This window comes from Variovorax sp. AC194 (assembly GCF_979257995.1).
Window position 1 is genome coordinate 6164252 of record NZ_OZ409823.1, and the last position, 114343, is coordinate 6278594.

The 114343-nt window shown below is 68.0% G+C and carries 96 protein-coding genes and 2 riboswitches (1 of these 98 only partly in view); of the genes, 56 read left to right on the forward strand and 40 right to left on the reverse strand.

The genetic code is table 11. The features are described 5' to 3' along the window. The 4 genes in view from ACZYRS_RS29215 to ACZYRS_RS29230 are tightly spaced (at most 46 nt apart) and all read left to right on the forward strand, a layout consistent with a single transcriptional unit that may run on beyond the window. Positions 1 to 489, forward strand: partial view of an ABC transporter permease gene (locus tag ACZYRS_RS29215; protein ID WP_198786438.1) — the 3' portion only. Its footprint begins 426 nt before the window's first position; the window shows 489 of its 915 coding nt (coding positions 427–915); its start codon lies beyond the left edge, outside the window; its stop codon occupies positions 487 to 489. Next, complete coding sequence (locus tag ACZYRS_RS29220) at positions 486 to 1484, forward strand: ABC transporter permease (RefSeq protein WP_463422001.1); 999 nt, start codon at positions 486 to 488, stop codon at positions 1482 to 1484. The genes ACZYRS_RS29215 and ACZYRS_RS29220 overlap by 4 nt, the downstream gene beginning before the upstream one ends. Positions 1485 to 1530: 46 nt before the next feature. Beyond that, positions 1531 to 2472, forward strand: a complete 942-nt coding sequence (locus ACZYRS_RS29225) for an SMP-30/gluconolactonase/LRE family protein (protein ID WP_463422002.1) — start codon at positions 1531 to 1533, stop codon at positions 2470 to 2472. A 3-nt stretch (positions 2473 to 2475) separates the two neighbouring features. After that, positions 2476 to 3537, forward strand: coding sequence for a malate/lactate/ureidoglycolate dehydrogenase (locus ACZYRS_RS29230; RefSeq protein ID WP_463422003.1), 1062 nt, complete (start codon positions 2476 to 2478; stop codon positions 3535 to 3537). Positions 3538 to 3660: 123 nt separating this feature from the next. Here ACZYRS_RS29230 and ACZYRS_RS29235 read toward each other — a convergent pair whose 3' ends face one another. The 4 genes from ACZYRS_RS29235 to ACZYRS_RS29250 all read right to left on the reverse strand — a co-directional run bounded on the left by ACZYRS_RS29235 (position 3661) and on the right by ACZYRS_RS29250 (position 8066). Then, positions 3661 to 5184 (reverse strand): catalase, encoded by a 1524-nt coding sequence (locus ACZYRS_RS29235; protein WP_463422004.1) that lies wholly within the window; start codon positions 5182 to 5184, stop codon positions 3661 to 3663. A 129-nt stretch (positions 5185 to 5313) separates the two neighbouring features. Further along, entirely contained in the window at positions 5314 to 5961 is a 648-nt protein-coding gene (gene slmA / locus ACZYRS_RS29240) for a nucleoid occlusion factor SlmA (RefSeq protein ID WP_463422005.1), read from the reverse strand. A 66-nt stretch (positions 5962 to 6027) separates the two neighbouring features. Next, on the reverse strand, positions 6028 to 6921 hold the full coding sequence (gene argB / locus ACZYRS_RS29245; protein ID WP_093441736.1) for an acetylglutamate kinase: 894 nt from the start codon (positions 6919 to 6921) through the stop codon (positions 6028 to 6030). A gap of 47 nt (positions 6922 to 6968) precedes the next feature. Continuing rightward, the gene (locus ACZYRS_RS29250; RefSeq protein WP_198786346.1) at positions 6969 to 8066 is read right to left on the reverse strand and encodes a glycosyltransferase family 4 protein; all 1098 of its coding nucleotides are present in this window, start codon (positions 8064 to 8066) and stop codon (positions 6969 to 6971) included. Between the two features lie 45 nt (positions 8067 to 8111). Here ACZYRS_RS29250 and ACZYRS_RS29255 point away from each other — a divergent pair, with 45 nt between their 5' ends. Together ACZYRS_RS29255 and ACZYRS_RS29260 are read left to right on the forward strand one after the other, a co-directional pair. Beyond that, positions 8112 to 8882, forward strand: coding sequence for a glycosyltransferase family 2 protein (locus ACZYRS_RS29255; RefSeq protein ID WP_463422006.1), 771 nt, complete (start codon positions 8112 to 8114; stop codon positions 8880 to 8882). A 79-nt stretch (positions 8883 to 8961) separates the two neighbouring features. Then, positions 8962 to 11016, forward strand: a complete 2055-nt coding sequence (locus ACZYRS_RS29260) for an acyltransferase family protein (protein WP_463422007.1) — start codon at positions 8962 to 8964, stop codon at positions 11014 to 11016. A gap of 3 nt (positions 11017 to 11019) precedes the next feature. Here the strand turns inward: ACZYRS_RS29260 and ACZYRS_RS29265 are convergent, their stop codons facing one another. From ACZYRS_RS29265 to ACZYRS_RS29275, 3 genes are read right to left on the reverse strand one after another with little or no spacing between them, the layout of a single operon-like run. Beyond that, positions 11020 to 12072, reverse strand: coding sequence for a glycosyltransferase family 2 protein (locus ACZYRS_RS29265; RefSeq protein WP_463422008.1), 1053 nt, complete (start codon positions 12070 to 12072; stop codon positions 11020 to 11022). 28 nt (positions 12073 to 12100) lie between these two features. Then, a complete protein-coding gene (locus ACZYRS_RS29270; RefSeq protein WP_463422009.1) occupies positions 12101 to 13105 on the reverse strand; it encodes a glycosyltransferase family 2 protein in 1005 nt (334 codons plus the stop codon). Then, positions 13102 to 14922 carry a glycosyltransferase family 2 protein gene (locus ACZYRS_RS29275; protein ID WP_463422010.1) on the reverse strand — a complete coding sequence of 607 codons (1821 nt, stop codon included), beginning with the start codon at positions 14920 to 14922 and terminating at the stop codon, positions 13102 to 13104. The genes ACZYRS_RS29270 and ACZYRS_RS29275 overlap by 4 nt, the downstream gene beginning before the upstream one ends. Positions 14923 to 15015: 93 nt before the next feature. Here ACZYRS_RS29275 and ACZYRS_RS29280 point away from each other — a divergent pair, with 93 nt between their 5' ends. Genes ACZYRS_RS29280 through ACZYRS_RS29290 form a run of 3 tightly spaced genes read left to right on the forward strand, consistent with a single transcriptional unit; the run spans position 15016 to position 17942 of the window. Next, complete coding sequence (locus tag ACZYRS_RS29280) at positions 15016 to 16434, forward strand: mannose-1-phosphate guanylyltransferase/mannose-6-phosphate isomerase (protein ID WP_463422011.1); 1419 nt, start codon at positions 15016 to 15018, stop codon at positions 16432 to 16434. Continuing rightward, positions 16431 to 17234 (forward strand): ABC transporter permease, encoded by an 804-nt coding sequence (locus ACZYRS_RS29285; protein ID WP_463422012.1) that lies wholly within the window; start codon positions 16431 to 16433, stop codon positions 17232 to 17234. Before ACZYRS_RS29280 ends, ACZYRS_RS29285 begins: the two co-directional genes overlap by 4 nt. Before the next feature lie 3 nt (positions 17235 to 17237). After that, positions 17238 to 17942, forward strand: coding sequence for an ABC transporter ATP-binding protein (locus tag ACZYRS_RS29290; RefSeq protein ID WP_463422013.1), 705 nt, complete (start codon positions 17238 to 17240; stop codon positions 17940 to 17942). Here the strand turns inward: ACZYRS_RS29290 and ACZYRS_RS29295 are convergent, their stop codons facing one another. The 13 genes from ACZYRS_RS29295 to ACZYRS_RS29355 form a co-directional block, all read right to left on the reverse strand. Next, positions 17943 to 21956: a glycosyltransferase gene (locus tag ACZYRS_RS29295; protein ID WP_463422014.1), complete on the reverse strand. Its 4014-nt coding sequence runs from the start codon at positions 21954 to 21956 to the stop codon at positions 17943 to 17945. Between the two features lie 42 nt (positions 21957 to 21998). Then, complete coding sequence (locus tag ACZYRS_RS29300) at positions 21999 to 24326, reverse strand: glycosyltransferase (RefSeq protein WP_463422015.1); 2328 nt, start codon at positions 24324 to 24326, stop codon at positions 21999 to 22001. Between the two features lie 283 nt (positions 24327 to 24609). Further along, positions 24610 to 25647: a GDP-mannose 4,6-dehydratase gene (gmd, locus tag ACZYRS_RS29305; RefSeq protein WP_463422016.1), complete on the reverse strand. Its 1038-nt coding sequence runs from the start codon at positions 25645 to 25647 to the stop codon at positions 24610 to 24612. A 222-nt stretch (positions 25648 to 25869) separates the two neighbouring features. Then, positions 25870 to 26607, reverse strand: coding sequence for a cephalosporin hydroxylase family protein (locus ACZYRS_RS29310; protein ID WP_463422017.1), 738 nt, complete (start codon positions 26605 to 26607; stop codon positions 25870 to 25872). Next, positions 26597 to 27661, reverse strand: a complete 1065-nt coding sequence (locus ACZYRS_RS29315) for a class I SAM-dependent methyltransferase (protein WP_463422554.1) — start codon at positions 27659 to 27661, stop codon at positions 26597 to 26599. The genes ACZYRS_RS29310 and ACZYRS_RS29315 overlap by 11 nt, the downstream gene beginning before the upstream one ends. Further along, the gene (locus tag ACZYRS_RS29320) at positions 27661 to 28503 is read right to left on the reverse strand and encodes an NAD-dependent epimerase/dehydratase family protein (RefSeq protein ID WP_463422018.1); all 843 of its coding nucleotides are present in this window, start codon (positions 28501 to 28503) and stop codon (positions 27661 to 27663) included. The genes ACZYRS_RS29315 and ACZYRS_RS29320 overlap by 1 nt, the downstream gene beginning before the upstream one ends. Continuing rightward, complete coding sequence (locus tag ACZYRS_RS29325) at positions 28500 to 29726, reverse strand: methyltransferase domain-containing protein (protein ID WP_463422019.1); 1227 nt, start codon at positions 29724 to 29726, stop codon at positions 28500 to 28502. Before ACZYRS_RS29325 ends, ACZYRS_RS29320 begins: the two co-directional genes overlap by 4 nt. Then, positions 29723 to 30283 (reverse strand): dTDP-4-dehydrorhamnose 3,5-epimerase, encoded by a 561-nt coding sequence (gene rfbC / locus ACZYRS_RS29330; protein ID WP_463422020.1) that lies wholly within the window; start codon positions 30281 to 30283, stop codon positions 29723 to 29725. Before rfbC (ACZYRS_RS29330) ends, ACZYRS_RS29325 begins: the two co-directional genes overlap by 4 nt. Continuing rightward, positions 30270 to 31340, reverse strand: a complete 1071-nt coding sequence (rfbG, locus tag ACZYRS_RS29335; RefSeq protein ID WP_463422021.1) for a CDP-glucose 4,6-dehydratase — start codon at positions 31338 to 31340, stop codon at positions 30270 to 30272. The genes rfbC (ACZYRS_RS29330) and rfbG overlap by 14 nt, the downstream gene beginning before the upstream one ends. After that, positions 31337 to 32110: a glucose-1-phosphate cytidylyltransferase gene (gene rfbF, locus ACZYRS_RS29340; RefSeq protein ID WP_463422022.1), complete on the reverse strand. Its 774-nt coding sequence runs from the start codon at positions 32108 to 32110 to the stop codon at positions 31337 to 31339. Before rfbF ends, rfbG begins: the two co-directional genes overlap by 4 nt. 116 nt (positions 32111 to 32226) lie before the next feature. Next, positions 32227 to 33579: a glycosyltransferase family 2 protein gene (locus tag ACZYRS_RS29345; protein WP_463422023.1), complete on the reverse strand. Its 1353-nt coding sequence runs from the start codon at positions 33577 to 33579 to the stop codon at positions 32227 to 32229. 178 nt (positions 33580 to 33757) lie between these two features. Next, positions 33758 to 34918 (reverse strand): glycosyltransferase family 4 protein, encoded by a 1161-nt coding sequence (locus ACZYRS_RS29350; RefSeq protein ID WP_463422024.1) that lies wholly within the window; start codon positions 34916 to 34918, stop codon positions 33758 to 33760. A gap of 2 nt (positions 34919 to 34920) precedes the next feature. Beyond that, positions 34921 to 37560 carry a glycoside hydrolase family 99-like domain-containing protein gene (locus tag ACZYRS_RS29355; protein WP_463422025.1) on the reverse strand — a complete coding sequence of 880 codons (2640 nt, stop codon included), beginning with the start codon at positions 37558 to 37560 and terminating at the stop codon, positions 34921 to 34923. 219 nt (positions 37561 to 37779) lie between these two features. On the opposite strand from ACZYRS_RS29355, the gene ACZYRS_RS29360 reads away from it, so the two are divergent. From ACZYRS_RS29360 to ACZYRS_RS29420, 13 genes are all read left to right on the forward strand, one after another. Continuing rightward, positions 37780 to 38001 carry a hypothetical protein gene (locus ACZYRS_RS29360; protein WP_463422026.1) on the forward strand — a complete coding sequence of 74 codons (222 nt, stop codon included), beginning with the start codon at positions 37780 to 37782 and terminating at the stop codon, positions 37999 to 38001. 118 nt (positions 38002 to 38119) lie between these two features. Next, positions 38120 to 38434 carry a hypothetical protein gene (locus ACZYRS_RS29365; RefSeq protein WP_463422027.1) on the forward strand — a complete coding sequence of 105 codons (315 nt, stop codon included), beginning with the start codon at positions 38120 to 38122 and terminating at the stop codon, positions 38432 to 38434. Between the two features lie 65 nt (positions 38435 to 38499). After that, positions 38500 to 40455 (forward strand): hypothetical protein, encoded by a 1956-nt coding sequence (locus ACZYRS_RS29370; protein WP_463422028.1) that lies wholly within the window; start codon positions 38500 to 38502, stop codon positions 40453 to 40455. A gap of 43 nt (positions 40456 to 40498) precedes the next feature. Beyond that, positions 40499 to 41857: an FkbM family methyltransferase gene (locus ACZYRS_RS29375; RefSeq protein WP_463422029.1), complete on the forward strand. Its 1359-nt coding sequence runs from the start codon at positions 40499 to 40501 to the stop codon at positions 41855 to 41857. A 275-nt stretch (positions 41858 to 42132) separates the two neighbouring features. After that, positions 42133 to 43560 (forward strand): UbiA family prenyltransferase, encoded by a 1428-nt coding sequence (locus ACZYRS_RS29380; RefSeq protein WP_463422555.1) that lies wholly within the window; start codon positions 42133 to 42135, stop codon positions 43558 to 43560. Then, on the forward strand, positions 43557 to 44894 hold the full coding sequence (locus tag ACZYRS_RS29385; protein ID WP_463422030.1) for an FAD-binding protein: 1338 nt from the start codon (positions 43557 to 43559) through the stop codon (positions 44892 to 44894). The genes ACZYRS_RS29380 and ACZYRS_RS29385 overlap by 4 nt, the downstream gene beginning before the upstream one ends. After that, on the forward strand, positions 44891 to 45637 hold the full coding sequence (locus ACZYRS_RS29390; protein WP_463422031.1) for an SDR family oxidoreductase: 747 nt from the start codon (positions 44891 to 44893) through the stop codon (positions 45635 to 45637). The genes ACZYRS_RS29385 and ACZYRS_RS29390 overlap by 4 nt, the downstream gene beginning before the upstream one ends. Positions 45638 to 45674: 37 nt before the next feature. Next, positions 45675 to 46610 (forward strand): NAD-dependent epimerase/dehydratase family protein, encoded by a 936-nt coding sequence (locus tag ACZYRS_RS29395; protein WP_463422032.1) that lies wholly within the window; start codon positions 45675 to 45677, stop codon positions 46608 to 46610. Then, positions 46611 to 47975 carry an NAD(P)/FAD-dependent oxidoreductase gene (locus ACZYRS_RS29400; RefSeq protein WP_463422033.1) on the forward strand — a complete coding sequence of 455 codons (1365 nt, stop codon included), beginning with the start codon at positions 46611 to 46613 and terminating at the stop codon, positions 47973 to 47975. Between the two features lie 10 nt (positions 47976 to 47985). Then, positions 47986 to 48375, forward strand: a complete 390-nt coding sequence (locus ACZYRS_RS29405) for a GtrA family protein (protein ID WP_463422034.1) — start codon at positions 47986 to 47988, stop codon at positions 48373 to 48375. After that, complete coding sequence (locus ACZYRS_RS29410; RefSeq protein ID WP_463422035.1) at positions 48372 to 50459, forward strand: hypothetical protein; 2088 nt, start codon at positions 48372 to 48374, stop codon at positions 50457 to 50459. The genes ACZYRS_RS29405 and ACZYRS_RS29410 overlap by 4 nt, the downstream gene beginning before the upstream one ends. A gap of 5 nt (positions 50460 to 50464) precedes the next feature. Further along, positions 50465 to 50842, forward strand: coding sequence for a GtrA family protein (locus ACZYRS_RS29415; RefSeq protein WP_463422036.1), 378 nt, complete (start codon positions 50465 to 50467; stop codon positions 50840 to 50842). Beyond that, positions 50839 to 51864, forward strand: coding sequence for a glycosyltransferase family 2 protein (locus tag ACZYRS_RS29420; protein ID WP_463422037.1), 1026 nt, complete (start codon positions 50839 to 50841; stop codon positions 51862 to 51864). Before ACZYRS_RS29415 ends, ACZYRS_RS29420 begins: the two co-directional genes overlap by 4 nt. Before the next feature lie 4 nt (positions 51865 to 51868). Here the strand turns inward: ACZYRS_RS29420 and rfbC (ACZYRS_RS29425) are convergent, their stop codons facing one another. From rfbC (ACZYRS_RS29425) to rfbB, 4 genes are read right to left on the reverse strand one after another with little or no spacing between them, the layout of a single operon-like run. Continuing rightward, the gene (gene rfbC / locus ACZYRS_RS29425) at positions 51869 to 52417 is read right to left on the reverse strand and encodes a dTDP-4-dehydrorhamnose 3,5-epimerase (protein ID WP_463422038.1); all 549 of its coding nucleotides are present in this window, start codon (positions 52415 to 52417) and stop codon (positions 51869 to 51871) included. Continuing rightward, entirely contained in the window at positions 52414 to 53310 is an 897-nt protein-coding gene (rfbA, locus tag ACZYRS_RS29430; RefSeq protein WP_463422039.1) for a glucose-1-phosphate thymidylyltransferase RfbA, read from the reverse strand. The genes rfbC (ACZYRS_RS29425) and rfbA overlap by 4 nt, the downstream gene beginning before the upstream one ends. 43 nt (positions 53311 to 53353) lie before the next feature. Then, positions 53354 to 54244, reverse strand: coding sequence for a dTDP-4-dehydrorhamnose reductase (gene rfbD, locus ACZYRS_RS29435; RefSeq protein WP_463422040.1), 891 nt, complete (start codon positions 54242 to 54244; stop codon positions 53354 to 53356). After that, complete coding sequence (rfbB, locus tag ACZYRS_RS29440) at positions 54241 to 55338, reverse strand: dTDP-glucose 4,6-dehydratase (RefSeq protein WP_463422041.1); 1098 nt, start codon at positions 55336 to 55338, stop codon at positions 54241 to 54243. The genes rfbD and rfbB overlap by 4 nt, the downstream gene beginning before the upstream one ends. A gap of 117 nt (positions 55339 to 55455) precedes the next feature. Then, positions 55456 to 55548, forward strand: a riboswitch (glycine riboswitch). An 11-nt stretch (positions 55549 to 55559) separates the two neighbouring features. Continuing rightward, a riboswitch (glycine riboswitch) is annotated at positions 55560 to 55678 on the forward strand. A 98-nt stretch (positions 55679 to 55776) separates the two neighbouring features. Between rfbB and ACZYRS_RS29445 the strand changes: the two genes are divergently transcribed. Then, entirely contained in the window at positions 55777 to 57078 is a 1302-nt protein-coding gene (locus ACZYRS_RS29445) for a D-amino acid dehydrogenase (protein ID WP_198786368.1), read from the forward strand. Between the two features lie 10 nt (positions 57079 to 57088). On the opposite strand, the gene ACZYRS_RS29450 is transcribed toward ACZYRS_RS29445, so the two are convergent. The 3 genes from ACZYRS_RS29450 to ACZYRS_RS29460 form a co-directional block, all read right to left on the reverse strand. After that, a complete protein-coding gene (locus ACZYRS_RS29450; RefSeq protein WP_463422042.1) occupies positions 57089 to 58366 on the reverse strand; it encodes an FIST signal transduction protein in 1278 nt (425 codons plus the stop codon). Positions 58367 to 58411: 45 nt separating this feature from the next. Then, positions 58412 to 59170: a PhaM family polyhydroxyalkanoate granule multifunctional regulatory protein gene (locus ACZYRS_RS29455; protein ID WP_463422043.1), complete on the reverse strand. Its 759-nt coding sequence runs from the start codon at positions 59168 to 59170 to the stop codon at positions 58412 to 58414. 91 nt (positions 59171 to 59261) lie between these two features. Further along, complete coding sequence (locus tag ACZYRS_RS29460; protein WP_463422044.1) at positions 59262 to 60707, reverse strand: aminotransferase-like domain-containing protein; 1446 nt, start codon at positions 60705 to 60707, stop codon at positions 59262 to 59264. Between the two features lie 103 nt (positions 60708 to 60810). On the opposite strand from ACZYRS_RS29460, the gene ACZYRS_RS29465 reads away from it, so the two are divergent. The 9 genes from ACZYRS_RS29465 to ACZYRS_RS29505 all read left to right on the forward strand — a co-directional run bounded on the left by ACZYRS_RS29465 (position 60811) and on the right by ACZYRS_RS29505 (position 68326). Then, the gene (locus ACZYRS_RS29465) at positions 60811 to 61410 is read left to right on the forward strand and encodes a LysE family translocator (RefSeq protein ID WP_198786372.1); all 600 of its coding nucleotides are present in this window, start codon (positions 60811 to 60813) and stop codon (positions 61408 to 61410) included. A gap of 55 nt (positions 61411 to 61465) precedes the next feature. Continuing rightward, positions 61466 to 62437 carry a DMT family transporter gene (locus ACZYRS_RS29470; RefSeq protein ID WP_463422045.1) on the forward strand — a complete coding sequence of 324 codons (972 nt, stop codon included), beginning with the start codon at positions 61466 to 61468 and terminating at the stop codon, positions 62435 to 62437. A 95-nt stretch (positions 62438 to 62532) separates the two neighbouring features. Beyond that, the gene (locus ACZYRS_RS29475; RefSeq protein WP_463422046.1) at positions 62533 to 63735 is read left to right on the forward strand and encodes an aminotransferase-like domain-containing protein; all 1203 of its coding nucleotides are present in this window, start codon (positions 62533 to 62535) and stop codon (positions 63733 to 63735) included. Between the two features lie 13 nt (positions 63736 to 63748). Then, complete coding sequence (locus ACZYRS_RS29480) at positions 63749 to 64411, forward strand: LysE family translocator (protein WP_463422047.1); 663 nt, start codon at positions 63749 to 63751, stop codon at positions 64409 to 64411. 4 nt (positions 64412 to 64415) lie between these two features. Next, positions 64416 to 65057, forward strand: a complete 642-nt coding sequence (locus ACZYRS_RS29485; protein WP_463422048.1) for a glutathione S-transferase — start codon at positions 64416 to 64418, stop codon at positions 65055 to 65057. Between the two features lie 5 nt (positions 65058 to 65062). Then, entirely contained in the window at positions 65063 to 65986 is a 924-nt protein-coding gene (locus ACZYRS_RS29490) for a PhzF family phenazine biosynthesis protein (RefSeq protein ID WP_463422049.1), read from the forward strand. A gap of 17 nt (positions 65987 to 66003) precedes the next feature. After that, positions 66004 to 66696 (forward strand): VOC family protein, encoded by a 693-nt coding sequence (locus ACZYRS_RS29495; protein ID WP_463422050.1) that lies wholly within the window; start codon positions 66004 to 66006, stop codon positions 66694 to 66696. A 5-nt stretch (positions 66697 to 66701) separates the two neighbouring features. Further along, positions 66702 to 67334 (forward strand): LysE family translocator, encoded by a 633-nt coding sequence (locus ACZYRS_RS29500; RefSeq protein WP_463422051.1) that lies wholly within the window; start codon positions 66702 to 66704, stop codon positions 67332 to 67334. A 17-nt stretch (positions 67335 to 67351) separates the two neighbouring features. Then, entirely contained in the window at positions 67352 to 68326 is a 975-nt protein-coding gene (locus tag ACZYRS_RS29505; protein ID WP_463422052.1) for a threonine dehydratase, read from the forward strand. Positions 68327 to 68333: 7 nt separating this feature from the next. On the opposite strand, the gene ACZYRS_RS29510 is transcribed toward ACZYRS_RS29505, so the two are convergent. Further along, complete coding sequence (locus ACZYRS_RS29510) at positions 68334 to 69170, reverse strand: creatininase family protein (protein ID WP_463422053.1); 837 nt, start codon at positions 69168 to 69170, stop codon at positions 68334 to 68336. Positions 69171 to 69559: 389 nt separating this feature from the next. Between ACZYRS_RS29510 and pgaA the strand changes: the two genes are divergently transcribed. From pgaA to ACZYRS_RS29535, 5 genes are all read left to right on the forward strand, one after another. Then, the gene (gene pgaA / locus ACZYRS_RS29515; RefSeq protein ID WP_463422054.1) at positions 69560 to 72067 is read left to right on the forward strand and encodes a poly-beta-1,6 N-acetyl-D-glucosamine export porin PgaA; all 2508 of its coding nucleotides are present in this window, start codon (positions 69560 to 69562) and stop codon (positions 72065 to 72067) included. Then, entirely contained in the window at positions 72067 to 74139 is a 2073-nt protein-coding gene (pgaB, locus tag ACZYRS_RS29520) for a poly-beta-1,6-N-acetyl-D-glucosamine N-deacetylase PgaB (RefSeq protein ID WP_463422055.1), read from the forward strand. The genes pgaA and pgaB overlap by 1 nt, the downstream gene beginning before the upstream one ends. Beyond that, positions 74136 to 75422 (forward strand): poly-beta-1,6-N-acetyl-D-glucosamine synthase, encoded by a 1287-nt coding sequence (pgaC, locus tag ACZYRS_RS29525; protein WP_463422056.1) that lies wholly within the window; start codon positions 74136 to 74138, stop codon positions 75420 to 75422. The genes pgaB and pgaC overlap by 4 nt, the downstream gene beginning before the upstream one ends. Continuing rightward, positions 75412 to 75996, forward strand: coding sequence for a poly-beta-1,6-N-acetyl-D-glucosamine biosynthesis protein PgaD (gene pgaD, locus ACZYRS_RS29530; RefSeq protein ID WP_198786385.1), 585 nt, complete (start codon positions 75412 to 75414; stop codon positions 75994 to 75996). Before pgaC ends, pgaD begins: the two co-directional genes overlap by 11 nt. Positions 75997 to 76114: 118 nt before the next feature. Continuing rightward, entirely contained in the window at positions 76115 to 76912 is a 798-nt protein-coding gene (locus ACZYRS_RS29535; RefSeq protein ID WP_463422057.1) for an SDR family oxidoreductase, read from the forward strand. Here ACZYRS_RS29535 and ACZYRS_RS29540 read toward each other — a convergent pair. Further along, complete coding sequence (locus ACZYRS_RS29540; RefSeq protein WP_463422058.1) at positions 76896 to 77813, reverse strand: LysR family transcriptional regulator; 918 nt, start codon at positions 77811 to 77813, stop codon at positions 76896 to 76898. The two genes, ACZYRS_RS29535 and ACZYRS_RS29540, sit on opposite strands and share 17 nt — an antisense overlap. Before the next feature lie 86 nt (positions 77814 to 77899). On the opposite strand from ACZYRS_RS29540, the gene ACZYRS_RS29545 reads away from it, so the two are divergent. Then, positions 77900 to 78910, forward strand: coding sequence for a zinc-binding alcohol dehydrogenase family protein (locus tag ACZYRS_RS29545; protein WP_463422059.1), 1011 nt, complete (start codon positions 77900 to 77902; stop codon positions 78908 to 78910). 1 nt (position 78911) lies between these two features. Here ACZYRS_RS29545 and ACZYRS_RS29550 read toward each other — a convergent pair whose 3' ends face one another. Then, complete coding sequence (locus ACZYRS_RS29550; RefSeq protein WP_463422060.1) at positions 78912 to 80660, reverse strand: chloride channel protein; 1749 nt, start codon at positions 80658 to 80660, stop codon at positions 78912 to 78914. Positions 80661 to 80730: 70 nt separating this feature from the next. Here ACZYRS_RS29550 and ACZYRS_RS29555 point away from each other — a divergent pair, with 70 nt between their 5' ends. Then, positions 80731 to 81309, forward strand: a complete 579-nt coding sequence (locus tag ACZYRS_RS29555; RefSeq protein ID WP_463422061.1) for a GNAT family N-acetyltransferase — start codon at positions 80731 to 80733, stop codon at positions 81307 to 81309. Here ACZYRS_RS29555 and ACZYRS_RS29560 read toward each other — a convergent pair. Genes ACZYRS_RS29560 through ACZYRS_RS29570 form a run of 3 tightly spaced genes read right to left on the reverse strand, consistent with a single transcriptional unit; the run spans position 81301 to position 84856 of the window. Beyond that, entirely contained in the window at positions 81301 to 82014 is a 714-nt protein-coding gene (locus ACZYRS_RS29560; protein WP_463422062.1) for a sulfite exporter TauE/SafE family protein, read from the reverse strand. The two genes, ACZYRS_RS29555 and ACZYRS_RS29560, sit on opposite strands and share 9 nt — an antisense overlap. Continuing rightward, entirely contained in the window at positions 82011 to 83447 is a 1437-nt protein-coding gene (locus ACZYRS_RS29565) for an amidohydrolase family protein (protein WP_463422063.1), read from the reverse strand. The genes ACZYRS_RS29560 and ACZYRS_RS29565 overlap by 4 nt, the downstream gene beginning before the upstream one ends. Positions 83448 to 83497: 50 nt before the next feature. Beyond that, positions 83498 to 84856, reverse strand: a complete 1359-nt coding sequence (locus ACZYRS_RS29570) for a uracil-xanthine permease family protein (RefSeq protein ID WP_463422064.1) — start codon at positions 84854 to 84856, stop codon at positions 83498 to 83500. A gap of 145 nt (positions 84857 to 85001) precedes the next feature. Here ACZYRS_RS29570 and ACZYRS_RS29575 point away from each other — a divergent pair, with 145 nt between their 5' ends. Further along, on the forward strand, positions 85002 to 86039 hold the full coding sequence (locus ACZYRS_RS29575; protein WP_463422065.1) for a LacI family DNA-binding transcriptional regulator: 1038 nt from the start codon (positions 85002 to 85004) through the stop codon (positions 86037 to 86039). Here the strand turns inward: ACZYRS_RS29575 and ACZYRS_RS29580 are convergent. Next, positions 86036 to 87412: a PQQ-dependent sugar dehydrogenase gene (locus ACZYRS_RS29580; RefSeq protein WP_463422066.1), complete on the reverse strand. Its 1377-nt coding sequence runs from the start codon at positions 87410 to 87412 to the stop codon at positions 86036 to 86038. The genes ACZYRS_RS29575 and ACZYRS_RS29580 overlap by 4 nt on opposite strands. 132 nt (positions 87413 to 87544) lie before the next feature. Here ACZYRS_RS29580 and ACZYRS_RS29585 point away from each other — a divergent pair, with 132 nt between their 5' ends. The 4 genes from ACZYRS_RS29585 (at position 87545) to tcuC (ending at position 92842) form a co-directional block, all read left to right on the forward strand. Beyond that, complete coding sequence (locus tag ACZYRS_RS29585; protein WP_463422067.1) at positions 87545 to 88309, forward strand: alanyl-tRNA editing protein; 765 nt, start codon at positions 87545 to 87547, stop codon at positions 88307 to 88309. A gap of 44 nt (positions 88310 to 88353) precedes the next feature. Next, positions 88354 to 90585 carry a protein-disulfide reductase DsbD family protein gene (locus tag ACZYRS_RS29590; RefSeq protein WP_463422068.1) on the forward strand — a complete coding sequence of 744 codons (2232 nt, stop codon included), beginning with the start codon at positions 88354 to 88356 and terminating at the stop codon, positions 90583 to 90585. Between the two features lie 94 nt (positions 90586 to 90679). Further along, positions 90680 to 91372 (forward strand): redoxin domain-containing protein, encoded by a 693-nt coding sequence (locus ACZYRS_RS29595; RefSeq protein ID WP_463422069.1) that lies wholly within the window; start codon positions 90680 to 90682, stop codon positions 91370 to 91372. A 126-nt stretch (positions 91373 to 91498) separates the two neighbouring features. Further along, positions 91499 to 92842, forward strand: a complete 1344-nt coding sequence (gene tcuC / locus ACZYRS_RS29600; protein WP_198786399.1) for an MFS transporter — start codon at positions 91499 to 91501, stop codon at positions 92840 to 92842. A 6-nt stretch (positions 92843 to 92848) separates the two neighbouring features. Here the strand turns inward: tcuC and ACZYRS_RS29605 are convergent, their stop codons facing one another. Beyond that, positions 92849 to 93568 carry an SDR family oxidoreductase gene (locus ACZYRS_RS29605; protein ID WP_463422070.1) on the reverse strand — a complete coding sequence of 240 codons (720 nt, stop codon included), beginning with the start codon at positions 93566 to 93568 and terminating at the stop codon, positions 92849 to 92851. Positions 93569 to 93641: 73 nt separating this feature from the next. Between ACZYRS_RS29605 and ACZYRS_RS29610 the strand changes: the two genes are divergently transcribed. The 4 genes from ACZYRS_RS29610 to ACZYRS_RS29625 all read left to right on the forward strand — a co-directional run bounded on the left by ACZYRS_RS29610 (position 93642) and on the right by ACZYRS_RS29625 (position 99243). Beyond that, positions 93642 to 94577 (forward strand): LysR family transcriptional regulator, encoded by a 936-nt coding sequence (locus ACZYRS_RS29610; protein WP_463422071.1) that lies wholly within the window; start codon positions 93642 to 93644, stop codon positions 94575 to 94577. 33 nt (positions 94578 to 94610) lie between these two features. Further along, positions 94611 to 95720: a uroporphyrinogen decarboxylase gene (gene hemE / locus ACZYRS_RS29615; RefSeq protein ID WP_463422072.1), complete on the forward strand. Its 1110-nt coding sequence runs from the start codon at positions 94611 to 94613 to the stop codon at positions 95718 to 95720. Positions 95721 to 96213: 493 nt separating this feature from the next. Continuing rightward, complete coding sequence (gene priA / locus ACZYRS_RS29620; RefSeq protein ID WP_463422556.1) at positions 96214 to 98295, forward strand: replication restart helicase PriA; 2082 nt, start codon at positions 96214 to 96216, stop codon at positions 98293 to 98295. A gap of 48 nt (positions 98296 to 98343) precedes the next feature. Then, positions 98344 to 99243, forward strand: coding sequence for a hypothetical protein (locus ACZYRS_RS29625; protein WP_463422073.1), 900 nt, complete (start codon positions 98344 to 98346; stop codon positions 99241 to 99243). Between the two features lie 31 nt (positions 99244 to 99274). Here the strand turns inward: ACZYRS_RS29625 and ACZYRS_RS29630 are convergent, their stop codons facing one another. Then, positions 99275 to 99487: a hypothetical protein gene (locus tag ACZYRS_RS29630; RefSeq protein WP_463422074.1), complete on the reverse strand. Its 213-nt coding sequence runs from the start codon at positions 99485 to 99487 to the stop codon at positions 99275 to 99277. Positions 99488 to 99777: 290 nt separating this feature from the next. Here ACZYRS_RS29630 and ACZYRS_RS29635 point away from each other — a divergent pair, with 290 nt between their 5' ends. After that, entirely contained in the window at positions 99778 to 100419 is a 642-nt protein-coding gene (locus ACZYRS_RS29635; protein WP_463422075.1) for a hypothetical protein, read from the forward strand. A gap of 9 nt (positions 100420 to 100428) precedes the next feature. On the opposite strand, the gene ACZYRS_RS29640 is transcribed toward ACZYRS_RS29635, so the two are convergent. Further along, on the reverse strand, positions 100429 to 101457 hold the full coding sequence (locus tag ACZYRS_RS29640; protein ID WP_463422076.1) for an AEC family transporter: 1029 nt from the start codon (positions 101455 to 101457) through the stop codon (positions 100429 to 100431). A gap of 143 nt (positions 101458 to 101600) precedes the next feature. Here ACZYRS_RS29640 and ACZYRS_RS29645 point away from each other — a divergent pair, with 143 nt between their 5' ends. The 7 genes from ACZYRS_RS29645 to ACZYRS_RS29675 all read left to right on the forward strand — a co-directional run bounded on the left by ACZYRS_RS29645 (position 101601) and on the right by ACZYRS_RS29675 (position 110154). Beyond that, positions 101601 to 103706, forward strand: a complete 2106-nt coding sequence (locus tag ACZYRS_RS29645; protein ID WP_463422077.1) for an ATP-dependent helicase — start codon at positions 101601 to 101603, stop codon at positions 103704 to 103706. Beyond that, a complete protein-coding gene (locus ACZYRS_RS29650) occupies positions 103703 to 104146 on the forward strand; it encodes a hypothetical protein (RefSeq protein ID WP_463422078.1) in 444 nt (147 codons plus the stop codon). Before ACZYRS_RS29645 ends, ACZYRS_RS29650 begins: the two co-directional genes overlap by 4 nt. Next, positions 104143 to 105312, forward strand: coding sequence for a phospholipase A (locus ACZYRS_RS29655; protein ID WP_198786409.1), 1170 nt, complete (start codon positions 104143 to 104145; stop codon positions 105310 to 105312). Before ACZYRS_RS29650 ends, ACZYRS_RS29655 begins: the two co-directional genes overlap by 4 nt. 123 nt (positions 105313 to 105435) lie before the next feature. Then, a complete protein-coding gene (nadE, locus tag ACZYRS_RS29660) occupies positions 105436 to 106293 on the forward strand; it encodes an ammonia-dependent NAD(+) synthetase (protein ID WP_463422079.1) in 858 nt (285 codons plus the stop codon). Between the two features lie 64 nt (positions 106294 to 106357). Then, positions 106358 to 107755, forward strand: coding sequence for a coniferyl aldehyde dehydrogenase (locus ACZYRS_RS29665; RefSeq protein WP_463422080.1), 1398 nt, complete (start codon positions 106358 to 106360; stop codon positions 107753 to 107755). A gap of 106 nt (positions 107756 to 107861) precedes the next feature. Further along, on the forward strand, positions 107862 to 108626 hold the full coding sequence (locus ACZYRS_RS29670) for an alpha/beta fold hydrolase (protein ID WP_463422081.1): 765 nt from the start codon (positions 107862 to 107864) through the stop codon (positions 108624 to 108626). A 79-nt stretch (positions 108627 to 108705) separates the two neighbouring features. Continuing rightward, positions 108706 to 110154, forward strand: coding sequence for an HD domain-containing phosphohydrolase (locus ACZYRS_RS29675; protein ID WP_463422082.1), 1449 nt, complete (start codon positions 108706 to 108708; stop codon positions 110152 to 110154). A gap of 274 nt (positions 110155 to 110428) precedes the next feature. Here the strand turns inward: ACZYRS_RS29675 and ACZYRS_RS29680 are convergent, their stop codons facing one another. From ACZYRS_RS29680 to ACZYRS_RS29690, 3 genes are all read right to left on the reverse strand, one after another. Further along, entirely contained in the window at positions 110429 to 112228 is a 1800-nt protein-coding gene (locus ACZYRS_RS29680) for a cytochrome c biogenesis protein DipZ (RefSeq protein WP_463422557.1), read from the reverse strand. A gap of 113 nt (positions 112229 to 112341) precedes the next feature. Beyond that, positions 112342 to 113709, reverse strand: a complete 1368-nt coding sequence (locus tag ACZYRS_RS29685; protein WP_463422083.1) for an ATP-binding protein — start codon at positions 113707 to 113709, stop codon at positions 112342 to 112344. A gap of 113 nt (positions 113710 to 113822) precedes the next feature. Next, positions 113823 to 114239: an organic hydroperoxide resistance protein gene (locus tag ACZYRS_RS29690; RefSeq protein WP_198786415.1), complete on the reverse strand. Its 417-nt coding sequence runs from the start codon at positions 114237 to 114239 to the stop codon at positions 113823 to 113825. Between the last annotated feature and the right edge of the window lie 104 nt (positions 114240 to 114343).

Below are 114343 nucleotides of genomic sequence, written 5' to 3' on the forward strand. Positions count from 1 at the left end.
AGCTGGCGCACGCCGCTCCTGCCGATGCCGATCTGGATGGCCATCGCCACGGCCATCGTGGGTCACCTGCTGATCACGCGCAGCGCCTTCGGCACGCTGGTGCGCGGGCTGGGCGGCAACCCCGGCGCCATTGCGCGCGCGGGCTGGAACATGGTGCGCGTGCGCGCCGGCGTGTATGCGATCGCCGGCGTCTTCGGCGTCTGCTCGGGCCTGATGCTGGTGGGCCAGGCCACCTCGGCCGATGCCAACATCGCCTCGCGCTACACGCTGGTAGCGATCGCGGCGGCGATCCTGGGCGGCGCGGAGTTCGCGGGCGGCAAGGTGGCGCCGGTGGGCGCGGTCATCGGCGCGCTCACGGTGACGCTGGCGGCCTCGTTCCTGACCTTCCTGAACATCGCGCCCGACTGGCAGGTGGGCATGCAGGGCCTGATCCTGGTGGCGGTGCTCGCGCTGCGCGCCGCCATCGACCTGCTCGGGGGCAAGCGATGAGCGCGGCGAACGAACGCGTCGCCGCCGCTGCAGCTGCCGGCTCGACGCCTGCCCGATGGAAGCGCCTCGCGCGCAACCGCCCGTGGCTGGGCTCGTGCGTGGCCGCGGTGCTCGCCTGGGGCGCGACGGTATGGAGCGGGCACGGCCAGGGCTCGGGCGACCTGCTGACCGCGGCGCTGGCGTTCTCGGCCTTCACGGTGCTGGTCTCGCTCGGGCAGATGCTGGTGATCAGCGTCGGGCCGGGCAATGCGGACCTGTCGATTCCATCGACCATCGCGCTCTCGGGCGCGGCCGCGATGATCGTGATGGACGGCAGCAACGCGATGCTGGTGCCGGGCCTCTTGGCGGCGGGCGCCGTGGGCATCGGCGTGGGCCTGTTCAACTTCGGGTTGATCCGGCTGCTGCGCATTCCGCCGATCATCGCCACGCTCGCGGCCTCGCTGATCGTGATGTCGGTGGCCATCAACGTGGGGCGCGGCTTGAAGGTGAAGCCGCCCGCGCTGTTCTCGGACCTGATGGCGCAGCGCGTGGCGGGCATCCCGCTGGTGGCGATCGTGGCGCTGGCCGTCACGGTGCTGGTGGCGGTGATGCTGGAGCGCACGGTGCTCGGCCGCTCGATCGCCGCGGTGGGCCAGAACCGCCGGGCCGCCCAGCTCGCGGGCCTCCATGTGGAACGCACGCGCCTCCTGGCCTACGTGATCTGCGCCGGCCTCGCGGGCCTGACCGGCGCGCTGATCGCGGGCTTCTCGGGCGGCAACTCGCTGGACCAGGGGCAGGAGTACCTGCTCATGACCATCGCCGTGGTGGTCATCGGCGGCACGGCCGTGGCGGGCGGGCGGCCCAGCGTGCCGGGCATCTGGGGCGCGGCCATGTTCATGTTCCTGCTGGTGGCGCTGCTCAACGCCGTCGGCGCCGGGCCGGGGCTGCGCATGCTCTTGACCGGCGTCATCATCATCGCGGTCATCGTGCTGGCAAGCGGTCGCCCGGGCCGCTGAAGCCGCTGCCGCCTATTGCTTTTTCGCAAGAAGAGAAACGACACCCATGGCACCTCTGCAAGACCTCCCCTTCGGCTTCCTGGAAGGCACCGGCTTCGAACGGCTGGACCCACGCTTCGACCCCTGCATCCCCGGCCCCGAGCGCGTGGAGCGCCTGTGGACCGGCGCGCGCTGGTGCGAGGGGCCGGTGTGGTTCGGCGCGCACCGCACGCTGCTGTGGTCGGACATTCCGAACAACCGCATGCTGCGCTACGACGAGGTGAACGGCACGGTCGGCGTGTTCCGCGAACCGTCGAACAATACGAACGGCCACACGGTGGACCGCGAAGGCCGGCTCGTGAGCTGCGAGCACTTGACGCGGCGCGTGACGCGCACCGAGCACGACGGATCGATCACCGTGCTGGCCTCGCACTGGCAGGGCAAGCGCCTGAATTCGCCGAACGACGTGGTGGTGCATTCGGACGGCGGCGTGTGGTTCACCGACCCGAGCTACGGCATCCTCTCGGACTACGAGGGCGTGCGCGCCGAGAGCGAGATCGGCGCCTGCCACGTCTACCGCATCGACCCCGCGAGCGGCGACGTCGAGCGCATGGCCGACGACTTCGTCAAGCCCAACGGCCTGGCGTTCTCGCCCGACGAATCGCTGCTCTACGTCGCCGACACCGGCGCGAGCCACCTGAAGGACGGGCCGCGCCACATGCGCCGCTTCAAGGTGGGCGCGGACGGCCGCAGCCTGAGCGGCGGCGAGGTGTTCGCCGAATGCACGAGCGGCATGTTCGACGGCTTCCGGCTCGACACCGAAGGCCGCATCTGGACCAGCGCGCTGGACGGCGTGCATGCCTACCACCCCGACGGCACGCTGCTGGGCAAGATCCTGCTGCCCGAGCGCGTGGCGAACGTCTGCTTCGGCGGACCCAAGCGCAACCGCCTTTTCATCTGCGCGACGACGTCGCTCTACGCCATCACATTGAACGCAAAGGGAGCCTGATCCATGCCCAGAACACTGCCGGCCGAGGGCCTGCAAACCAACGTCGCCCGCATCCTCGAAGCCGCGGGCAGCAGCGCCGCCGAGGCGCAGCAAGTGGCCGCCAACCTCGTGCTGGCCAACCTGAGCGGGCACGACTCGCACGGCGTGGGCATGCTGCCGCGCTACATCGATGCGGTGGCCGAGGGCGGGCTCAAGCCCAACGCGGCCGTGAAGGTCAACCTGGACATCGGCACGCTGATGGGCCTGGACGGCCAGCACGGCTACGGGCAGATCGTCGGCGTGCAGGCGATGGAACTGGGCATCGCGCGGGCCAAACAACACGGCAGCTGCATCTTCACGCTCTCGCATGCGCACCACCTGGGGCGCATCGGGCACTTCGCCGAGATGGCGACGGGCGAGGGGCTGGTGGCGATGCACTTCGTCAACGTGCTGTCGCGGCCCGTGGTCGCGCCATGGGGCGGTGGCGACGGGCGCTTCGGCACCAACCCGTGCTGCATCGGCGTGCCGCTCGCGGGCGCGGAGCCCTTCGTGCTCGACTACGCGACCAGCCGCGTGGCGCAAGGAAAGATGCGCGTGGCCCACAACAAGGGCGAGCAGGTGCCCGACGGCTACCTGATCGACGAAAAAGGCGCACCGACCAACGACCCCGGCGTGGTGGTCGTGCCGCAGGGCAACGGGCTCTTCGGTGCGCTCATGACCTTCGGCGAGCACAAGGGCTACGGCATGGCGGTCGCGTGCGAGCTGCTCGGCGGCGCGCTCACGGGCGGCGGCACCTGGCACCGGCCGGCGGACACGGCGCGCTCGGTGTTGAACGGGATGCTGACGGTGCTGATCGATCCGGTGAAGCTCGGGACGCAGAAGGCCTTCGACGAAGAGGCGCGCGAGTTCATCGACTGGTTGCGGCAGAGCCCGCCGGGGCAAGGCTTCGACGCGGTGCAGATCGCGGGCGAGCCGGAGCGCAAGGCGCGTGCGGCGCGCCGGCAAGAAGGTATCTGGGTGGACGACGCGACGTGGGGAGAGATCGTCGCGGCAGGTGCCAAGATGGGCGTGACAGTCAGCGCCTGACCCTTCTTGCTCCTTCCCCTCTGGGGGAAGGTTGGGATGGGGGCATGCAGAGCGCCCGATGGGTACGCCGCTGGCCCCCACCCCTGCCCTCCCCCAGAGGGGGAGGGTGAAAGACCGCCGACTTCAGCTGTTGCTGCTTTCGTGCGCCGGTTTGCCGATCTGCACGCTCACATCCTCGCCCTTGATCTTCGCCTGCACTGCCTTGATCGCCTTCTCGAGCCGCGCACCGTAGTCCGCATCGGCCTGGCGGAAGTAGCTCACCGAGCGGTCGATGATGTCCTGCCGCGTGACCGCGCCCAGACCGCCCGCGATGCTTTGAATGAGGCGCTCTTTCGCGGCTTCATCCATCAGGCGATAGAGGTCGCCGGCCTGCGCGAAGTCGGTGTCGGCCTCGTGTTTTTGCCACTGGTGGCTGCCGGTCCAGCCGTGGATTTCCAGCGGCGCGTACACCGGCTCGTTCGTCTGCTTGGGCGCATCGCTGAAGCTGTTGGGCTCGTAGTTTGGGCCGCGTCCGCCGTTGCCGTCGCCGCGCATCGCGCCGTCGCGGCCGTAGTTCTGCGCGGTCGTGGCGTGCGGCCGATTCACCGGCAGTTGCGTGTGGTTAATGCCCAGGCGATAGCGCTGCGTGTCGCCGTAGCTGAACAGGCGCCCCTGCAGCATCTTGTCGGGCGAGGGGCCGATGCCGGGCACGAAGTTGGCCGGGTTGAAGGCGGCCTGCTCGATCTCGGCGAAGTAGTTGTCGGGGTTGCGGTCGAGCGTGAGGATGCCGATGTCGATCTTCGGATAGTCCTTGTGCGACCAGACCTTGGTGAGGTCGAAGGGGTTGAAGCGGTAGGTCTGCGCCTCGGCCACCGGCATGATCTGCACCTGCACACGCCAGCTCGGGAACTCGCCGCGCTCGATGGAATGCAGCAGGTCCAGGTGGTGGTGGTTCGGGTTCTCGCCGCCCGCGCGCTGCGCCTCTTCGGCCACGAAGGTCTCGATGCCCTGGTTGGTCTTGAAGTGGTACTTGACCCAGAAGGCCTCGCCCTTCGCGTTCACCCACTGGTAGGTGTGCGAGCCGAAACCGTCCATGTGGCGGTAGGTCTTCGGGATGCCGCGGTCGCCGAAGAGCCAGGTGAACTGGTGCGTGGCCTCGGGCGAGTGCGAGAAGAAATCCCACGCGTTGTTGGGCTCCTGCACGTGGCTGTAGGGGTCTCGCTTTTGCGAATGGATGAAGTCGGGGAACTTGAGCGGATCGCGGATGAAGAAGATCGGCGTGTTGTTGCCCACGAGGTCGTAGTTGCCGTCTTCCGTGTAGAACTTGAGCGCGAAGCCGCGCGGGTCGCGCACCGTATCGGCCGAGCCGAGTTCGAGCGCCACGGTCGAGAAGCGGGCCAGCACCTCGGTCCTCTTGCCGACCTGGCCGAGAAATTTCGCCTTGGTCCATTTCGAGACATCGGCCGTGAGCTCGAAGGTGCCGAAGGCGCCCGAGCCGCGGGCATGCACCACGCGCTCGGGAATGCGCTCGCGGTCGAAGCGTGCCAGTTTCTCGATGAGGTTGTGGTCCTGCATCAGCACGGGACCGTTGACGCCAGCCGTCTGCGACTGCTGGTTGTTCTCGATGGGGGCACCGCTTTCGGTGGTGAGCTTGCGGGTGTCTGTCATGCGCGTTGTCCTCTGATGAAGTTGTCGGGGTCCATCGATTTTGTCAATGAACATGGCGACATGGCATCAGATTCGGCTATCGCATCGATAGACCCGCAGCCGCAGTGGACTGGCCCGAAGGCCCCGCGCTCAGACGATCAGCGCGATCGTGGCTTCGAGGTGTTCGGAAGGCGCGCGGCGAAAGCCCGAGCGCGCAAAGCGCTGCAATTGCCCGACCACGAAGGCCGTGAGCGCCGCGGCGCGCACCTGCGCATCGACGGTGGGCGTGGCCGAACCTTCGGCGGTGGCCGCGCCGCGCAGCACCTGGCGCAGCGTGGCTTCGATCTTGTCGAAGAACTGGTTCATGCGCTGCTGCAGGCGCTCGTTCTCGTAGACCAGCGCATCGCCGACCATGACGCGCGTCATGCCCGGGTTGCGTTCGGCGAACTGGACCAGCAGCGTGAGGATCTTGGCGGCCTGCTGGGCGCCGGTGGCGCCTTCGCGCTCGAGGATCTGGTTCACCAAGGTGAACACGCTCTGCTCGATGAAATCGATCAGGCCCTCGAACATCTGGGCCTTGCTCGCGAAATGGCGGTAGAGCGCGGCCTCGCTCACCTCGAGCCGCGCGGCCAGCGCGGCGGTCGTGACCCGCTCGGCGCCGGGTTGCTCCAGCATCGCGGCCAGCGCCTGCAGGATCTGCACGCGCCGCTCCCCCGGCTTCGGACGCTTGCGCGTGGCGGGGGCTGGCGTTTCCGCTGGGGTCTCTACGCCGGGAGCAGCTGTCTCTTCGTTCTGCATGGGAGCGCGTGCAAAGATGTAATCAATTGATTCTCGCACAGCGCAACCAGCGCACCGGCAGCCGCTTCAGCGGGCGCGGATCATCGTCCCGTAGGCCTGGTCGGTCAGGATCTCGAGCAGCATCGCGTGCGGCACGCGGCCGTCGATGATGTGCACCGCGTTCACGCCGCTCTTGGCCGCGTCGAGCGCGCCTTCGATCTTGGGCAGCATGCCGCCCGAGATGGTGCCGTCGGCGAAGAGGTCGTCGATTTCGCGGGCGCTCAGGTTGGTGAGGAGCTTGCCGTTCTTGTCGAGCACGCCGGGCGTGTTGGTCAGGAGCATGAGCTTCTCGGCCTTGAGCACGGTGGCCAGCTTGCCGGCGACGACGTCGGCGTTGATGTTGTAGCTCTCGTTCTCCTCGCCGAAGCCGATCGGGCTCACGACGGGAATGAAGGCGTCGTCCTGCAGCGCCTTCACGACGCTCGGGTCGATGGAGACGATGTCGCCGACCTGGCCCACGTCGTGGTGCACATTGGGATCGGTGCGGTCGGCCAGCTTGAGTTTCTGCGCGCGAATGAGGCCGCCGTCGCGCCCGGTCAGGCCCACGGCCTTGCCGCCGGCCTGGTTGATGAGGCCCACGATGTCCTGCTGCACCTCGCCGGCCAGCACCCATTCGACGACTTCCATCGTCTCGGCATCGGTCACGCGCATGCCCTGGATGAAGCTGCCCTTCTTGCCCAGGCGATTGAGCGCCGCCTCGATCTGCGGGCCGCCGCCGTGCACCACCACCGGGTTCATGCCGACCAGCTTGAGCAGCACCACGTCTTCGGCGAAGTCGGCCTGCAGGGCCGGATCGGTCATGGCGTTGCCGCCGTACTTGATGACGATGGTCTTGCCGTGGAACTTGCGGATGTACGGCAGCGCCTGGGCCAGGATCTCGGCCTTGTCGCGCGGGGGGATGTTGAGGACGGGGTCGGTCATGGGCGGTCAGGCTCCAAGTTGAACGATGGGAACGAACGGAAATTCTCTCAAGGTCGCAGCCAGCGCGGCACCTTGAATCGCACGATCATCAGGTACGCACCCACGTACGTCGTGACGAACAGCAGGCAGAACAGCACCAGCACGATGGTGTTGTTCCAGAACAGCACCGCGGGCACCACCGAGAGCGCCGCGAACATCCAGAGGTAGGGCGACGTGCGGTTGTTGCGCGCGAGCAGTTGCCGCGCCTCGTCGTCCGCCAGCGCCACGCGCACGATGCGGCGAAAGATCAACTGGTGAAAGTGCAGCGCATCGGCCGTGCCGGGCGACTGGCCGCGCGCGAGCTTGCGGTAGATGGAGAAGAGCGTCTCCCACACCGGGTAGATCAAGAGCAGCATCGGGAACCAGGGCGAGACCACGCGGTGGCGCTGCACCAGCGTCACGCAGGCCACGGCGATCACCATGCCCCAGACGTAGGCACCGCCGTCGCCGGCGAAGATCTTGCCGCGCGGGTAGTTCCAGACCAGGAAGCCGAAGGTCGCGCCCACCAGGCAGATCACCATCGCCGCCAGTTGCCGGTCGCCCACCTGCAGGGCCACGTGCGAGATCGCCAGGCACACCAGCACGGCGACCGTGCCGGCCAGGCCGTTGTAGCCGTCGATGATGTTGAAGGCATGCGGCAGGCCGCCGATGGCGAGCGCCGCGAACAGCACCGTGGCATACGGCAGCATGGCCAGCCAGCCGTCCACCAGCGGGACGCCGGTGCGCGAAACGCCCAGGCCGAGCAGCCAGCACACCAGCAGCGCCGAGCCGATCGTGAGGCCCAGCCGATAGCGCACCTTCACCTGCTGCGTCATGTCTTCGACGATGCCGCCCAGCACCGCGGGCGCGATGCACAGCAGCGTGAGCATCGAGGTCTTGACGGGCCACGACACGTTGAAGGGGTCGGTGCCGGTGATGCCCGCGGCCAGCCAGGCGGCCCCCATGCCGAGCAGGATGCCCGCACCGCCCAGGCGCGGCACGTGGCCTTTGTGGAAGCGCTGCGGCATGTCGGCACCATAGAGCCGCGCGTGCCTGCGCGCCCGGCGCATGAAGAGCTGGACCGCGAAGGCGGCGACGAAGAAACTGATGACGATCAGGGCAATCATGTGTGGGAGTTGGGGAACCCTAGAATTCCCGAGCGAAATTAGACCATGCCAACGCCCCCCTCCCCCGTCTCCCCACCGCCGTTGCCCCCGATCACCATTTCCATCGTGAGCCACGGCCAGCTCGCCCTGGTGCAGCCGCTGCTCGACCAGCTGGACCGGCACAGCCGCGCGTCGATCGCCAAGGTCGTGCTCACGGTGAACATCCCGGAGCCCGACGTGCTGGCGGGGCAAAGCTGGGGTTTCGAGGTCGAGCGGATCGAGAACGCGAGCCCCTTGGGCTTCGGCGCCAATCACAACCAGGCCTTCAAGCGTTGCGCCACGCCGTGGTTCCTGGTGCTCAACCCGGACATCCGCGTCGACAGCGACGTGCTCGCGCCGCTGATCCTGCAGGCCGCGCCTGACGCCGGCCTGATGACCCCGCGCATCCTGGAGCCCGGCAAGCCCGCGCCCGAGCCGCACCGGGCGCTGCTCACGCCCCTGGAGATCTTCGGGCGAAACAAGCCGGGCTATGTGCGGCCGACAGTGCCCGCGTGGATTCCGGGCCTCTTCATGCTGTTTCGAAGCGACGCCTACCGCCAGGTCGGCGGCTTCGACGAGCGCTTCTTCATGTACGGCGAAGACTTCGACATCTGCGCCCGCACCCGCCTGGCGGGCTGGAAGCTGCAGGTCGGCGAAGACCTGCTCGCGCGGCACGACGCCCAGCGCGCGAGCCACCGCAGCAAGCGCTATCTGTACTGGCACGTCACCAGCCTGCTGAAAGTGTGGCGCTCGGGCGCCTTCTGGCGCTACCGGCGGATGCAGCCGCCCGGCGCCTGAGGAGGGTGTCAATCAGGGCGAAAAGCGTTTGCGAAGACAATCGGGAACCAAAAAAGCAAGCGCGCTTTCAACACCGACGATGACGACGACAACGACGAGCCCGACGTTCCACAACGAACACGCCCACCTGGTTCACCCCAAATACCGCCCGGACATCGACGGGCTGCGCGCCGTGGCGGTGCTCTCGGTCCTGGGTTACCACGCGTTCCCGCAGTGGATCAAGGGCGGCTTCATCGGCGTGGACATCTTCTTCGTCATCTCCGGCTTCCTGATCACCACGATCATCCTGGCCAGCTTCGAGGGCGAGGGCTTCAGCTACCGCGAGTTCTACGCCCGGCGCGTGAAGCGGATTTTCCCGGCGCTCGCGCTGGTGCTGGCGGCAACGCTGGCCTTCGGCTGGTATGCGCTCCTGCCCAACGAATGGGAACAGTTGGGCAAGCACGTGGCCTCGGGCGCCGGGTTCGTCTCGAACTTCGCGTTCTGGAGCGAGGCCGGCTACTTCGACAACGCGGCCGAGACCAAGCCGCTCCTGCACCTCTGGTCGCTGGCCATCGAGGAGCAGTTCTACATCTTCTGGCCCGTGCTGCTGGGCCTCGCATGGAAGCGCAAGTGGCGCGTGCTCTGGGTGGTGGGCGTCGTGGCGGCGGCGTCGTTCCTGCTGAACGTGACGACCATCCACAGCCACCGCGAGGCCGCGTTCTATTCGCCGCTCTCGCGCTTCTGGGAGTTGATGATCGGCGGCATGCTCGCGTACATGCGGCTGCACCGGCCGCTGCCCAAGCCGGGCTGGGGGCGCCATGCGCAGTCCATCGCCGGGCTGGCGCTGATCGTGCTGGGCCTGTGCTTCATCCGCGGCGGCAAGGCGTTCCCGGGCTTCTGGGCGATCCTGCCGACGCTGGGCGCCTTCTTCTGCATTGCTGCCGGTCCGACCGGCGTGCTGAACCGCTACGTGCTCGCATCCAGGCCGATGGTGTGGGTCGGGCTCATCAGCTATCCGCTTTACCTGTGGCACTGGCCGCTGCTGGCGTATGCGCGCATCCTGGAGGGCAAGCTGCCCTCCGACGGCATCCGCGCGCTGATGCTGGTCGCCTCCTTCGTGCTCGCGTGGCTCACCTACCGTTTCATCGAACGCTACACGCGCAAGACCGAGAACCCCACGGTGACCTCGGGCCTCGTGGCCGCGATGGTGGGCTTCGTCGTGCTCGGCCTGCTGGCCACTTCGGGCTACTACGTCGGACGCCACAGCGACCCGTACTTCAACAAGACGGCGGCGGCGGCCAAGGACTGGGGCTACCCCGATGGCCTGAGCCCGATCAAGGTCGATGGCGAGGTGCTGCAGCAGATCGGCCACGGCAAGCGCCGGGTGCTGTTCTTCGGCGACAGCCACATCGAGCAGTACGGCCCGCGCGCGGTGGAGCTGAGCAAGACCGCGCCCGACACGCTCGATTCGCTGTCTTTTGCGACCTGGGGCGCCTGCCCGCCGATTCCCAACGTGGTCGACGAACAGAACAACCTCTGCGCGGAACGCCGCGACGGCGGCATGCGCCTGGCGGTGAGCGACAAGTTCGATGCGGTGGTCTTCGGCGGCTGCTGGAACTGCTACTTCTCGGAGACCGGCAAGCCCAACGCCGACAACGCCGCGGCCGACCGCTACTACTACCTGGACGGCAAGAACAAGCGCCGCTTCATGGGCGGCGGCGGCGCGGACTTCGCGCTGAACACGCTGGAGACCGTGATGACGGCGCTGTCCAAGCACAAGCAGGTCTACCTGTTGCTGGACAACCCGGTCGGCGAAGGCTTCGGCCCCGAGGAGTTCGTCAAGGGCGGGCGCCTGGGCAACATGACCGTCGGGCGCATGTCGCCGACCGCGCCTTGGGTGCCGGAGCAGAAGGCGCTGCACGAGCGCATGCGGCAAATCGCCAAGCGCAGCGGGGCCATCGTGATAGATCCGATTCCGACGCTGTGCGAGAAGGACTGGTGCACGCGGGCGGATGCCGATGCGACGCCGATCTACAAGGATGCGGGGCACCTGCGGGCGCAGTACGTGAGCAAGTTCGCCACCTACATCGACCCCGCGATGACCACGCCGAAGCAGCCGGCAGCGGCTGCCCCGGCCGCGACCCCTGCTCGCTAAGCGCTAGGCGTACAGGCGCCGCAGGCTTCGGATGCCAGGCAGGCGCGTGATGGCGCCGACCAGGCGCACCACGCCCGGCGGGCAATGGTTGAGCAGGAACAGCGTGATCCGCAGGCGCAGCTTCTTCTTGCGCCCCACATACGGGTTGGCCAGCACCATCGCGCCGTACTCGTTGAGGATCGCGCTCATCTCCGTGCGGTACTGGTCGTCGTTCTTGATCGACTCGATCGCGTGGTTGACGAAGTACGGCTGGAACCGCGGCACCAAGCAATCGCGAAAGTAGTAGCGCCCGCGCAGGTGCTCGTCGGGGAACATCTGGGTGAGCTTCTTGAAGTACTTGAAGCGGCTGCGGATCATCCGGATGCCGAACGACGTGCTCGCCGTGTGGATGCACCAGACGGTCACGGCCTTGTCCACGAAGTAGTTGCTGAACCCCTTGCGGAAGATGCGCAGGAACAGGTCGTCGTCCTCGAAGCCCATGAACTGCGAATCGAAACCGTCGACGGCCTCGAAGGCCTTGCGGCTCACCAGCGCGGCCGACGGCAGCACGAACATGTCGTTGCGCAGCAGGTCGTTGATGTTGCGCTTGGGGTGCGTCGCGTGCTCCTTGATGACACCGGTGCGAATCACGTTGCCGTCGGCGTCGGCCTCGTACAGGTCGGCGTAGACATAGCCGAACAGCCGGTCGCCTGGAGGGATCGAGGCCGCCAGCGTCTCGATGTGGTTGGGCAGGTAGAAGTCGTCCTGGTCTAGAAAGCAGATGAAGTCCGAGGTGGAGGCTTTCACACCGGCGTTGCGGGCCGATCCCTGCCCACCGTTTTCCTTGTCGATGATGCGGAACGGATAGCGCGCGGCCAGGCCGTCGAGCGCGGCGCGCTCCTCGGGGCGCGAGCCGTCGTTCACCACGATCACCTCGGCCGCGGGCACCGATTGCTCGAAGACGCTCTTGACCGAACGCTCGATGAAATCGGCGCCGTTGTAGAACGGGATGATCACCACGACGCTCGGCCATGCCGTCGGTTGCGCTGCAAGGGTGGAATCTGGAGAGGCGTTCATTGGGTTCATGGTTCTTTGGGGGCGGAGCCTACACAGATTCGAAAAGGTCGCGGACCACGCCGCGCACGCCGCGGCCGAACTTGTCGTAGCGGCCGGTCAAGGCTTCGCGCGCGATCGGCACGATGCGCGCGAGGCGCGATGCGGGCAAGGCGGCGCGAAAACGCTGGTGCTCGATCTTGCTGCGCACCTTGGCAAGGATCTCGGGCGGGACCCGGTCGCCCAGCTGCACCAGCCGCGCGAGCAGAAGCTCGGCCTTGACCGCCCGCTCGACGTGCGTGTTGCCCCGGGAGGCCAGTGCCTTGCGCACCTTTTCCGCAAAGGTGTCGCGCCGCGCGCCGATCTGGTTGGATTCGTGCTGGCGGTATTCGATGAAGGGCTGCTCCAGCAGGTCGACCCGCGCCGTCGTCGAGGCGACGATGCCCAGCCACTCGTCGTGCACCCACTCGACCGGCAGCGGCAGCGCGTCGGCCAGCAGCGTGCGGCGAAAGACCGTGGTCGCGCCGGTCACGAGGTTGCGTCGCAGCAGCACCTCGAAGGCATTGCCGGCGTGCACGCGCGCCAGCTCGGAGGGCGTGACTTCGAGTGCGTGAAACAGCGTCTGGTTCAGGTCGCGGCGCTCGGCGTCGACCAGCCGCGCATCGGTGTGCAGCAGCAGCAGGTCGGCGTCCTGCTCGAAGCGGGCCACCATCTGTTCGAGCCGGTCGGGCATCCACACGTCGTCCTGGTCGCTGAGCGCGACGAGCTCGCTGGTGCAGGCGCTGATGGCCTGCTCGAAGTTCTTGACGACGCGCAGGGCGACCGGGTTCTCGAAGACCCGCAGCGCGATCGGCGGGCCCGGGCGCTCGGCCGCGCATTCGGCGACGGCGGCGCGCACCACCTGGACCGACCCGTCGCGCGAGGCATCGTCGGACAGCACGATCTCCACCGGCGGCCGGGTCTGCAGGCAGATGCTGCGCACCTGCTCGCGCAGGAACCGGGCACCGTTGTAGGTGCACAGCGCGACGGAGACTTCGAGGGGACGGGGAGCGTTCATGAAGAGGTTGTGGGGCGCGGTGGCCACGCCAGGTCGAAATCTTCGGTGTCGAGCGTGAGGCTGGGGTTGTAGGCGGGGTCGCGGTCGATCAGGTCGGCCCAGCGGCTTCGCATGAAGGCGGATTCGCGCGCCAGCCGGTCGCGCGATTCGGCCGCCACCTCCAGGCCGCGGCTGGCCGACTCGTGGTGCAGCAGCTCGGCGTGAGGCGTCCAGACGTTCCGATAGCCGGCCTCGCGCAGGCGCAGGCAGAAATCGACGTCGTTGTAGGCCACGCCGAGTTCTTTTTCATTGAGCCCGCCGACCTGTTCGTAGAGCGCCTTGCGCACGACGAGGCAGGCCGCGGTGACCGCGGAAAAGTTCTGCACCAGCTGCGCGCGGCCGCCATGGCCCGCGATGGTCGATGGCAGGTGCTTGTGCGCATGCCCCGCCATGCCCCCGATGCCCAGGACCACGCCCCCGTGCTGGATGGTCATGTCGGGGTAGAGCAGCTTCGCGCCGACCGCGCCCACGCCGGGTTGCAGCGCGAGCGAGACCATCTCGTGGAGCCAGTCCGGCGAGATGACCTCGATGTCGTTGTTGAGGAGGCCGACGAGTTCCCCGCGGGCTTGCGCCACGGCCGCGTTGTTGAGCGCCGAGTAGTTGAAGGGGCGGTCGTCGCGAATCACGGTGATGCCTGGCTGCGCGTCGAGTGCTGCGAAGTACGCGAGGGCCTCGGGATCGTCCGAGCCGTTGTCGACCAGAAGGATCTCGTAGTTCGGGTAGGCGGTCTCCAGGACGATGCTCTCGATGCACTGGCGCACGAGGTTCACGCCGTTGCGGGTCGGGATGACCAGCGAGACGAAGGGCGGCACCTCGGGCAATGCATAGCGTGTGCGCAGGCCGTGAGGCATGGCCTCGGCGGAGGCCGCGGTGCCTGTGCGCTGGAAGTGACGGTCGAGCGCTTGCACATCGGCCACGCCCACTGCTGCGAGCGGCGCGCGGGAATGGCTGAGGATGCGCGGGATGTGGTGAATCTGGTCGGGGTGAACGCGCTCCACGCAACGCAACGCCAGGTCGAATCCCTGCGCGCCATCGGCGGCCGCATCCAGCCCCCCGGCCTCCTCGAACAGGCGGGCCTGGATCACGCCCATCGGCGAGAAAAGATTGCGGGACAGGAACAGGTCCGGGTTCCAGTCGGGCTTGAAGCAGGGGTCGCCGCGGCGGCCTTCCGCGTCGATCGCGTCCGTGTCGGCATACAGCATGCGAGCCTCGGGATGCGCGACGATTTCCTTCGCGACAGCGAAGAGCGCGTGGGTGGGCAGCGTGCAGCCGGGTTCGAGCCAGACGACCCAGTCCGCATCCACCGCACCGGCGAGGGGCCCCGTATGAAGCTTCCACTGCGCATAGGCCTGCGCCGCCAGGGACCGGGTGGTTTCTTGCAACGACGCTGCATTTGCACCGGAGGTGCCGGTCAACACCAGGAAGCGCGGATGCACAGGCCACTTGGCCATCTCCACGCGCCGGCTTTCTTCATGGGTGTCGCTTCCGGGGCCGTCATAGCGCGCCACCCAGTCGGCATAGGTGCCGCGATGGACAGGAACAGCCGCCTGTGGCACACCCCGCACAATGCGCTGAAAATGACCGCCCAGCCACCGCAGAGGGGCAGTCAGGCGCCAGCTGCTGGACTGCGTCATGCTGCGCACCTGCGCATCCAGGGCCTTGATCTGCACTTCCAGCAAACCGATCTGCCGCTGCAGCTGCGCATTGCTCGAAGCGACATCGAGCCCGCGCCGCCGGGGGGAAGGCTGCGCAGGCGGCAGCGTAGGCTTACTGAACATTGCTCGAGATCACGAAAATAGACGCTTCCAATCGTTACGGGGCTGCACCGTGGGGGCCGGTAAAATTATCCCCTCATCACAACCTATAAAAAAATGCGCGTCCTTTCAGTTGTGCTTTCAGGGGGGGCAGGTTCCCGGCTTTGGCCAGCGTCTCGGCAAGCCTTTCCCAAGCCCTTCATGAAACTGGGTGGCACCACCCTGCTCCAGCAGGCCATCGAGCGGGGCCAGGCCTGCGGCACGGGCGACCTGATGGTCGTGACCAACAAGGACCACCTGTTTCTCACCAAGGACGTGCTGCGCCAGATGTCCGACCCGCCCGAGGCCACGCTGCTGCTGGAGCCCCGGGGCCGCAACACCGGGCCGGCGATTGCACTGGCCGCGCTGCAGTGCATCCGGCAGTTCAGCGGCGACACCGTGATGCTCGTGCTGTCGGCCGACCACCTGGTGCCCGACGTGGAGGCCTTCGTGGCCAGCGCCAACCAGGCGTTCCGCCTCGCCACGCAGGGCAAGCTGGTGGTGTTCGGCATCAACCCCACGGGGCCCGACACGGGCTTCGGCTACATCGAGGTGGCCAAGGTCTCGCGCGAAAGCCAGGCGGCCAAGCGCTTCGTTGAGAAACCCGACCTCCAGACCGCGCAGGAGTACCTGGCCACCGGCCGCTACTACTGGAACAGCGGCATGTTCTGCTTCACCGCCGACGCCATCGTCGCGGCCTTCGAGCGCCACGCGCCCGAATTGCTGGCCGCGGCACGCCGCGCGCTCGAATCGTCGCAGGCGGCGGGCGAGACGATCCAGTTCGATCTGCACACCTTCGGGCTACAGCCGGACATCAGCATCGACTACGCCGTCATGGAGCCGGCCGACAACGTGCACGTGGTGCCCGCCAAGTTCGGCTGGAGCGACGTCGGCTCGTGGCCCGCGCTGGCCAACGCGCTCACGCCCGATGCCAGCGGCAACACCATGCCCGCGAACGTCGTGGCCATCGACACCACCGGCACCCACGTGCAGGTGGACAGCCACTCTCCAAAGGTGGTCGCCACGGTCGGCGTGCATGATCTGGTCATCGTCGACACGCCCGACGCACTGCTCGTGGCGCACAAGGACAGCGCCCAGGAAGTCAAGAAGGTCGTCGACACGCTGAAGGCCCGCAGGCACGAGACGGTGCACTCGCCCGCCGTGGTGAACCGTCCGTGGGGCACCTACTCGGCACTGAAGGAAGAAGAAGGCTACAAGGTCAAGCGCATCACGGTCATGCCGGGAGAATCGCTGTCCTTGCAATATCACCACCACCGCGCGGAGCACTGGGTCGTGGTGCAGGGCCGCGGCATCGTCCAGATCGGCGATGTCGAGCACGAAACCCTGCCCGGCCAGTACCGCTACATCCCCTTGAAAGAGAAACACCGCTTGACCAATATCGGCGACGAAGAACTGGTTCTCATCGAAGTCCAGTGCGGCGGCTACCTTGGCGAGGACGACATCGTTCGCCTCGCAGACACTTACGGACGCGCATGAGCCAAGTTCACTCCAATCTGCATCGAAGCGCCATTTCCGACTGGTGGGAAGGCACCCGCCGCACCGACATCTGGTGGACGCTTGCCTGGTTCGACATCGTGCTGCGCTATCGCCGCTCCATGCTCGGGCCGCTGTGGCTCACGCTGAGCATGGGCGTCATGATCAGCGGCATGGGGCCGCTGTACGCATCGCTCTTCGGCACCAAGCTCAACGAATTCTTCCCGCACCTGGCGCTCGGTGTCATCTTCTGGGCCTTCTTCTCCAGCGTGGTGACGGACGCCTGCAATGCCTTCGTCGGGTCGTCCAACTACCTGAAGCAGGGCTACTTCCCGATCAGCCTCTTCGTCTGGCGCAGCCTGGCGCGCAACCTGATCCAGTTCGCCCACCAGATCGTTCTGTACGTGCCGGTGGCGCTGTGGGCGGGCATCTCGCTGTCCTGGTCGGCGCTGCTGGTGTTGCCGGCTTTCCTCATCCTGGTCGTCAATGCGCACGCCCTGGGGCTCCTGCTCGGCCTGATCTGCACACGCTATCGCGACGTGACCCAGATCGTGACCAGCGTGATGCAGATGCTGATGTTCCTCACGCCCGTGTTCTGGGTGCCCTCGAGCCTGCCCGAGCGCGCCAAATACATTCTCTGGAATCCCTTCGCGCAGATGCTGGACCTGCTGCGCACGCCGCTGATGGGCGGTGTCGCCGACATCCACAACTGGTGGGGCATCCTGTGCTGGACAGCAGTGAGCCTCGTGGCCGCGACCCTGCTGTTCGCCAAATACCGCCGCCGCGTCGTCTACTGGCTCTGATCCATGGCATTCATCTCTCTCAAAAACGTCGCCGTCAATTTCCCCATCTACGGCGCCGGTGCGGCGTCGCTGAAGAAGACGCTGGCCGCCTCTGTCACTGGCGGGCGCTTCGGCAAGGAAACCGGCGTCACCGTGGTGCAGGCGCTCAGCGACATCAATCTCGAACTCAAGAGCGGCGACCGGCTGGGCCTGATCGGCCACAACGGCGCGGGCAAGTCCACGCTGCTGCGCACGCTCGCGGGCGTCTACGAACCGTCGGCCGGCGAATTCGCCCGCCAAGGTTCGGTGGCCAGCCTGATCGATCCGTCACTGGGCATCGAGATGGACGCGACCGGCGTAGAGAACATCATGCTGCGCGGCCTCGTGATGGGCATGAGCAAGAAAGAGGTCGACCGGCTCACGCCGGAGATCTGCGAGTTCAGCGGTCTGGGCGAATACGTCAACATGCCCGTGCGCACCTACTCCACCGGCATGATGATGCGGCTGGCGTTCTCGATCTCCACCAGCGTCGAGGCCGACATCCTGCTGATGGACGAGTGGCTCTCGGTCGGCGACGCCGAGTTCACCGAAAAAGCCGAACAGCGCATGCGCGACGTGGTCTCCAAGTCCGGCATCCTGGTGCTGGCATCGCACTCGCCGGAGCTGATCGCCAAGGAATGCAACCGCGTGATCCACCTGGAACACGGGCGGATCGTCGAGGTTTCCTGATCAGTCGTCGCGGCGCCCGTTGCGGGCGTCGCGCTGCTGCGCCCGGATCTCGGCCAGCCGGCTCGCCGCCCTCTGGCCTGCGACGTCGAGCGACAGGGCGCTCTCGGCGCTGACCTTGGCTGCGGCGCCCAGCTCGGCGGCCCAGCCCTGGTTGTCGAACACGCGCCGCATCAGGTCGGCGGCATGCGCCTCGGAGGGCTCGGCCCATTCGAGGTGCGCGTCGTAGGGTGGGATCGACTTGCCCAGCTTCACGAGCTCGTAGTCCACCAGCAGGCTGTTGCTGCTGTCCATGAAGTCGACGTTGCCCGAGAAGTTGGTGGCGATCACGGGCTTGCCCATGAGCATGGCCTCCGCCATGGTGAGGCCCAGGCCCTCGCTGCGATGCAGCGACACGTAGGCGTCGCAGGCGTCCATCAGCGAGAGCACGTCCTCGGGGCTGTAGACCTCGTTGATGATCGTCACGTTGGCGGCCGTGGCTGCCGCGGCCTGCAAGGCTTCGAACTGCTGCGGATGGCGATCGCCGAAGGATGTCTTGAGCACCAGCTGCACCGTGTCGTCGGCGCCGAAGGCACGCGTGAAGGCGCGAATCAGCCCGATCGGGTTCTTGCGCTCCATGACGCTCATCATGTGGAAGGTGAAGAGGAACGTGTAGGGCTCGTCCCGGAGGCCGAAAAACGAGCGTGAACGGCGCTCGAACGGGCCCAGCTTCACGCCCGGGAACAATGTGCGCACCGGCTGCGCCAGCCGCGCGCGAAGGCCTCGCGCCACGAACTCCGTGGCGGCCCAGACTTCATCGACCTTCTCGGCATGCGCCACCCAGGCGTCGGGAATGGAATCGAACTCCCAGTACCAATAGCCGACGCGGTAGGTGCGCGGCGAGCGCTCATGAAGATCGCTGCGGCTGAATGCCTGGTCGAAGAAGGGCTCGGGCTGCGCGTGAATCAGCGTGGTCTCGAAATCCTCGAAGCCATCGAATTTCGCGTGCGTCGGATCGTCCTTGCGGTCGGTCTTCAGGTCGCGCAGCGAGGTCTGCACGCCCACGCGCTGCAGGCCCTCGACCAGCGCCTCGACCGAGACGCGCAGTCCCGAGGGATACGAGAAGTGCCCGATCACGTTGATACCCGGCGCCACCATCTGCGCCGCGACCTGCGGGACATCGAGCGCGGCGCACCATGCGGCGACCTCCGGCGGTTGCGCCGCGGCCGGCGTGGCGAGCCATTCGATCAGCGCGGCGGCATGGCGCGCCTCGTCCAGCGCCTGGGGATGCCGCAGGCGCCAGTCCTCGCGGGCCAGGTAGGCCATGCGGACCTGGCCCGCAGGCGTCATCCCCACGTGCCACTGCGCCGGATCGATCCACGCGTCCTTCACGCGGTAGGTCGCGCCGAACCAGGCCGCGAAGGCGCGCCGGCCGAAAACGGTGAGCCCGTCCGGATAGAGCGTTTGCCAGGCCGGGGCGAAGGCATAGGCCCGCAGCAGCTCGACCGCGGGTTGCTCCGACGCCTCGCGCAGCAGCCACCAGATTTCCTCGAGCCGCAGGCCCGTGAGCTGGCGCCCCTGCCGCATGAACCACCGGAACAGCTCGAACTGGCCCATGGGCAACAGGCCGTGGGGCAGCGGGGTCTTGATGTCGTCGTGAAAGAGGTAGGCCTGGCGCGCGCGGGCGCCCAGGTCCATCGACAGGCAACCGGCCACCAGTGCCCTCGCGCTGTTGGACAAGTGCAGTGCCTGGCCGCCCTCGTTCGCGATCCAGCGACCGAATTCGCCGTCGGTGCCGCCGGACAGCGCCACCGGAAAGCGCCGGGCGATGTCAGGGCGGGTGCGCAGCAGGTCCAGGCACCAGCGCGCGGCGGACCACGTGTCGGCGATGCGGTGCGACGGCTCCGGCGTCCACACCACGTCCTCCCTGGGCAGGCCCGCGGCCTCCAGGCAGGTGCGATCGTTGGACAGGTCCAGCACCGTTGCCGGCAGCATCAACGAGCCGATCGCGCGCGTGTCGGCCGTGAGGCTTTCGCGCACTGTGGGCGCGCCGCCCAATCGGAGCGCGGGAATCGGCTGGCGGGCGTCGAGCTCCGGGTGCAGGTAGGGGTCTTCGTCGATGCCCAGCAGACGGATGTCGTCGGCCAGGCGTTGCATGTCGGACGTCGGGTTGACCGTGCCGCGCGTCGCGCCTTCATGATGACGCAGCCGCGCATGCGGCGCATAGGCTGTGCGGTAGCCCGCGCGCCAGAGGTTCAGGCACAGCGCGACGTCGCTGCAGGCCACCAGGTAGGCTTCGTCGAATCCGCCCACGCGATCGAAGGCCTCGCGGCTCACCAGCTGGCATGCGCCCATGATGGCCAGCCAGTTGCGCGGATGGTCCGCGGAACCGAACACGCCCCACTCGTCGCGCTCGGCCGCGCGGTACATGAGCCCGCACAGGTGGATCCCCACGCCGACGCCGCCGTGCTGCAACTGCCCATCGGGATAGAGCAGCTGCGTGCCCACGACGCCGACCCCGGGACGCTGGGCAAAGCGCACCATTTCCAGGAGCCAGTCGCGGGACAGGACCTCGATGTCGTTGTTGAGGAACAGCAGCAGCTCGCCGCGCGCGAACGATGCACCGTGATTGCAGGCGGCCGAGTAGTTGAATTTCTTGCTGAAGTGAACGATCGACACCTGCGCGTGACGCCGCAGTTCTTCGTAGTAAGCCTCGGTCTGGAGTTCGACCGAGCCGGTGTCCACCACGATGATCTCGATGTTGTCGTAGTCGGTGCCCTTGAGCAGCCCGTCGATGCAGACGCGAAGCAGATCGACCTTGTCCTTGGTCGGGACGACGATCGACACCAGAGGCGGGCGGGCCAGCGCCCAGGTGGCGCGCTGCGTGCCGTCAGGCTGCGTCTCGACGGCGGCATCGACGCCGTAGCGGCTCCAGTGCTTGCGCAGCGCCTCGCGATGGCCGGCGGCCTCTTCGGTCAGCGGGCCGGCGCGTTCCCGCGCGCTTCCCGTCCTGCGGTGACACAGCACCTTCGGCACGCGCGTGACGACGCCGGCCTGCTCGCTCGCCCGGAGGTTGAGGTCCCACTCGACGCCGGCTTCAAGGGCCGGATCGATGCCGCCCACCGCCTGGACCACGCTCGCGCGCAGCAGCGTCAGGCGGCCGAAGTAGTTGAAGGCGTAGAGCAGGTCCGGCGACCAGCCCGGCTTGAAGTACGGGTGCTGGCGAAACCCTTCCGCGGAGATCTCGTCCTCGTCGCCGTAGAGGATGTCGCTGTGCGGCGCGCGCGCCAGTGCAGAGGCGATTTCATCGAGCGCACCCGCCGCCACGATGTCGCCAGCGTCAAGCATGGCGATGAACTCGCCCGTGGCCTGCGCCGCACAGGCGACAAGGCTCCGCGAGTGCGAGCCCTGCGGGACCGCGACGCGGACGATGCGCGGGTCCTTGGCCAGCGTGTCGAGCGCGGCCTGAATGGCCGCCTCGGTATCGCCGGCCTCCACCGCGACCAACGCCTCCCAGCGCCTGGAGGCCTGGGAGCGCAGCGAGGCGAGCGTTCGCAGCAGCGGCTCGGCATCGCGACCCGCAGCCAGGAGAAAAGACAACTGCGGCGCCTGAGATCCATCGCCGGCAACGGGCGATCGGGTCTCGGTGCCGGCGATCCACATGCCGTAGGCGTCCGCAGGGTCCGACGTGCCGCCGAGCGACGCTTCCTCGGGTCGCTTCATGCGCAGCGCGCGCAGCCGCTCGGGCATGCGCCAGGGCGTCAGCGCCCACCATGCGGCCTTGGCGCCGCGTCGCAGGTTGGCGCGCATGGGCTGCGGCATCGCGTCGGCGGCCTTGCGCAGCGGCGCGGTAATGCGCCAGGAGATCGAGTTCTGGATCTCGCGCTGCTGCGTCAGCGCGGCATTCGCCCGCTCGTTCGCCGCTTCGAGCAAGGCCTCGAACGCGGACGCGCTGCCGCCTTCGATCTTCTCGGCGTCATCGGTTGCCGTTGGCCCCTGGAGGGCGGGACGGACCTGGTTCGATTCGTTCTTGTTCATTGAAAAGGCGTGACGAGTCGAAGGTGAAAACGCACGAATTTCTCAATCGGTCCGGGTCGGTTCGAGCTCACCGTTTTCCCTCATGATCTCTTCGAAGAACCGCTGCTGCCGGTGCGCTTGCCGCGCGAGCCAGACCTTGTCGGCGATGGCCAGTGCCTGCATGCAGGTCTTCAGGGTCGCCGCCCTCGAATAGTGCTGCTCGACGTAAGCCAGCCCGGCCTCGCGCATGTGCGACCACGCCGATTCGTCTCCATAGATGCGCAGCACGTGCGCGGCAAATTGCGCGGGATCGTCCGTGATCGAAAGGTGGCCCTCTTGCAGCGTGGCGATGCCCTCCGCGGCGATGTGGGTTGCCACGCTCGGCACACCGTGGGCGAGCGCCGTCACCAGTTTTCCCTTGATGCCGGCGCCGTATCGCAGCGGTGCCACGAACACGCGGGAAGCCTGGAAATACGGTTCGAGTTCTTCCACGAAGCCCGTCACGACGACGCGCTCCGACGCCAGGTCCTGCACTTCCTTGGGCGGCTGGTTGCCCACGACCAGGAGCCTGGCGTGCGGCGGCAGGTCGCGCTGCAGCGCGGGCCAGATCGACTGCATGAAGAACAGCATGGAATCGACGTTGGGCGCATGCGGGAAGTTGCCCAGGAACATGATGTCCGCCCGGTCCGCGAAACCCGGTGTGTCGCGAAACACCTCCGCGATCCAGGGCAGCACGACCACGTTCTCGAGTGGCCGAGGCAGCCAGGACTGGATCACGTCTTTCTCGATCTGGGTGTGGACGAACGAGGCGTCCGCGCGCAGGAACATCTCCAGTTCGCTCTTCCGGGTGGACTCGGACCGCAGCAACGCCAGCTGATCGTTGGCGTTTTCGGCGGCACGCGCCTCGCGCAGGAAATGAAGATCGACGTTGGCGAACAGCACGCGCGTGGCCGGCGCCTTCGCGCGCAGTTCTTCATGGACGGCCTGCGCCACGTTGTAGCGATAGAGCAGCGCATAGTCGAAGCAGTTGTCCAGCGCGAGCGCTTCGGCGATGTCGTTGGAGAACGGCTTGTAGTGGCAGCAGACGCCCCGGCGCTGCAGGGCGGCCGTGTACTTCTTCGACCAGTACGGCGAATGCAGCGGAAAGAAGCTCTCGCCGAATCCGGCCTCGCGGTAGGTGGCCATGACCTCGTTGGTCACGATCGAGCCCGAATCCTGGTCCGGCGTCGGCGTCAGCGCATCGACGAAAAGAATGTTCTGCCTGCTGCGCCAGTTGGCCGCGCGCACCGGGCTGGAGCCCGGCTGCGGGTGCGCGACCAATTCGGCGCGAAAACGCTCGGCGAACTTCTGCAGGTTGGTGACCTGGTAGGCCTTGATGCCTTGCGTGACGTCGCGGCCGTGCGTGATGCCTTCGTAGTGGATGGCGCGCGAGGTCGGAACGAACCACACCTCGTGGCCGGCACGGCGCAGCCGAAACGCCAGGTCGGCGTCTTCGCAGTACGCCGGCTTGTAGACCGGATCGAACCCGCCCATCGCGTCCCAGACCGACTTGCGCACCGCGATGGAGGCACCGGAGATGAAATCGGCCTGGCGCGCAAAGCAGTATTGCGGCCGGTTGGGGTCGTCGCCCCGGCCATGGTTGTGGGCCGAGCCGTCGCGCCAGAAGATGCCGCCGGCTTCCTGCAGCGTGCCGTCGTCGTTGAAGAGCTTCGAGCCGACCATGCCGGCCTTGGGGAACAGGTCGAACGCCTCGACGAGTTCGTCCAGCCAGCCGTCGACGACGCGCGTGTCGCTGTTCAGCAGGACGATGATTTCGCCCCGTGCCAGCTGCACGGTCGAGTTGCAGCATTCGAGGAATCCGCCGTTCTCGGCGCGCCGCTCGCAGCGGATCCAGGGGATGGCCTGGAGCACGTCCGTGCGCGAGGCCGCGGGCGACGCATCGTCCGCGACGATCACCTCGACCGAATACCTGGAGCGCAGCCGCGCGAGCGAGTCGAGGCAGTTCAGCGCGAAATGCGTCTGCCCGTACACCGGGATGATGATCGAGACCTTCGGTGATACCGCGTCGATGGTGAGGAGCGGCGTGCGCGACGCCATCGCCCTGGCCGCATCGGCGACCGTGGCGCCGGCTTCGCGCTGCGCGAAGTCGAAGCCCGCGCCGCCGAAGTACGCGCGGCCGGCCATCAGCTCGTAGTGCACCGCGTCGTCGGGCAGCGGGTACAGCCTGCCGTTCTCGAACCAGGGAGTCTCGGCGCTCGACGCCTGCGGAAGGATGCGGCCGTCGGTCTTGCCGTAGCGCACCCAGTGCGCGAGCGGATCGAGCCGGGCCTCACGCACGTCGGGATTCCTGCCGAGGTAGGCGCGTACCGAAAACCGGTCCGAAGGCTCCATGGCGTGCTTCCACCCATGGGCGAGGTAATGCTGCAGCGGGTCGGCGGCCGCAGCGGCAACGACCGGGTACTCGCGGCGGTAGAAATCGGCGTCGAAAAGCCCCTGCTCCCGGATTCCACGAACGACGGAAGCCCTGGCGCCAAGGCTTTTTCCCAGGCTGCGCGCTCCTCTTCCCAAGCGTCGCACAACCTTCTTGAGTTCGTTGATCACTGTTCTTTCCCTTTGGCGTCTTGATGCGCCTGTTCCGCGTTGCGGACGTACGGGCCGGCCGATCCGGCCACTGTCAGAACGAGTGACCGTTCTTGTTGCGGCGAAGGTCCGCTTCCACCATCATCGTGCACAGGTCCTCGAGCGTCGTGGTGGGCTCCCAGCCGAGCTTGCGCTTGGCCCGCGACGGGTCGCCGATGAGCAGGTCCACTTCGGACGGGCGATAGAACTTCGGATTCACCCTGACCAGCGTCTTGCCGGTGGCGATGTCGATGCCGACTTCGTGTTGCTCTTCGCCTTCGAAACGCAGTTCGTAGCCGGCCGCCTTGAATGCGAGGTCGACGAACTTGCGCACCGTCTCGGTCCGGTTGGTGGCCAGCACGAAAGTGTCCGCCTCTTCGGCCTGCAACATCATCCACATGCCTTCGACGTACTCCTTGGCGAAGCCCCAGTCGCGCTTGGCGCCCAGGTTGCCCAGCTCCAGAACTTCGAGCTTGCCCAGCTTGATCTTGGCCACCGCGTCGGTGATCTTGCGGGTCACGAACTCACGGCCGCGCAGCGGGCTCTCGTGATTGAACAGGATGCCGCTGCTGCCGAAGATGTCGTAGCTTTCGCGGTAGTTGATGGTCATCCAGTGCGCGAAGAGCTTGGCGACACCGTAGGGGCTGCGGGGATAGAAAGGGGTTTCCTCGACCTGGGGAATGGCCTGCACCTTGCCGAACATCTCGGAGGTGGACGCCTGGTAGAAGCGGATGCTCCGGTCGGTCAATCGAATGGCTTCGAGCAGGTGGAGCGCACCCATGCCGGTGATCTGCGCCGTGGCGTCGGGCTGGTTGAAGCTCACGCCCACGAAGCTCTGGGCTGCCAGGTTGTAGACCTCCTGGGGCTTGGCTTCCTTGATGAGCGTCAACGAGCTGCCGAGGTCGGTGAGGTCGTGCTCCACGAGCACGAGGTTGGGGTCGTCCTGGATGCCCAGTTCCTCGATCCGCCAGAAATTGACGGAACTGGTGCGGCGGAATGTGCCGTGCACGACATAGCCCTTGCTCAAGAGCAGTTGGGCCAGATAGGCGCCATCCTGACCCGTAATACCGGTGACTACTGCGTGCTTTTTCATGTGCGATCTCAAATCTTCTTCAATTCAGGGGCGGGGCTTGTAATTGTGCCGTAATGCATTGCGCTCCCCGCCGAAGCGCCACGTCAACGTGGACGGCCAGAATACGCTCGCAAGACCGGTCCCCTGTCAGCAACGCGCCTGTACGACCGGCGAGCCATCAGCAAAACGTAATACATGTGACGTTTTTGCCAAATCCTTCGGTCTTTCGCCTTAGACCCCGACTCAGCGAACCCGTTTCAGGTATCCCTCGGGGGCCACGCTGATCATCAGCTTGTGGTCGACCGCATGATCGATCTCGAACTCCGGATGCGACTTCAGGTACTCGTGGACCGCTGTCTTCGGGTTGTCGCCGGGACCCCAGGGGCGATCGGGGTACATCTCCTTGGGGAGGTCTTCGACGATGGTGTCGAACACCACGCAATAGCTGTCGACCGTCGCCAGGGGCGCATAAGCCTCCAGTTCCGCCAGCACGTGGGCATGGGTGTGGTTGCTGTCCAGGCACACCAGCACGCTCTTGCTGCCCGACGCGAACTGACGCACCTGCTCGATCACCTCCGGCGCCGTGCTGGAGCCTTCGATCATCGTGATGCGGCGCGACATGGGGTGGGCCTCGATCGCCTGGCGGTTGTGCGCGCGGATGTCGATGTCGAGCCCCAGGACCTTCGCATCCGCCGGGCCGCCGCAGGCCGCATTCAACTCGAGCATCGCGGCCGAGAAGATCAGCGAGCCGCCGTGCGCGATGCCCGTCTCGATGATCAGGTCAGGCTGCACCCGCCAGATGATCTCCTGCATCGCCACCAAGTCCTGCGGGTACTGGATGACCGGCCGTCCCATCCACGAGAAGTTGTACGAATAGCCCGCCCTGATGGACGAATTCATCAGGTTCTGCGCATCCTTCTTGAGTGTCAGGTTGGTTTCGTTGGCCGCGACGCGTTGTGCGACCTCTGCTTCAAAAGTCATGTTGATCTACCTTGACGAGATGGAATCGGTGATGAGACTGCTGGGCGATCTCATCGAAGTAATTGGAGTTCATCACGAACACCAGTGAATTCTCGGGGAGGGCCTCGAGCGCCTCTGCCGGCGAGAGGATTCGAAGGCCCGTGCCGGCCATGTACCTCTGCTGCTTGACGGGGTTGATGTCGATCGCGAGGTCGAGTGTGATGCCCGCGCGCTCCAGATGATGCGCAAAGATCACGCCCTTGGACGACGCGCCCCAGATGGCCTTGAGGCCCGGCGTGCCGCGCGCGAGCGCCTTGCTGCGTTCAATGCCATCCAGAAAATCTTCGGGCAGCGCGAACGCGTTGGCTTCGGGTGCCAGATCCCGCAGGCTCGACAGGTCCGCCACGACGTACTGGTACTGTCCGCCGAAGAGATGTCCCATCTCGTCGACCTGGCCGAACATGCGCCGGAAATCCGCCGCGCGAAAGTAGTTCACATGCTCGTAGAAGATGTCGAACCAGGCGCGCCGCTCGCAGATCCAGTCGAAGCACGGCACCTCGATGTAGATCTTTCCCTGCCCGCCGTTGGCACGCGCCACTGCCCGCAGAAAGGACAGCGGATCCTGGATGTGCTCCAGCACGTGCCGCAGCACGATGGCATCCGAGGTCATGCCGAGCGCTTCGGAAAAGGCCGCCTTCACGACATGCGGGCTGTCGCCCTCGTAGGCGGGATCGATCCCCGTGGCGTCGTAGCCGGCCGCGCGCAGGTGCTCCAGGAAGTAGCCCTTGCCGCAGCCGACCTCGATCAACGAAGGCGTGCGGAAATGACGCCGGACGATGGTCATGACGTTGTCCAGATGCTCCCGGAACACGGGCGAGCAGGCCTGCTCGTTCTGGTAGTCGGCGTCGTAGCTCAGCAGGTCGGGGTCGAATGCGCTGTTGAAAATCAGGCCGCTCGCCTGGCTTTGGGCCAGCACCATGCGCCCCCTGGGCGCGCTGCGCGCCGCTTCGGCGTTCGGGTAAACCTTGTTCTGAAGCACCGGCAGGTCTTCGACGCGGAGCAATTCACGGTCCATCAATGGTTCTCCAGGCATTGCGTCAATCGCGCGTTGCTTCCCCAGAACGCCATGGGTTCGTAGGTGGGATAGGGGAAATGTCCCAGCGCCAGTTTCATGGGCCACTGCTGGGCGGCGAGCCACCCCTCGACCAGCGCACGGACCGACACAGGGCGTCCCGAGCAGACATTGACGACGCCCGCTCCGGTCGTGCGGCGCGCCAGTGCCACCAGCGCAGAAGCGACCTCGGACACATGCAGGTAGTCGCGCAGCTGTTCGCCGCCCGACATCCTGAAGACATCGTCGCCGCGAAGGCCCGCCGCCATGAACTGGCTGTAGAGCGAGTTGGGCGCCTGCCCTTCGCCATGCATGTAGAAAAGGCGTGCCCAGGTCAGTTGGAGCCCAGTGTCATCGCGCAGGAACTCAAGCTCGCGCCGCAGGGCGTCCTTGGCAAAGCCGTAGGGATTGCGCGGGTCCGTCGCGAGCGACTCGTGCAACTCGCCCGATTGCATGCCGTACTCGAAACAGGTGCCAGTACACAGCAGCGACGGCAGTCCAGCATCGACGAGACCGCGAAGGAATCGGTATTGCTGGCCCAGCTGCAACTCGAAATGATGCAGCGCCTGGTAGTTGGGCAGGCCGTCCCAGGCCAGGTGCATCACCACGTCGGGGCGTCCGAGCCTGGAGAACGCATCGGGGGTCGGCACCGTGATGTCGAGCACGACATGCCGCATGCCGGCCGGCAGCCAATCGCCGGCAGGGCCGCGCGATGCGGCCACCACCTGGACGCCGCCGATGCAGGCAAGCGCCTGCAGCACGTGACGTCCCACGAAGCCGCTGGCGCCGGTGACCGCGATCTTCATGCGACTTCGATCCCGGGCACCGCCCACACGAAGCGACCGCCCCAATCGCGGGCGTAGGCCAGCTGTTCCATGACCTCGCTCTTGAGGTTCCACGGCAGGATCAGCACGTAGTCCGGCCGCTCGCGTTTCAGGTGCGCTTCGTCGACGATCGGAATGCGGCTGCCGGGCATGAAGAGGCCCTGCTTGGCCGGGTTGCGGTCCACCACCCACGGCAGCAGGCCGGCGCGCACACCGGCGTAGTTGAGGAGCGTGTTGCCCTTGGCCGCGGCGCCGTAGGCGCCCGTGCGCTTGCCTGCGTGCCGCGCCTCGATCAGGAACGACATCAGTCCGTCGCGCACATCGTCCGCACGTTGCTGGAAGCCCGCGTAGTAGGCGGAAGTCGCAACGCCCGCCGCGTCCTCCATGGCCAGCACCCGGGACACGGCGGGTTCAACCGCTCGCTTGCCCGCATCCCGCCGCTGCGCGAACACACGCAGGCTGCCGCCGTGGGTTTCGAGCTGCTCGACGTCGAACACGCCGAGCCCGTTCGCCTCGAACATCCGGCACACCGAGGTGAGCGAGAGGTACGAGAAGTGCTCGTGGTAGATCGTGTCGAACTGGCACTCCGACACCAGCCGCAGCAGGTGCGGGAACTCGAAGGTGGCCACGCCCTCCGGCTTGAGCACCGTGGCAAAGCCCGCCACGAAGTCGTTGATGTTCGGCACGTGGGCCAGCACGTTGTTCGCGGCGGTGAGGTCGGCGCTCTTGCCGGCCGCGACGAGCTGCTCGGCCAGGGCCACGCCGAAGAATTCCTCGACGATCTCGATGCCCTTCTCGCGCGCCGCCTTCGCGGTGCTGGCCGTCGGCTCGATGCCCAGGCACGGGATGCCGGCCTCGCGCACGTACTGCAGCAGGTAGCCGTCGTTGGCCGCGACTTCTATCACGTGGGCGCTGCGGTCCAGTGCGAAGCGCTGGACCATGTCGCGGACATAGCGCTGCGAATGTGCGAGCCAGCTGGACGAGAAGGAGCTGAAGTAGGCGTACTCGCTGGAGAAAAGATCGGCGTGGTGCGCGTAGTCGTCGGTTTGCACCAGCCAGCATTGCGTGCAGGTGAAGACACGCAGGGGGTACCACTTTTCAGGCGCGTTCAGCCGATCGGCGTGCAGGTACGCATTGGAAGGCGGTGCCGTCGCAAGATCGATGAACGGCAGACTCAGCTCGGCGTGACAGTGGCGGCATTTCATCCAGGAAGACCCTTGAACTCGGCGGTGATGAAGGGATGGCTGGCATCGCGGTCCGACACGTCGGCGAATGCGAGGGGCCAGGCGATGGCAAGTGCGGGGTCGCGGGCGTTCAGTGCGCCCTCGGCCGCCGCGGCATACGGTGCCGAATGAAGATACAGCAACTCGGCGTCGTCGCCGAGCGTCTGGAACCCGTGGGCAAAGCCCTTGGGAATGAGCAGGCTCGTGGCGTTCTCGGCGCTCAGTATCTCGCCGTGCCACTGCAGGAAGGTCGGCGAGCCCCGGCGCAGGTCGACCGCGACGTCGAAGATCTCGCCGCGCAGGCAGCTCACCAGCTTGTCTTCCGCATGCGGAGGATGCTGGAAGTGCAGGCCGCGCACCGATCCGCGCCGACGGGTCAGCGTGTGGTTGATCTGGGCGACGGGCGTGCGGAAACCCGCCGCGGCCAGCTCCTCCGCGCAGAAGAAGCGGCTGAAGAAACCGCGCGGGTCCTCCAGCTTCTGGCGCTGGATCCGCATCACGCCCGCGAGCGGCGTCGCGCGAACGTCAAACCTGGCCATGCTCGCCGCCGCCCTGGTAGGCCAGGATCTGCGACTGGCAGACCTTCTGCATGTTTTGACCCGCGCGCCAGGCGCGGTGCCACTCGACCGTCCGGTCGAGCGCAGCGTCGAGTGTCCAGCGGGGCCGCCAGCCCAGGCCGGCGCGGGCTTTGCTGCTGTCCAGCTTCAGGTAGTTGGCCTCGTGCACGGTGCCGGGGGATGTTTCCCGCCACTGCGCGCCGGGCACGCGGCGCGCAAGGCGGTCCAGCAGGTCGCGCACCGGCACCGCATCGTCGTCGCCGGGACCGAAGTTCCAGGCCTGCGCAAAGGCCGCGTCGCCGCTGGCAAGGCGCTCGGCCAGCAACAGGTAACCGCCCAGCGGTTCGAGCACGTGCTGCCAGGGCCGCGTGGCGCCGGCATGGCGCACTTCGAGGGGCAAGGCCTTGTCGGTGGCGCGGAAGAAATCCGGGACCAGGCGGTCGTCGGCCCAGTCGCCTCCGCCGATCACGTTGCCGGCGCGCGCCGTGGCCACGGCCACGCCGGCTTGCGCGAGAAACGATGCACGGTAGGCTGCCGTCACGAGCTCGGCGCAGGCCTTGCTGCTGGCGTAGGGGTCCAGTCCGCCGAGGGGTTCGTCTTCGCGGTAGCCCCAATGCCATTCGCGGTTTTCATAGACTTTGTCCGTCGTGACGCTGACCACAGCGCGGACGCCAGCCGAGGCACGCACCGCTTCGAGCAGATGCACGGTGCCCATGACGTTGGTGGCATAGCTCTCCACCGGGTCGCGGTAGGAAGGACGCACCAGGGATTGCGCGGCCAGGTGAAAGACGACCTCCGGCGCGGCTTGTTGAACGGCCCGCTGCAGCCCCGCGAGATCGCGTATGTCGCCCAGCGTATGCCCCGCCAGGAGATCCACGACGCGGGCCTGCGTGAACAGATTGGTTGCCGTTGGCGGCGCGAGCGAATAACCGTGGACCTCGGCGCCCGCGGCCTGGAGCCAGAGCGCCAGCCAGCTGCCCTTGAAGCCCGTGTGCCCCGTGACCAGGACGCGCTTGCCGCGCCAGAACGCGTGGTTCACGCCCACACCTTCCAGGGGGCGGCCTGGGTTGCCCACAATTGCTCCAGGTGCATCTTGTCGCGCAGCGTGTCCATCGGCTGCCAGAAGCCGGCGTGCTCGAAGGCGCGCAACTGGTCGTTCTTCGCGATCTGCGCCAAGGGCTCGCCTTCCCAGCTGGAGCGGTCGCCGTCGATGTAGTCCAGGCACTGGGGAGACAGCACGAAGAAGCCGCCGTTGATCCAGCCGCCGTCGCCGCGCGGCTTCTCGACGAAGCCACGCACCGCATCGCCATCGAGCTCCAGCGCGCCGTAGCGCCCGGCCGGCTGGACGGCGGTGACCGTCGCCAGGCGGCCGTGGGCACCGTGGAATGCGATCAGCTTGCCGATGTCGATGTTCGCGACGCCGTCTCCGTAGGTGAAGCAGAAGGCTTCTTCATCGCGCACGAATTCGGCGACCCGCTTGAGCCGCCCGCCGGTCATGGTGTCTTCGCCGGTGTCGACCAGCGTCACCTGCCAAGGCTCGGCCTTGCGCTGGTGGACATGCATCTCGTTGCTGCGCATGTCGAAGGTGACGTCGGACATGTGAAGGAAGTAGTTGGCGAAGTACTCCTTGATCATGTAGCCCTTGTAGCCACAGCAGATGACGAAGTCGTTGATGCCGTAGGCCGAGTAGAGCTTCATGATGTGCCACAGCACGGGCTTGGCACCGATCTCCACCATGGGCTTGGGCTTGAGGTGCGTCTCTTCCGAGATGCGGGTGCCCAGCCCGCCCGCGAGGATGACGGCCTTCATCGCGGGAGCGCTTTCGCGGGATGGCGGACGCCGCCAGCGGTTCTTGTCGTGTTCACGGATTTCATGGGGCGACATTGTGCGCCGGACGCGGACCGCGGTTCGCGCTTTTTCCGGCACTAGATCCGCATGAGGCGTAGCTTGCGCAGGATTCGGAAAAGCAGCTTGCCCTGCAGCGCCGACACCCTCGCATCGACGGCTTCGAATTTCGAGCGCCATTCATCGGCCTCGGCGCGGGTGGCGGCGGTCTGCGCCTTCTGGTCGGCGAGGCCGGCTTCTACTGCAGCGCACTTCTGTTGCAGTTGCGCAGCCAGCGTCTTCTGCTCGGACAAGGCGAGCTCCTGCGTCGAGCAGGTGGCCTCCAACTGCACCGCGGTGCTTTTCGCGGCGGCGATCACCGCACTGGCGGCCTTGAAGCTCCACAGCACCGAGGCGAGAAATCCCTGCGGACGGTTCGGCGTCGCGCCCTCGGTGACCACGTCTTCGGGCAGCAACAGGACCGAGGTGTCGTCTGGGCCATCCGCCCCCGGCGCGCGGGGCTTCGCGGCGAGGGTGTCGATGAGCGAAAAAGCCAGCGGCCAATCGCCCAGCCGGAACCCGGCCGCGGAGGCGGACGACACCAATTGCCGGGAATCGAGTTCTTCCTTGGCGGCGATGTTCCAGGTGCTGCGGTAGCGCTGCTGCATCTTCGCGCGCAGCGGCAGGTACTCCTCCACCGAGAAGAGGCCGCGGTCCAGGACCGCGCGGTCCAGCCGCTTGAACAGCGCACCCCAGGACTTGATGTGCGACAGGTCGTACCCCATGCTCGCCTGGTCCTCGTGCTGCGTGTAGACGGCGCCGAGCTGGTTCACGATGTAGACCGGATACGTGCAGAAGATCTGGGTCTGGAAATCGACGTCGCTGGGCAGCCCCACGTGCAGGTAGGGCGCGCCGACCTCGGCGAGCACCTTGGAGCGCCAGAGCACCGAGCTCCAGCTGTAGTGCCCGTAGGTGAGCCAGTCGCGCATGTGGTCATGCGGATTCACCAGGCCGAGCCGGATCTTTTCCGGATGCTCGGGGTACGTCATCCCGATGGCGCCGCCGTCGGTGCGCGTCTGCGTCACGAACACGGCAGCGCACACGCTCTCGTGGGCCTCCAGGATCCGGTAGGCGTCGTGCAGGAAGTCGGGCAGCAGGTAGTCGTCGTCGGCCAGCGGCACGAAATATTCCGCCTCGACGCTGTCCAGCGCTTTCGCATAGTTCGAGTGACCGCCGATGTTGGAGGTATTGCGTGAATAGACCACCCGCGCATCGCGCGCCGAAAGCTCGCGCGCGTAGCGCTCGGTGTCGTCCGCGGAAGCGTTGTCGAAGATGTGCAGGACGATCGGGACCCGCGTCTCCTGCAGCACGCTTTCCACGGCGCGCTCAAGGCGCTCGCGACGATTGAACGTGGGAATGACAACGGCGATAGCGTTCTGAGTGTCAGGAAACATCTCGTTGACAGTTGTTTTTTGTTACGCGCAGTTTATCCGTGAACCTTGGTTTTCAGTAATCCATCACGGATGGGGCTCGCGTTTGGAGCGAGAGCGCACCGGCAAGTTGCACATACGTGGTACGCACAACTGTTTTTCGAGGGGCCGGCGACCCGGGAACCGGGGCCGCCGGGGGCGCTCAGCGCTCCTTCGCGAGCGTCGAGGCGATTCGCTGCAACTGCTCTCGGTAGCGCAGGCCTTGCCTGCGGTGCGAGAAGTGGGTGCGCATGTGGATACCGGCGCGGTTGCCCAGTTGCCGGCCGAACTCGGGGTCCTCGAAAAGCGACAGCACCTTCTGGGCGGCGTCGTCCAGGTCGGCGTCGGCCCACACCTGGTCCTGCCAGTGCGGATAGTCGCCCTCGACCAGCGGAACGAGGTTGTAGCGAATGCCCAGCGAGTTGTCCGCCGTCATGTAGTCCATGTTGCCGGACCAGGCCGTCACGACGACCGGCTTGTCGAAGAACATGGCCTCGGCCGGCCCGAGGCCGAAGCCTTCGGCGCGATGCAGCGAGAGGAAGGAATCGCAGACCCGCACGAGGCTCTTGACCTCTTCCTCGGACACCGTCTTGTCGATCAGCGTAACGCGGTCGCGGATGGGTTCGATCTCGGCCTTCAGCCGCTGCAGCGACTTCGCGTCGCGCGCCGAGTTGTTGACCTTCAGCACCAGTTGCAGCTTGGCCAGCGGCCGCTTTGCAAGCACGCGCTTGAAAACGTCGATCGCGGCCCACGGATTCTTCCGGCTGGCAAATGACAGCGCATCGAAGAAAAAGAGCAGCGTGTAGCGCGACTCCGGAATGCCGAAGTACTTGCGGTCGAAGAGCTCGTGGACCCGCGGCTCGACCGCGATGGGCAGGTGGACGATGGGCTTGTCGACCGTGGCCCGCAAGGCCGCATCCACATGCAGCGAGGGCGACCACACCTCGTCGAATTTTTCGAGCTGGCGCGCCCACTCCTGCGGATACCTCGGCAGCTCCCACATCGGATAGATGATGTTGTAGCCGCTGGCGAACGCGCCCGGCTGCTTCTGCTCGATCTTGCCGACCACGGGCTCGACCTCGTCCCCGTTGATGCAGAAGATGCGCACGGGCGCTGTGAACTGCTCGGTCAGCAGCGGCCCGAACTCTCGCGCTTCGCGCGGCATGGGCTGGGTGTACTTGTAGACATCGTGCACCGAGAGATTGCCGTAGGCGGCGGCCAGGGAGCGCACCACGCCCCTGCAGTGGGCCCCCATGCCGATCGCCGTGTAGGGGTGGCCGACGATCAGGCAGTCCGGATTCCTGGAGTGGTCAGTTGCCGCCATGCTCATCCGTTTCTCTTCTGGTATTTGTGTGATTCGAGCGCATCCCGCAGCGCCGTGAGATAGGCGTGGCCATAGCGCTGGTCGGGCTCCAGGTAGGCGCCCTCCCCCCATTCGTTCCAGGCGTTGATGAACACCATCCGGCGCTCCGGCGCGTTGAAGTCGCGCGAGAACTCCAGCGCGTGCTCCAGCCACGCACGGAATGCACCGGGGCTCGGGTTGTCCAGGATGTAGGGCGCATCCTGCCGGCGCGGTGTGTTGTCCCATCCCGGCAGCACGCCCGGAAAATGGGTGTGCGGGCGCAGGGGCAGTTCGGTCGCATAGCGCGTGCCCACCGTCTCGTAGTCGTCGACGGTGCCCGTGAAGCTCGGGCTGACCGCCGACGGCTTCTTGGGAACGGGCGAACCCATGTTGTGGGGCGGAAAGCCGATGCTCGCATCCAGGCCGAAGTCCGCCGCGTCCTTGAGCTTCCACGCCAGGTCGAACGAGTCCACGCTCGCCACGAAGATTTCGCCGATGCCGGCGCGCCGGCACTCTTCGCGCCAGACCTTCACCGTGTCCGCGATCGAAGGCAGGAGGTCCCAGCGGTAGACGATCACCAACGGCTTGCCCTCCACGCGGATGTAGCGCGCGTCGCCCATGAATCGCATGAGGTCGTGGATGATGGCCTTGTCGTCCTCGGTCGAGTATTCCTGCTTCAGGAGCAGGTCCTGGTCGCGGCCGTCCCAGCGCCGGCTCCAGTTCTCGTTGGCCCAGCACAGGCAGAACGGGAAGTCGAGCGACTTGTCTTCCAGGTACAGCTCCAGCGGCGCCTCCAGGATGCGGCGTCCGTTGAACCAGTAGTAGTAGAAGCAGAAGCCGTGCAGCCCGTACTGCATGGCCAGCTCGATCTGCTTGCGAATGCTCTTGGGGTTGGTGAGGTCGTAGTGCCCGAGGTCGGCCGGCAGGCGCGGCTGGTCGTGCCCCGGGTAGTTGGGCTTGGCCTTGGACACGTTCGTCCACTCGGTGAAGCCCGGCGCCCACCAGAGATCGTTCTCCGGGACCATGTGGTACTGCGGCAGGTAGAAGGCGATCGCCTTCACCGCGTTGTTGGCTTCCAGCTGGGCCTGCCAGCGTTCGGCGAAGTTCTGCGCACTGCGCGCCGATTGCCCGTGCTTGTAGGCCGGCGCGAGCGACGACATCGTCTCGCTCATCAGGTGGACGATGCGCGCCTTGGGCTCGTAGACCACGCGAAGGCCGCGTGCGCGCACGCGGAAGCACAGGTCCACGTCCTCGTAGTAGGCCGGGTGGAACAGGGGATCGAAGCCGCCCAGTTCGTCGAACAGCGCGCGCTCGATCAGCAGGCACGCGCCGGAGATGTATTCCACGTCGCGGCGGTAGTTGAACCGCGGGTCCTCGGGGCTCGCGCCATGTCCGACCAGCGCCGCGGAGCAGTCCACGCGAATCCGGCCACCGGCTTCCTGCAGCAGGCCGGACGGATACAGCACCTGCGGGCCCACGATGCCCACGCCCGCTTCGTGCGCCGCCACCATGGCATCGAGAAAACCGTCCTGGACCAGCGTGTCGTTGTTCAGGAACAGCACGAACTTGCCGCGCGCCGTGGCCGCGGCCCGGTTGCAGTTGCCGCCGAAGCCCAGGTTCTCTTCCGAGCGCAGGAAGGTGAGGCCGGAAACGTTGGCCAGCTCGAGGCAATCGGGATCGACCGATGCATCGTCCGCGACGATCACTTCATAGGACGCACGGCAGTTGCTCTGGACGATGGTGCGCAGGCACGCCCGGGTCAATGCCACCTTGTTGTAGACCGGAATCACGATCGAGACGAGCGGCTGGTCGAAGGACGGAATCACGAGGGCCGCAGCGGGTTCGCGCTCGGCGTCCTTGCCGACCGCGGGCATCGTTGTCTCGGCGCGCGGGTACTGTTCCGTGCGCCGCTGCTCGGCCTGTGCGAGGCGCGCACGCATCGCGCCGTAGCGGGCCCATTCCCACTTGCCGTTCGCAACGCGCGCCAGCCCTTCGTGCATCCGGGCACGCGGAATGCCATCCTTGGCAAACGCCTCGGCGTAGTCGCCGTCCACCGCGTAGCAGCTTTCCTGCACCAGGAAATGCGCGAGTTCATGGACCTTGTCGGCCCCCGCCGCCGGAAACTTCTTCGCATGCTCGATGAGGTCGGTGGCCGAAGACGGGTTCCTCAAGGTTTCGTGCCGGTGCGCGAGGAAATGGGTGAGGGGATCGACGCCATCGTCGACGTCCCCATGAGCCGCGCAATACCACTCGGGGTCGAACGCCGGATGCGGCACCCGGCGCTCGGGCGCACCGAACAGCACGTAGTGGATCAGCGGATTGACGCCGGCCGCCTTCACGTCGAGGTATTGGTCCAGGTACCAGGTCGTGTTGAACAGCGGATGCGGGTTGCGGCCTTCCTTCCAGCCGAGGTCGATGTAGTGCAGCAGCGGGTTCCAGCCGACCTTGGCGACGTCCGGGTTCTGCTCCAGGTACCACGCCACGTCGAACAGCGGATGCGGATTGCGCCCTTCCTTCCAACCGAAGCGCAGGAAGTGGCGCATCGGGTTCAATCCGGCCTTCACGATGTCCGGATTGCGCGTGCCGTACCAATTCGCGTCGAACAGCGGATGCGGTTCCGCCAATGTCTTTTCGCCGAATGAAATTCGCCCCCCGGTCGCCCGGCCGATCACCCGGCCGGCAATGGATTTCAACCGGCGATACCAATGAATTGGATTTTTTTTCATATTCTTCAGCCTGCAGGCCGATCCGTACAGGTCGGCGATTTATATGCAGAGAAATTCAGATTGACGATTGTATTTTTTGAATGCCGCCTCCCGGGCGCGGCATGCATTCTCGGCTGAATGAAAAATCCCGGCTCATTCAAATCGCTCGACTGGAGCGAAGGCCGGGATGCAATTGAAAATCGGATAACCCACCGGATTGATGACATCGACAAATCCATCCATCCAAATCGAGATCGAATTCAGCAAATCAATTCACTCCAAATGGCCAAATGGCCCGACCCCGATTCATTCGAACAAAGCCTCGCTGCAGCACGCTGCACCTTGCCGCCCATCATGTGACAGTGTTGATGGGCAACGATCCACATGCAGCGAGGGCAAGTTACGATCGTTGACGATCATAGCAGCCTGACTTTGATCATCCGGAGCACCGCAGAGGCTTGACCGCAGGCGATGGATGATGAGTGACAACCTTAGGCAACAATGCACACGATCAGCGAAAAATCTGCGTTGGGCGCTCCCGACGCCGGATGACACCCGGCGATCTTCAGACCGCGATTCGGCTTCAGGTATAACCCACGCCATCCGGCCGCCCACTTGCGGAAATCTCGTCCAGACAGGGATATATTCGACAGGCGGGACTTTTACGCCACAAACTGTAAAAGTCGCCACCATTGGAAAATCCACCGTTTCAATAGAATTGAAACGAATTCAGCAAAAAATCGCTTTGGCGTTAGCGTTGCAGGATAAATCCGAAGAATATTTCGCGCGTTGATCGCGATGCGCACGGCGAGCCTTTTTTTGTTTTCAGAATTTCGCGCAGGTCCAATACAAGATTCAATGACATCTTCATCTCCGGGTTTGCCGTCGCGCAGCCCAGCCTTTATCAAGTTCCTCGAAACGCTGCTCGTTTTCCTTGCCTGCGTGATCGTCTTCGCGGTGTTCAACCGGGAACTGCTGTTCGAGCCCGGCCTGATCCCCAGCTATGACTTCTCGGCCAACGATTTGCTGATTCAGGACGCAAAGCGGTTCGCTCTTTTGCATGGGAACTACAGCAAGATCGGCTTCTTTCATCCGGGGCCGTTTTTCCTGCAGCTGATGGCCACCGTTGAATGGCTGGGCGTCGACGTGATGGGCGTGATCGCGTCACCCATCGGCGCGCATTCGCTCTCGGCCGCGCTGCTGCACGCCGCCTCGATTGCCGCCGTGTACCTGGCGCTGCGCGAGTTGTTCGAATCCCGCCTTTTCGGCGTGGTCGGGGCCGTCGCGACCCTGGCGATCTGCCGGGCGATGATCGACGCGGAACCGGCCTTCTTCACCGGGCTCTGGATGCCCTATCTCTACATGGCGGCATCGATGTTCGTGTTCGCCGCGTGCATCGGCATGACCACCAGCGGCTGGCGGTGGCTGCCCGTGGCCATACTGGGACTGTGCATGCTCGGGCATGGACATGCCAGCTTTGTAGGCCTCGCCCCGATCATGGCGGTGACTGGCGCGGCTGCGTTGTGGGCCCTTCACCGCGGCGGGTGGGCGCCGTTGTCGTTCAAGGCATTGCCGGGCACCGTCGTGGTCGCGTCGGTGGTCGTCGTGGCGCTGTTCGCCCTTCCCATCGTGGCGAACACGATCCTGCATTTCCCGGGAGAGATCCCGAAGTACTTCCGCTTCGCAGGCCAGAACAAGACCGACAGCACCATGGCAAGCCTCGCCTACCTGGGGCGCTTCTTCCAGTTCTCGCTGCTGGCCATCCCCGCGTTTTTGCTGCTGCCCTCGCGGCTCGGCAATCCCCGTACGAAGGCAGCCATCGCCGTTGCATTGGCGACCGGCCTGCCGGCCGCGATCTTCTATGTGCTGCGCGGACTGGACACCGTCGAATACCTCTACCCGCTGTACTGGGCCACGATCTTCGTGGGCGGCTCGGCGGCGATTGCCGTGCTCGGGCTCATCAGGTCCTGCGGCGCGCGCGCGGCCCAGTCGGTGATCGCCGCGATCGTGGGGATCGTGGCCGTCGTGTCCGTGCCCGCTTCTTCGCTCACGCCGCCCCAGGGCCAGCCGCAGGGCGAGTTTCCGGCCGCGCTGGCCGGCGTCCAGGCATCCGCCCCACCGGGCACCTATGCCTGGGTCGACGTGGAAATGGTGAACTTCCAGGTGATCTTCGACATGGCAACCCTGGCCTCGCTGGACAAGCGCCAGGCGCGGCGCAGCTTCTGCATCGTCGCCGAGACCTGGCATTCGATGTACCCGCCTTACCTGCGTTGCGACGCGCAGCGCAATCCCATGTCCGTCAAGCTTCACGCCCGGGACCGGGACAAGTTCCCGTCCGCGACGATCTGCTTCGGGCATACGGCGCTGAGCACGGACGCCCCCGCAGATGCCGAGACGGCGGCGCGATGCAGCTTGGTGAAGTCCGAGGTGACCTATGCCAGCGGATGGGCTGCGACCGGCAGCACCGAAGGCCGCTGGACAGTCGGCAAGGAAGCGGTATTGATGATCCCGTCGGCCGACCTGCCCAAGCGGTTTTCCGTGCGCCTGAAATTCCGCGGATTGGCAGCACCGTCGCTGCCGCCGCAGAACGTCACGATCCTGAATGCCAAGGGCGACACGATCGGGCGGGGGAAAGTGTCCCAAGCCGAACCGACGGACAACCTTCGCGTGGACCTCGAGCGCTCACAGATGCCCGATGGATTGGCGGCCCTGCGCATCCAGGTCGACTCGCCGCACGCACCCGCGCAACTCGGGCTCAGTGCCGACACGCGAGAGCTGGGTGTGTACGTGACGCAAGTCACCGTCATTCGGTAGCCACGCACCCTGTCGATCCGAACACCCGCACATCTTCGCCTTCATGCCCACGAACACCCCTCACCTCGTCGCCACGCGCTACGGCCGCATGCATCTCCTCGGGCGGGATTCCATCGTGTCGGAGTCGCTGGCGCTGTACGGCGAATGGGCCCAGCGGGAGATCGACTTCCTCGCCCATTTCATTGCGCCGGGATCGGCGGTGCTGGACATCGGCGCCTTCATCGGAACGCACACGCTGGCCTTCTCCACGCTGGTGGGCGATCGGGGCACTGTGATCGCGTTCGAGCCGCGCGCCGAGGCCTTCGACCTGCTTGCCCGCAACGTGCAGGACAACCAGCGCACGAACGTGCAGCTGCGCCAGCAAGGCGTCTCCGACGCGCCGGCCAGCATCACGCTGCACCGGATGCCACCCGGCGCGCCGACGAACTTCGCGGGCTTGGCGCTCGACGACGACGGCGGCCCGGCCTCGGGGCCCGCCTACGAGGTGCCGCTCGTGACGGTCGACAGCCTTGCGCTTGCGGCCGTCGGGCTGCTGAAGATCGACGTCGAGGGCATGGAAAGGCAGGTGCTCGATGGCGCGCGCGAGACGATCGCGTCCTTCAAGCCCGCGGTGTTCGCCGAGGCCAACTCGATCGCCGCCGGACTGAAGATCCTCGCGTGGTGCCAGGCCAGCGGCTACGAATGCCTCGGGCACCTGACCGACGCCTTCAATCCGGAGAACTTCAACGGCCAGGCGCACAGCATCTTCGATGGCGGCAAGGAGCTCAACCTCCTGCTGCTGCCGGCCGGGCGGGCGCTGCCCGAGGGCCTGCCGCGCGTGTTCCCGATCGACAACGCGGACGACATCGCGGCTGTGATGCTCCACAAGCCGCAGTACCCCCACGAGGTTTTGAGGCTCGCGAACAGGACCCAGGGGCCGGGCCTTTCCTATCCCTCGCCGGCTGCACAGGCTGCGGCGCAGGCCCGCCTGAAGCTCGAGGGCGAACTGTCCGACCTGCAGGCCGAAGTGCAAGCGGCCCAGGCCACGCAGCGCGCCCAGGCTGCCGCATTGCAGGCCGCGGCGCAGGCCGCGCAGGCGGCTTCGCAGACGCGCGAAAGGCTGCAGGCCGAACTGAAGGCGCTGCAATCCGCGCTCGATGCGGCAGTGGGCCGGACGGGTGCGCTGACGACGCGGTTGACGCAGGCGCTCGAGGCGCAGGGCCGCGTCGGCCTCCAGCTCGCAGACGCCACGAGCGACCTCGTGCACGCGAACGCGTACCTCGATACGCTGAAGAACCAGCACGAAGCGGCGATGGCCGAATTGACCGCCCTTCGCAACAGCCGTTCGTGGAAATTCACCGCGCCCCTGCGCCGGGCGGGCCGCGGGATCCGGGTTCTACGGAACCGTTTCAGGCCCCGCTGACGCGTGTGAGAGGCCGTGCGAGCCCCCACTGCGGGGGGCCGCGCGAGGGCTTTTCCCTCTGGCAATGCCAATAGAATCCTCGCTTTTGCATCTCATCCCGCGAACATGTGTACCGTCGCTGAAACTCCAGTCTTGCAGCCACGGCCCGTCAACCCGTCGCGACGTCCCCGGGACGCCAAGGCCGACCCGTTGCCATGAGCGCCTTGCCACACGTGCCGGATGACGCTGGCACGCCCTCTTCCCCGGCTTCCTCCGCGTCGCCCACCGGCCCCGCGATGGCGGGCCAACGGATCATCGCGGTCGACCTCGATGGAACACTGATCCGTTCGGACCTCCTGGTCGAGAGCGTCTTCCTGCTGCTCCGATACCACCCTCTGCTTTTCGTGAAGGCCCTGTTCTGGGTCCTGAAGGGCAAGGCCTATTTCAAGCGCAGGATCGCCGATGCGGTCTCACCCATCGTCCAGACGCTGCCCTACAACCAGCCGCTCATCGCATGGCTCGAGGCGCAGAAGAAAACCGGCGCGCGCCTCGTGCTGGCGACCGCGTCCGAGACGCGGCTTGCCAGGGAGGTCGCAGCCCACCTGGGCCTCTTCGACGAGGTCCTGGGCACCCAGAACGAGAACCTCGCATCCGCCAACAAGCGCAAGGCGCTGGTCGCGCGCTACGGCGAGCAGGGATTCGAGTACGTCGGCAACTCGTCGGCCGACCTGAACGTGTGGCGCTCCGCGAGCGTCGTGCACGTGGTGAACCCCGAGTTCGGCGTGCTCGCGCGCGCGCGGCGGATGGGGCGCACGGGGCAGGTGTTCGACGACCGCGCCAGCTACCTGCGCGTGCTGCGCAAGGCGCTGCGCCTGCACCAGTGGGCCAAGAACCTGCTGGTGTTCGTGCCCCTGCTGGCCACCCACCAGCTGATGAACCTGGACCTGCTGCTCAACGGCGTGCTGGCATTCGTCTGCTTTGGCATGTGCGCCTCGAGCGTGTACATCCTGAACGACCTGCTCGATTTGAAGGACGACCGGCAACATCGCACCAAGCGCAACCGGCCGCTCGCGGCCGGGACCTTCCCGATGGTGCACGCCATGGTCTGGATGGCGGCGCTGCTCGTGCTGGCATTCGGTCTGGCGCTGCTGTTGCTGCCCTGGCGCTTCGCGCTCGTGCTCGGCGCGTACTACGTGCTCACGCTGGGCTACTCGCTCTGGATCAAGCGCCTGGTGATGCTCGACGTGATCACGCTGGCCATGCTCTACACGGTGCGCGTGATTGCCGGCGCCGCGGCGATCGTCGCGCCGCTGACGTTCTGGATCCTCGCGTTCTGCATGTTCATGTTCCTGAGCCTCGCGTTCGTCAAGCGCTACACCGAGCTCTACGACGCCAAGGAACAGCGCAAGGGCGACGCGGTGCCCGGCCGGGGCTACCAGCTGCAGGATTTCGAACTGCTCGCCTCGCTCGGCGGCTCGTCGGGCTACCTGTCGGTGCTGGTGCTGGCGCTCTACATCAACGACACCTCGGCATTGACCCTGTACGGGCATCCCAAGCTCCTGTGGATGGCCTGCCCGCTGCTCCTGTTCTGGTTGAGCCGGGTCTGGCTGATCGCGCACCGCGGCCAGATGAACGACGACCCCATCGTCTTCGCGCTGCGCGACCGCGTGAGCCAGTTGATCGGCCTTGCGTTCGCAAGCACCTTCATCCTCGCCTCGCTTTGAACGCACGCACCCGCCTGTCCTGGGGAAGGTACCCGCAGCATCCGCAGACGGTCCATCCCGTCCAGTGGCCTTCGGAGGTCGAAGGTGCCGTGGCCGAAGCGCTCACGGCCGGCACCGGCGGCACCCTGGCGTTCGGCATGGGCCGCAGCTATGGCGATTCGTGCATGGCCGCCTCGGACCACGTGGTCGCCACGGCCGGCTTCGACCGGGTGCTCTCGGCAGACTGGAACAGCGGCACGATCGTGGCCCAGCCGGGCCTGACCCTCGGCGCGCTGATCGACATGGCCCTGCCGCGCGGCTGGTTCCTGCCCGTCACGCCAGGCACCAAGTTCGTCACGCTCGGCGGCGCGGTCGCCAACGACGTGCACGGCAAGAACCACCATGTGACAGGCACCTTCGGGCGCCACGTCAGGCGCCTGTCGCTGCTGCGCACCGACGAAGGCGTCGTCGAGTGCTCGCCCGAGGCCAACGCCGAACTGTTCGAGGCGACCGTCGGCGGGCTCGGACTCACCGGCATCGTGCTGGCAGTCGAGCTGCAGTTGCGCCGCGTCGCATCGGCGTATGTCGACCAGTGCGCCATCAAGTTCGGCGGCCTCGACGAATTCTTCGCGTTGTCCGAAGAGCTCGATGCCCGTCACGAATACGCGGTCGCCTGGGTCGACTGCCTGGCGACGGGGCAGCAGGCGGGACGGGGCCATTACATCGTCGGCAACCACGCCACCGACGGGCGGTTGCAGATCGCGCCGCCGCGGCCCAGGAGCATGCCGGTGGACCCGCCCTTCTCGCTGGTCAACGGGCTGACGCTCAAGGCCTTCAACACGCTCTACTACCACCGCCAGCAGAACCAGCGCGTGACGTCGGTCGTCAGCTACGACCCCTTCTTCTATCCGCTGGACGGCCTGCTGCACTGGAACCGCATGTACGGGCGCCGCGGCTTCCAGCAGTACCAGTGCGTCATCCCTCACGCCAACGCCCGCGACGCAATCGGCGCGATGCTCGCGGAAATCGCGCGCAGCGGCAGCGGCTCCTTCCTCGCGGTGCTCAAGCGCTGCGGCGACATCCGCTCGCCGGGGCTGCTCTCCTTTCCCTTGGAGGGCGTTTCGCTCGCGCTCGACTTCGCCCAGCGCGACGCCGCCAACGCCACCCTGTTCGCCCGGCTCGATGCGCTGGTCGACGAGGCGGGCGGGCGCCTCTATCCGGCCAAGGATGCGCACATGGGCGCCGCCCATTTCCAGAAGGCCTATCCCGCGTGGCCCCGCGTCGAGGCGCTTCGCGACCGCCATCTGCAATCCCGCTTCTGGCAGCGGGTCACCCAACAGGGCCTCACCTCATGACGATAAAAAACATCCTGATCATCGGCGCGACCTCTGGCATTGCCGAGGCCGTGGCGCGCCGCTATGCCGCATCGAACTGCAGCTTCGTGCTCGTGGGCAGGGACACGGCCAAGCTCGACGTCATCGCCAGCGACCTCGCGGCGCGCGGCGCGGCGCGTGTCCTTGTGCTGCCGTGGGACGCGAACGACGTGTCGCAGGCCGGCGCAACGATCGCCAGCGCGTGGCAGCAGCTCGGGACGGTGGACCTCGCGCTGATCGCGCACGGCTCGCTGCCCGACCAGGCGCGTGCCGAGGAAGACCTGGCCTACGCCGTCGAACAGTTCCGCCTCAACGGCGAGAGCGCCGTCGTCTGCATGCTGGCGCTCGCCCAGCATTTCCGCAAGCAGGGCAATGGCACGCTCGCGGTGATCGGCTCGGTGGCCGGCGACCGCGGCCGCCCGACCAACTACGTGTACGGCGCCGCCAAGGGCGCTGTGGAAGATTGCGCATCGGGCCTCAGGGCGAGCCTCTTCAAACTGGGCGTGCACCTGCTGCTCATCAAGCCGGGCTTCGTGGCCACGCCGATGACGGCGCACCTGGAACTGCCGGCCGCGCTGACGGCCTCGGCCGACCAGGTGGCGCAGGACATCCAGCGCGCCGTGGCGCGCGGCAGCGACGTGCTCTACACGCGCTGGTTCTGGCGCTGGATCATGCTGATCATCAAGAGCATCCCGACCCTGGTCTTCAAGCGCCTGAGCCTCTGACGCGCACTGCGCACCAAAGACAAATCACGCAAAACGCATGAACAAGAAAATCGTACTGCCCGGCGGCGCCGGCCTCGTGGGCCAGAACCTGGTGGCGCGGCTGCGCGCCCGCGGCTACACGGACATCGTCGTGCTCGACAAGCACGAGCACAACCTCGCCGTTCTGCGCAAGACGCAGGACGGCATCACCGTGGAACATGCCGACCTCGCCCAGCCCGGCGCCTGGCAACGGCACTTCGAAGGCGCGCACACCGTCGTCATGCTGCAGGCCCAGATCGGCGGCATCGACTACAAGGAGTTCGAGGACAACAACGTGTCCTCGACCGAGCTCATCCTCCAAGCAATCCGCAAGAACAGGATTCCCCAGCTGGTCCACATCAGCTCGTCGGTGGTGGAGTCGGTGGCGGACGATTTCTACACGCGCAGCAAGAAGGAGCAGGAGCGCATCGTGCGCGAGAGCGGCATCGAATGCCCGATCCTGCGCCCCACGCTGATGTTCGGCTGGTTCGACCGCAAGCACCTGGGCTGGCTGTCGCGCTTCATGGCGCGCATGCCCGTGTTCCCGATTCCCGGCAACGGCAAGTTCATGCGCCAGCCGCTGTACGTGGGCGACTTCTGCAACGTGATCATCAGCTGCATCGAGAACGACGTGCGCACCGGCATCTTCAACATCACGGGTCATGAGCAGGTCGACTACATCGACATCATTCGCGAGATCAAGCGCGTGACGAAGGCCAGGGCGCACATCGTGAAGATCCCCTACGGCCTCTTCTATGCGCTGCTGTGGGTGTGGTCGCTCTTCGACCGCAACCCGCCCTTCACCACGCAGCAGCTGCAGGCGCTGGTGGCGCGCGACGAATTCGAGGTCATCGACTGGCCCGGCATCTTCGGCGTGCGCAGCACGCCCTTCGCCGAGGCGATCGAGGAAACCTTCAACCACCCGGTCTACAGCCAGGTTGCATTGGAGTTCTGAATGACGGCGCCTTCCACTTCGATCTCCACGACCACCCCGACTTCAGCCACGCCGTCCCAGCGCATCGCGGTGCTCGGCGCCGGGCCCATGGGCCTGGCGGTGGCGTATCAACTGACGCTCGAAGGCCATCGCCCCGTGGTCTTCGAGGCCGACGACCGCGTGGGTGGCATGACGGCCGCGTTCGACTTCAGCGGATTGAAGATCGAGCGCTACTACCACTTCCATTGCATCTCCGACGCGGCCTTCCTGCAGGTGCTGGACGAGTTGGGCCTGGGCTCCAAGATGAACTGGGTCGCCACGAAGATGGGCTACTGGTACCAGAACCGCCTGCAGGCCTGGGGCAACCCAGTGGCGCTGCTGCGCTTCAAGGGCCTGGGCCTCGTTGCCAAGTTCCGCTACGGCCTGCACGCCTTTCTCTCCACCAAGCGCAACGACTGGAAGCCGCTGGACCGCCAGGACGCCACGCAGTGGATCAAGCGCTGGGTCGGCGCCGAGGCCTACGAGGTGCTCTGGCGGCGCCTCTTCGACTACAAGTTCTACGACTACAGTTCGAACCTCTCGGCCGCCTGGATCTGGAGCCGCATCCGGCGCATCGGGCGCTCGCGCTACAGCCTCTTCAAGGAAAAGCTGGGCTACCTGGAAGGCGGCTCGCAGACGCTGCTCGATGCGATGAAGAACGCCATCGAAAGCAAGGGCGGCGAGATCCGCCTGTCGTCGCCGGCCTCCAAGGTCGTGATCGAAGCGGGCGTGGTCAAGGGCGTGCAAACCGCGGCCGGCATGGAAGCCTTCGACAAGGTGATCAGCACGGTGCCGCTGCCTTACGTGCCGCGCCTCATGCCCGACCTGCCGCCCGATGTGCTTGCGTCCTTCGCGGCCCTCAAGAACATCGCGGTGGTCTGCGTGATCGCCAAGCTGCGCAAGCCGCTGACCGAGAATTTCTGGCTCAACATCAACGACCCCGAAATGGACATCCCGGGCCTCGTGGAATACAGCAACCTGCGGCCCCTGAGCCCGCACGTGCTGTACGTGCCGTTCTACATGCCGGGCGAACACCCCAAGTTCCAGGACGCCGACGAGGTGTTCCTGGCCAAGGTGCGCGCCTACTGCATGAAGATCAACCCGAGCCTCGCGGTGGACGATTTCGTCGACATGCGCGCGAGCCGCTACCGCTACGCGCAGCCGATCTGCGACCCCGGCTATCTCGACCACCTGCCGCCGGCCGCGCTGCCGGTCAAGGGCCTGTGGGTGGCCGACACGTCGTACTACTATCCCGAGGACCGCGGCATTTCGGAGAGCATCGGATTCGGCCGCCAGCTGGCGACCTCCGCGGCCCTCGACACGCTGCAGACCGCCCACGCCGCGTGAGAAGCCTGACGTGGTGATTCCCCAGTTCCTGCGCTTCCTGGTCGCCGGCGGCATCGCGGCGGCGGCCAACTACGGATCGCGCTTCGTCTTCAGCATCTGGCTGAGCTACAGCACGGCGATCGTGCTGGCCTACCTGGTGGGCATGATCGTCGCGTTCGCGCTCATGCGGCACCACGTCTTCGACGCCAAGGCCGGCGACCTGCGCGCGCAGGTCGCGAAGTTCGTCGTGGTGAATGTCTTCGCAGTGCTGCAGACGCTCGCCATCAGCCTGGTGCTGGTGCATTGGGTGTTCCCGGCCTTCGGCGTCGTGAACCATGCCGAAGCCATCGCGCACCTCGTGGGGGTGTTGGTGCCAGCGGTCACGAGCTACTTCGGGCACCGGATGCTGACGTTCAAATGAACCTCGGCAATGCCCGGCGCTCCCTCTGGCCGACCGTTGCCTGCGTCGGAGTCTTCCTCGGCCTGATCGCCGGACTCGTGGCGTCCGAGATTCCCTCCGTCCAGACGGTGGCGAACGCCAAGCCGTATGTGCTGTTTGCAGTAGCGCTCGCGGGCGTGGCCATCCTAGGCGCATGGCGGCGCGCGAACCCCGCCGCGCTTTTGCTGGCGCTGTTCGCCATCCTGTCCGTCCAGTTCTTCGAGCTGTCTGCGGTCGTCGCGGTGCCCGCCTTCTTTCTGGCTTCCGCCGTCGTGGGACGAAGGATCGCGCGGCGCTTCGGCGTGGACGACTTGCTCCTCGCCACGTTCATCGGCATCTTCGTTCTGACGGGCCTCGTCGGCTGGACGCTTCCTTACAAGATCCACACGCGCTTCGTCTACACGGTCCTGCTGGCGGGGCTGCTCTGGCTGGAGCGCGACGCGGCGCGCGAGGTGGTGGTCGTGACATGGCGCGGCTGCGTCCAGGCCCTCACTGGATCGAAGACCGCGACAGGTCTTGCCCTAGTCGTCGCCATCGCGTCGCTGTCCGTCGCCTGGCGGCCGAACGTCTTTTTCGACGACCTCGCCTATCACTCGATGCTGCCGGCGCAGTTGATCCACCTGGGCTTCTACCGCTTCGACGTGGCCACGCAGGTCTGGGCGGTCGCACCGTGGGCCTCCGACATCGTCCATGGCGTGGTGAGCGTGCTGGCCAACACGGAATCCCGCGGCGCCGTCAACGTCGGATGGTTCTGGCTCGCCTGCTGTGCGCTGTGGCGGTTCGGCGCGCTCATCGGCCTGAACGACAAGTGGAAGTGGCTGGGCATTGCCCTCTATGCGAGCCAGCCCTACATCAGCGGCCTCTTCGGAACCGCGCAGGTGGAGAACGAACTCGTTCCCCTCACGCTGGCGCTGGCCATCCTCTGCGTGCGGATCTGCAGGGACAAGGACGCGAACGCGATCTACGCGCTCGTGATCCTGGCCGGGCTGTTCGCCGCGCTGAAGGCGTCGCAAGCCCTGGTGATAGCGCCCCTGGTTCTTGTCTGTGCGCCCGCGTTCCTCAGGGCCGAGCCGCGCAAGCTGCTGATCGCTGTGGCCATCGCACTCGTCTTCGGCAGTTCGAGCTACGTCTATGCCTGGGTTCTCACCGGCAATCCGCTGCTGCCTCTGCTGAACGCCTATTTCAAGTCGCCGTTCTTCCCGGCCACGAATTTCCACGACATGCGCTGGTCGCAAGGCTTGAGTTGGCGCAGCGTATGGGACCTCACGTTCGCGACGCAAAAGTACCAGGAGGTCGAGGCCGGCGGTGCGGGGCTTTCGGTACTGGCGCTGAGTGTCCCGTTGCTCGCGACGCTGGCCCTTCCGGCGCTGCGCCGCACGACGCTCTGGCTGCTGCTCGCGCTGGTGGGCATGTTCGCGGCGATCCAGTACCTGCGCTACATCGCGCCCTTGCTGGTCGTCTCGATTCCGATCGCGCTGTTCGCCGTCCACAGATACGTGGCGCCGAAGGTTGCGGAGGGCGCCATCGTCCTCCTGGTTGCCGCCAACCTGGTGCTCATTCCGGCATCGATCTACCTGCCCCGGGAGGGGCTGCTTCATGCGCAGTTGCGTTCCCTGGTCAAGAAGTCGAAGGGGGACGCGAACGAGCAGATTCTGCGAACCTTTGCCTTCGAGGCTGTCGCCGCTGCACACCTGCTGAAGAATCCCGACGCCAAGGCCGTCTTCCTTGCCGACAAGGAGCGCCCCTTCACGGCGCCGTTCGCGGGCCGCGCCTTCGCGCAGAGCTGGTACGACACCTACTTTTCGACGGCGGGCACCGAGGCGGACGCTGATCTCACCGGCGAACGCTGGAAGCAGCTGCTTTCGCTCAACGGCATCGGCTTCGTGCTCGCGAAGAACGATCCGGCCGCTCGACCCGCGCTGAACGCCGTGCTGCTTGCCGAGGCGGTGCCGGAGCTGGTGGGCCCGACCCATACGCTCTATTGCCTGTGCAAGCCGCAGCCGCCGGCGACCGGCGATACGCTGTACAAGACCCGGGACCTGAGTGCCCGGCTCCGACTGTTCTGAAAGCCATGCGGCAACTGGTCCTCTTCGGCGTGATCGGCGTGACGCAGCTCGTCGCCGACACGATCATCTTCTACCTGCTGCTCAAGCTGTCGGTCACGCCGTGGATCGCGAACGCGATCTCGCGGTTTCTCGCGCTTCTGCTGGGGTTCGCGCTGAACGGTGCAATCACGTTCAGGCAGCCCGACAACACCGCATCGACCTCAAAGAAGAGCTTCGTCAGGCTGCTGGTCCTATGGCTGGCCCTGACCTTCGTGAGCTCCGAGCTGGTCACGCTGGCGAGCCACCACGTCTCGGACCATCGATTGCTGGCGGCCAAGCTCGGCGTCGAACTCGTGCTGGCCTTCGTCTCGTTCTTCATTTCAAAGACCTGGGTTTACCGATGACGCCAACACCGAACATCGCCCCCTCGCGCGCCATCGCGGTCGTCATCCCGTGCTACCGGTCGGGCGAACTGGCGCTGGAAGTCATCCAGCGCGTCGGGCCGGAGGTCGGCTGGATCTTCGTCGTCGACGACTGCTGCCCGGTCCAGACCGGCCGGACGGTGCTCGAACACAGCACCGATCCGCGGGTCACCGTTCTCTTCCACGCCGAGAACCAGGGCGTGGGCGGCGCCGTGATCACGGGCTACAACGCGGCCCTGAAGACGGAGGCCTCGGTCATCGTCAAGATCGACGGCGACGGGCAGATGGCGCCGGAGCGCATCCCGCAGTTGTGCAGCCCGATCCTTTCGGGGCAGGCGGACTACGTGAAGGGCAACCGGTTCCACATCGCCGGCGGGGTCGCCGCAATGCCGCCGCTTCGCCTGATCGGCAACGTCGCGCTCTCGTTCATCACCAAGGCGTCGAGCGGGTACTGGCAGCTGTTCGATCCGACCAACGGGTATACCGCGATCCACACGCGGGTGCTGGCCGAACTGGACACCGAAAAGATCGCGAAGCGCTACTTCTTCGAGTCCGACATGCTGTTCCGGCTGAACCTGCTGCGGGCGGTCGTCTCCGAGATGCCGATGAAGGCGGCCTACGATGGCGAGCCCTCGAGCCTGAGCCCGATGAAGGTGATCGCGCCATTCCTCAAGGGCAACACGCGCAACTTCTTCAAGCGCGTGCTCTACCGTTACTTCGTCTCGGATTTTTCGCTCGCCTCGCTCGAACTCCTGTTCGCAGTGCCGCTGCTGGCGTTCGGCATCATCTACGGCGCCGAGCATCTGCTGTCGAACCGCATCAGCGGCGGCGTGGCCTCCGCGGGCACGGTGATGGCATCGGCCCTGCCGATCATCCTGGGATTCCAGCTGCTGCTGTCCTGGCTCAACTACGACGTGTCGGGCCAGCCGACGCAGGCATTGCACCTGCAGTTGCCGCCGCTGGACGGTGCGCAGCAGGCGCAGCGCCCGCAGGCGCCGCATTGATCGATCAGTCGAACAGCGCGGCGTTCGCCAGCAGCGACGCCGCGGCGTCCTTGCCCGACAACTGCGGCTCGACGCCGGTCGCGGGCCATTCAATGGCCAGCTGCGGGTCGTTCCAGACAATGGCGCGCTCGTGGGTAGGCGCGTAGTAGTCGGTGGTCTTGTAGAGGAATTCCGCGGTCTCGCTCAATACCAGGAAGCCGTGCGCGAATCCGGCCGGCACCCAGAGCTGCTTGTGGTTGTCTTCGTTCAGCTCGACACCCACCCATTGGCCGAAGGTCGGCGACGACTTGCGGATGTCGACGGCCACGTCGAACACCGCACCGCGCACCACCCGCACGAGCTTGCCTTGTGGTTGCTGGATCTGGTAGTGCAGCCCGCGCAGCACGCCTTTGACTGAGCGCGAATGGTTGTCCTGCACGAAGTCAACGTGCTTGCCGACGGCCTCGTCGAAGGCCTTCTGGTTGAAACTCTCGAAGAAGAAGCCCCGTGCATCGCCGAACACCTTCGGCTCGATCACGATCACCTCAGGGATCGCAGTAGGCGTGGCTTTCATGAGCGCACCTCGTCGTTCAGCAGGTGCTTGAGGTACTTGCCGTAGCCGCTCTTCTCCAGCGGTGCGGCGAGCTTGGTGAGCTGCTCGGTCGTGATGAAGCCATTGCGCCAAGCGATCTCTTCGGGACACGCGATCTTCAGACCCTGCCGATGCTCCAGCGTGGCGATGAATTGCCCTGCTTCCAGCAGGCTGTCGTGCGTGCCGGTATCGAGCCATGCATAGCCGCGCTGCATGATCTGCACGTTCAACTGGTCGAGATCCAGGTACGCCTGGTTGACCGCCGTGATTTCAAGTTCGCCGCGCGGACTCGGCTTCACGGCCTTGGCGATATCGACGACCTGGTTGTCGTAGAAGTAAAGCCCAGTCACCGCGTAGTTGCTCTTCGGCTTCAATGGCTTTTCTTCGATGCTGCTGGCCTTGCCCTTGGCATCGAACGCCACCACGCCATAGCGCTCCGGGTCCTGCACGTGGTACGCGAACACCGTCGCGCCCGACGTCTTGGCATCCGCATCGGCCAGCAGATGGGCAAGGTCATGCCCATAAAAAATGTTGTCCCCCAGCACCAACGCGCTCGGGTCATTCCCCACGAACTTGTCCCCGATGATGAACGCCTGCGCCAGCCCGTCCGGGCTCGGCTGCACTGCGTACTGCAGGTTGATGCCCCACTGGCTGCCATCGCCCAGCAGTTGCTGGAAGCGCGGCGTGTCCTGCGGCGTGCTGATGATCAGGATGTCGCGCATGCCGCCCAGCATCAGCGTGCTCAGCGGGTAATAGATCATCGGCTTGTCGTACACCGGCAGCAGCTGCTTGCTCATGGCGAGCGTCGCGGGGTGCAGGCGGGTGCCCGAGCCGCCGGCGAGGATGATGCCCTTGCGTTGCGTCGTCTTGGTCATGGGATGTTCGTGTCTCTTGTCTTGCTCGGGTCTTGCGCTGCGCTCAGAAGGTCTCGCGCAACATGCGGGCGACGCCGGACTGCCATTCGGGCAGCACGAGGCCGAAGGTCGATTGCAGCTTGCTGGTGTCCAGTCGCGAGTTGTGCGGGCGCGTCGCGGGCGTCGGGAATGCGGTGGTGGGCACGGGCTCGACCGCTTCGGGGCCGGCCTTGAGTTCGACGCCCGCGGCCTTGGCCTGCTCGATCACGAAGCGCGCATAGCCGTGCCACGTGGTCACGCCACCGGCCACCGCGTGATAGAGCCCGGCCTTCGCCGGGTCCTGCAGCGTCGCGCGAATGGCGTGCGCGGTGATGTCGGCCAGCAGTTCCGCGCCGGTGGGCGCGCCGAACTGGTCGTCGATGACGGTGAGCTTGTCGCGCTCCTTGGCGATGCGCAGCATGGTCTTGGCGAAGTTGCCGCCGCGCGCGGCGTAGACCCAGCTGGTGCGAAAGATCAGGTGCTTGGCGCAGTGCTGCGCCACCAGCTGCTCGCCTTCGAGCTTGGTGCTGCCGTAGACGCTGAGCGGGCCCGTGGCATCGTCTTCTTTCCAGGGCTCGCTGCCGCTGCCATCGAAGACGTAGTCGGTCGAGTAATGGACCATCAGCGCGCCGATCTGCTGCGCCGCTTCGGCCACCACGCCGGGCGAGGTGGCGTTGAGCTTGCGGGCAAAGTCGGGCTCGCTCTCGGCCTTGTCGACCGCGGTGTGCGCGGCGGCATTGACGATGACGTCCGGGTGCACCTTCAGCACCGTTTCGGCCAGCTGCTCGGGGCGGCTGAAGTCGGCGTGGAAGTCGGTGCTGTCGAAATCGAGCGCGACCAGTTCACCCAGGGGCGCGAGGCTGCGCTGCAGTTCCCAGCCGACCTGTCCGCCCTTGCCCAGCAGCAGCAGCTTCATGCGGTGGCTTTCGCAGATCCGGCAGTTCCGGCCGGTGCGGCGTCGTATTGCTTTTCGACCCACTCGCGGTACGCGCCGCTTTGCACGTTGCGCACCCACTCGCCGTTCGCGAGGTACCACTCGACGGTCTTGCGGATGCCGCTGTCGAAGGTCTCTGCGGGCTTCCAGCCGAGTTCGCGCTCGAGCTTGCGCGCGTCGATGGCGTAGCGGCGGTCGTGGCCGGGGCGGTCGGTGACGTAGGTGATCTGTTCCTTGTACGGCTTGCCGTCGGCCTTGGGGCTCAGCTCGTCGAGGAGCGCGCAGACGGTGTTGACGATCTCGATGTTGGGCTTCTCGTTCCAGCCACCCACGTTGTAGGTCTCGCCGAGCCTGCCCGCTTCGAGCACGCGGCGGATGGCGCTGCAGTGGTCCTTCACATAGAGCCAGTCGCGCACCTGCATGCCGTCGCCGTACACGGGCAGCGGCTTGCCTGCGAGCGCGTTGACGATCATCAACGGGATGAGTTTCTCGGGGAAATGGAACGGCCCGTAGTTGTTCGAGCAGTTGGTGGTGACCACTGGCAGGCCGTAGGTGTGGTGCCAGGCGCGCACGAGGTGGTCGCTGGCGGCCTTGCTGGCCGAGTACGGGCTGTTGGGCTCGTACTTGTTCTCTTCGGTGAAGGCCGGGTCGGTCTTGGAGAGCGAGCCGTAGACCTCGTCGGTCGACACATGCAGGAAGCGGAAGGCGGCCTTCTGGTCGGCCGGCAGCGCGCTCCAGTAACCGCGCACCGATTCGAGCAGGCGGAAGGTGCCGAGCACGTTGGTCTGCACGAAGTCTTCAGGGCCGTGGATCGAGCGGTCGACATGCGATTCGGCCGCGAAGTTCACGACGGCGCGCGGCTTGTGTTCGGCCAGCAGGCGATCGAGCAGTGCGCTGTCGCCGATGTCGCCCTGCACGAAGATGTGGCTGGGGTTGTCCTTGAGCGACGCGAGCGTCTCCAGGTTGCCCGCGTAGGTCAGTTTGTCGAGGTTCACGACCGGCTCGTTGCCTTGCGCAATCCAGTCGAGCACGAAGTTGGCGCCAATGAAGCCGGCGCCGCCGGTTACCAGGATCATGGGATTCCCTGTTGTTTGTCTGAACGATCGCCCTCGGCGAATGTGAATAGAAGATTATCCCACTGGCCCGCAGGGCCGAAATCCAGGCTTGGTGCCCTCGAAAGCCCCACCTACAATCGCCCCACTGCAGGAGAGCGGGCCACCCCGGTGGCCCTACCGAAGGCGCAAACTCCCATAAACGCTCAGGTCGGCCCGAACAGGGGGTCAGTACTGCATCACATCGAACGCCGTCTGGAGAGCCATCGCACCCGCAAAGGTGTCGCGATGCACCGAAGGAGCAAACCCGTTGCAAGGTGCAACAGAGGTGAATCTCTCAGGTACCGAGGACAGGGGGAGCGGCAACTTGGACGGCGGACGTCCGGTTGCTTGCTATTGAACCAATAGCACCCAACAGCATCTTGCCCGCCATTCAAGCGCTGCACCTCAAAGGTACCTGCAATGCGCGTGATCGTTCTTGGCGCCGGCCTGCTCGGCGTGACTTCGGCTTATTACCTCCAGCAACTCGGCCACGAAGTGACCGTGATCGACCGGCAGGCCACCCCGGCCGCCGAAACCAGCTTCGCCAATGGCGGGCAAATATCAGTCAGCCACGCCGAGCCCTGGGCCAACCCCAGCGCGCCGCTCAAGGTGCTGCAGTGGCTCGGCAAGGAAGACGCCCCGCTGCTCTTTCGCATCCGCGCCGACATGCGCCAGTGGCTCTGGGGCCTGCAGTTTTTGCGCGAATGCACGCCGGCGCGCACCAGGCACAACATCGAACAGATCGTGCGCCTGGGCACCTACAGCCGCGACACGCTGCAGCAACTGCGCCGCGACACGGGCCTGAGTTACGACCAGCGCACGCAGGGCATCCTGCATTTCTATACGACGCAAAAGGAGTTCGACGGCGCGCTCAAGCCGGCCGAGCAGATGCGCGCTCTCGGCTGCGAACGGCTGGTGATCTCGGCCGACGAGGCCGTGAAGATCGAGCCCGCGCTCGCCCACATCCGCCCCCAGCTGGCCGGCGCCACCTACACGGCCGAAGACGAATCCGGCGACGCCAACCGCTTCGCGCGCGAGCTGGTCGGCCTCGCGGCCGCGGCCGGCGTGAAGTTCCTCATGAGCCACACGGTGACCGCGCTGCGCGAAGCCGGCGGCAGCATCGACCACGTCGAGGCGACCGACAGCGAAGGGCGCTTTCAGCGCATCCGCGGCGATGCCTTCGTGCTGGCGATGGGATCGCTCAGCCCGCTGTACGCGGCGCCGCTGGGCATCCGCCTGCCGATCTATCCGGCCAAGGGCTATTCGGTGACGCTGCCCGTGAAGGACGCGTCGAAGGCGCACCAGGTCTCGCTGACCGATGACGAATTCAAGCTCGTGTTCTCGCGCTACACATCGGAGTCGGGTGACCGCCTCCGCATCGCCGGCACGGCCGAACTCAACGGCTACGACCGCGACCTGAACCGCGTGCGCTGCGAAGCCATCGTGCGCCGCGTCGAGGAGCTCTTCCCCGGCGCCGGCGACACCACGCAAGCCCAGTTCTGGACGGGCCTTCGCCCCGCGACCCCGAGCAACGTGCCGATGATCGGCAAGACCAAGCTGCCGAACCTGTACCTGAACACCGGCCACGGCACGCTCGGCTGGACGCACGCGTGCGGCTCGGGCAAGTCGATCGCGCGGATCGTGAGCGGGCTCGTGCCGGAGGTGGACTTTGCGTTCACCGGCATGCCGGCGCCGCAGCCGCGCGTGCTGCAGCCGGCCTGACCGCGGCCCGTCAATCCTTGCTGGTGAACACCGTCAACACACCGGTGTAGCCATACAGGTGGTGCCGGGCGATTTCGCCCGCGGCGAAGAAGCCGACCAGCGGCACATCGCCCAGCGCGTGGCGCACGATCTGCAGCTCGGCGCCCGGTGCGCCGAAGTGCGGGCCGCCACGGCCCGAGCAGCTCACGTACACCGCGCCCGCGATGCGGCGCGCCGGGTGCGGCGCTGCTTCGGCTTCGCCGGCGGCGACGGCGCGGGCGGTGGCCAGCGTCTGCTCTTCGGGCTCCAGCTCTTCGCGGATCTCCGCGCAGATGCGCATCAGGTCCGCGCGCGCAGCCTGCGCGTTGCGGCGGCAGAAGGTCAGCCGCATGCCGGCCTCGGCCGTGTCGGCGATCGCGATGCCGCGGCGCGTCGGGTCCAGGCCGATGATGTGGCGCACCAGCACGTCGGCGCCCAGGTCACCGGTGCGGCGCACGCCGTCGCTGCCCGCGTCGGCCAGGCCGACCAGCGTGTTGCGCACCGCGTCGATGGCCTCCTGCGGGCGTTCGAGCGACACCTGCAGGTCGGCCAGCAGCACGTCCAGCGCGGGCTCGCCGTCCAGCTTGAGCAAGAGGTTGCCGTCGGCCTCGGTGATCTCGCGCTCGCGCACGCCCGAGCGCAGCGGCTGGCAGCCCTGCGTGACGCGCGACACCAGCCGCACGCCCTCGCCGAACACCACGCCCGACAGGCCCCCCGAGAACACGCCGCCCGCAGCGCCGTGCCCGCGGATGTTGCCGTTGCCGCCGACCGCGAACTGCAGCGCGCCGCCGCGGCCCGACGAGAGGCCGCCGAAGAGGTAGCCGGTGTCGACGCGGCCGGCCATCTCGCCGATCAGCTCGGTGAGATCGGGCGTCGCGGGGTCGGCGTGCACGAGCGCGGTGTGCGCCTCGAACCCGCTCATCTCCGAATTGCCCAGCGGCGCCACGCCCGAGAACACGCGGTACTGGTCGCTGGGCAGCGCGCAGAGCATGAGGCTCATGCCGGGCTCGTCGAAGTACTCGGCGTTGTTGGCCGAGACGCCGATGCCCACGGTGCCCGACCAGTCGGTCACCTCGGGCAGCTCGGCGCCGAGGTGATCCAGGATCTCCTGCGCCTCGGCCGCGTAGTGGTCGGTGATGTAGAGGAGCCCGAGCGTGGGCGACGACGCGTAGTCGGGCAAGGCCATTTGCGCGCGCAACTGGGCCAGCACGAGGCCGGCCGCCATGCGCCATTGCGGATGGGTGGCATGACCCGTGGGAAACAACTTCATGATGCGTGCCAACCCGTTCTCTTCAAAAGTGGAATGTGTGTGACGTCAGCGGCGGCCGGTGGTTCGCTTGCGGGCGGCGGCCGACGTCTTTTTCTTTGCGGCGGGCGTTGCCGCCTTCTTGGCCGAGGTTCTTGCCGCGGTTTTGGCTGCGGGCTTCTTGGCGGCGGCCGTCTTGCCCATCGCCTTGCCGACCGCATCGGCCAGCGGCTGGGCCATGGCGGGGACCTTGAGCTGGGCGGCGTCCTGCAGCGCCGAACTGGCGATCTGCTGGAACTGCTCGGTCAGCGAGCCCCACCATTGCATCGGATCGACCACGCCGGCGCCATCGGCGGCGGCAGCCTTGCTGCGCGGCTTTTTCTTCGGTGCCGGTGCTTCTTCTTCCTCGATCTCGGCCTCGTCTTCTTCCTCGACCGGTTCGGGTTCGGGGGCGGCGGCTGCGAAGGGCGCGGGCGCCGGAGCGGCGGCTGCCGCCTGCTTGGTGAACGCGCTGGCCAGGTCTTCCATCCGCACGTTCATGCCGCGCAGGGTCGAGAGCGTCATCTTCTGCACCTCGAGCGCCTGGATCGTGGCCTTGAGCGCATGGCCGTTCTGCTCGAGCCAATACTGCACGGTCTTGAGTTCCTGGATGCGCTTGTCGACTTCTTCCACGCTCAGCGTGGGCGCCACCCAGCTCGCCAGGCTCGGGATGCCCGGCACCGCCGATGCCGCGCCGGCGCCCGCCGCGGCGCCCCCGGCCAGGTTCTTCAGGAAGTCGAATCCGGGGACGAACTGGCTGAAGTTGAAGGGTTGGCTGGCGTTGGTCATGCGGGAGGTCTCCAGGCTGGGTTTTCTTGTGCTGCCAGCTTACTCCAAGCCCCTGGGCTTTGGCCCGCCAGGCGCCGCCTTTTACCCGCCGTCAGAGCTCGCTTCGAACCTTGCTGAAGACCTTCCAGAAAGTGGCGTCCTGCGAGGTTGCGAAGTTGATCCGCATCATGGTGCTCGGTGGCCGGCGCGCGTGGAAGAGCGAACCCGGCGCGAGCAGGTAGCCCTGGTCGAGCATGCGCTGGGTGAGCGCGTCGGTGTCCACGCCCGTGTCGACCCAGCCGAAAAGCCCCGCCGGCTCCGAGGCGAAGGTGCAGCCGTGCGACATCGCAAGCTTCACCGACCGCCCGCGCGCGCCCTCCAGGCGAATGCGCACGCGCTCCGAATGCCGGCGCAGCTGGCCCTGGTCGATGCACCACGACAACGCCCGCTCGAAGAGCGTGGGCGAGGTGAGCGTGGCCAGCAGCTTGGTCTCCAGCAGCCGGTCCTTCAGCGCGGGCGGCGCGGCCAGGAAGCCGATGCGCCAGTTGGGCGCGATGATCTTGGCGAAGCCGCTCACGTAGACGGTGCGCTGCAGGCCGTCCAGCGCGCACAGGCGCGTGGCGTGCTCGGGCGCGAGGTGGCTGTAGGTGTCGTCCTCGACGATGTGGAAGTCGTGCTCGTTCGCCAGCTTGAGCACCCGGTGCGCGCTCCCGGGCGTGAGGCTGTAGCCGGTCGGGTTGTGGAGCACGCTCACGCTCACGAAGAGCTTGGGCTTGTGCAGCGCGCAGTACTGCGCCATCACGTCGAGGTCGGGCCCGTCGGCGCGCCGCGGCACGGGCAGGATGCGCATGCCCAGCGCCTCCAGCCGCGCGAATTCGAGCGCCCAGCCCGGCTCCTCGACCATCACCGGATCGCCCGGGCGCAGCAGCGTGCGGCTCACGATGTCCAGCGCATGCGTGGCGCCGATGGTGGTGATGATCTGGTCGGGCGCGGCCGGCACGTTGATGCCCACCAGCTTCTGCGAGAGGCTGCGGCGCAGGCTCATGTCGCCGGCGGGCTCGCCGTATTGCAGCGACAGCTCCTGCAGCACGGCTGTACTGGTCATGCGCCGCACGGCCGTGGGCATGAAGGTGGACGACATCCAGTCCGGCGGAAACACGCCCATGCCCGGCTGCGGCTTGTCGCTCGGGCGGTGGAACATGCTGCGGATCAGCGAACTCGCATCGGCCGGCACGCGCGAGGCCATCATCTGCACGGCCATGGCCGCGGGCATGTCGCCCACGCCGACGGCGTCGGCGGGTTTGCCCGGACGGCCGTCCTGGCCCTGCGCCGAATCGCGCACGTAGAAGCCGCGTTGCCGGCGGGCTTCGACGAGCCCCTGCGCGAGCAACTGGTCGTAGGCCGCGACCACCGTGTACGGGCTCACGCCCTGCTGCCGCGCGCATTCGCGCACCGAGGGCAGCCGGGCGCCAGGCGGCAGCAGCCGGGTGCGGATGCGCTCGGCCAGGCGGTCTGCGAGCTGGCCGGTCAACGACTGGGTGGAGGTTCGTGTCAGCATGCTGTGTCGAGGTGCTGTGTCGATGGGGTCACCAATACAGATGCCTTGTTTGTCCGGCCATCTGTACTGGAACTGTAATGGTCTCAAGTTTAGAGTGTGTGTCATGAACTGGCAAGAATTCACCGCGCTGCTGGTGTTGGCCACGGCGATGAGTTTTTCGCCCGGCCCCAACACCACGCTCTCCACCGCCCTGGCGGCCAACGGCGGCCTGCCGCGCGCGATGCGCTTCGTGGTCGCGGTGCCGATCGGCTGGACGCTGCTGCTGGCGATCTGCGCGGCGGGCCTGGGCGCGCTGGTGGTGGCGGTGCCGCCGCTGCGCCTGGCGATCAAGGGACTGGGCATCGCCTACCTGCTGTGGCTCGCGTACAAGCTCAGCGGCAGCGGCACGCTGGGCCGTGCCGACAGCGCAAAACTCACCGTCGGCTTCGGCCAGGGCGTGATGCTGCAGTTCGTCAACATCAAGGCGTGGCTTCTCGCGCTCACGCTGGTGGCCGGATGGATCGCCGGCCAGCCCGACGCGCTCTCGCGCTTCGCCATCGTCGCGCCGGTGATGCTGTTCTATGCCTTCGTCAGCAACTTCGCCTATGCGCTGGTCGGCGCGCTGCTGCGCGACTGGCTCGCCAAGGGCAAGCGCCTCCTGTGGTTCAACCGCGCGATGGGCCTCGTGCTCGTGCTCACGGCTTGGTGGATGGTGAGCGTATGAGCCGCCGGGCCGCTCCCCACGCGAATGCCGCAGCGCGCAGCGCGGAGGCTGCGCAATGAGCCGCCGCCTCGACATCAAGGACGAAACGCTGGGCATGTGGCTCGGCGTGATCGGTGTGGCGCTCTTCGCGGTGACGCTGCCGATGACGCGGCTGGCCACCGGCACGCAGGCCGCGCCGCAGCTCTCTCCCTGGTTCGTCACGCTCGGGCGCGCGGCGCTGGCCGGCGTGCTGTCGGCGGTCTTCCTCCTGGTCACGCGCTCGCCCCGGCCCGCGCCGCACCAGTGGCGGCCGCTGGGCATGGCGGTGCTGGGCAACTGCGTCGGCTATCCGCTGCTGCTGGCCTACGCGCTGCGCGTGGTCACCGCCAGCCATGCGGCCGTGGTGACGGCGCTGCTGCCGCTGGTGACGGCCGCGGTCGCGGCCTGGGTGCTGCACCAGCGCGCGCGGCTGGGCTTCTGGCTCTGCGCGGTCGCGGGGAGCCTGCTGGTGGTGGCGTTCTCGGTGCTGCGCGCGAATCAGGCGGGCCACGGCTTCGGTTTCGAATGGGCCGACCTGCTGCTGGTGGGCGCGGTCATCGCGGCCTCCTTCGGCTACATCTACGGCGCGCAGGTCACGCCCTCGCTGGGCGCCGAGCGCGTGATCTGCTGGGTCTGCGTGATGGCGCTGCCCTTCACGCTGCCGGCCACGCTGGCGCTGTGGCCGACGCAGCCCATCGCCACGGCATCGTGGCTGGGCTTCGTGTACGTGGGCATGTTCTCGATGTGGATCGGCTTCTTCGCCTGGTACCGGGGTCTCGCCCTCGGCGGCGCGCTGCGCGTGAGCCAGACGCAGTTGCTGCAGCCCTTTTTGTCGATCCTCGCGTCGATCCCGATCCTGGGCGAGCCGCTGGACGTGGTGACGCTGGGCTTCGCGATCGCGGTGGTGGCCACGGTGGTGATCGGCAAGAAGCTGTCGCAACCGCAGGCGGCGCCCGCCGCTGCGCCGCTGCCTGCGGGCAATGGCGTCGCGGCCGGAAGAAGCCGATGACCGCACCCCATCACGCCGGCTGCAACAAAATCCCTGTTGCATCCCTTGGCGACCTGCCATCGAATCTCACCTCACCCGCCTGAAAGAAGAACGCCATGAACTGGAAACTCGCCGCCCGCGCCGCCAAGATGAACCCGTCGGTGCTGCGTGAAATCCTCAAGGTCACCGAACGCCCCGGCATCATCAGCCTGGCCGGTGGCCTGCCCTCGCCCAAGACCTTCCCGATCCAGGCCTTCGCCGACGCCTGCGCCGAGGTGCTGCACAACGACGGCCAGGCCGCGCTGCAGTACGCCGCGAGCGAAGGCTACGCGCCGCTGCGCCAGGCCGTGGCCGACATGCTGCCGTGGAACGTCGACCCCGCGCAGGTACTCATCACCACCGGCTCGCAGCAGGGCCTGGACCTCGTGGCCAAGGTGCTGATCGATCCGGGCAGCAAGGTGCTGGTCGAGACGCCCACCTACCTCGGCGCGCTGCAGGCCTTCGGCCCGATGGAGCCGAACCCGGTCAGCGTGGCGAGCGATGAAGACGGCGTGATCGTCGCGGACCTGGTCGAGAAAGCGAAGGACGCGCGCTTCGTCTACCTCTTGCCCAACTTCCAGAACCCCACGGGCCGCACCATGACCGAGGCGCGCCGCGCCGCCGTCTCGGCCGCTGCCGCCGAGGCGGGCGTGCCGATCGTCGAGGACAACCCCTACGGCGAGCTCTGGTTCGACGAAGCCCCGCCGCTGCCGCTGACCGCGCGCAACCCCGAGGGCTGCATCTACCTGGGCTCGTTCTCCAAGGTGCTGGCGCCCGGCCTGCGCCTGGGCTTCCTGGTGGCGCCGAAGGCCATCTACCCCAAGCTCCTGCAGGCCAAGCAGGCGGTGGACCTGCACACGCCGATCTTCACGCAGCGCATGGTGTCGGCCGTGATGAAGGACGGCTTCCTCGACCGCCACGTGCCCACCATCCGCGCGCTCTACAAGCGCCAGCGCGACGCGATGATCGCCGCGCTCACCCGCGAGATGGCCGGCCTGGACGTGAAGTTCAACGCGCCCAAGGGCGGCATGTTCCTGTGGGCGCGGCTGCCCGAGGGCGTCGATACGGTCAAGCTGCTGCCCAAGGCGGTGGAGCGCAACGTGGCCTTCGTGCCCGGCGCGCCGTTCTACGCGGGCCTGGGCGATCCGCGCACGCTGCGCCTGTCGTTCGTGACGGCCAGCGTCGAAGAGATCGACACCGCCATCGCAGCGCTTGCGCTCACGCTGCGCGAAGAGCTGGCGCTGCTGGGCGAGCACAAGCTCGCGCCCGCACCGGTGTGAGGGAGCGGGGACGATGATCGGCATCGCGACGCTCTCGCTCTTCCTGCTCGCCGTGCTGGCGCTGTTCCTCTCGCCCGGGCCGAACATGGCCTTCGTGCTCTCGCACGGCGTGGCGCACGGGCCGCGCGGCGGATTCGCGGCGGCCGTCGGCATCTCGGCCGCCGACCTGGTGCACACGCTCTTCGCGGCGACCGGCGTCACCGCGCTGGTGGCCGCCTGGCCGCCGTCGTTCGACGTGCTGCGCTATGCGGGCGCGCTGTACCTGGTGTGGCTCGCGGTGCAGGCGTTGCGCAGTGGCGGCCTGCGCATGAATGCGCAGGCCCAGCCCTCGGGGTTCGGACGCATCGTGCGCATGGCGCTCGTGAACAACCTCGTCAATCCGAAGGCGCTGCTGTTCTTCATGGTGTTCCTGCCGCAGTTCGTCGATCCGTCGCACGGCAGCGTGGCACTGCAGCTGGTGCAACTGGGCGTGGTGCTGTCGGTGGCCGCGCTCGCCTTCAACACGCTCTTGGGCGCCTGCAGCGGACAGGTCGGCCGCTGGCTGCAGCGCCGGCCCGGTGCCGAGAAATTCCAGCGCACGTTGCTCGCGCTGGTGATGGTCGGCCTGGCCATTCGCCTCCTGATGCTCGACCGACCCGTGGCCCCGATGGCCGCATTGCCTCCACAAGGACACTGACACCATGCTCAACATCTGGGGCCGCATCAGCTCGATCAACGTCCGCAAGGTGGTGTGGTGCGCGCAGGAGCTCGGGCTCGATTTCCAGCGCACCGAGGCCGGCGGCAAGTTCGGCGTGGTGCAGACGGCCGAGTACCTCGCGCTCAATCCGAACGCGATGGTGCCCACCATCGACGACGGCGAAGGCGCCGAGCGCGTGACGCTCTGGGAATCGAACGTGATCGTGCGCTACCTCTGCGCGAAGCATTCGCACGGCACGCTCTATCCGAGCGAGCTGCCCGCTCGCTTCGACGCCGAGCGCTGGATGGACTGGCAGCAGACCACGCTCAACCGCGCGAGCCGCGACGCCTTCGTGCAATGGGTGCGCACGCCGCCCGCCGAGCGCCAGGCCGCGCTCATCGACGCCTCGGTGCGCCAGAGCGAAGCGCTCTTCGCCGTGCTCGATGCGCACCTGGCGCGCCAGCCCTTCCTGGCCGGCGAGCGCTTCACCATGGCCGACATTCCGGTCGGCTGCGAGGCACATCGCTGGTTCAACCTGCCGGCCGCCGAGTACCACCGGCCGAGCTGGCCGAACTTGGAGCGCTGGTACGCCGACCTCTTCTCCCGGCCCGGCACGCGCGGCGTGCTTGATCTCTCCCTCGAATGAATCCGATGAAATCCCGCCCTTTCAAGCAAGTCGACGTCTTCACCGCCACCGCGTACTACGGCAACCCGCTCGCCGTGGTGATCGATGGCCAGGACCTCGATGACGCCGCCATGCAGCGCTTCGCGCAGTGGACCAATCTCTCCGAGACCACTTTCCTCCTGCCGCCGACCGAGCCGACGGCCGACTACCGCGTGCGCATCTTCACGCCCGGCGGCGAGCTGCCCTTTGCCGGCCATCCGACCATCGGCACCTGCCACGCGTGGCTGGAGGCCGGCGGCAAGCCCAAGGTGGCGGGCCGCGTGGTGCAGCAGTGCGGCGCGGGCCTCGTGCCGCTGCGCCGCGAGGGCGAGCGCCTCGCCTTCGCCGCGCCGCCGCTCAAGCGCAGCGCCCCGAGCCCCGCGCTGCTTGCCAAGGTGGCCGGTGCGCTGGGCCTGAAGGCGCAGCAGGTGATCGCGGCGCAGGTGCTGGACAACGGCCCGGTCTGGTTCGGCCTGCTGCTGAACGATGCCGACGCCGTGCTCGCGCTGCAGCCCGACCACCGCGCGCTCAAGGAACTGGGCGTGAAGGCCGGCGTGGCGGGCGTGCCCGCGGCGCACGACACGTCGCTGCTCATCGGCCGCTCCAACCGCGAGGCGCGCGCCTTCGGCAACCGCCCCGCGACGCCGAACGACGACGGCGCGAAGATCGACCTGGAAGTGCGCGCCTTCGCCGAGCCGATCGGCGTGCAGGAAGACCCGGTCACCGGCAGCCTGAACGCGAGCCTGGCCGAATGGCTGATCGCCGACGGCCACATGCCCGAGCGCTATCTCGCGGCGCAGGGCCAGTGCCTGGGCCGCGCGGGCCGCGTGTACATCGAGCGCGACGCCGAGGGAAAGATCTGGGTCGGCGGCGATGCCGTGACCTGCGTCGACGGCAACGTCACGCTGTAGCCAGGAGGAGCCCGCGCATGCACGCCGAACTCGACCACCTGGTGATCGCCGCCGCCTCGCTGGCCGAGGGCGTGGCGTGGTGCGAAAAAACGCTCGGCGTCACGCCCGGGCCCGGCGGCGCGCATCCGCTCATGGGCACGCACAACCGGCTGCTGAACGTGGCGAGCGATGCGTTCCCGCGGGCCTACGCGGAGATCATCGCGATCGAGCCCGGCAAGCACCCCTCGCGGCCCGGCACGCGCCGTTGGTTCGACATGGACGACACCGCGCTGCAGGCGGGCCTCGCGCAGCACGGCCCGCGGCTCATCCACTTCGTCGCGCGCGTGCCCGACGCCGCCGCCGCAACGCGCGCGCTGGCCCGCGAGGAGCATGCGCACATCGACCGCGGCCACCTCATCGAAGCCTCGCGCGACACGCCGGCCGGCCGCCTCGAATGGCAGATCACGTTGCGCGACGATGGCCAGCGCCTGTTCTACGGTGCGCTGCCGACGCTGATCCAGTGGGGGCCGGTGCATCCGGTCGATGCCATGCCCGCATCGGGCCTGGCGCTGCGTTCGCTGCGCGTCGCACACCCGCGCGCGCCCGCGCTGTCGGCGGCGCTCTCGGCCATCGGCATGAAAGCGCTGCCGGTGGACGCCGGCCCGCCGAACCTTGTCGCCGTGTTCGATACGCCGCGCGGCCCCGTCACGCTCGAATCCAAGGGACTCTGACCCTCATGCTGACCCTCACCGAAATCGCCTGGTTCGCCCTCGCCTCGCTGCTGCTGGCGCTCACGCCGGGGCCGAACATGATCTATTGCGTCTCGCGCACGCTGATCCAGGGCCGCCGCGCGGGAATGGTCTCGCTGGGCGGCGTGCTGATGGCCTTTCTCGTGCACCTGTTCGCCGCGGCGCTCGGGCTCACCGCGCTGCTCTTGGCGGTGCCGCTCGCGTTCGATGCGATCCGCATCGCCGGCGCGGCCTACCTGCTGTGGCTCGCGTGGCAGGCGGTGCGCCCCGGCGGCAATGCGCCGTTCGAGGCGCGCGCGCTGCCGGCCGATCCACCGGGCAAGCTGTTTCGCATGGGCTTTCTCACGAACCTGCTGAACCCGAAGGTCGCGATGTTCTACCTGTCGTTCTTTCCGCAGTTCATCCATCCCGAGCGCGGCTCGGTGCTGCTGCAGAGCGTGCAGTTGGGCATGGCGCAGATGGCGGCGAGCGCGACGGTCAACACGGTGATGATCTTCGGCGCCGCGAGCATCACGGCGGTGCTCTCGCAAAGCGCCGGCTGGCTGCGCGCGCAGCGCTACGTGATGGGCAGCGTGCTGGCCGCGCTGGCGGTGCGGGTCGCCCTGACCGAACGCAAGTAAACAACAAAAGGACGCCCGTGAAATTCACCCGCGAAGAGATCGACGCCGCCCAGCGCACCGTGCATGCGGCGATGCCGCCGACCCCGCAATACACCTGGCCGCTGCTCTCGCAGCGCCTGGGCGCGACGCTCTGGGCCAAGCACGAGAACCACACCCCCGTCGGCGCCTTCAAGATCCGCGGCGGCCTCACCTATTTCGAGACCCTTGCGCGCGAGCACCCCGAGGTGCGCCACGTGATCAGCGCGACGCGCGGCAACCACGGCCAGTCGCTCGGCTTCGCGGCGCGGCGGCATGGACTGGCAGCCACCATCGTCGTGCCGCACGGCAACTCGCAGGAGAAGAACGCGGCGATGCGCGCGCTGGGCGTCACGCTGGTCGAGCATGGCGACGATTTCCAGGCGGCGTCGGAGCACGCGGCGCTGCTGGCCGAGCGCGACGCGCTGCACCGCGTGCCGTCGTTCCATCGCGAACTGGTGCGCGGCGTATCGACCGCGTATGTCGAGTTCTTCAGCGCGTTCAAGGATGCGCCGCCCGACGTGCTGTTCGTGCCCATAGGCCTGGGCTCCGGCTTTGCCGGCGCGGCCGTGGCGCGCGCGCATTGCGGCGTGACCACAAAGATCATCGGCGTGGTGTCGGCGCACGCCACCGCGTACCGCGACTCCTTCCGCGCGGGCAAGCCGGTCGAGTCGCCGGTCAGCACGCGGCTGGCCGACGGCATGGCCTGCCGCGTGCCGGTGCCCGAATCGGTCGAGGTGATCCTGCGCGAAGCCGACGACGTGATCACCGTCACCGACGACGAAGTGGCCGAGGCGATGCGCATCCTCTTTTCCGACACGCACAACGTGGCCGAAGGTGCGGGTGCCGCCGCCTTGGCGGGCGCGCTTCAACAGCAGGCGCGCTGGCGCGGCAAGACAGTGGGCATCAGCGTGAGCGGCGGCAATGTCGATTCCGACATGTTCGCCGGCGTGCTCGCGCGCAGCGCTTCTTCCTGAAGGCGGATCAGGGCAGCGGCTGGGTGTTGGCCGTGTCCAGCGGCAGGCGCGACACCTCGGCCAGCAGCAGCGCCAGTTGCTGCGCGGCGGCGTCGATCACCGCCTGCCCCTTGGCGGCCGTCGCCGCGGCCGCATTGCCGGCCGCGCCCTGGGCGTTGTAGTCCTCCATCGCCCAGCCGAGCTTGGCGCTCTTGCCGTTGCCCAGGATCGCGTAGTCGGCCGCGCGCTGCTCGGAGGTCGAGCGGAAATCCTTCGCCTCGCCCATGCGCACGCGCTGCGGCGTGAGCGCCAGCATCATCGAGGTCTCGACCTCGCCCGCGTGCACGCCGAAGCGGTGCTCCTGGGCACTGAACTGCGCGCCCGCATCGCCCAGCGGCAGGTTGAACCAGCTCACGCTGTAAACGATGAGCCCGTGCGTCGCGCGCAGTTCGCGCGCCACGATGTCCATCGCGCCCACGTGGCCGCCGTGCGCGTTGAAGAGCACCAGCTTCTTCACGCCCGCGCGCGCGACGCCCGCGCCGATTTCGTTCCAGACGCGGATCAGCGTCTCCGCCGAGAGCGTGAGCGTGCCCGCGAAGCGCGCGTGCTCGGGGCTCAGGCCGATCTGCTGGGTGGGGAGGAAGAGCACCGGCAGTTCCGCTGGCAGCAGCGGCAGCGACGCGGCCACGATCCCGTCGGCCAGCACCGTGTCCACGCCCAGCGGCAGATGCGGCCCGTGCTGCTCGGTCGCGCCCAACGGCAGCACCGCGACGGTGGCGGCCGCATCGAGCGCCGCGAAATCGCGCGTGGTGAGCTGGGACCAGAAACGGGGAAGGGTTCGCAACGGGGACGAAGGGGCGTTCATTTCGCGATCTTAGGCCGGCGCACCCGGCCCTCCAAAGTTGCACTTGCGTACAAGTTGCCGACAGAGATGGCGCAAATCGCGAACCTATTCACAGTCATGAACCATCTTCGCGACCTTTGTTGTCGATTGTTAATCAATTGGTCTAAAGTGAATTTTTAAGAACTTTCCGCTACGGCTTGTCACGGCCATGGAGGGTTCTCTTCTGCACCGCAAGCCGGTCGGCAGAAGGAAAAGTCAAAGGGAGCAGAGTGTCGATCCACAAGAAAGATGGAGGCACGGCCGCGGCCGGGCGCAATGAAGCGCTCGCCGGCTCGTCGCCTCGAAACCTCGCGCGCGTCGTTCGCATTGCGCGGGGCTGGCCACCGATCGTTTGCGCGTTGGCGCTGGGCGTGTCCCAGGCGCACGCGGATACGGATGCGGATGCGCGCGCCACGAACCCACCCGCCGCCGATCGCAGCGCGGCCGCCTACGACGCGCAGCAGCACGACGCATTGATCGTCGCGCGCCGCGCAGGCCGCATCACGCCCGCAGAGGCGCTGCAGCAGCTGAACGCCTGGCTCGCGGCGCCGCTGGACGATGCGCAGCGCCGTCGCGTGGCGTCCGACGCGATTTCCATCGCGGCCGGCGACAGCCGCTTCGCCGAAGCCGTCGCGCTGGCCCGCCGGTTCCCGCCCGCGCAGTTGCTCGACTACGCGCTGGGCCCGTTGACCGTGGCGGCGCGCCGCACGCGCGACCTCGCGCTGCAGGGCGAGACCATCGCCGCCTGGCGCGCGCGGCAGCCGGCCTCGCGCGACGCGCGCATCCACGAAGCCTTCTGGCACCTGGACAGCGGCGACGTCGCCGGGGCCGATGCGCTGTACCGCGCGCTCTCGACACCAGCGCCGACCGATGCCTCGGACCGCATCGCGCTGCTGGAGTTGCGAGGCGCCGTGGCACGCGCCGGCGGCGACACGCTCCAGGCGCTCGCCGCCTACACCGCGTCCAGCGCGCTGCAGCCCGGCCGCGCCGATGCGCGCCGCGAGGCCGACCTCGTGCTGGCCGCCAGCGGCGCCGCGTCCACCGCCTTCGACGATGCCGAGGCGGCCGAGCGCGCGCACCCCGGCACCTTCTCCGCGCTGTCGCTCTCCACGCTGCAGCAGCAGGCGCTGGCCCAGCGGCTGCGCTGGGCCGTGCAGGACCGCGACGAGCGCATGGGGCAGTCGCGCACGACCTCCCTGGACCGCGTGCTCGCCGACCAGGACGCGGCGCTGGCACGGCTCGATGCCGCCGCGGCGAATGCCGGGCCGGCCGACGCCGAGGCGTGGCGCACCGTCCGCATCCGCCTGCAGGCCGACCGCGTGCTGGCGCTGGTCGAACGTGGCCGCCCGGCCGATGCCATCGCGCTCTACGACACGCTGCGCGCGGCCGGCGCCGAACTCCCGCCGTACGGACTCGCCGCGGCCGCCCGCGCCTTCGCGCAGGAGCGCCGCTCGATCGATGCCGTGCCGCTGTACGAAGCCGCCGTCGCCCGGGCCGGTGCCGACCTGCCGATGCCCGACGAGATCCACTTCGGCCTCGTCTACGCCTACCAGGACACCGGCCGCTTCGAGGACGCCGAGGCGCTGCTCCAGCGCATCGAAGCCGCCACGCCCGCCTTCCTGCGCCTGGCGCCCGAAGCCCGCCGGCCGAACGCCCAGTACACCGACGTGAGCGGCATGCGCGGCCTGCTGACGCTCTACGGCAACCGACCGGCACTCGCCCAGCAACGCTTCGCAACGCTGATCGACGAGGCGCCGCTGAACGCGGGCTACGCCTACGGCGCGGCGCTCACCGAGCGGCTGCGCGACCACCCCGAGGCCGCGCTCGCGCGCTTCCAGGCGCAGGCGGCCAACCAGCCCTTCGACATCAGCGCGCGCGCCGGCCATGTCGAGGCGCTGATGGATGCGGGCGAATTCGCCGAGGCGCGGCGCCGCGCCGAATCGCTGGAGGCCGACGCGCCCGACGCCGCCGAGGTGCGCGACCTCGCGCGCAAGCGCCGCGCGATCACCGGCGCGCAACTGGAGATCGACGCCGGCGCATCGACCGGCGGCGCCGCCATCGCGGACCGCGAATGGCGGCTGGACAGCCGGCTCAGCTCCGGCCTCATCGACGACCAGTGGCGCGTGTTCTACGACCAGTCGCTCGGCCGCGGCGACACCGCCCTCGGCGATGCGAACCGCGCGCGCGGCGGCCTGGGCCTGGCCTGGCAGCGCGGCCGCTGGCTGGCCGAGGGCGAGGTGCAGCGCGCGAACACCGGCCCCTACCGCACCAGCGTGGCGGGCCGAGTCGACTACCGCGCGGGCGATGCCTGGCGCCTGTCGGCCACCTACGACGGCGACAGCAAGGAGCTGCCGTGGAAGGCGCAGGTCACCGGCGTCGGCGCGCGCGAGGCCGGCGCGAGCGTGGGCTACGTGGTCGACGAATCGCGCCGCTTCGACCTGAAGTGGAAGCAGCTGGACTTCAGCGATGGCAACCTGCGCAACGGCCTGGACTTCAGCTGGAGCGAGCGCTGGATCAGCACGCCGCGCTTCCAGCTGGAGACCCGGCTGGGCGCCGATGCCAGCCGCAGCCGCGCGCAGGACGTCGCGTACTTCAGCCCGTCCAGCGACGCCAGCGCGCAACTGAGCGTGCGCGCGCAGTGGCTCAACTGGAAGCGCGACGACCGCCAGTTCTTCCAGGCCGTGGAGATCGGCGGCGGCGGCTACCGGCAGGCGGGCTTCGGTACCGGCGCGCTCTGGAGCGTGCGCTACGAGCATCGCTGGAACCTCGGCCCGCGCATGACGCTGCGCTACGGCGTGAGCATTTCGGCCCATCCCTACGACGGCGTGCGCGAACGACAGCGCGGCGTCTTCCTGAACCTTTCGACGCCCTTGCAGTGATGCCGCACAACACCCACTTCCCTGTCTTCCATGCGTTGCGTGCGGTCCTGCTGTCGCTGTTGCTCGCGCTCGCGCTGCCGGCCCTCGCGCAGCCGCTGCCGCCCGCCGACCCCGATGACGGCGTGAGCTTTCGCGTGCTCTCCTTTCACGACGTGCGCACCGGCGTGCGCGCGAGCTTCGAGACCTCGCCCGACGAGACCGCGATCGACGAGCGCACGCTCGCCGAGGTGTTCGCCTGGCTGCAGTACAACGGCTACCACCCGGTGAGCCTGCAGCAGATCGCCGATGCGCGCGCCGGCCGCACGCCGCTGCCCGCCAGGCCCGTGCTGCTGACCTTCGACGACGGCTACCGCAGCGCGTACACGAAGGTCTTTCCGCTGCTGCAGCGCTACCGGTACCCGGCGGTGCTGGCGCTGGTGACCAGCTGGCTCGAAGTGCCCGAAGGCCAGCTCGTGCACTGGGGCGACAAGCCCGCGCCGCGCGACAGCTTCCTGCGCTGGAGCGAGGCCGCAGAGATGGCGCGCTCGGGCCTGGTCGAACTCGCGAGCCACAGCGACGCGATGCACACCGGCATCCCGGCCAACCCGCAGGGCAACATGCTGCCGGCCGCGGCCACGCACCGCTACGACGCCGCCTCCGGCCGCTACGAGGACGACGGCGCCTACGTGCGCCGCATCGAGGCCGACCTGCGCGCGAGCCGCGAGATCATCGAGGCGCGCACCGGCGCCAAGGTGCGCGCGATGGTCTGGCCCTACGGCGCCTACAACGCCGCGGCGCTGAAGGCCGCCGAACGCGCGGGCATGCCGATCACGCTCACGCTGGACGACGGGCCGAACACGGCCGCGGTGCCGCTCTCGCAGATCCGCCGAGCGCTGGTGGCCTACGACAACGAGGCGCCCGAGTACGCGCGACTTTTGCGCAGCCCCGTGGGCGGCGAACTGCGCGCGACCAACCGCGTGATGCACGTGGACCTGGACTATGTCTACGACCCCGACCCGGCGCAGCAGGAGCGCAACCTCTCGGCGCTGATCGAGCGCGTGGCGGCGGTGCGCCCGCGCTCGGTGTTCCTTCAGGCGTATGCCGATGCCGATGGCGACGGCGTGGCCGACGCGCTCTACTTTCCGAACCGCCATCTGCCGATGCGCGCCGACCTGTTCGGCCGCGCGGCCTGGCAGCTGCGCAGCCGCGCGGGCGTGAAGGTCTACGCATGGATGCCGGTGATGGCGTTCCGCCTCCCCGCAACGGACCCGCTCGCGACGCACACGGTGCGCACGCAGGCCGGCACCACGCCGGCGGACCGCTACCACCGCCTCTCGCCCTTCGACCCCGCGGTGCGCACGCTGGTGGGCGACCTCTACGAAGACCTCGGCCGCCACGCCTTCTTCGAGGGCCTGCTGTTCCACGACGACGCGATGCTCTCCGACGACGAGGACGCGAGCCCCGCCGCCCTCGCCACCTACGCGCGCTGGGGCCTGCCGCCCGACGTGGCCGCCATCCGCGCAGACCCGGCGCTGATGGCGCGCTGGACCGCCGGCAAGACGCGCTACCTGACCGAGTTCACGCAGGAACTCGCGGCGCGCGTCGGCGCGTGGCGCCCTGGCCTGGAGACCGCGCGCAACCTGTATGCGCGCCCGGTGCTCGAGCCCGCGGCCGAGCAGTGGTTCGCGCAGAACTACGAAGCCGCGCTCGCCGCCTACGACTACGTGGGCCTCATGGCCATGCCGCGCATGGAAGGCGAAGCGCGCAGCGCCGCCGAGAGCGACGCCTGGCTCGCGCGCCTGGCCCGCCGCGCCGCCGAGACGCCGCGCGGCCTGGACGGCACCGTGTTCGAACTGCAGGCGCGCGACTGGCGCAGCGGCAAACCGGTGCCCGATGAAGAGCTCGCGCGCCAGTGGACGCTGCTGCAGCGCGCCGGCATTCGCCACCTGGGCTACTACCCCGACGACTTTCTCGACAACCAGCCCTCGCTGGAGGTGGTGCGCCGCGCGATCTCGGTGCGCGCGCTGCTGTCGCGTCCGCTGCGGCAGGAAAACCCGCCGCCGCAGGCCGCAGAAAAGAGCGGATCGCCATGAACACGCTGAACACGCTTCAGGCATTCATCCAGCACCTGCCGCCGGTGCTGTTCGGCTTCGTCTTCTACTACCCGTTCTTCATGGCCTGGGTGTGGATGGCCGGCGGCCTCTCGCATGCGTGGGTGTTCGAGCGCAAGCGCGAGGTCGATGCCGATCCGCTCGCGCTGCTGCCCTTTCATCCGCTGGTGACGGTGGTGGTGCCGTGCTTCAACGAAGCGCCGCACCTGCGCGAGGTGATCGAGCAGCTGATGCGCACGCGCTATCCGCACTACGAGGTGATCGCGGTGAACGACGGGAGCACCGACGGCACCGGCGAATTGCTCGACGCGATGACCGCCGAGTACAGCCGCCTGCGCGTGATCCACAACGCGAGCAACCAGGGCAAGGCCGTGGGCCTGAACACCGCCTGCCAGCTCGCGCGCGGCGAGTACATCCTGGGCATCGACGGCGATGCGCTGGTGGACGAAAACGCCATCGCCTGGATGCTGCAGCCGATGCTGCGCTCCGAGCGCATCGGCGCCGTCACGGGCAACCCGCGCATCCGCACCCGCACCACGCTGCTCGGGCGCATGCAGGTGGGCGAGTTCTCCTCGATCATCGGGCTCATCAAGCGCTCGCAGCAGCTGGTGGGCACGCTCTTCACGGTCTCGGGGGTGCTGGCGATGTTCCGCCGCCGCGCGGTGATCGACGTGGGCTTCTGGAGCCCCGACGTGCTGACCGAAGACATCGACATGAGCTGGAAGCTGCAGCTGGGCGGCTGGCGCCTGCGCTTCGAGCCGCGCGCGCTGTGCTGGATATTGATGCCCGAGACGCTGCGGGGCCTGTGGAAGCAGCGGCTGCGCTGGGCCATCGGCGGCATCCAGACGATGCTGCGCTACACCCCGCGCATCCTCAGGCCGCGGCAGTGGCGCCTGTGGCTGGTCTACACCGAGTACATGGTGAGCGTGGTGTGGGCCTACACGATGGCGCTGGTGCTCGCCATCAGCCTCGTGCGGCCTTTCCTGCCCGAGAACTCGTCCTGGCACTCGGCGCTGCTGCCGCACTGGCAGGGCACGCTGCTGGCCATGACCTGCATCCTGCAGATGCTCCTGAGCCTGTGGATCGATCGCCGCTACGACCGCGACCTGATGCGCTATTTCGCCGGAACGATCTGGTACCCGATCGCTTTCTGGACCATCACGATGGCGACCACCGTCATCGCCCTTCCCAATGCTCTGATACGCCGCCGCGGCAAACGCGCGGTGTGGACGAGCCCCGACCGAGGAGTCTCCGATGTCTCGTGAATCCCGTGCCCATTCCTTTGTCCTGCAGGCGGCCGCCCATGCCGACGCCGCGCCGCCGACGCGGCGCCGCTCGTGGGGCCAGCCCGAGGGGGACGAGCCGATCATCGATGCCGCGCGCATTTCGCTGCGCGCCTTCGGCAGCGGCCGCTCGCCGCAGCGCACGCTGGCCATGTACCTGTGGCTGCGCGTGCTGCGCCCGGCGCTCACGCTGGCCAGCTGGTTCTGCGCGGTCTGGTACGCCTGGCCCTATGTGCTGGGCGCGCGCTCGCAGCCCGAGGTGCTGCACCTGCTGGGCTTCTACGCCGTGGTGATCGGCGCGATCCTGGGCTCGATGCTGATGATGGCGCCGCTGCGCCGCCGCCAGCACGAGCGCGAGACGCCGCCGGACCAGGAGCAGTCGTCGCTGTTCGCGCTGGCGTCGTACATCGAGGTGCCGCCCTCGCGCCTGTCGGCCTGGCAGCGGGCGCGGCAACTGCTGGTGCACCACGACCATGACGGCCAACTGCGCGACGCGACCGACACCGCGCCCGCGGCGCTGGAGCCGGCGCTGCGCCGCGCCAACGACAGGCGCTGAGGGGCGATGAGGGGCGATGAGGGGCTGCGGCGCCGCGGCGGACAGCCGCGTCCGTGCAGGGGTTTCGCGGCGGTGCTTCAATCGCGGCCGACCCACAACCCCTCCCAAGGACTTTTTCATGGACCTCCAACTCCAGGACCAGCACGTTCTCATCACCGGCGGCAGCAAGGGCATCGGCCTCGCATGCGCGCTGGGCTTCTTGCGCGAAGGTGCGCGCGTGAGCCTCGTCTCGCGCGACCTGCAGAACCTGGAGCAGGGACGCCAGACGCTGATGGAAAACTTCCCCCAGGCCGAGGGCCGGGTTTCTGTGCATGCCGCCGACCTGAAGGACCCGGCCGGCGCCGTGGCCGCGCTCGACGCGGCCGAGAAGGCCTTCGGGCCCGTCGACGTGCTCGTCAACTCGGCCGGCGCCGCGCGCCGCACCCCGCCCGACGACCTGACGCCCACCGCGTGGCACGACGCGATGGCCGCCAAGTACTTCACCTACATCCACATGATCGATCCGGTGGTCAAGCGCATGGGCCAGCGCGGCCGCGGCGCGATCGTCAACGTGATCGGCCAGGGCGGCAAGGTCGCCAGCCCCGTGCACATGGCCGGCGGCGCGGCCAATGCGGCGCTGATGCTGGTGAGCGCCGGCATGGCCGCGGCCTATGCAGCCAAGGGCGTGCGCGTGAACGCGGTGAACCCCGGCCTTACGCTGACCGCGCGGCTGCAGGAAGGCATGAAGGCCGATGCGAAGCTGCAAGGCATCGACACCGACGAGGCGTTGAAGCGCGCGACCGCGCGGCTGCCGCTCGGTCGCATCGCGACGCCGGAGGAAATCGCCAACACCGTCGTGTTCCTCGCGTCGCCCAGGGCGAGCTACGTGACGGGCGCGACCGTCGCGATGGACGGCGCGGTCACGCCGCTGATCTGACGGCCGTCAGCGCCTCGAACTTCAGCGCAAGGAAATCGACGAACGCCCGCACGCGCGCCGGCACGAAGCGCCCGCTCGGCAGCAGCGCGTGCAGCGGATAGGGCTCGGTCTGCCAATCGGTCATGAGGTGCACCAGCCGGCCGCTGCGGATGTCGTCGCGCACGTCCAGCGCCGACTTCAGCGTGATGCCATACCCCGCCACCGCCCACTCGCGCGCGAGCGAGGCGTCGTCCACGCTGCGGTTACCGTTCACCCGCACCTCGGTCCACTGCCCGTTCTGCGCGAAGCGCCAGATGCGGTGGCGGCGGCCGCCACGGTTGAAGATCAGGCAGTTGTGGTGCACCAAGTCCTGCGGCGTCTTCGGCGCGGGATGGCGACGGAGATAGTCCGGCGAGGCGGTCAGGAGCGGATTGGTCATCGCGAAGGGCCGCGCCACCAGCCTCGAATCGGCCAGCGCGCCGTAGCGCAGCGCCACATCGACTTCATCGCGCATCACGTCCAGCGGACGGTCGCCCACCGAGAGCGAAAGTTGCACGCCCGCGTGCAGCGCGAGGAATTCGTCGAACCACGGCAGCAGCGTGCTGCGCGTGAGGTCCGAGGGCGCGGCGACGCGCAAGGTGCCGACCAGCTCGCCGCGGTCGGCCGTGACCAGCGACTCGCCCTCGTCGAGCAGCTCGAAGGCGCGCACCGCGTAGTCCAGCAGCGTCTGGCCCTGCGGCGTGAGGCGCATCGCGCGCGTGGAGCGCTCGAAGAGGCGCGCGCCCAGCTGCGTTTCCAGCCGCTTGAGCGTGGCGCTGGCGGCTGCGGGCGTGATGCCCAGCGCATGGGCCGCGGCCGTGAGCGTGCCGCCGCGCGCCGTGTGCACCAGCACCCGCAAGTCGGAGGTATTTTCAATCTTCATTTGAAAGTGTTGCTGTTGAAGGCCTACTTATCAAATGGCCGTTGCCATCCTACAGTCGAGGCATCGTTTCTGAAAGGTCATCCGCCATGAAAGCCATCGGCTACTACCAGCCCCTTCCCATCGACAACGCCGAATCGCTGCAGGACATCGAACTGCCCGCGCCCGTCGCCGGCGCGCGCGACCTGCTGGTGCGCGTGAAGGCGGTGTCGGTCAACCCGGTCGACACCAAGGTCCGCAAGAACGCCGCGCCCGAAGCCGGCCAGGCCAAGGTGCTGGGCTGGGACGCAGTCGGCACCGTCGAGGCCATCGGCAGCGAGGTGCAGAACTTCAAGGTCGGCGATCGCGTGTACTACGCGGGCTCGATCATCCGACCCGGCGCCAATTCGGAACTGCATGCGGTGGACGAGCGCATCGCCGCCATCGCACCCAAGAGCCTGGACGACGCGCAGGCCGCCGCGCTGCCGCTCACGACCATCACCGCCTACGAACTGCTGTTCGACCGCCTGCAGGTGCCCAAGGGCGGCGGCGCGGGCCAGACGCTGCTGATCACCGGCGGTGCGGGCGGCGTGGGCTCGATCCTGATCCAGCTCGCGCGCCAGCTCACGCAGCTGCGCGTGATCGCCACCGCCTCGCGCCCCGAAACGCGCGAGTGGTGCCTGGCGCTGGGCGCGCACGCGGTCATCGATCATTCGAAGCCGCTCGCCGCCGAGCTCAAGGCCGCGGGCATCGGCGAGGTCGACATGGTCGCCAGCCTCACGCAGACCGAGCAGCACTACGCGCAGATCGTCGAGAGCCTCAAGCCCCAGGGCCAGCTCGCGGTGATCGACGACATGAAGGTGCTCGACGCGATGCCGCTGAAGACCAAGTGCATCTCGCTGCACTGGGAAATGATGTTCACCCGCTCGCGTTTCACCACGCCCGACATCGCCGAGCAGGGCGCGCTGCTGGCCGAGGTGGCCGCACTCGTCGATGCGGGCCGCATCCGCACGACGGCGAACGCGAGCTTCGGCACCATCAACGCCGCGAATTTGAAGAAGGCCCATGCGCTCATCGAGAGCGGCAAGGCGCAAGGCAAGGTCGTGCTGGCGGGGTTCTGAGCTAGCTGGCCTGCCAGGGCAGGCCGCGCATGCGCTCGCGCTTTTCCTCTTCGTCGAAGTGCGCGAGCGAGGGCTTGATGAGATCGCTGCGCGCGACGAGGCCGACGAGCGCGAGCGACTGCGCGTCCTTCACGACCGGCAGCCGCTCGAGCCGGTGGCGCGCGAGGCGCGTGGCCACCACGCGGCAGTTCTCGCCCGCCAGTGCGAACAGTGGTGCCGAGCCTTCGCAGGCATCGCCCACCGTGCCGACGCTGAACGCCGCGAGCATCGCGCGGTCGGCCATGCCGATCACCGCGCTGCCGCGCAACACCGGGTACGCGCGGTGCACCTGGCCTTCGCCGAAGTACTGCGCGAGCGCATCGCCCACGGGCAGTGCCGCATCGATGCTGCGCACCTCGCGCGTCATCACCTCCTCGACCGAGTGGCGCTCCAGCGGATCGATGCCGTATTCGCGGTAGATGTGATAGCCGCGGCGCGCGATCTTCTCGGTGAGGATCGAGCGGCGCATCGTGAGCACGGTGAAGCCATAGGCAACGGCCGATGTGGTCAGCAGCGGCAGCAGCGCGTTGCTGTCGTGCGTGAGCCCGAAGGCGAAGATGGTGGCGGTGAGCGGCGCGCGCATCACGCCGCCGAGCGTGGCGGCCATGCACACCAGCGGCCACAGCATCGGGTCGTTGCCCGGCAGCACGTGCGAGAGCACCACACCGAGGCCCGCGCCCATCATCAAGAGCGGCGCGAGCACGCCGCCCGAAGTGCCCGAGCCCAGCGAGATCACCCAGATCACCGCCTTCACCGCGAGCAGCGCGGCCACCACGCCGAGCGCGAGGTGGTTGTGCAGCAGGTCGCCGATGACGTCGTAGCCCACGCCCAGCGCGCGCGGCTCGAAGTAGCCGCCGATGCCGACCGCCAGACCACCGATGGCCGGCCACCACATCCAGTGGATCGGCAGCTTGCCGAAGAGGTCTTCCACCTTGTAGAGCGAGATTGAGAGCGAGGCCGACAGCATGCCGCACAGGAGGCCCGCGACGATGCACGAGAGCATCGCGAGCGGACCTGGCACGGCCGTCTGCAGCGGGAACAGCGGTCCCGCGTCCATCAGCAGTGGCCGCGTGAAGCCCGCGACCGCGCACGCCACGGCCACCGGCAAGAGGCTGCGCGGGCGCAGCTCGAACAGCAGCAGCTCGACCGCCAGCAGCACCGCGGCCACGGGCGTGCCGAACACCGCCGTCATGCCGGCGGTGGCGCCCGCCACCAGCAGCGCCTTGCGCTCGGCCGCGGTGAGATGGAAGTACTGCGCGATCAGCGAGCCGATGGCACCGCCCGTCATGATGATCGGCCCCTCGGCGCCGAACGGCCCGCCGCTGCCGATCACGATGCCCGAAGACAAGGGCTTGAGCACCGCGACCTTCGGCGACATCTTGCTCTTGCCGAACAGGATCGCCTCGATCGCCTCGGGAATGCCGTGGCCGCGGATCTTGTCGGAACCGTAGCGCGCGACGAGGCCGACGATGAGCCCCCCGATCACCGGCACCACGATGACCCAGGCGCCCAGCGTGTGCGTGGCCGGCGAGCGGTCGGCCAGCGAGAAGGTCTGGAAGAAAAACAGGTTGGTGAAAAAGCGGATCAGGTCGAGCAGCACGCGCGCGGCCACGGTGCTGATGGCGCCGATGACGATCGCCATGGCGGTGATGCGCAGCAGGCGGGCGTTGAGGGCGAAGTCGCCGCGCGGGGGATGGGGAGAAGGAGTCATGGAGGGGATGTTCGGAGCAGCTCGAATTACATCACAGCATGATGCATATGCGCTGATTCACAATCGCGGCATGAATGCGCCCCTGATCGAATTCGACACCGACCGCCTTCGCCTGCGCCAGTGGCGCGAGAGCGATTGCGCCCCCTTCGCCGCCATGGCCGCCGACCCGCAGGTCATGGAGTTCTTGCTGCCACTGCCCACGCGCGCGGACAGCGATGCGATGGTCGAACGCGTCAGAGCCCGCATCGCCGAGAACGGCTGGGGCTTCTGGGCCGTGGAGCACAAGGCCACGGGCGAATTCATCGGCTTCACAGGGCTCAACGTGCCGGTGGCCACGCTGCCCTTCTCGCCCTGCGTCGAGATCGGCTGGCGCTTCGCGCGCCACACCTGGGGCCAGGGTTTCGCGACCGAGGCCGCGCGCGGGGCGCTGCAGGTGGGCTTCGAGCGCCTCGGGTTCGACGAGATCGTGGCCTTTACCGCAATCGGCAACCTGCGCTCGGCCGCGGTGATGGAGCGGCTGGGCATGCACGAGGACGTGGCCGGTGCGTTCGACCATCCGCTGGTGCCCGAGGGCCACCCGCTGCGCCGCCACCGCCTATACCGTCTGGGCCGCGCGGCATGGGCCGCCGCGCACGCCGCTTCAGAATGAATGCAACAGCAGCGCCACGCCCGAGACGATCGCGAAGACCTGCACGAAGACCCGCAGCACGCGCCCGTTGACGCGGCGATGCACCACGCGGCTGAGCACGGCGCCCACCGCCAGCGCGGGCAGCAGCAGGGCCGCGGCGCGCAGCTGCGAGCCGTCGATGCGGCCGGTCGCCATCAGCGTGGCGAGCGACACCAGTTCGCCGACCAGGAAGCACAGCGCGATGGTCGAGCGCATGGTGGGCGCGCGCTCGTGCTGGTAGACCAGCGCCAGCGGCGGCCCGCCGATGCCGGTCGCGGTCTCTGTGATGCCGGTGACCAACCCCGCCGCCACGAAGGCCGAACGCCCGGGCGAGAAGGCCGGCATCATCAGCGTGACCAGCGCCGCCGCGATGGTCGATGCGCCCACGAACAGCGACAGCTGGCCCGCGCTCAGCGCCGCCAGCACCCACAGGCCGCCTGCCGTGCCGACGACGCGGCCGCCGGTGATCCAGCGGGCACCGGTGCGGTCGATCGCGCCGCGCTCGCGCCACATCACGTAGAAGTTGAGCGGCAGCATCAGCACCAGCACGCACACCGGCAGCAGGTCGGGGCGCACGATGCCGATCACCGGCGCGGCGATGAGCGCGAAACCCACGCCGGTCGCGCCCTGCACGAAGGCGGCGAACAGCACGGCGAGCGAGACGAGGAGAAGGTGCTGCGCGCTCACTGAACGTTCCGGGCGCCGGTGGCGCCGTCCATGCGGTTCGCGGACAGGCGGCGATGCTCGGCCGCCGTGGGGTGCAGGCGCACGATGGGCGCGCGTTCGATGGCCGCATGCGCCGCGCGCGCGAGCCGCTGCTGCAGCGCCCGCGCGTCCCAGTCGGGCGGCCAGCCCTCCCACAGGCGCAGGCGCCCGTCGACGAACACGGCGGTGATCTGGTCGCGGTTGCCCAGGCGCACCAGGTCCCAGGTGAGATCGACGGAGGTGCACATCTCGGGCGTGTCGACATCCACGACGAGGAAGTCGGCCGCCTTGCCCACGGCGATCTCGCCGGTGAGATGCCCGAGCCCTACGGCGCGCGCGCCCTCGTGCGTTGCGTGGTCCAGCCAGGTCCAGCCGCCGCCGCTCGAGGCATCGCCGATGGCCATGCCGAAGGCCAGCTTCTGCGCGGCCTCGGCCGCGTCCATCAGGCGGAAGGCGTCGCTGCGCGTGGCGTCGGTGCCCAGGCCGAAGCGGATGCCCAGCGCAGCCATCAGGTTCGCGGGCGCCACGGCGTTGCCCTTCCACTGGCTGGCCACGGGGTTGTAGCTCACGGCGGTGTCGGTGTCGCGCAGCAGCATGAGCTCCGACGGCGTGACGAGCGTGCCGTGCGCGATCAGCACCTGCGGGCCGAGCGCGCCGAGCTGCGCGAGCAACTCCAGTGGCCGCCGGCCGCGCTGCACCACCGAGCGCTCGACCGACGCGAGGTGCTCGTTCACATGCGTCTGGAACACGGTGCGCGCCTCGGCGCACAGCTCGGACACGCCGGCCAGCATCTCGTCGGAGGCCGCCTCGGGCACCGAGATGGCGAGCGACGGATGCACCAGCGGTGCGTTCGACCATTGCGCCAGGAAGCGCGCGGCGTGCGAGCGGATGGCCTCGCGCTCGACCGCGCTGCTGTCGTTGCCGCCGTCGTTGCAGATCAGGCCCAGCACGCAGCGCAGCCCCGCCTCCTGCACGGCCGCCGCGACCGCGCCGATGTCGCCCGGCGCGCGCGTGCCCGCGTCGCACACGGTGGTGAAGCCGCCGCGCAGCGACTCGAGCGCCGCGAGCTTGGAAGCCAGGTAGACGAACTCGTCGTCCAGGCTCGACTCGAGCGGCACCCACACGCGCCGGAAGATCTCCGAGGGCTCGCCGTAGGCCAGCGACTTGCCGAAGGACTGCGTGAGGTGGTGGTGCGCGTCGATCATTCCCGGCATCAGCAGCTTGCCGGGCAGCAGCACGGGCACGAGGTGCGGATGGCGCGCGGCCAGCACCTCGGCGGGGCCGACGTCGCGAAAACGCCCGCCGGCCACGTGCACGGCATGGCCGATCACAGGGCCGTCGCGCAGCATGAGGTGGTCGGGAACGAGCAGCAGCTCGTCGGCCGCGAAGAGCGCGGCATCGAGTTCAGGAGACATGGTGAAAAAAGAAGACGGGAGCGAAGAAAAAGAAAAGAAAACGTGGCGACTCAGTGCGGCGCCGAGGCCATCTCGGCGGGCTCGGCGGGCTCGGCCGCCGCGGACATTTCGGCGTGCGTGCGGTTGAAGATCACGTTCAGCAGCACCGCCGTGAGCGAGCCCATGGCCAGGCCGTTGCCCAGCACCAGCTGCAGCGTGTCCGGAAAGCGGCTGTACAGGCCCGGCACGAGGATGGGCAGGAGGCCCATGGTGAGCGCGCCGGCCAGCACGAACATGTTGCCGCGCTCGTGCAGGTCGACCTTGCGCAGCATGTCGATGCCCATCGTGCCGATGATCGCGAACACCACCATCGCGGTGCCGCCGACCACGGCCGCGGGAATGGCGCTGGCCAGCCGGCCAAGCGGCGCCGACAGCGCGATCAGGATCAGGATCGCGCCGGCCGTCGCCGTGACGTAGCGCGAGCGCACGTTGGTGGCGCGCACGATGCCGATGTTCTCGCCGCTGGTGATGATCATCGAGGTGCCGAAGAAACCGCCCGCCAGCGACATCAGCGCATCGCCGCGGATGGTGCGGGGCACGGCGTCGCGCGGATCGATCCTGCGGCCCACCACCTCGGCCACCGCCACGGTCTGGCCGGTGGCCTCGACCATCGAGATGACGCTGAAGACCAGGAGCGGCACGGCCGCCACGAGGTCGAAGCGCGGCATGCCGAAGGGCAGCAGCGTCGGCAGGCTCCAGAAGGGGCCTGTGGCGACAGTGCCGAAATCCATCAGCCCGCAACCGGCCGCCAGCACCGTGCCGGCCAGCAGGCCCAGCAGCACCGCGAGCTGGCCCAGCGTGCCCTTGAACAGGCGCGCGAACAGCACCGTGAAGCCGATGGTCGCGAGCGCCAGGCCGATGTTCACCGGGTCCGCGAAGGTGGGCGTGCCGGCCTTGCCCGCGATGATGCCGCCGTACACCTTCACCAGGTTGATCGACACCAGCAGCAGCAGCGTGCCGATGACGATCTTCGGAAAGTACCGAAGGCACCGCGCGAACACCGGCAGCACGAGGAAATAGAACAGCGCCGTGAGGATCACCGCGCCCGAGGCGGTCTGCAGGTCGCGCTGCTGCGCGATGGTCACGAACATCACGATCGGCGCGCCGCCCGGCACCATCACGAAGGGCAGGCGCGCGCCGAACTTCCACGGCCCGAACGACTGCAGCAGCGTCCCCACGCCGCACAGGAGGAAGGTGGCGCTGATGAGGTTGACGGTGAGCGCGGCCGGCAGGCCCAGCGCCTTGGCCACGAGGAACACGGACGTGATGGGCACGGCCGCCATCACCAGCACATGCTGCAGGCCGAACAGCAGCAGTTGCGAAACGGGCAGCACGGCGTCGACGGCAGGGGCGTCGGAAACACGGGACATGATCGATTCCTTTGACCGGGCTCTCGCCCAAATCGATTTGGGTGACGAAGGAAAAAAAGCCGCCTGGGGCGGTGGAGTACATTCCGGGCCAGTCGCCCAAAACGATTTGGGAATTGAATCACCGCTTTTGGAAAAGGTCAACGGGATGAGCACCAATCCATCGCCGCGGGCAAACATCAAGGACGTGGCCCGGGAAGCCGGCGTGTCGCCGACCACCGTGTCCCACGCGCTCAACGCCCGCGGCCAAGTCGACGCCGAGACCCGCGCGCGCATCGAGCAGGCCGCCCTGAAGCTGGGCTACCGCCCCAACCGGAATGCCCAGCGGCTGCGCACGGGCGAGGCGCACATGATCGTGCTGCTGTCATCGATGCCCTTCGCGGTGGCCGGCGGCCCGTCGCGCCTGGGCTTCATGATGGAAGTGGCCGCCGTGGCCGCCGCCGAGGCGCTGAACCGCAGCCTCGCGCTGGTGCTGGCGCCGCCCATGGAAAGCGGGCGAATGCCGATGGAACTGCTGGACGTGGACGGCGCCCTGGTGATCGAGCCCTCCGCGGGCGACGCGAACCTCGAATACCTCGTGCGCCGGGGCCTCCCGGTCGTGGCCATCGGCAAGCCGGCGGAAGGCCCCGCCATGCCGCCGTATGTCGACATCCATTCCGCACGGACGACGCAGCTGCTGCTCGACCACCTGCATGAACAGGGCGCGCGCAAGGTCGCGATGATCCTGGGCGCCGCGCAGCGCAATTCCTATGTGGAGGCCCGGGCGGCGTACGAGCGCTTCGCCGCCGGGCGCGGCCAGCCCGCGCTGCTGTCACTGATCGACGAGGCCAGCGGCGAGCGCGGCGGCAGGGAGGCCGCGCTGGCGCTGCTGGCGGCCCACCCCGACATCGACGCCTTCTGCATTCCGGTGGACGCCTTCGCCTCGGGCGCGGTCGCGGCCGTCGCCGAATCGGGCCGGCGCATTCCGGAGGACGTGATGGTCGCCACCCGCTACGACGGGCCGCGCGCGCGCACCTGCGTGCCGCCCCTCACCGCGGTGGACCTGCACCTGGAAGAAGTCGCGCAGCAGGCCATCGCGCTGCTGTTCGATCACCTGCGCGGCGACAGGAGCCGCCACCGCGTCGAAGGGCCGGTGGCGCAGCTCGTGGCGCGCGAGTCGTCCGCGCGCCGCGGCCAGTCAGCCTAGTTCGGCTTGGCGCGCGACACGCGCCACACCGCGTTGCCCACGTCGTCGGCCACCAGCAGCGCGCCGCTCTTGTCGAGCGCCACGCCCACCGGCCGGCCCTGCGCCTTTTCGTCGGCGGTGAGAAAGCCGGTGAGGATGTCCACCGGCGGCCCGCTCGGCTTGCCGCCGATGAAGGGCACGAACACCACCTTGTAGCCCGACTTGGGCTTTCGGTTCCACGAGCCGTGCTCGCCGATGAAGACGCCGCTCGCGAACTCCGGCGGCATGCCGCGCGCGTGCGAGAAGGTCATGCCCAGCGGCGCGACGTGCGAGCCGAGCGCGTAGTCGGGCGCGATGGCCTTGGCCGCCATGTCCGGGTTCTGCGGCGTCACGCGCGCATCGACGATGCCGCCGTAATAGGTCCAGGGCCAGCCGTAGAAGGCGCCCTCCTTCACCGAGGTGAGGTAGTCGGGCACGAGGTCGCTGCCGATCTCGTCGCGCTCGTTCACCACGGTCCACAGGGCGTTGGTGTCGGGGTCCCAGCCCATGCCGTTGGGGTTGCGCAGGCCGCTCGCGAAGAGGCGCTTCTCGCCCGTCTTCGCATCAACCTCCCAGATCGCGGCGCGGCCTTCTTCGGCCGCCAGGCCGTTCTCGCCGATGTTGCTGTTGGAGCCGACCGTCACGTAGAGCTTGGTGCCATCGGCGTTGGCGATCACGTTCTTGGTCCAGTGGTGGTTGATGCCCGCGGGCAGCTGCGTGACCAGCGTCGGGTTGACCTTCACCGAGGTCTCGCCCTCGACGTAGGGCACCTTCACGAGCGCATCGGCGTTGGCGATGAAGAGCTCGTTGCCCACCAGCGCCATGCCGTAGGGCGACATCAGGTTGGTCATGAAGACCTGCTTGACCTCGGCCACGCCGTCGCCGTCGGCATCGCGCAAGAGAGTGATGCGGTTGGCGCTGGGCACGCCCGCGCCCGCGCGCCCCATGACCTTGCCCATGACCCAGTTGCGGATCTTGGCGATCGGCCCGCTGCCGCCGTCGTTGCTGCCACCGGGCTTGGGCGGCTTGTTGCTCTCGGCCACCAGCACGTCGCCGTTGGGCAGGGTGTAGACCCAGCGCGGGTGGTCCAGGCCGCGCGCCAGCGCCGTCACGCGCAGGCCCTCGGCGGGCGTAGGCGCGGCGGTGTCGGTCCAGCCGACGGCGGTTGCGACGTTGACGGTGGGAATCAGGGTCTTGTTCGGCTCGGCCAGTTGCGGGCGGGGGCCGGTCGTGACCTCGGGGGCGAGCTTGGCGGCCTCGCCGCAGCCGGCGAGCAATGTCGCCGCGACCGCCAGCGCGGAAAACTGCCAGATCGAAGCGGCCATGCGGGTGGGTGCTTGCTGCGGAGCTTTCATGCGGTGATCCTTGCGCGGCGAAGGCCGCGTACCGGGCGGATCATCCCCGGCCGCCCGGCCCGGCGGTTGTCGGTCGTGGGCGCTTTCTGGCGTGGGCGCACCCCAATCGCGCATCGCCGCTACCATCGCCGCATGACCGACGACCTGTTCCGTGCCGACGCCTACCTGCGCGCCTGCGAAGCCCGCATCGTGCGCATCGACGAGACCGGCATCGTGCTGGACCGCACGGTGTTCTATCCGCTGGGCGGCGGGCAGGCTGGAGACGCCGGCGTGCTGGCTTTGGCCGACGGCCGCGAAGTCGTCATCGCCGACACCCGCAAGGCCAAGAACGAAGAAGGCCTGCCCACCAACGAATTCCTTCATGTGCCGGCGCCCGAACAGGCCGACCTGCTGGCCGCGCTGAAGCCCGGCGACACCGTCACCGCACGCCTGGACTGGGAACGCCGCCACCGGCTGATGCGCTTTCACACCGCCTCCCACCTCCTGTGCCACCTCGTGCCGGTGCCGGTGAACGGCTGCTCGATCACGCCCGACTACGCGCGCATCGATTTCCACATGACCGATCCGCTGGACAAGGAAACGCTCACGGCCGGCCTTGCGCGGCTGGTCGAGGCGGCCCATCCGCTGACCGTGGGTGCGATCACCGACGAGGAGCTCGACGCGAACCCGGCCCTCGTCAAGAGCATGAGCGTGCAGCCGCCGCGCGGCACGGGCACGGTGCGCACCATCCGCATCGGCGGCGCGGGCGAAGGCGAAGCGCAGATCGACTTCCAGCCCTGCGGCGGCACGCATGTTGCAAACACCGCCGAGGTCGGGGCGGTAGTCGTCACCAAGATCGAGAAGAAAAGCGCCAACAGCCGGCGCGTGGTGCTGGGCTGGGCCGCAGCGGCCGCCTGAAACATTCTGGAACTTAGCCCCGCCCCAATGCTCCGACTGACGGCATGATCTTCTCGCGCATCCATTTCGCTACGCTTCTGATAGCAACCGCCGCAGCCAGCATGCCGGCCGCGGCGCAATTGGCTTCCAAGACCGGGGCCGTCGTCACCACCCCCCATGTGCGCGCCGAACTGATCGCGCATGCGCCGGACGGCGTCTCGCCGGGCGCACAGGCCTGGGTCGGCCTGCAGATCACCCATCAGCCCGAGTGGCACACCTACTGGAAAAATGCCGGCGATTCGGGCCTCCCCACCGAACTGACCTGGACGCTGCCGGCCGGCGTCTCCACCGGCGAAATCGCCTGGCCGGTGCCCGAGAAGATCGCGGTCGGCAACCTCGCCAACTACGGCTACGAGAACACCGTGCTGCTGCCGGTGCCGCTGGAGATCTCGACGCTCTACAAACCGCCGATGGCGCTCGCAGGCGGCACGCCCGCGATGGACGTGAAGCTCAAGGCCTCCTGGCTGGTCTGCCGCAAGGAATGCATTCCCGAAGAGGGCGAATTCACGCTCTCGCTGCCGCTGCAGGGCTCCACCGCGCTGCACAAGGCCGAGTTCGACACGGCGCAAGCCGCCCAGCCCCAGCCGCTCGCAAAACCGGGCGGCATCGAGGTCAATGGCAACAACCTGCAAGTCAAGCTCGAGGGCCTGCCGGCCGCCGTGCAGGGCAAGACGCTGGCGTTCTTCCCAGAGACCCCCGAGGTGATCCGCACCGCGGCCGTCTCCGGCACGGACTGGACCCAGAGCTGGCAAGGCGGCACCTGGACCGCGACGATGCCGCTGGCCGACCAGCGCAGCGCGAGCCCCACGGTGATGCCGGTGGTGGTGGCGCTCGCCGAGGCCGACCGCCAGCCGGGCCAGCCGGTGGCCTGGCGCGCGGAAGCGCCGGTCGCGGGCACCTGGCCCGCCGCTGCCACGCCGGCGCGCGCCGAGGTGTCGCCCGCACTGCAGGCCGCGCTCACTGCCAATGCCGCCAATGCCGCCAATGCCGCCGCCTCGGCATCGTCCACCGACCTGCCGGCCCAACCCACCGGCACCTTCGCCATGGCGCTGCTGGGCGCCCTGCTCGGCGGCCTGTTGCTGAACCTCATGCCCTGCGTGTTCCCGATCCTGGCGATCAAGGTGCTGGGCTTCGCGCGGCAGGCGGGCAACGCCAGCGCGCACCGCAAGGCGGGCCTGGCCTACACCGGCGGCGTGATGCTGTCGTTCCTCGCGCTCGGCGGCGCCATGCTCGCGCTGCGCGCGGCCGGTGCGCAGCTGGGCTGGGGCTTCCAGCTGCAGTCGCCGGGCGTGGTGGCGGTGCTGGCGGGGCTCTTCACTCTGATCGGCCTGAACCTCGTGGGCGTGTTCGAGTTCGGCCGCGCGGCGCCTTCGTCGGTCTGCAGCGCGCAAGCCAAGCATCCGCTGGCCAACGACTTCCTCTCCGGCGTGCTCGCCGTGGTGATCGCCTCGCCCTGCACCGCGCCGTTCATGGGCGTGTCGCTCGGCTTCGCGATCGGCCTGCCGGCCGCGCAGGCGCTGCTCCTGTTCGCGGCGCTGGGCCTGGGTCTCGCGCTGCCGTATCTGGTGGCCGGCTTCGTGCCCGCCATCGCGCACCTCTTGCCCAAGCCGGGCCCGTGGATGCTCACGCTGCGCCGCCTGCTCGCGTTCCCGATGTTCGCCACGGTGGCATGGCTGGTCTGGATCTTGGGCCAGCAAAGCGGCATCGACGGCGCGGGCACGCTGCTGGCGCTGCTGGTGTGCATGGCGGCCATCGTCTGGGCCTTCACGCTGCGCGGCCGCACGCGGCTGGTGATCGCCACGGTGCTGATCGCCTTCACCGCCATGCTGACCGGCGCCATCGGGCGCAACGTGCTGCAGGTGGTGGAGCCGGCCAAGCTCGCCGCGAGCACCGCGACCCAGCGCTGGCAACCGTGGTCGGCCGAGCGCGTGAGCGAGCTCTCGGGTGCCGGCCAGCCGGTGTTCATCGACTTCACGGCCGCCTGGTGCGTGACCTGCCAGTACAACAAGAAGCGCACGCTGGCCGACGCCGACGTGCTGGCCGATTTCGATGCCAAGAAGGTCGCGATGCTGCGCGCCGACTGGACGCGCCGCGACCCCGCCATCACCGCCGCGCTCACCGCGCTCGGCCGCAGCGGCGTGCCGGTCTACGTGCTGCAGGCGCCGGGCAAGGCGCCGGTCGTGCTGACCGAAATTTTGGGTAAGGACGAGGTCCGCGCCGCGCTCGCCGCGCTTTGACCACCTGCGTGACATGGGTTGTCACATGCACTTGAAGAAACGGTTCTAAGCTGCGGTTGTCGTTTGGAATTTTCTAATGGAGCTCAAGCTGGCCATGTCTCTCTCGCCAACCTCCGACTCGCGTTCCCTTCGTGCCGCGCGCCATGCCCGCGCCGCCCTGAGCCGAGCCTCCCGCCGTGCCGTCGTCGCCGCCGCTGTCGCGCTCGGCGGGGCCTTCCTGATGGGCACCAACGCCTTCGCAGCACCGGCCGTGGGCCAGCAGGCGCCCGACTTCGTGGCCGTGGACACCACCGGCGCCAAGCACAAGCTCTCGGACTTCGCCGGCAAGTTCGTCGTGCTCGAATGGACCAACCCCGGCTGCCCCTTCGTGCGCAAGCACTACGGCAGCGGCAACATGCCCGCCACGCAGAAGGCCGCGACCGACAAGGGCGTGGTCTGGCTGGCCATCAACTCCACCGAGCGCGCCGCGAGCGACTACCTGAAGGCCGACGCGCTCGATGCTTGGATGAAGTCGCAATCGGCCGCGCCCACCGCCGTGCTGATGGACGAGGACGGCGTCATCGGCCAGGTCTACGGCGCGCGCACCACGCCGCACATCTTCATCATCGACCCCAAGGGCATGCTGGTGTACGCGGGCGGCATCGACAGCATCGCGTCGGCGCGCGCGGACGACATCAAGACCGCGACCAACTACGTGAACCAGGCGCTGGGCGAGGCCTTCGGCGGCAAGCCGGTTTCGGCGGCCACGACGCGGCCCTACGGCTGCTCGATCAAGTACAAGACCTGACGCAGGATCTGGCGCGCATCGCGTCGTCACCCCCGAGTGACAGCTACCTGACCCCCGGCGTCAGCTAGCGGTCGGGAAGACCGACCTACCCTTGGCGAACACCACATCGCTCAGGGGACAAACCAGATGAACTCCGCGCCCTCCGCTGCGCAGCAAGGCCCGGCCGCCAGCGCCGCAGGCTCTTCCGCCTCCTCCTCGAAATTCGCCACCGTCCTGCGCGTGACCGGCGGCAACTTCATGGAGATGTTCGACTTCTTCCTGTTCGGCTTCTACGCCACGCAGATCTCCAAGGCGTTCTTCCCCGCGGGCAACGAGTTCGCCTCGCTGATGCTCACCTTCATGACCTTCGGCGCGGGCTTCCTGATGCGTCCGCTGGGCGCGATCTTCCTGGGCGCGTATGTCGACCGCGTCGGCCGCCGCAAGGGCCTGATCGTCACGCTCGCGCTCATGGCGCTGGGCACGCTGCTCATCGCCTGCGTGCCGGCCTACGCGACCATCGGCGTCATCGCGCCGCTCCTGGTGCTCATCGGCCGGCTGCTGCAGGGCTTCTCGGCGGGCGTGGAACTGGGCGGCGTGTCGGTGTACCTCTCGGAGATGGCCACGCCGGGCCGCAAGGGCTTCTACGTGAGCTGGCAGTCGGCCAGCCAGCAGGTGGCCATCGTGGTGGCCGCCGCGCTCGGCTACTGGCTCAACGTGACCTACTCCTCGCAGGAGATCGGCGACTTCTACTGGCGCGTGCCCTTCTTCGTCGGCTGCCTGATCGTGCCGGTGCTCTTCGTCATTCGCCGCTCGCTGCAGGAGACCGAGGAGTTCATGGCGCGCAAGCACCGCCCCGATGCGCGCGAGATCTTCCAGTCGATGGTCGCCAACTGGGGCCTGGTGGTCGCCGGGATGATGCTGGTGTCGATGACCACCGTGTCGTTCTACTTGATCACGGTCTACACGCCGACCTTCGGCAAGTCGGTGCTGCACCTGAGCACGACCGATGCGCTCGTCGTCACGCTGTGCGTGGCGGTCTCCAACTTCATCTGGCTGCCGATCATGGGCGCGCTGTCGGACCGCGTGGGGCGCAAGCCGCTGCTGATCCTGTTCACGGTGCTGACGATCCTTACCGCGTACCCGTCGCTCAAGTGGCTGGTGGGCGCGCCGAGTTTCGCGCGCATGCTCGAAGTGGAGCTGTGGCTGTCGTTCCTCTACGCGAGCTACAACGGCGCGATGGTGGTGGCGCTCACCGAGGTGATGCCGGTCAATGTGCGCACCGCCGGTTTCTCGCTGGCCTACAGCCTGGCGACGGCGCTGTTCGGCGGCTTCACGCCGGCCATCGCGACGGGGCTGATCGAGATGACCGGCGACAAGGGCGCGCCGGGGTTGTGGATGACGGCCGCCGCCATCTGCGGCCTCATCGCCACGCTGGTGCTCTACCGGCGCAACGTGAGCCCCGCGGATTCGCGGCGCGTGCCGGTGGTCTGAGTTTCTTCAGACCAATCGAAGCCCGCCGTCGCACTCGATCACCGTGCCCGTGGTGTAGCCGTTCTCGATCAGGAACTGGATCGCATGCGCCACGTCCTCTGGCCGGCCCACGCGGCCGACGGGCAGGATCTGGACCTGCTGGCGGAACAGGTCGTCCTTCATCGCGGCGGGCATGCGGTTCCACCAGGGCGTGTCGACCAGGCCCGGTGACACGGCATTCACCCGGCTCGGTTTGAGTTCGCGCGCCAGGCTGCCGACCATGGCTTCGAGCGCGCCGTTGATGGCCGCGAGCCCCGCGGTGCCGGGCAGCGAATTGCGCGCCGAGATCGCCGTCACGAAGGTGATGCTGCCGCCCTTGCGCAGCACCCGCGCCCCCGCCTGCGCCGCTTCGAGCTGCGGCCAGAACTTCGCCTCGAAGCCGCGCCGCAGCGACTGCAGGTCGAGCTCGGCGAACTCGCCCGCGCCCTCGCCGCCGCTCAACGTGAGCACGAGGTGATCGATCGGCCCGGTCGTCTCGAAGAAGGCGTCCAGCGCACCGCGGTCGCAGGCATCGAAGGCCGCGCCGCTCACCTTCGCGCCCATGCCGCCGATCGCTTCCTGCAACTTGCCGTTGTCGCGCCCTGTCGCGATGACGCGCGCCCCCGTCGCCGCGAGCCGCCGCACGGTCTCCAGGCCCACGCCGGACGAGCCGCCGACCACCACCACTGTCTGTTGTTCCAAAGCCATGTCGAATCCTTTGCTTGCCTGATGAGCCTTCAGGTTAAGGAGCGCCGCTCTATCATTCAAATCGTTTGAAACCATGAGCCACATCAACGAAAGTGATTTCAGGCGGCTGGACCTGAACCTGCTGCTGGTGTTCCACGCACTGCTGCACGAACGCAGCGTCACGCGTGCGGCGCAGCGCCTTTTCATCGGCCAGCCGGCGCTGAGCGGCGCACTCAAGCGCCTGCGCGTGGCGCTGGGCGACGAGTTGTTCGTGCGCACCTCGCATGGCATGACGCCCACGCCCCGCGCGGTCGAGTTCGCACGCGTCATCGAACCGCTGCTGCTCTCGCTGCAGCAGGCGCTGCATGCGAAGCCGGCGTTCGACCCCGCGAAGGCCGAACGCGTGTTCCGCATCGGCCTGAGCGATGCGCTCGAAGTCGCGCTGATGCCGCAGCTCATGCAGCGCCTGGCGGCCGAGGCGCCGGGCGTGCGGCTCATCGCGCGTGCTGCCGATCGCGCCAATGCACCCGGCATGCTCGACGCGGCCGAGATCGAACTGGCCGTGGGCGTCTTCACCGAATGCGCCGCCTGGCACCGCCGGCGGGCGCTGTTCGACTGGCACTTCGTCTGCGTCTACAACCCCGCGCTCGTGAAAGTGCGCGGCAAGCGGGTGACGTTGAAGGAGTACCTGCGCCATCCACACCTGCTCACCTCGTTCAGCGCCGACCTGAGCGGCCTGGTCGACGAACTGTTGCGCGAACAAGGGCTCGCGCGCCAGGTGGTGTTCTCGAGCCGCAACTTCGCCACCAGCCCCTTCATCGTGCGGCAGATGCCCGCGATCACCACCGTGCCCACCTTCGCGGCGGCCACCTGGCGCGATGCGCTGGGGCTGGCGGTCAGCCCGCTGCCCTTCGACTCGCCCAGCTACGAGGTGTCGCTCCTGTGGACGGCCGCTCACGACGGCGACCTGGGCCTGCAGTGGCTCATTTCGCTGATCCACGAGGTTTTTGGCGGCAAACCCGTGCGTTGATCCGGTGCGCGGGGCCCCTGCGACAATCGGGAAATGCCTTTCGCCCCATTGCAAAACGACACTTTCCTGCGAGCCTGCTGGCGCCAGGCCACCGATCACACGCCCGTCTGGCTGATGCGCCAGGCCGGCCGCTACCTGCCGGAGTACGTCGCCACGCGCGCCAAGGCCGGCAGCTTCATGGGCCTCGCGACCAACACCGACTACGCCACCGAAGTCACGCTGCAGCCGCTCGCGCGCTATCCGCTGGATGCGGCCATCCTGTTCTCCGACATCCTCACCGTGCCCGACGCGATGGGCCTGGGCCTGTCGTTCGAGGCCGGCGAAGGCCCGCGCTTCGCCCGCCCGGTGCGCGATGAAGCGGCCGTCGCCGCGCTCGAAGTGCCCGACATGCAAAAGCTGCGCTACGTGTTCGACGCCGTGGCCTCGATCCGCCGCGCGCTCGACGGCCGCGTGCCGCTCATCGGCTTCTCGGGCAGCCCATGGACGCTGGCCTGCTACATGGTCGAAGGCGCGGGCTCCAGCGACTACCGGCTCGTGAAAAGCATGCTCTACAGCCGCCCCGACCTGATGCACCGCGTGCTCGCGGTCAATGCCGATTCGGTGGCCACGTACCTCAACGCGCAGATCGACGCGGGCGCGCAGGCCGTGATGATCTTCGACAGCTGGGGCGGCGTGCTGGCCGACGGCGCCTTCCAGGAATTCAGCCTCGCCTACACGGCACGCGTGCTGGCGGGCCTCAAACGCACCGGCGCCGACGGCCAGCCCGTGCCGCGCATCGTGTTCACCAAGGGCGGCGGCCTCTGGCTCGAAGCGATGCGCGCGCTCGACTGCGAAGTGCTCGGCGTGGACTGGACCGTGAACCTCGCCGCCGCGCGCCGCCAGGTCGCCGAAGGCACCGACGGCCAGGCCAAGGCGCTGCAGGGCAACATCGATCCGAACGTGCTGTTCGCGCCGCCCGCGCAGATCGAGGCCGAGGTGGCGAAGGTGCTCAAGGCATTCGGCAGACCCCACGCAGACCGCGCCGCGCAAGGCCCGACGCACATCTTCAACCTGGGCCATGGCATCAGCCAGTTCACGCCGCCCGACCATGTGGCGGCGCTGGTCGAAGCGGTGCACACGCAGTCGCGCGCCCTGCGCGGTTAAAACTGTGACTTGCGGGCCGCCGCGTGGAAGCGCGGGGCGCCCTGGAAAATCGGTCCGCCGCCGTTTGTCAAGCCTAAAAACGGTCTAGTGGGTCCGACTTATGCACAAAACCCGTGTTGCAGTGCGCAAGATTATCTGAGGTACCGGCGTCTTTGCTCCCAAACCAATAGCACGCGTAAGTTGTTGATTTATATAGGATTTGAACTTTGCTTTTTTTTGGGGCAATCCAGCGAGAGCCTTGATTTTCAAGGCTCCCCAGCGTGTCGAGCCTTGTTGTCAACAAAGTTATCCACAGAAACTCTGGATGGCTGGCAAAGCACTGAAAAATCAACAACTTAAGTGGATTTGCTCAAAGTCGCATTAACAACCGTTGCCAAGAAGGTCTTCCATTTCCACTGCCGGCCCCGCCCCCGAAACGGACGCCCCGACCCCGGGTAACTCCCCTCCGCCGCCGCCCGAAAGCGCGCCGGCGAGCGAGGCATGGCGGCTCGATATCGCGGTGCAGACGCCGGCGCACGCCGCGCTCGGCGACCTGCTGAGCTACGCCGGCGCGGCGCCGCTCGTGCCCGGCACGCTGGTGCGGGTGCCGCTGGGCCGGCGCGAGGTGCTGGGCGTGGTGTGGAATCCACCCACCTCGCTCGAGGGTGCCGAGCCCGACATGGCGCTCAAGCCCGTGGGCGCCGCGCTTGACGCGCTGGCGCCGCTCGGCGAGGCCTGGCGCGATCTCGTGGCCTTTGCCGCGCGCTACTACCAGCGCTCCATCGGCGAGATCGCCCTGGCGTCCCTCCCGCCGCAACTGCGCGACCTGACGACGACGCAGCTCGCGCGCCGCCTCAAGCGCAAGACGACGACCGGCCCCGTCGCCCAGACGGCCGAAGCCGCCAACCTGATCGCGTTGAGCCCCGAGCAGACGGCCGCCCTTGCCCGCATCGAGGCCGAGAGCGGCACCTTCCTCCTGGTGGGCAGCACCGGCAGCGGCAAGACCGAGGTGTACCTGCGCTGCGTGGCCGACCTGCTCGCGCGCGACCCCGAGGCGCAGGCGCTGGTGATGGTGCCCGAGATCAACCTCACGCCGCAGCTGGAAGCGCGCTTCAAGGCGCGCTTCGGCGACGAGGCGGTGGTGTCGCTGCACAGCGGCATGACGAATCCGCAGCGGCTGGCAAGCTGGCTCGCGGCGCACGGCGGCGCCGCGCGCATCGTGCTGGGCACGCGCATGGCGGTGTTCGCGTCGATCCCGGGGTTGAAGCTCATCGTGGTCGACGAGGAACACGACCCGAGCTACAAGCAGCAGGAAGGCGCGCGTTATTCGGCGCGCGACCTGGCCGTATGGCGCGGCCAGCGCGAGGGCGCGAAGGTGATCCTCGGCTCGGCCACGCCCTCGCTCGAGAGCTGGCACCAGAGCCGCCCCGCCGAGGGCGACGACCCGGGCGGTCGCTACGTGCGGCTGGAGATGCCCTCGCGCATCGGCGCCGGCGAATTGCCCGCGGTGCGGCTGGTCGACATGAACCTGCAGCCGCCCAAGACCGTGCTCTCGGGCGCGCTGCTCGATGCCATCGGCCAGCGCATCGCGCGCGGCGAGCAGAGCATGATCTTCCTGAACCGCCGCGGCTACGCGCCGGTGCTGGCCTGCGGCGACTGCGGCTGGAAGAGCGAATGCCCGCACTGCAGCGCCTACCGCGTGTTCCACAAGATCGACCGCACGCTGCGCTGCCACCACTGCGGCTTCACCGAGCGCGTGCCGCGCGCCTGCCCGGCCTGCGGCAACCCCGACATCGCGCCCGTGGGCCGCGGCACCGAGCGGCTCGAGGAGCACTTGGCCGAGCTGTTCGTGGACGTGAAGCGGCCCGACGGCAGCGCGGTGCGCATCGCGCGCATCGACGCCGACAGCACGAAGAAGCAAGGCGCGCTCGAATCGCAGCTCGCGGCCGTGCACGCGGGCGAGGTCGACGTGCTGGTGGGCACGCAGATGATCGCCAAGGGCCACGACTTCCGCCGCATCACGCTGGTGGCCGCGGTGAACCCCGACGGCGCGCTGTTCTCCAGCGACTTCCGCGCGCCCGAGCGGCTGTTCAGCCTCTTGATGCAATCGGCCGGCCGCGCCGGGCGCGACGCCGCCTACCTCGCCGCGCAGGGCGCGACCGCCGAGATGTGGATCCAGACCTTCCACTCGCAGCACCCGCTCTTCATGGCGCTGCGCAAGCACGACTACGCCGCGTTCGCGAAGCAGCAGCTGGACGAGCGCCAGGCCGCCGCGATGCCGCCCTTCGCGTTCCAGGCGCTGCTGCGCGCCGATGCGCGCGAGCAGGCGGTGGCGCAGGCCTTCCTGAACATCGCGGCCGATGCGGCCGAGGCTCTGCCGGGCGCCGACATCGTCACGCGCTATCCCGCGGTGCCGCTGTCGATCCAGCGCGTGGCCAACGTGGAGCGCGCGCAGATGCTGATCGAAAGCCCCTCGCGCGCCGCGCTGCAGCGCATGCTCGCGAACTGGCAGCCGCTGCTGCATGAATTGCGGCGCACGCCCGAGGGCAAGGGCGTGATCCGCTGGCTGGTCGACGTCGATCCGCACAGCATCTGAGCCGGTTGTCCTGCATGGGGCGTGAGCGGGGAGCGCCAAGGTGATTCGATGAGCACTTCCATCGCCACTGTCGCCATCACGGCCCGCCGGATGAGTGCCGGCGTCTTTCTGCTGGCGGCTTCGATGCTGGCCCTGGCGCAGCCATCGCCCGCGCCGTCAGCCACAGGCCCGGCGGCCGAGTTGCGCGCCAAGCTGCAGGCGCTCGCGCCGCAGCTGGAACGCAACGCCTTTCGCCGTCCGCTCGCGCTCGAATCGAGCGAGGCCGCGGACCGGTTGAGCGGTGACGTCTATGCGCTGGTGGACCATCCCTTCGCCCGCGTGAGCGGCGCGCTGCGGGAGCCGGCCGCGTGGTGCCAGGTGCTGATGCTTCACCTCAACACCAAGCACTGCGCGGTCAAGAGCGGCGGCACCACGCTGGCGGTGGCCATCGGCCGCAAGTTCGACCAGCCGCTCGCGGACGCGCAGACCATCGCCTTCGCCTACACCCTGGGCAAGGCGGATGCGGACTACCTGAACGTTCGCCTGAGCGCAGACACCGGCCCGCTCTCCACGCGCGACTACAGCATCGTGTTCGAAGCCTCGCCGGTGGACGGCGGCAAGACCGCGATCCACCTGCGCTATGCGTATGCCTACGGCACCGCGGCGCGGCTCGCGATGAAGGGCTATCTCGCCACGCTGGGCAGCGACAAGGTCGGCTTCACGCCCGCGGGGCAAGGCGGCTACATCGGCGGCGTGCGGGGCGTGGTGGAGCGCAACACCATGCGCTACTACCTGGCGATCGACAGCTACCTGGATGCGCCCGACCAGGCGCAGCTGGCGCAGCGCCTGGCGGCGTGGTTCGATGCGACAGAGCAGTATGCAAAGCAGCTTCACGAAATCGAGAAGAGCGACTACCTCACGATGAAGCGCCACGAGTTCCAGCGCATGCAGCAGCCGGCCGCGTCCTGACGCGACGCGGTCATTCCAAGAACTCAGTCGATCAGTGGTAGCCCGTGGGCTCCTTGCCCATGTCCACGTAGCGCAACTCGCGGTGATGCCGGCGCCGCGCAATGCTGCCGGGCCATGCGAACACCACCAGGCTCAATGCAGCCAGCGCGATCGACGTTGCGGTGCCGAGCACACCGACATGCCAGACCCAGCCCACGCCCGCGAGCCAGGCCATCCACACCATGATGCGAACCAGTATTGCCATCGCACACCCCCATTCACATCTTTGACCTGGGACCACTGTAGCAGCGCATCTGCAAACTCAAGCATTCATCTGAAGAGATACCCGATCCCTATGACTTACGGCCTGCCCTTGGACTACCTGGAAATAATTGGAAAAAAGAGTTGACGTGGCGCGGCGACGCTGCTCAAGCTGTAAACGCGCGGACTCCTTCCCGGATTTCGCGTTCCAGGCAAGCTCGTTTACACGCAAAGGTCGCCGTGAAATCGTCGTCTCTTCTTGGTTGGGTACTCCCATTTGCGTGCATCGCCGCCGTGGTCGGCACACCCGCCGCCGCGGCGGACATCGAACTGCAGGGCCGCGAGCTGGTGGTCTCGGGCATGCTCGACGGCAGCGCGATCAAGAGCTTCACGGACCTTCTGGCGAGCGGCACGGTGCGCACCGTGGTGTTCGAGGACCTCTCCGGCGGCACTGCCGATGCGGCCGGCGCCTTTGCCGACGCCATCCGTGCGAGCGGCGTGGACACCGAGATCCGCGGCCAGTGCATGGCCGCCTGCGCCTACGCGTTCCTGGCGGGCAAGACCCACCGATTCGGTTACGGCTTCCAGGTCAACGGCATCCTGCTGCCGGTGGCCGCGCGGCCCACGGCGGCCGAGCTGGCCGTGCGCTGGCGCGGCGAGGAAGCCCACAAGACACTGGCCGACTTCACGCCCGCAACCGCCACCACGGCGGGCACGGCGACGGCGAAACCGGTGGAGGCCAGTGTCCCGCCCCCCAAGGACACCCGGGGCGACAACTGGCAGCCCGACCACGGCGTGCTCTTCACCGCGAGCCCCACGCTCTTCGGGCGCATCTACAACGCCTACTACTGCGACGGCACGCAGGGCCGCGATTTTTCGAAGTGCGAGCGGCTGTCCGACGCGGACCCCTACAAGCTCGGCGTGCTCACGCCGTAGGCATTCGCCTCAGCGCAGTAGCCCGACCGCCAGCGGAAAGCTGAAGAAGGCCGCCACCGTCGTCCACAGGATGATGCGGGCGATGCGCCCGTTGTCGGCGCCGAAGCGCTCGGCCAGCATCGACACGTTGCTCGCGCTCGGCAGCGCCGCGACCAGCACGATCACCACCAGCGCCGCGCGCGAGAGCGGCAGCCCCAGCGCGATGGCGCCGGCGCCCAGCGCCCACACCAACAACGGATGCAGCAGCAGCTTCACCGCCACCACCGGCAGCACGTCGGCCAGCGGTGCTTCGGCCACCGGCGTGCGGCCCGTTCCCATGGCTTCCGCAACGGCCGCGCTGGCCTGGTGCTCGCGCGCCAGCAACGCGGAGCGCGCCAGCACCGCGCCGATGGTGAAGAGCGCCACCGGCGAGGCCGCATCCGCGAGCATGGCGATGGTGCGCTCGATGGGCCCCGGCAGTTGCCAGCGCGCGGCCGACAGCAGCACGCCCAGCAGGATCGACCACGGCATCGGGTTGACCACGATGCCGCGCAGTGCCTTGCGCGCCGCCTGCGAGGCGCCATGCCGCCCCCCACCGCCGGCCTCGCCGGCGCCGTCGAGCCGCGACAGCGCGATGCACAGCGACGAGGTCACCACCAGGTCGAACGCGATCGTGATGATCATCGGCCCGGCCGCCTGCGCGCCCAGGATCGCCACCAGCAGCGGCACGCCCATGAAGCCCGTGTTCGGAAAGGCCGCCACCAGCGCGCCGAAGGCCGCATCGTTCCAGCCGATGCGCGCGTTGCGGGTCAGCAGCACCACGCCCGCCACCAGGGCCAGCGCGCACACGCCCCAGACGAGTGCGACGCTGCCGTCGAGCAACTGCGCGATCGGCGTGCCGGCGCCGAATCGCAGCAGCATGCAAGGCAGCGCGAAATACAGCACGAAGGTGTTGAGGCCCGGAATCGCCTCCAGCGGCAGGAGGCGGGCGCGGGCAGCGGCGTAGCCGGCCGCGATCAGCGCGAAGAAAGGGAAGGTAACAAGGAATACAGGCAGCACCGCCCGATTGTCGTTGCGTCCGGCCCGCGGCTGCCGTGCCCGTCCTGGGCGCGCCGCCTACAACGTCCGGGGGGTCCGGCCCCGTATCATTGCCCGCTTTGCGCCTGCCGTTCCCCACGGCGTGTTCCCGTTCTCCATCCCCCATGTCCCACGGTCTCAATCTCGCGCAGCAAGAAGCGGTCAACTACATGCACGGTCCCTGCCTCGTGCTGGCGGGCGCGGGCTCGGGCAAGACGCGGGTGATCACGCACAAGATCGGCCGCCTCATCCAGGCCGGCATGGAACCCCAGCGCATCGCGGCCATCACCTTCACGAACAAGGCGGCCGCCGAGATGCGCGAGCGCGCGAAAGACCTGATCGGCCGGGACGCGCGCAAGGTGGTGGTCTGCACCTTCCACGCGCTGGGCGTGCGCATGATGCGCGAAGACGGCGCGGTGCTGGGCCTCAAGCGCGCCTTCAGCATCCTGGACAGCGACGACGTGACCAAGATCCTGAAGGACGCCGGCGGCACCACCGACACCGCCACCGCCCGCATCTGGCAGTGGACCATCAGCAAGTGGAAGAACATGGGCCTCACGGCCCGGCAGGCCGCCGCCGCCGCGGTGGACGACAACGAGCGCATCACCGCCGAGGTCATGGGCCACTACGAAGAGCGCCTGCAGGCCTACCAGAGCGTGGACTTCGACGACCTCATCGGCATGCCGCTCAAGCTCTTGCACGACTTTCCCGAAGTGCGCGCCAAGTGGCAGGCCGCGCTCGGCCACATCCTGGTGGACGAATACCAGGACACCAACGCCACGCAGTACGAAGTGCTCAAGGCCCTGGCCGGCGACCGAGCCCGCTTCACCGCGGTGGGCGACGACGACCAATCGATCTACGGCTGGCGCGGCGCCACGCTGGACAACCTGAAGAAGCTGCCGATCGACTACCCGACGCTCAAGGTCATCAAGCTGGAGCAGAACTACCGCTCCACCAGCGCCATCCTGCGCGCGGCCAACAACGTGATCGGCCCCAACCCCAAGCTCTTTCCCAAGACGCTGTTCTCCGAGCTGGGCGAAGGCGAGCCGGTGCGCATCGTCGATGCCGACACCGAGCTGCACGAGGCCGAGCGCGCGGTGGCGCGCATCGTGAGCCTGCGCGCGGGCGACGCGACCACGCAAGGCACGCAATACAAGGAGTTCCGCGACTTCGCGATCCTGTACCGCGCCAACCACCAGGCGCGCATCTTCGAGCAGGCGCTGCGCCGCGCGCAGATTCCCTACAAGGTCTCGGGCGGCCAGAGCTTCTTCGACCGCGCCGAGATCAAGGACCTGTGCGGCTGGTTTCGCCTCTGGGTCAACAACGACGACGACCCCGCGTTCCTGCGCGCCATCACCACGCCCAAGCGCGGCATCGGCCACACCACGCTCGCGAGCCTGGGCACCTTCGCCAGCCAGTACAAGCTGAGCCTGTTCGCGGCGCTCTTCAGCCCGTCGCTTCCGAGCGTGATCCCCAAGCGCACGCTGGAAGGCGTGCACGAGTTCGGCCGCTACATCAACGACCTGGAATACCGCGCGCGCCGCACCATGGGCGCCGAAGACTCGCGCACCTTCATGCTCGACTGGCTCAAGGAAATCGACTACGAGCGCCATCTCTACGAGGGCGAGGACAGCGAAGCGGCCGCCGCCACGCGCTGGAACAACGTGCTGGAGTTTGTCGACTGGATGTCGCAGCGCGCCGGCGGATCGCTGGACGACGCCTCGGGCGCGAACGACAACGACGAGACGGAACGCAAGAGCCTGCTCGAAGTCGCGCAGACCATCTCGCTGCTCTCGACCATCAGCGAGCGCGAGCAAGACCAGAACGTGGTCACGCTCTCCACGCTGCACGCCTCCAAGGGCCTGGAGTGGCCGCACGTGCTGCTGATCGGCGTGACCGAAGGGCTCCTGCCCTTCAAGCTGGACGACGACAACGGCCGCCAGAAGGTGGTGAGCGACGAGACCACGCAGCGCCTGCAGGAAGAGCGCCGCCTGATGTACGTGGGCATCACCCGCGCGCAGCGCAGCCTGGCCGTGAGCTGGACCAAGAAGCGCAAGCAAGGCCGCGACATGGTGCCGTGCCTGCCCAGCCGCTTCATCGCCGAGATGGGCCTGGACAAGGCCACCACGAAGGAAGACCCGCGCGAGAAACTCAAGGCGCTGCGCGCCGAGTTCGCGCGCAAGGCACAGGACAGCGCGGCTGCGAAGGCGGCCGCCGCGGCGGCGCCATGAGGGCGCTGCTCGCCGTCTTCGTCGCGCTCGCCGTCACGGGCTGCGCCGCGGTCGACCCCAACTGTCCCGCCGATGCACGCGACCTGCCGTTGACATCGCTCTACGGCCGCTGGGAAGCGCGCTTCGACGGCCTGCCCGCCGTGGCCGTCGTGCAGCTGGGCAAGCACCCCGACTACGCCGGCGTGCGCGGCACGATCACGCGCAACGCGGACGGCGGCGCAAAGCCTTCGGTGGCGCAGCTGGCCGGCGACGTCGACGACGAAGGCGCCCTCTCCATCGACGAATCGCTGGACGGCCGCGCCATCAGCGGCAACTGGGCCGGCACCTTGCAGCCGCGCTCCTGCGGCCGCGAATTCAGGGGAACGTGGCGCAATGCCGCGGACGAAAGCACGCACCCGTTCGTGCTCACCAAAACGGTCGGTATGGAAGGAAAGCAATGACCACGACTCGCACACACGCGTTCTCTGCCACGTTCATGGCGTTCGCGGCCTCCCTGGGCAGCGCGGCCGCCGGCGCGCAGGCCGTCGACAAACCCGCGAGCCCACTGGCCGATGCGCAGCTCACCTGGCAGCAATGCGCAGCGCTCGGCAACAACAACGACGCGCGCCTGGCCTGCTTCGACCGCTGGGCCCAGCAGCAGACGCTGCCCTCGGTGTCGGTGCCCGTCGCGCCGCCCGTGCTGGCCAGCACGCAGGCCCCGCCGGTGGACGGCGCGATGCCCGCCACGCGCGTGATCTCGGTCGCCACCACCGAGGGCTGCCGCGACCGCCAGTACTCGGCGCTCTCGCGCTTCTGGGAACTGGAGAACGCGACCGACTGCGGCACCTTCGGCTTTCGCGGCTACCGGCCGCTCAACGTCTCGGTCTCGGCCGCCACCAAGAAGCCGCAGGTGCCCACCTCGCCCTCGCCCGATCACACCGGCGATCCCATCGCCTACCAGGCCAACGAGATGCGCATCGGCCTGTCGGTGCGCACCAAGCTCGCGCAGGGCCTGCTCACGCAGAACGATCCGGTCAAGAAGGACTCGCTGTGGTTCGCCTACTCGCAGCAGTCGACCTGGCAGCTGTTCAACGGCGCGATCTCGCGGCCGTTCCGCACCACCGACCACGAGCCCGAGCTGATGTATGTCTATCCGACCGACTTCAAGCTGCCCGGCGGCTGGCGCTGGCGCTATGCGGGCGTGGGGCTGGTGCACCAGTCGAACGGCCAGACGCTGCCGCTGTCGCGCAGCTGGAACCGCGTCTACCTGATGGGCGGCGCCGAGCTGGGCGACGAATTCCAGATCACCGGGCGCATCTGGAAGCGCATCTCCGAAGATGCCGCCAAGGACGACAACCCCGACATCGCCGACTACATCGGCCGCGCCGAAATTACCGGCCGCTGGAACCTCAACCGCGACAACACGCTGGGCGTGACGGTGCGCAACAACCTGCGCGACAGCGGCCGCGGCTCGGTGAAGCTCGAGTGGCTCAAGGCCATCGGCGATCCGACCAAGAGCAACCTGCGCTTCCACACGCAGCTGTTCCATGGCTACGGCGACACGCTGGTGGACTACAACCGCAAGCGAACGGTTCTGAGCATCGGCCTGAGCCTCGTCGATTTTTGACTCGCCCCCAGGCTTCGCGCACTTCGTGTCGCTTCTCCAACCCCCTACCGGGGGCAACACCGGCGGCCCGGCAAAGCCGGTTCCGCGGTGTTCCACTGAAAGACTGAACGGAAGGATCGCCCAATGAATCACGACCTGTCCCCCGTCGACGCCACGCAGCGCGAGATCATCGCGGCGCTGCACGTGGCCCCGGTGTTCGATGCCGCCGCCGAGCTCGAGCGGCGCATCGACTTTCTCGCCAGCTACCTGAAGCAGACGGGCCTCAGGACGCTGGTGCTGGGCATCAGCGGCGGCGTCGATTCGCTCACGGCCGGCTGCCTCGCTCAGCGCGCCGTCGAGCGGCTGCGCGCCGGCGGCTACGACGCCACCTTCATCGCGATGCGCCTGCCCTACGGCGTGCAGAAGGACGAAGCCGAAGCGCAACGCTCGCTCACCGTGATGAAGCCCGACCGCACGGTCACCGTCGACATCCGCCCCGCGGCCGACGGCATGCTCGCTGCGCTGAAGGCCGGCGACCTGAAGTTCCGCGATGCGGCGCACGAGGACTTCGTGCTCGGCAACATCAAGGCACGCCAGCGCATGGTCGCGCAGTTCGCGGTGGCCGGCGCGCACGACGGCATCGTCATCGGCACCGACCATGCGGCCGAGGCGCTGATGGGCTTCTTCACCAAGTTCGGCGACGGCGCGGCCGACATCACGCCGCTCACGGGCCTCAACAAACGCCGCGTGCGCGCCGTGGCGGCGCTGCTCGGCGCGCCCGACGAGCTGGTCTACAAGGTGCCTACCGCCGACCTCGAATCGCTGGTGCCGGGCAAGCCCGACGAAGACGCCTTCGGCGTCACCTACGAAGAGATCGACGACTTCCTCGAAGGCAAGCCGGTGTCGGCCGCGGCGCGCGCGATCATCCTTGCGACGCACCGCAAGAGCGCGCACAAGCGCGCGCTGCCGGTCGAGCCGCCGCCCGCGAACGCCGGCGGCTGAAGCACAAACCGCGGCGCTGGCCGCTGTATCGACCAACGCGTTGGAAGCCCATCGACGAGGTGCCATGACCCCCACCATGAGACAGATCTTCGATGCGATGCGCGCGGCCAGCCTGCGCGCGCAGACGCCCCCGTGGAGCGTGCGCGCCGACCGCCTCAAGCGCCTGCGCGCGCTGGTGTTGGACAACCGCAAGGACATCGCCGCCGCCATCAGCGCCGACTTCTTCAACCGGCCGTTCCAGGAGACCGAACTGGCCGAGGTGTTCCCTGCGGTCGAGGGCATCGGCCATGCGCTGCGTCATGGCAGGAAGTGGATGCGCACGCAGCGCCGTTCCACCGGCCTCTGGTTCAAGCCCGCGTCGTCGCGGATCATGCCGCAGCCCCTGGGCGTAGTCGGCATCGTGGTGCCGTGGAACTACCCGCTGAACCTCGCGGTGGGCCCGATGACCGCCGCGCTGGCCGCGGGCAACCGCGTGATGGTCAAGCAGTCGGAATTCACGCCGCGCTTTGCCGAGCTCTTCGCCACGCTCGTGCATGCGCGCTTCGCGCCGGACGAGATCGCCGTGGTCAACGGCGATGCCGAAGCGGCGCGCGAATTCTCCAGCCTCCCGTTCGACCACCTGCTCTTCACCGGCTCGACCGCCGTCGGCCACCACGTGATGCGCGCCGCGAGCGAGAACCTCACGCCGGTGACGCTGGAGCTGGGCGGCAAGTCGCCCGCGATCATCGGGCCCGAGGCCAACTTCGAGAAGGCCGTCGAGCGCATCCTCGTGGGCAAGACGCTCAACGCGGGCCAGACCTGCATCGCGCCCGACTACGTGCTGGTGCCCGAGGGCCAGCAGGAGCGCTTCGCCGCCGTCGCGCGGCGCGTGTTCACGGCGATGTACCCGGACATCGCGAGCAACGCCGACTACACCAGCATCGTGAGCCCGCGCCATTTCTCGCGCCTTCAGGAGCTCGCGGCGCTCGCGCAGGCCGAGGGCGCCCTGGCCGTGCCGCTCTCGGACATGGCGCCCGATGCCGCGACGCGGCGCTTTCCGCCCGTGCTGCTGACCGGCGTGCAGGACGGCATGCGCGTGATGCAGGAAGAGATCTTCGGCCCGATCCTGCCGGTGGTGGCGTACGGCGCGGTCGACGACGCCATCGCGTACGTCAACGCGCACCCGCGTCCGCTCGCGCTCTACCTCTTCGAGAAGAACCGCGCGACCATCGACCGGGTGATGCAGGAGACGGTGGCCGGCGGCGTGTCGATCAACGACACGCTCCTGCACATCGCGCAGGACGACCTGCCCTTCGGCGGCGTCGGCGCGAGTGGCATGGGCGCCTACCACGGGGAGTACGGTTTCCGGACCTTCTCGAAGATGAAGCCGATCTTCCAGCAGTCGGCCTTCAACGGCGTGGGCCTCTTCAAGCCGCCCTACGGCAAGACCTTCGCGCGGATGATGAAGCTGCTGGTGCGCTGAGCGGGTTCCTCCACGGGGTGGTGCCATTGGACATTCGTCCGATGGCGCTGAAGGCCCGCTGCGCCGACAGTACGGGCTCCGCTTCAACTCACTCTCCAGGACCCCCATGAAAACCGCTCAACGCTTCAAGCTCGCCGCCGCAGCCCTCGCCATCGGCCTCTCCTTCGCAACGGGCGCCACCGCTGCTGACAAGCCCAGCGTGGTCATCGTCCACGGTGCGTTCGCCGACGGCTCCGACTGGGCCAAGGTGATCCCGCTGCTGCAGGCCAAGGGCCTGAACGTGGTGGCGGTGCAGAACCCGCTCACCTCGCTCGAAGACGACGTGGCCGCCGCCAAGCGCGCCATCGATGCGCAGCCCGGCAAGGTCGTCCTGGTCGGCCACTCGTGGGGCGGCGCCGTCATCACCGAGGCCGGCGCGAACGACAAGGTGTCCTCGCTCGTGTACGTCGCGGCCTTCGCACCCGATGCGGGCCAGAACGCGGCCGAGCTCGGCAAGGACTACCCGACCGCGCCCGGCTTCGCGCACATCAAGGCCGATGCCTCGGGCTTCCTCTCGCTCACGAAGGAAGGCATGTCCAAGCACTTCGCGCAGGACCTCCCGGCTGCCACCACGGCAGTGATGACCGCAACGCAAGGCCCGATCCTGGGCAAGTCGTTCGAGCAGAAGCTCACCGTGGCCGCCTGGAAGACCAAGCCCTCGTGGTTCCTGGTCACCAGCGCCGACCACATGATCCAGCCGGCGCTGCAACGCGACATGGCCAAGAAGATCGGCGCGACCGTCAGCACGGTCAACAGCAGCCACGTGCCGCAACAGTCGCAGCCGGCCAAGGTGGCGCAGGTGATTCTGGACGCGGTGAACCAATCCAAGTAAGGTGCCCGGCGTGCCCGAAGTGCCCGAACTGCCGGTTGCGGCCGGCACGCCATCTTTCTTTTTCTCTTCGGTTCCACCCGTGCAGCCTGCGCCCCACATCCCGGTCTTCGACGCCATCAAGGCCCTTGCGTTCGTCGGCGACCTGAGCATGGGGCAACCCATCGACCATTCGGCCCGCACTGCATGGATCGCCTCGCAGCTGGCCGCCGCCGTCGGCCGCGACCAGGCGGTGCAAGGCCATGCGGCCTGCGCGTCGCTGCTGCGATGGTCGGGCTGCACCGCGAACGCGCCCGAGTTTTCCGACCTGATGGGCGACGACGTCGGCGGGCGCCGCGCGATGCTCTCGACCGCTTCGGCCCATGCCGCGGCCGAGTTCGCGGGCTCCGTGGGTCCGATGGCGGAGATCCATTGCGAAGTGTCGGGCGACATCGCGCGCACGCTGGGCATGCCGCCCGAGGTCGAGCGCACGCTGCGCCACATGTTCGAGACCTTCGACGGACACGGCAAGCCGCACGGGCTGCGCGCCTCGCAGATTCCCGAGGAAGTGTTCATCGTCTCGGTCGCCGGCGATCTTGAAATCTTCTCGCGCGTGCATGGCCTGGGCAACGCGCTGCGCTACATCGCCGACCGCGCCGATGCGCGCTATCCGGCCTTCCTGGTCGATGCAGTGCAGCAGCACGCGGTCGACTGGCTGCATGCGCTGGAGCAAGGCGCGACCGCCGACATGCAGTCGCCCTCCGACGCATTGCGCGAGACGACCGCATCGCTCGAACTGATCGCCGACGTGATCGACCTCAAGCTGCCGTGGATGACCGGCTTCTCGCGCCGCGTGGCCGACGCCGCATTCGCGTGCGCCGCCGGCGTGGGGCTGGGCGATACCGAGCAGGGGCAGGTGCGGCGCGCGGCGCTCATCCACGGCATCGGCCGCGCATCGGTGCCGAACGCGGTGTGGGATTCGCCCAGTGTGCGCAGCGAAGCCGACAAGGAGCGCCTGCGGCTCGTGCCCTACTGGACGGACCGCGCGGCGCGCCGCATCGGCACACTGCGCACCGAAGCGGAGATCGCCTCGTTCGTGGACGAGCGGCTCGACGGTTCCGGATTTTTCCGCGGCATCAAGGGGCCGGCCATCGACGTCGCGGGACGCGTGCTGGCCGTCGCGGCGCACTGGGTGTTGTTGCGCACCAGCCGGCCGGGACAACCTGCGCTCGACGAAACCGATGCGATCGCGGCGCTGAAACGCGAGGCGGAACTCGGGCGGCTCGATGCGGCGGCTGTTGCTGTGCTGACGGGGCATCCGCAGAACGGCACCGCGCATGCGCCATCGGGCGAGGCGGCGGCCCTTCTCTCCAGCCGCGAGATCCAAGTGCTCGGGCGCATCAGTCTTGGCGACAGCAACAAGGAAGCGGCGCGTGTGTTGGGCATCAGCCCGAGCACGGTGCGTGCGCATCTGGAGAACATCTTTCGCAAGCTCGAATGCACGACGCGGGCTGCGGCGACCTTGAAGGGGTTGACGCTCGGGTTGCTCTGAAAGCGGGGGCGTTCGGGGCGCGTGCACAGGCCGCCGGGTGCTCCCCTCCGCGAATGTCCCCCGGGGCTTCGCCCCTCCTCCTTGATTTCGCTGCGGGGAGCACCCGACGCCCTGCGCACCGGGGCACGCTCTGGGTGAAACACCGATCAACGACTGCTCTGAAAGCGCTCGCGCTGGCGGTGGGCTCTGTTTCGCGAAATCAAGGAGGAGGCGAAGCCGGGGGACATTCGCGAAACAGAGCCCACCGTCGGCGCGAGTGCCACCCCGAACGGTTTCAGCCGAACGTGAACGCGTAGGCCTGCGCGCCGCCATCAAGAAACTCGATCTCGAACAGCCGCGCCTTCTCGCCCTTCGCCTGCCGAACGAGCTGGTAGAGCTTCTGCGCCTCGATGGTTCCGTAGCCTTGTTCGTCCGTATCGGCGCCGTGGTCCGCGAGCGGCGGCTTGCCGTCCACCAACACGCGAAAGCGCACCGGCTTGCCGTCCGCCATGGGACCAAGCACGAGGTGCAGGTCGCGCGCCTGGAAGCGGTAGGCGATGCGCCCGTTCGGCTGGTTCGACACGGCGCGCTCGGGCTCCACGGTCCACTCGCCACCGAGCGCCCACTGGTTCGTGCGCAGCGATGCGGGCGACTGGTAGACGTGCGCGCGGCCGTTCACGAGGCCGCCGGGCGATGCGAAGCCCTGCGCGCGCTCCGTGCCCACATAGGTCTCACCCGACATCGCGAGCTCGTCGCCCGGCGCGGCCTGCGTGCCCTCGCCCTTCGGCGCGACCAGGCCGGCCGGCAGGTTGTGCCGGCCGGCCTCGGCGAGCAGTTGCTGCAGGATCTGCTCGGCCTTGTCGTAGCGGTTCTCGCCGAACTGGTGTTGGCGGATGCGGCCCTGCGCGTCGATGAAATAGAACGCGGGCCACGACTGGTTGTCGAAGCCGCGCCAGATCTTGAAATCGTTGTCCAGCGCCACCGGGAAATCGATGCCCAGGTCCTTCGTCGCCTTGCGCACGTTGGCCGGGCGCTTCTCGAACGCGAACTCCGGCGAGTGCACGCCGAGCACGACGAGGCCCGCGTCCTTGTACTTCTCGGCCCAGGCGCGCACGTAGGGCAGCGTGCGCAGGCAGTTGATGCACGAGTAGGTCCAGAAGTCGACCAGCACGACCTTGCCGCGCAGGGCCTCGGGGGTCAGCGGCGGCGAGTTGAGCCATTCGGTCGCACCGGCGAGCGAGGGGAAGTCGCCTTCGATGCCGAGCTTGCGCACGGGCGTCGGTTCGGGGAGGACGGCGGCGGTCTTCATGAGGGCGGGGTCTTGCTGCGGCGGCGCCGATTCACCGATGGGCGCAGGTTGCTGCTTTCGCATGTCGATCTTCTCCACGAGTGCCTGCTCCAAGGCCGACGTGGTGCCCACCGAGAGCTGGCTGAGCACGCCGGTGTCGAGCCCCAGCGCGATGGCGCCGACACCCACGAGCACAGCCACGCCCGCCACGCGGCGCACCCATTCGCCCGTGTGCAGCGAACGCTTCATGACCGCGAACAGGCGCCCGCCGAAGAGCAGCGCCGCCGCCAGCGAGGTGCACGCGCCGGCCGCGTAGGCCAGCAGCAGCACCGTGGTGCCGGCGCTCGCGCCGTTGAGCGCTGCGCCCGTCAGGATGAGGCCGAGGATCGGCCCCGCGCACGGCGCCCACAGGAGGCCCGTGCCGACACCCAGCAAGAGCGGCGAGAACACCGAAGCCTTGGCGTTCTGGCCGTCGGGCTGCGCTTCGGCCAGGCGGATGCCCAGCGCGACCAGCGGCCGGCTCAGGCGATCGGCCAGGCTCGGGAACAGGAGCGTCACGCCGAACAGCGCGAGCATCGCGATCGCCGCATAGCGCCCGTATTCGTTGACCGTGACCACCCAGCCGCCGCCCACCGCGGCCAGCGTGGCGATGGCGGCGAAGGCCACCGCCATGCCCAGCAGCATCGGCAAGCCGTGCGAGCGGAACGGGCGGTCGGCCCGCGCGAACACGAAGGGCAGCACCGGCAGGATGCAGGGGCTCAGGATGGTGAGCACCCCGCCCAGGTAGGCAATGAGAAGGAGCAGCAGCATGGTTCGGGTCTCGTCTGTAGGGTCGAAGCGCGCCCTCGGGGCGTGCGGGGTCTTATGCGGTCTCGACGCACGAGCCGCGGGTTGAAGCAAACGCAGGGGCGCAAGCGCCTCTAGGTGATTCGCGTAGGCATGGTCAGGCGTGCCTCCAGTCCGCCTTCGGGGCGGTTCTGCAGCTTGAGCTCGGCGCCCATCGCCATCGCCAGCTGGTGCGCGATGGCCAGGCCCAGGCCCGTGCCGCCGGTGCTGCGGTTGCGCGAGCTCTCGACGCGGTAGAAGGGCTTGAGCACCGCGTCCAGCTCGTCGGGCGGAATGCCGGGGCCGTTGTCGACGACGGCGATGGACAACTGCCCGTCGCCGGGTTGCACGCGCACCCGCACATCGCTGCCGAAGATCAGCGCGTTGTCGATCAGGTTCATGACGATGCGGCGCATCGCGTTCGGGCGGCCCACGATCGGCGCGCCCGCCTTGCCTTCCAGGTGCACCGTCTTGCCGGCGTCCTCGTAGTCGGCCTGCATGCTCTCCAGCAGCGCATCGGCGTCCATGCGCAGCGGCGGCTCGGTGGCGCCGTGCAGGGTGCGCGCATAGGTCACGCCTTCGCGCACCAGCGAATTCATCGCGTCCAGGTCCTGGCGGAACTTGGTGCGGTCGTGTTCGTCGTCCATCATCTCGGTGCGCAGCCGCATCCGCGTGATCGGCGTCTGCAGGTCGTGCGAGATGGCCGCGAGGATTTCCACGCGCTCGGACATGTAGCCGCCGATGCGTTGCTGCATCGCGTTGAAGGCGCGCGCGGCGTGCGCCACCTCGGTGGGGCCTTCTTCCGCGAGCTTCTGCGCCTTGAGGTCGGGGCCCAGGTCGTCGGCCGCGGCGGCCAGCTCGGCCAGCGGCCGCGTGACCAGCCGCACGGCGAACCAGGCGCACACGGCCAGCACCAGGAGCTGTATCACCAGCACCCACATCACCCAGCGCGAGACCGGCATGCCCACCCGCATGGCATGCACCACCACGGAAGAGCCGTCGGAGAGCCGCACCTGGATCTGCAGGCCCTCGGGCGGCCGGGGCACCTGTCCGACCTTGACGATCTCGAACGGGCGCATCGCCTCGACGATGGCGGTGGCGAACTGCTGCGACAGCAGCGACTGGGGCGCCACGCCCTCGGCCATGCCGCCCAGCACGAAGCGATAGTTGCGCCGCTCCAGCTTCTCCAGCCAGGCGGGGCGCTCGGCGGCGGGCAGGCGGTCGAGGATGGCGACCGAGCTGGCGATGTCGCGCTCGATGCCGGTCATCATCAGCTCGCGCATCGCCATGTCGCGCTCGTAGCGGATGGCGGCGAAGGTGAGCAGCTGCGCGATCGCCAGGCCCACCACGATGATCAGCGTCACGCGGGCGAAGAGCGATCGCGGCACCAGCCGGCGCAGGCTGCCGGCGGTGCCGGCAGCAGGAGGAGTCACGACGGCGACGGGGCTGGCGGGTGTGGACATGGCCTCGTTTATAGACCCCGGCCTGGCCGGAAAGCCCATCGCATGTATCGCAGTGTGTTCAGCAGCAAGAAGCGACATGGAACATTACCCGTTCGGCCCCGTTGTACGTCCGGTCAGACCACGTTGATGGTCACGTCGATGTTGCCGCGCGTGGCCTTGGAGTACGGGCAGGTCTGGTGCGCCGCGTCCACCAGCGACTGCACGACATCGCGCTCGATGCCGGGCACGCTGACGTTCAGGCGGGCCTTCAGGAAGTAGGCGCCGTCGGTGTTGGCCAGGTCCACTTCGGTGTCCACGGCCAGGTCGGCGGGCAGCTTGACCTTGAGCTTGCCGGCGGCCAGGCCCATGGCGCCGATGAAGCAGGCGGACCAGCCGGCGGCGAAGAGCTGCTCGGGGTTGGTGCCGGTGCCCGGGCCGCCGGGGGACGAGAGCTTCACGTCCAGGCGGCCGTCGCTGCTGGTGGAGGCGCCGTCGCGGCCGCCGGTGGTGTGGGTCTTGCCGGTGTAGAGGATCTTTTCGGTGGAGGTCATGGTGTTTCCTTGGAAGGATTGGTTGGGAACGAACCGGATTGTTGGGCCGCCCCCGCCCCCTCGACGCACCTTGCGTATGTCTCTGTATCTGCCGGAGAAACTCA

Coding starts and splice junctions, on each gene's coding strand:
- ACZYRS_RS29220 (WP_463422001.1), top strand. CDS start 486: ATGAGCGCGGCGAACGAACGCGTCGCCGCCGCTGCAGCTGCCGGCTCG.
- ACZYRS_RS29225 (WP_463422002.1), top strand. CDS start 1,531: ATGGCACCTCTGCAAGACCTCCCCTTCGGCTTCCTGGAAGGCACCGGC.
- ACZYRS_RS29230 (WP_463422003.1), top strand. CDS start 2,476: ATGCCCAGAACACTGCCGGCCGAGGGCCTGCAAACCAACGTCGCCCGC.
- ACZYRS_RS29235 (WP_463422004.1), bottom strand. CDS start 5,184: ATGACAGACACCCGCAAGCTCACCACCGAAAGCGGTGCCCCCATCGAG.
- slmA (WP_463422005.1), bottom strand. CDS start 5,961: ATGCAGAACGAAGAGACAGCTGCTCCCGGCGTAGAGACCCCAGCGGAA.
- argB (WP_093441736.1), bottom strand. CDS start 6,921: ATGACCGACCCCGTCCTCAACATCCCCCCGCGCGACAAGGCCGAGATC.
- ACZYRS_RS29250 (WP_198786346.1), bottom strand. CDS start 8,066: ATGATTGCCCTGATCGTCATCAGTTTCTTCGTCGCCGCCTTCGCGGTC.
- ACZYRS_RS29255 (WP_463422006.1), top strand. CDS start 8,112: ATGCCAACGCCCCCCTCCCCCGTCTCCCCACCGCCGTTGCCCCCGATC.
- ACZYRS_RS29260 (WP_463422007.1), top strand. CDS start 8,962: ATGACGACGACAACGACGAGCCCGACGTTCCACAACGAACACGCCCAC.
- ACZYRS_RS29265 (WP_463422008.1), bottom strand. CDS start 12,072: ATGAACGCCTCTCCAGATTCCACCCTTGCAGCGCAACCGACGGCATGG.
- ACZYRS_RS29270 (WP_463422009.1), bottom strand. CDS start 13,105: ATGAACGCTCCCCGTCCCCTCGAAGTCTCCGTCGCGCTGTGCACCTAC.
- ACZYRS_RS29275 (WP_463422010.1), bottom strand. CDS start 14,922: ATGTTCAGTAAGCCTACGCTGCCGCCTGCGCAGCCTTCCCCCCGGCGG.
- ACZYRS_RS29280 (WP_463422011.1), top strand. CDS start 15,016: ATGCGCGTCCTTTCAGTTGTGCTTTCAGGGGGGGCAGGTTCCCGGCTT.
- ACZYRS_RS29285 (WP_463422012.1), top strand. CDS start 16,431: ATGAGCCAAGTTCACTCCAATCTGCATCGAAGCGCCATTTCCGACTGG.
- ACZYRS_RS29290 (WP_463422013.1), top strand. CDS start 17,238: ATGGCATTCATCTCTCTCAAAAACGTCGCCGTCAATTTCCCCATCTAC.
- ACZYRS_RS29295 (WP_463422014.1), bottom strand. CDS start 21,956: ATGAACAAGAACGAATCGAACCAGGTCCGTCCCGCCCTCCAGGGGCCA.
- ACZYRS_RS29300 (WP_463422015.1), bottom strand. CDS start 24,326: ATGGAGCCTTCGGACCGGTTTTCGGTACGCGCCTACCTCGGCAGGAAT.
- gmd (WP_463422016.1), bottom strand. CDS start 25,647: ATGAAAAAGCACGCAGTAGTCACCGGTATTACGGGTCAGGATGGCGCC.
- ACZYRS_RS29310 (WP_463422017.1), bottom strand. CDS start 26,607: ATGACTTTTGAAGCAGAGGTCGCACAACGCGTCGCGGCCAACGAAACC.
- ACZYRS_RS29315 (WP_463422554.1), bottom strand. CDS start 27,661: ATGGACCGTGAATTGCTCCGCGTCGAAGACCTGCCGGTGCTTCAGAAC.
- ACZYRS_RS29320 (WP_463422018.1), bottom strand. CDS start 28,503: ATGAAGATCGCGGTCACCGGCGCCAGCGGCTTCGTGGGACGTCACGTG.
- ACZYRS_RS29325 (WP_463422019.1), bottom strand. CDS start 29,726: ATGAAATGCCGCCACTGTCACGCCGAGCTGAGTCTGCCGTTCATCGAT.
- rfbC (WP_463422020.1), bottom strand. CDS start 30,283: ATGGCCAGGTTTGACGTTCGCGCGACGCCGCTCGCGGGCGTGATGCGG.
- rfbF (WP_463422022.1), bottom strand. CDS start 32,110: ATGAAGGCCGTCATCCTCGCGGGCGGGCTGGGCACCCGCATCTCGGAA.
- ACZYRS_RS29345 (WP_463422023.1), bottom strand. CDS start 33,579: ATGTTTCCTGACACTCAGAACGCTATCGCCGTTGTCATTCCCACGTTC.
- ACZYRS_RS29350 (WP_463422024.1), bottom strand. CDS start 34,918: ATGGCGGCAACTGACCACTCCAGGAATCCGGACTGCCTGATCGTCGGC.
- ACZYRS_RS29360 (WP_463422026.1), top strand. CDS start 37,780: ATGAAAAATCCCGGCTCATTCAAATCGCTCGACTGGAGCGAAGGCCGG.
- ACZYRS_RS29365 (WP_463422027.1), top strand. CDS start 38,120: ATGAGTGACAACCTTAGGCAACAATGCACACGATCAGCGAAAAATCTG.
- ACZYRS_RS29370 (WP_463422028.1), top strand. CDS start 38,500: ATGACATCTTCATCTCCGGGTTTGCCGTCGCGCAGCCCAGCCTTTATC.
- ACZYRS_RS29375 (WP_463422029.1), top strand. CDS start 40,499: ATGCCCACGAACACCCCTCACCTCGTCGCCACGCGCTACGGCCGCATG.
- ACZYRS_RS29380 (WP_463422555.1), top strand. CDS start 42,133: ATGGCGGGCCAACGGATCATCGCGGTCGACCTCGATGGAACACTGATC.
- ACZYRS_RS29390 (WP_463422031.1), top strand. CDS start 44,891: ATGACGATAAAAAACATCCTGATCATCGGCGCGACCTCTGGCATTGCC.
- ACZYRS_RS29395 (WP_463422032.1), top strand. CDS start 45,675: ATGAACAAGAAAATCGTACTGCCCGGCGGCGCCGGCCTCGTGGGCCAG.
- ACZYRS_RS29400 (WP_463422033.1), top strand. CDS start 46,611: ATGACGGCGCCTTCCACTTCGATCTCCACGACCACCCCGACTTCAGCC.
- ACZYRS_RS29410 (WP_463422035.1), top strand. CDS start 48,372: ATGAACCTCGGCAATGCCCGGCGCTCCCTCTGGCCGACCGTTGCCTGC.
- ACZYRS_RS29415 (WP_463422036.1), top strand. CDS start 50,465: ATGCGGCAACTGGTCCTCTTCGGCGTGATCGGCGTGACGCAGCTCGTC.
- ACZYRS_RS29420 (WP_463422037.1), top strand. CDS start 50,839: ATGACGCCAACACCGAACATCGCCCCCTCGCGCGCCATCGCGGTCGTC.
- rfbC (WP_463422038.1), bottom strand. CDS start 52,417: ATGAAAGCCACGCCTACTGCGATCCCTGAGGTGATCGTGATCGAGCCG.
- rfbA (WP_463422039.1), bottom strand. CDS start 53,310: ATGACCAAGACGACGCAACGCAAGGGCATCATCCTCGCCGGCGGCTCG.
- rfbD (WP_463422040.1), bottom strand. CDS start 54,244: ATGAAGCTGCTGCTGCTGGGCAAGGGCGGACAGGTCGGCTGGGAACTG.
- rfbB (WP_463422041.1), bottom strand. CDS start 55,338: ATGATCCTGGTAACCGGCGGCGCCGGCTTCATTGGCGCCAACTTCGTG.
- ACZYRS_RS29445 (WP_198786368.1), top strand. CDS start 55,777: ATGCGCGTGATCGTTCTTGGCGCCGGCCTGCTCGGCGTGACTTCGGCT.
- ACZYRS_RS29450 (WP_463422042.1), bottom strand. CDS start 58,366: ATGAAGTTGTTTCCCACGGGTCATGCCACCCATCCGCAATGGCGCATG.
- ACZYRS_RS29455 (WP_463422043.1), bottom strand. CDS start 59,170: ATGACCAACGCCAGCCAACCCTTCAACTTCAGCCAGTTCGTCCCCGGA.
- ACZYRS_RS29460 (WP_463422044.1), bottom strand. CDS start 60,707: ATGCTGACACGAACCTCCACCCAGTCGTTGACCGGCCAGCTCGCAGAC.
- ACZYRS_RS29465 (WP_198786372.1), top strand. CDS start 60,811: ATGAACTGGCAAGAATTCACCGCGCTGCTGGTGTTGGCCACGGCGATG.
- ACZYRS_RS29470 (WP_463422045.1), top strand. CDS start 61,466: ATGAGCCGCCGCCTCGACATCAAGGACGAAACGCTGGGCATGTGGCTC.
- ACZYRS_RS29475 (WP_463422046.1), top strand. CDS start 62,533: ATGAACTGGAAACTCGCCGCCCGCGCCGCCAAGATGAACCCGTCGGTG.
- ACZYRS_RS29480 (WP_463422047.1), top strand. CDS start 63,749: ATGATCGGCATCGCGACGCTCTCGCTCTTCCTGCTCGCCGTGCTGGCG.
- ACZYRS_RS29485 (WP_463422048.1), top strand. CDS start 64,416: ATGCTCAACATCTGGGGCCGCATCAGCTCGATCAACGTCCGCAAGGTG.
- ACZYRS_RS29490 (WP_463422049.1), top strand. CDS start 65,063: ATGAAATCCCGCCCTTTCAAGCAAGTCGACGTCTTCACCGCCACCGCG.
- ACZYRS_RS29495 (WP_463422050.1), top strand. CDS start 66,004: ATGCACGCCGAACTCGACCACCTGGTGATCGCCGCCGCCTCGCTGGCC.
- ACZYRS_RS29500 (WP_463422051.1), top strand. CDS start 66,702: ATGCTGACCCTCACCGAAATCGCCTGGTTCGCCCTCGCCTCGCTGCTG.
- ACZYRS_RS29510 (WP_463422053.1), bottom strand. CDS start 69,170: ATGAACGCCCCTTCGTCCCCGTTGCGAACCCTTCCCCGTTTCTGGTCC.
- pgaB (WP_463422055.1), top strand. CDS start 72,067: ATGCCGCACAACACCCACTTCCCTGTCTTCCATGCGTTGCGTGCGGTC.
- pgaC (WP_463422056.1), top strand. CDS start 74,136: ATGAACACGCTGAACACGCTTCAGGCATTCATCCAGCACCTGCCGCCG.
- pgaD (WP_198786385.1), top strand. CDS start 75,412: ATGTCTCGTGAATCCCGTGCCCATTCCTTTGTCCTGCAGGCGGCCGCC.
- ACZYRS_RS29535 (WP_463422057.1), top strand. CDS start 76,115: ATGGACCTCCAACTCCAGGACCAGCACGTTCTCATCACCGGCGGCAGC.
- ACZYRS_RS29540 (WP_463422058.1), bottom strand. CDS start 77,813: ATGAAGATTGAAAATACCTCCGACTTGCGGGTGCTGGTGCACACGGCG.
- ACZYRS_RS29545 (WP_463422059.1), top strand. CDS start 77,900: ATGAAAGCCATCGGCTACTACCAGCCCCTTCCCATCGACAACGCCGAA.
- ACZYRS_RS29550 (WP_463422060.1), bottom strand. CDS start 80,660: ATGACTCCTTCTCCCCATCCCCCGCGCGGCGACTTCGCCCTCAACGCC.
- ACZYRS_RS29555 (WP_463422061.1), top strand. CDS start 80,731: ATGAATGCGCCCCTGATCGAATTCGACACCGACCGCCTTCGCCTGCGC.
- ACZYRS_RS29565 (WP_463422063.1), bottom strand. CDS start 83,447: ATGTCTCCTGAACTCGATGCCGCGCTCTTCGCGGCCGACGAGCTGCTG.
- ACZYRS_RS29570 (WP_463422064.1), bottom strand. CDS start 84,856: ATGTCCCGTGTTTCCGACGCCCCTGCCGTCGACGCCGTGCTGCCCGTT.
- ACZYRS_RS29575 (WP_463422065.1), top strand. CDS start 85,002: ATGAGCACCAATCCATCGCCGCGGGCAAACATCAAGGACGTGGCCCGG.
- ACZYRS_RS29580 (WP_463422066.1), bottom strand. CDS start 87,412: ATGAAAGCTCCGCAGCAAGCACCCACCCGCATGGCCGCTTCGATCTGG.
- ACZYRS_RS29585 (WP_463422067.1), top strand. CDS start 87,545: ATGACCGACGACCTGTTCCGTGCCGACGCCTACCTGCGCGCCTGCGAA.
- ACZYRS_RS29590 (WP_463422068.1), top strand. CDS start 88,354: ATGATCTTCTCGCGCATCCATTTCGCTACGCTTCTGATAGCAACCGCC.
- ACZYRS_RS29595 (WP_463422069.1), top strand. CDS start 90,680: ATGTCTCTCTCGCCAACCTCCGACTCGCGTTCCCTTCGTGCCGCGCGC.
- tcuC (WP_198786399.1), top strand. CDS start 91,499: ATGAACTCCGCGCCCTCCGCTGCGCAGCAAGGCCCGGCCGCCAGCGCC.
- ACZYRS_RS29605 (WP_463422070.1), bottom strand. CDS start 93,568: ATGGCTTTGGAACAACAGACAGTGGTGGTGGTCGGCGGCTCGTCCGGC.
- ACZYRS_RS29610 (WP_463422071.1), top strand. CDS start 93,642: ATGAGCCACATCAACGAAAGTGATTTCAGGCGGCTGGACCTGAACCTG.
- hemE (WP_463422072.1), top strand. CDS start 94,611: ATGCCTTTCGCCCCATTGCAAAACGACACTTTCCTGCGAGCCTGCTGG.
- ACZYRS_RS29625 (WP_463422073.1), top strand. CDS start 98,344: ATGAGCACTTCCATCGCCACTGTCGCCATCACGGCCCGCCGGATGAGT.
- ACZYRS_RS29630 (WP_463422074.1), bottom strand. CDS start 99,487: ATGGCAATACTGGTTCGCATCATGGTGTGGATGGCCTGGCTCGCGGGC.
- ACZYRS_RS29645 (WP_463422077.1), top strand. CDS start 101,601: ATGTCCCACGGTCTCAATCTCGCGCAGCAAGAAGCGGTCAACTACATG.
- ACZYRS_RS29650 (WP_463422078.1), top strand. CDS start 103,703: ATGAGGGCGCTGCTCGCCGTCTTCGTCGCGCTCGCCGTCACGGGCTGC.
- ACZYRS_RS29655 (WP_198786409.1), top strand. CDS start 104,143: ATGACCACGACTCGCACACACGCGTTCTCTGCCACGTTCATGGCGTTC.
- nadE (WP_463422079.1), top strand. CDS start 105,436: ATGAATCACGACCTGTCCCCCGTCGACGCCACGCAGCGCGAGATCATC.
- ACZYRS_RS29665 (WP_463422080.1), top strand. CDS start 106,358: ATGACCCCCACCATGAGACAGATCTTCGATGCGATGCGCGCGGCCAGC.
- ACZYRS_RS29670 (WP_463422081.1), top strand. CDS start 107,862: ATGAAAACCGCTCAACGCTTCAAGCTCGCCGCCGCAGCCCTCGCCATC.
- ACZYRS_RS29685 (WP_463422083.1), bottom strand. CDS start 113,709: ATGTCCACACCCGCCAGCCCCGTCGCCGTCGTGACTCCTCCTGCTGCC.
- ACZYRS_RS29690 (WP_198786415.1), bottom strand. CDS start 114,239: ATGACCTCCACCGAAAAGATCCTCTACACCGGCAAGACCCACACCACC.